Genomic DNA, 105349 nt, shown 5'->3' with positions numbered 1-105349 from the left:
ATGCCGCGCCGCAGCAAGCTTGCGAATCTGCCGCTCCTCCAACGTATCCCGTGGAGATCTCGCGACCAGCACCTTCGGCAGAACCCACCCCGCTACATCCGAACCAACAAGACCGACAACAAAATACATGATCTTTGAGGAACGCAGCACTAGGTCGTACTGTCCGCGCGGCCAGGTCCGCGAGCCGCCCGCCCGGCGCTAGCCTCGCTGCCGAGCCATGCGCGTGAACGCATGGCTCGATCATTCACTCGGAGGAACAGCCCGTCATGTCGCAGCAGGTCCGTGGAGTCATCGCCCGAAAACCGGGTGCACCGGTCGAGTTGACCGACATCATCGTCCCCGACTCCGGGCCGGGCGAGGTCGTCTTCGCCGCGTGCGGCGTGTGCCATACCGACCTCACCTACCGGGAGGGCGGTATCAACGACGAATTCCCCTTCCTGCTCGGCCACGAAGCAGCGGGCACGGTCGAAAGTGTCGGCGAGGGAGTCCATTCCGTCGAGGCCGGAGATATCGTCATTCTGAACTGGCGGGCTGTGTGCGGCAGCTGCCGGGCCTGTCGGCGAGGCCGCCCGCAGTACTGTGTCGACACCTTCAACGCCACGCGGAAGATGACACTGACCGACGGCACGGAACTCACGTCGGCACTCGGTATCGGCGCCTTCGCCGAGAAGACCCTCGTACACGCCGGCCAGTGCACCACCATGCACGAGGGCGAGGTGCTGCGGTCGGTGGTCGTGCTGTGAGTGGTCGGCACCGCATCGAGCGGGCGGTGACCTCCGGGGTCTTCGAACTCGACGGCGGCACCTGGGAGGTCGACAACAATGTCCGGGTGGTCGGTAACGACGAGGTGGGCGTCGACGCGGCTCATGACGCCAAACGTGTCATGCAGGCCATCGACGACCGTGATGTCATCGCCGTCGTGTGCACCCACGGGCAGAATGATCACGTCACCTTCGCCCCGCAACTCGGCGAGGACGCCTACGCGCCCGTCCTGGTGCACCCCGGCGACGACCTGCCCTGGCTGCTGACACAAGAAATGTCTATTACCGATGCTCAGCGCATCGGTATCCACGCGACTGCCGCGGCTGTGTGAGGCAAACGCCCGCGCCTGCGCGGTCAGCGGGCGGGTACCGGCCCGGCGCGCAGCAGGTCACGAGCCATGTCCGCGAAGGCCCGCGCGCCGGGTCATCCGCGCACCGGATTTCGTGACGAGTAGGACGTCGACCGGCGCTCCCATACCTTCGAGATCGACCGAGGCAACCGCGCTTCCGTCGTAGCTGCGCTCGGCCCCGGGCCGGTGCAAACAGTACCGCCCAGCCCATGCCGCGGCCGACAAACGTGCGTACGGTCTCGACGCTTCTGGTCCGGAAACGGATATCGGGCGTATATCCGGCCTCGACTATCCGGCCCGAGAAGAACTCCAGGCTGGGGGGCCTATCGATCATCACCATTGGCTCGTCGAGAAGTTCGACATCGACCGCCCTGGGCTCGAGGATCATCTCGGCTTCTCTGTCACTCCTGGATACCGATCAGGTGTCGCGAATGCTGGGCATCGAAGTGTTGTCCGCCGATCAGGGCAGTGCGCTCGCACGGATGCCGGTCCGGCCGGACATGGTCAACAGACACCGGATCTTGCACGGCGGTCTGATGTTCACCCTGGCGGACACCGCATTCGCTTGTGCAGCAAACAGTTTCGGACCAGATGCGGTAACGGCGGCCGCCGACGTCCAGTTCCCGCGCCCGGCATACCTCGGTGACGTACTGACCGCAGCGGCGGCCATCCGCTCCCGCTCCGGGCAGGCGATGATCTGCGACGTAACCATCCAACGCGCCAACGAGGTGGTCGCCGAGTTCCGAGCACGCGGCAGCCTGCTCGGCGAGCGGAGCGCGGGCTGATAGCCCGCTACCTCCGCACACTCGAATCGACACGGGGTCCCGGTAGTAACCGCGCGGAAACAACGACAATGGCTTGACCAGCAGCGATGGCGGGTTGCCGTTCGGACTGCGGGTTGGTGCTGTTGGTGCTTGGCTGGCTGCTGATGAGGTTGGTCGGCGCGCTGGAGATGTGGTTTCGCGGCGACGCAGGTGTTCGCGGACGAGGTATTGGCGCGTCTGCGGGAGTTTCCCGAGATCAGCCGCGAGGAGTTGTACCGGTATTCCACGCTCACGCCGGCCGATACCGCGTTCAGCACGCCGGGGGTGGGTCCGGCTGAGCGGCTTGGCTTGTCGGTGGATTTGTGCGCGTTCCCTGGTTGGGGTTCGTGCCGGACCAGGTGGCTTCCGCACCGCCGGTGGCGGTGGCGCGGTTGGGTGATCAGCTGAAAGTCGATGCCTCACTTATCTCGGCGCGGGGGGCCTGGATTTGTCGGTGCTGCCGGCGGAGCGGCGCCCGTTTCGGCGAATTGGAGAAGGTCCTGGCAGACGGGAACGGCCCGGCACGGCTGGATGAGGCGGGAGGAGACGCTGCGGGCGGCGCTCGTCTGGTCTCTCGGCTGCGTGTCAGCTCGAGATGCGGGCTTGGATGCCGTCGAGGAGGAAGTCGAGGCCGGTGCGGAAGGTTTGGTCGGCGTCCAGGTGGGCGCCGTCACGTATGACCGTGGAGAGCGCGGGGAATCGGCCAGTTGCAAAGGTCCGCTCCAGATAAGGCCCGAAGGCGGCTTGCCACTGCCTTTCGTCCATCCCGGTGGCCCGCTCGGCGCGCTGCTCGGTGATCTCCCGGCGCACCGCGCCGATCACGTACGCATTGACCGCGTCGACCACCGGCATGACGGTGTCTATGTCGACGCCGCCCATCGCGGCCACCACAGCCTCTCCTCTGGCCAGCGCGTGCGGCCCGAGCTGGGGCCGCCCACCGATCAGGTCGGCGAGCCATTCGTGTTGGTGAGCGGCTTGCCGGGTGGTTTCGGCAAGGGACCGTAGCACCTCTCGCCAACCGTCTCCGGCCGGCCGGATCTCGGCGTAGACCGCATCGACCATGAGGTCGAGCAACTCCTCCTTGGTGGCGATGTAGCCGTACAGTCGCATCGGCCCGACGTCCAGTGCGGCGGCAACCTTACGTAGCGACACCGCCGCCAGCCCGTCCGCGTCCGCCAGCCGGATCGCCACTCGTACGATCCGCTCCCGGCTCAATGGGGCCGGCACCGGTCGATCCGGCGGCTCCGGTCTCTCCCACACCAACATACCGCTGACGATACATCGCATGCTGCGATACAGTGTATCGGGAAATTCAGTGTATCGAAAGGGCGACCATGACCATCACCATCGTCGGAGCCGGACTGGGCGGCCTGACCCTCGCCAGGGTGTTGCACGTGAACAGCATCGACGCCGTCGTGTACGAACGTGAACTCTCGCGCGGCGCGCGTGGTCAGGGCGGCATGCTCGACATACATTCCGGGCAGCGAGCGCTGCGTGAGGCCGGCTTGATCGACCAGTTCCACGCGATCGCCCGCGGCGAAGGGCAGGACATGCGCCTGCTGGAGCCGGACGGCACCTTGCTGCTCCAGGAGGACACGCCCGACGACGCCCCGCTCGAGCGACCCGAGGTCGACCGCGCCGATCTGCGCAACCTGCTGCTGGATTCCCTCCCCGAAGACGTGGTGCGCTGGGGGCGCGCGTTCAAATCCGCCGACAACGGCCTGCTGCACTTCACCGACGGGAGCAGTGCGACGTATGACCTGCTGGTCGGCGCGGACGGCGCGCAGTCCCGGGTCCGCGCACTGCTCACCGACGCCCGCCCGGCGCATATCGGCCAGAACGTCGTCGAGGTCGGCATTCCCGACATCGACCGCACGCACCCCGACCTCGCGGCGATGGTCGGGCGCGGCAACTACTGGGTGCTCGGCAACGGACTATCCCTGGCGGCGCAGCGCAATGGCGACGGCCGCGTTCGCATCGGCCTCAGCTTCTATAACACCGCCGAGGACTGGTTCGCTACCAGCGGGATCCCGTTCGACGACCCGGCCGCCGCCCGGGCGCGGTTGATCGACCTGCTCCCCGGCTGGGACTCACGGTTCACCGCGCTGATCGCGGCCTGCGACGACACGGTCGTGCCGCGGTCGATCACCACTCTCCCAGTCGGCCTGACCTGGCCGTCGACGCCAGGCGTCACGCTGCTCGGCGATGCCGCGCACCTGATGCCGCCGGTGGGAGAAGGCGCCAACATGGCGCTGCTCGACGGCGCCCTGCTCGGTCTCGCGCTGGCCGCCCACCCGGACGACTTTCCCGCCGCCGTCAAAGAATACGAACGCGAGATGTTCGAACGCACCAGCGCTGCCGCCCGGATGTCCGCACGCATCCAGGAAATCCTGACGTCGCCGGACGCCAGCCGGAGAATGCTCGCATTCTTCCAACCTGGCTGAAATGTTACCGATAACGGCTCCTGGAGCTGTCATGAAGTCCAGACCGAGCAGCTGCGCCCTCGCGGTGCCGCGTGAACGGATCTTCATCGGCGAAGGGTTCTTCGGCACCACCCGCAAGAACCGGACGGGGCTGGACAACGCGCTTACCGCGGGCTCAGTTGGGCGAAGCGGGAGACGATGGCGTTGGTGCCGAATTCCGGCGAACAGACCGACCAGATGGCACCGACCGCCGCACAGGCGAGTATTCCGACCACGGCTTCGGATCGGTTGGGCAGTACCGCGGCCACACAGTCACCGGGTAGGACGCCCATCGACCGCAGCGTCGCGGCCAGGGCCGCGACCTGGCGGCGCAGCTCGGTGCTCGACACGGTGTGCGACCGGTTGTCGTCATCGACGACGATCAGCGCGGTCTCCGGGGCCTTGCGTAGCAAATGCTCGGCGTAGTTGACGGTGCGGCCGGGAAACCAAGCGCCACCGATCATTTCGTCCGGAGCGACCGGATCGGTGGCCACACCACCCAGCCGGACATCCTCGAAGTCGGCCATGGCCGACCAGAACCGATCCGGATGTTCGGTCGACCAGCGCCACAGATCCAGACACTCGGCATCGCGAAGTTCAGGGGGCAGTGCGGCGCGGAAGCGGGTCACTTCTGCGGCAGCCACACGTTCCGAGGTTGGCCGCCACACCACATCGGCGGTCACAGTTGCCCCTCGTCGAACAGTGGCAGCGAGCCGAGCAGGATGAACGCCATCCGGCACAGCTTGTCGCTGCGGTTGGACCACGAATGGCTGGTGCCGCGCTGGACGACGACGTCGCCGGGTTTCATCAAGCACTCGCCCTCGTCCGTCATCAGCCAGATCTCACCGTCGAGCACGATGCCGTAGTCGAGGGATTCGGTGCGGTGAAACCAGAAGTGCCGGGAACCCTCCTCCGCCGCGGCGCGCCCGTGCTCGCCGCCGAATTCGCTGAACATCGTCTTCGCCGTCTGGTCGCTGTAGGCGGCATCCGGCGGGAAGGTGGCGATCCGGAAGATGCTGCCACCGACCTTGGGATACATGGGCACCTGCGTGACGGCGGTGGCCGCGTCTTCGTTGTCGGCATTGGAGATGTCGCCGGGCCCGGTGATCCAGGCGACACTCGCGCCGAAGCCCGGAATATCCTCGGACACAAAGGTATTCGGGCAGTCGCCAGCGCTGACGATGATCGATCGGCCGTTCTCGTCGTGACCCGTCACGATCCGGCGAACGGGCGGAATCACGGTGTCTTCACTCATTGGGGCGTTTCCCTCTCAGACTGCGCCCGCACCGAAGGGGTACGGACGTGGCTCCGGCCACCACGGTGCGGTCGCGGGTTCGGCACTGAGCCGGTTGCGAAGCACACTGACGCCACTGATCTCGAGTTCGACGACATCGCCCGGCCGTAGCTTCTTGCCGATTTCGAGGCCGGAGCCGTTGGGCAGCGTGCCCGAGCCGATGAGGTCGCCCGGCTGCAGGTTGTCGCCGATGAAGACGTAGGCGAGCAGTTCGGCGGGGGTGTAGATCATTCCCCCGGCCTTGGTGCTGGCCCATTCCTCGCCATTGACGCGGACGGAGCCGGTGATGGCGTCGAAGTCCTGGAACTCGTCGATGGTAGTGATCCACGGGCCGATGCCGTAGGCGAAGTCCTTGCATTTCTGCGGGCCCATGCCCATGCCCATCTCGGGGCCCTGCACATCGCGCGCGCTGAAGTCGTTGAAGATCGTGAGACCGAACAGCCGTGACTGTGCCTCGTCGGGCGTGAGGTTGCTGCCGGACGTGCCGACTATCAGGCCGATTTCGAGTTCGTAGTCGACGAATTCGGACTAACCGGGGTACGGCACTTCCTGGTCGTGGCCGTAAACCACGCCGGTGGACCCCTTGAAATAGCCCGGAGTCTTGAACAGCTGCGGGTTCGGCAGTCCCCCACCGACCTTCTCGTGGAACTGCTTCATGTGCAGCGGAAAGGTCAGGCCGTCGCGGATCACCGGCGGATCGACCGCAGGCTGCCAGTCGACCTCGCCGATGGGCAGCGACGCGTCATCGCCCGCCTGTTCCACTGCCCAGTGCGCGGCATCGAGGAACGCAGTCCCGGCCGCGATCGCGGCGGCCATGCTCGACGGGAAGTACGCGGTCGCGAGCCGCTGTGCGGCGTCGCCGGATGCCGAGCCACGCTGGCGGCCGATGCGGTACGCCTGGGCCAAATCCACCACTCGATCCCGGTCGGGTTCGACCGCTACGAGCCTGGCTTGGTCGCCGTCCGGCGTCGCACAGGAGATTCGGCCGAGCTTCATTGCTAACCATCCTTTTTTGTATCCGAAACGTTTCGTATCATATACGGCCAATGAAACCATGTCTATGGCATCTTTGACAACAGATTCGGGATAACATCCTCTTGTGGCTGTACGAAGCGAATCGAGTCGACAGGCGATACTGGACGCAACGATGGACCTACTGGTCCGGGATCGGAGACGGGCTACCACCGTCCAGAAACTGACCATCGAGATGATCGCCAAGCGGGCGAAGGTCAGCAAGGCGACTATCTATCGGTGGTGGCCGAACAAGGCCGCCGTGGTCATAGACGCCTTCATGGAGGGTCATCTGCCACAGGTCCGCATCCCGGAGGGTGTGCCGGTTCGCGAGGCCCTCGAAATACACGTGAAGTCGCTGATCGCGCGGTATGCAGGACCGCAGGGGCGGCTGATCGCCCAAATTATTGCCGAGGGGCAGTACGACCCGGCTACCCTCGCCGATTTCAAGACCCGGTTCTGGAACGACCGATACGCCGCGGTTGACAAGCTGATTCGGCGAGGGATCGACGAGGGCCTGTTCCGCTCCGATATCGAACCGGGCGATGCGGCCGAGATGATCTACGCGCCGATCTACTTCCACTTGCTGTTCGGTACCGGTCCGCTCGACGATTCCCTCGCCGAGCGGCTCGTCGACCAAGCCATTCGCGGACTCGCGGCGCCCACGGCGCGTACCCCGGACTGACTCGCGGTACCCGCCGCACGGAACACCCGTCAGGAACTTGCCGCATCCGGCGGTTGAATGCGGGCGGTGACCTCTCCGAGGCTGATCGGCGAACCGGACGGGCCGGGCGCGGATCCGCTCAGCGTCACGATATCGCCGTCTTCCAAGAAGGTACGGGTGCTGCCGTCGGGCAAGCGAACAGGCTCGGTTCCGTTCCAGGTGAGTTCGATGAGCGAACCGCGCTGATCCACAGCCGGTCCGGATACCGTGCCCGAGGCGAACAGATCACCCGTTCGCAGGCTCGCACCGTTGACTGTCATGTGCGCGAGCATCTGCGCCGGAGACCAGTACATCTGGGCGTACGGCGGCCGGGACACGGTGTGCCCGTTCAGCGCGAACTCCAACCGTAGGTCCAGGCCCCACGGCTCGGCCTCCGCCAGGTACGGCAGCGGCTGCTGGTCCTGCGGCGTCGGCACGCGCGCGGCGGCCAGTGCTTCCAGTGGAACGATCCACGGCGAGATCGAGGTGGCGAACGACTTGCCCAGAAACGGCCCGAGCGGTACGTATTCCCAGGCTTGGATGTCGCGGGCCGACCAGTCGTTGACCAAGCACACACCGAAGACATGGTCGGCGAAATTGTTGGTGGACACCGGCTTTCCGAGTTCGCTCGGCGTGCCGACCACATAGCCGACCTCGACTTCGATATCGAGGCGCGCCGACGGCCCGAACACCGGCTCCGGATCCGACGGAGCCTTGCGTTGCCCCCGGGGACGAATCACCGGAGTGCCGGAAGGGACGACCGTGCCCGCCCGGCCGTGGTAGCCGACCGGTAGATGCTTCCAATTCGGTAGCAACGCAGCCGAATCCGGGCGGAACATGGTGCCAAGGTTGGTGGCATGGTGCTCGCTGGCATAGAAGTCGACGTAATCGGCGACCTCGATCGGCAGGTGCAGCGTGATCTGGTCCACCGGATGCAGTATTTCGGCCGCGCGGGCTCGTTGCGTCGGATCGGTGAGCAGGTCGGTGATTCGGTGGCGGGTCGCCGCCCAGTTTTTCCGGCCGCGGGCCATGAAGTCGTTCAGCGAAGACCGCTCGAACACCTGGTCACCCAGAGCCGCCCGGAGGTCGAGAACATGATCTCCGATCCGGACTCCGACGCGGGCATGTGCGCCCGGGAGCGAGAACACCCCGTAGGGCAGGTTGTCGATTCCGAAGCCGGAGCCCTCGGGTACGGGCGCCCAGGTCGCGGTCATTGCGAAACCCTTTCCATGTCGATGAGTCCGAAGGCGTTGGCCTCGGCCACGGGGATGGTGGTGCTACATGATCCGTAGCTGGTCAGCAAGCCGCGCGCGGCGGTGATTCCCGCCGCGTCCAGGGCGGTGACCGCCCGCACCGAACGCAGCACGTCGTCGGACAGCAAGGTGGCCTCAATCTCTCCCGCGTCGGCTCCCTCATAGCGGCGGTCACGCTGCAGTGCATGACGGAATGTGCGTCGTTCACGGTGTCGGCACGATACGCAGCAGCGCGGTGTCGTGGCCACCGACGGTCCGAACCAATTGTCCGGCGAGCGGTTCGGTCGCGCCCGTCCAGAGGTCGGTGACCGTGTACCGGCCCGGGGGTAGTCCGAGCTCGGCGGGCGACAGCGCCCACCGCCGATCCCGGTTGTCCTCGTTGTGGCAGGCGACGACCAGCGCGCCGTCGGAGGAATGCCGGTACCAGACGCCGGGCTCCCCGCGCAACGGGGTTGCCGGTTCTCCGGCTATGTCCTGGTCGACGGCCAGCACGGCGGGGTTGATCAGCATTGCCCGCACCCACGGCGGCATGATCTGCAAATTGTTGCCCGCGATGAGCGGGGCCGACATCATCGCCCACATCCCGACCTGAGTGCGCGCCTCGGCCTGCGACAGGCCCGGTGTCAGCGAGCCGGGCGCGCCGGGTATCCCGACCACGAGCATGTCCGGGTCGTTGAAGTACCGGCCCTCGGTGCGGGAGCTCAGTGGCGCGGTGATAGCGACCGCTTGCGCCACACCTATGTTGGGTGCCAGGCTGCCGGCGGGATCGATAGCCCATGCCCAGTCCACGTCCTGTGTGGTGCGGGCCATCGTGGCGATGCCTGCCCAGTCGAACCGCCTGCCCGGTGGATCGCCCGCGACACCGCTGTTGGGGTTGATGCTGTAGAAGATGGGCCGACCCGTCGCGCGCAGCGCGTCGCGCATCGCGGTGAAGGCGCGGATCTGATGGCGCAGGTCGGGATCTTCGGAGCACCAGTCGTATTTCAAGTAGTCGACGCCCCAGGCCGCAAAAGTGGCGGCATCCGTGCGCTCACGGCCCGCGCTGCCGGTCGCGCCGGGATAGTTCCCGCTCAGCTGGGCGCAGGTCCGGTCGGCGGGAGAGGCGTAGATTCCGAATTTCAGGCCTTGGGCGTGCACGTAGTCGGCGAGCGCCGCCATCCCGGCCGGGAACCGGGCCGGATCGGCCCGCAGTTGGCCGTCGACGTCGCGCTGCGGTGCGAACCAACAGTCGTCGACCACGACGTAGCTGAAACCAGCGGCGCGCATCCCGGAGTTCACCATGGCGTCCGCCTGCGCGCGCACATCATCCTGTGTGACCAGGCAACCGAAGGTATTCCAACTGTTCCAGCCCAGCGGGGGGTGGGCCGCGACACCCGCAATGGCGGGACCCGAGCCGCCGAGTGGGCGCATGGGCGAATCGGAGGCTGGGATGTCCGCGGCGGACAACACCTCGAGTAGCACGACCGCCACCAACGCGATCAAGCCCTTGACGGTACGGCACATAGGCCCACTAGTACCAGCAAAGGTCGTCTGGCTTTCGGTCAGTAGTCGCTGCCGTCGCCTGGATAGTGGGGCATGGTCCACTCTCCGTGCGCGGGCGCGGGGAACGACGTAGCGTCCATGGTGAACGTCACGGCGACATGGCCGGGTCCCGGGTACAGCCGCGGCTCCGCGCCGTAGTGGTGGTAGCCCGGTCCGGTGATCTCCTGGCTGACTGTCCCACTGCGCCCGTTGTCGGTGTTTTTCCAGTTGGCGGTGATGGTCACCCGGCAGTCACCGACGCCCCACAGGGTGGCCTGAAAATTGAACAGGGCGGCCCCATCGGCTAGGCCGCCATGCCCGATGCTGGGGTCGATCCGTCCGACGCAGAGTCCGGATCGGACCGTCGTGTAGGTGGTGTCCCAAGTTCCCTGGGCAGGCGCGGCTGAGGCGGGCGCGACGGTGGCGAGCACCGGCGCGGCAGCCAACGCGACCACCGCGAGCAACCGAGGTGTAGTGGTGATACGCACGAAATCTCCCTGCTGAATACGAACTGATCTGTTGCTTTGCGCTTGGTGAGGTCCCGCCGGAGCCGAGTCAGTTCCACAACGGTCCAATGACTCAATACGATCTTCGCGTAACGCTCGACACAACACGCCAATTCGACAGATTTCGTTGTCCGCAAGCATCGGTCTACGCAGCGGTCATGACCGCACTGGCCAGTCGCTCCCGGGAGGCACGAGATGGTTGTCCAGGGGTGTGACACTGACGCTGCTGCGCGAACATGATCTACCAGAACCAGCTCGGTCGTGGCCGATTGTGCGCCTGTTCCTGCTCGTGAGATCTCCACTGCTGGATACGAACTACGGTACGAATGGTGAAGCTATTGGAACGGCCGGTGGTACTCGCAGTCACCTATGTCGTCGGCTCGGTCCTTTTCGGGCCGGCCATCTACCTGGGTGGTTATGCACTCTTCACCCGAGGAGTCGGTGACCACTGCGATGCTGCCCGTTGCCCAGTTGTGCGCGCGGGATGTGCCATGTCCAGCTCCGGTCGTCAACTGCGGCCGTAGGTTCGGCGCGGCAGCAGCAATGGTGCCCGAGTTTGAGCGCCGAGCGTGCGGGGTAAGTAGCCGAATGCTAGATGTCGCATGAAAGAGGAAAGGGTCTACATTGGTCAACGCCAGAAAGCCGATCGCCGTGTGCGCGGCCGCAATCGGGATCACTGCCGGGGTGGCGGTATTCCTCCCGGCCACTGCGTCCGCGGCAACATATGGCAGCCAGTGCGGTGAAGGCTTCAAGGTGATCGACTCACACGAGTTGAAGGGCGGCACTGTCTTTCTTACCTACAATGGCAGGGCCAACTGCGTGGTCACCGTGCGGGACAAGCCGGGCGAGCCGATATCGATGGGCGCCGCTGTGCGGCAGTCGAAGGACCACTCCCAGGTGGTCGTGAACGACGACCGCGTCTTCACCGAATTCGCTTATGCGAAGGTCGAGGCGGAAGGCAAGTGCATCGACTGGGGTGGCCGCATCAAGGACGACCTCTGGGAGGAATTCGGAGTGCACTGCGGTGACTGAGCCTCGATCCACCGACGGCTTTGCGGCCGTCGGTATGCCATGAACGGGAAAGTACTCGTCGAGCTGGAATGAGTGCTGTTGTCTTGGCAACAATCGTGCACTTCGAGAGGGCGCTTCGGGTGCAAGTCGCCGCCATGTCCGGCCCCCTGGATCGACCTACCGGATAACGTGTGGACGAGACCGGCCCGGCGTTGGTCGGGTGCGCCCGTCCGCAGAAACGGTCCTCCTTTAACGAGCAGGTCCGACCTCCTTACCGGTCGCGAGACCGTCTGACTTCGCGTCGCGCAGCATGAGCTGTCGCACAACATGAGCCGCAACACTTCCACCACAGCCTGCGGCATCGACTGAAACCAGATCGAACACAGCCTGGCTCTGAAACCGAGCGGACTCGATATCGGGGGCTCACCCCAGTGCCGGTCCGGGTGTCGAGTTCGTCGGCAGGCGAACTATGTCCCCGGCCGCGAGTCGTGCGATCTGGCCTCGGCAGTCGATCTCGATCGGCGGTGACGTGCCGGGATCCGAGCTGATTTCGACGCCGTCGCCGCTGACTCGCACGGTGAGCCGGTGGCCGCGGTAGATCATCGGAAATGACAGGGCGCCCAGCGGTTTCGGCCAGTGCGGGCAGAAGATCAATCGGTCGTGGCGGATCTCCAGCCCGGTGAGCAGCGTTGTAGCAGGTCGACGCTGCCTGCCATCGCGCCGAGGTGGATCCCCTCCGCGGTGGTTCCGCCCCCGATGTCGGCGACGTCGGACTGGAGCACGCAGTCGAAGAATTCCACGGCACGGTCACGGTTGGCTCGGGCGAGCACCCACGAATGCACCAGCGCGCTCAGCGTCGAACCGTGAGAGGTGCGCGACATGTAGTAGTCGATGGTGCGTGGAATCATCGCACCGGGCAGTTCATATCCGAGGTGGCCCAGCAGTTCTCGGAGTTCGTCGGCCGACAGCAGATAGAACAACATCAGCACATCGGCTTGTTTGGCGGGATCTCGACCCTGACCGGGTTCGCCCTCGCGGTGGAGATCGGGAACTGGGATCGGTTTACCGGCAAGACAATCGGCGCCTATCTAGGCCTGGTCCCCACCGAATATTCCTCCGGCGCCACCCGCACGCAAGGATCGATCACCAAGACCGGCAACACCCACGCCCGGCGCCTACTGGTCGAGGCCGCCTGGCACCACCGCCGCTCCTACCGCAACCCGACTGCCACCATGGGCGCACGATGGGCGCTGGCCCCGGCCGCGGCCCGCGTGCGCGGCCACGCCGGCAACCACCGACTGCACCACCGGTGGGAGCAGTTCACCGCCCACCACAAACGCCCCGTGATCGCCAACGTTGCCGTCGCCCGTGAACTCGCTGGCTGGTGCTGGTCACTGGCCATCCTCGATGACGGCTGACGCCGTCCCCCAGACCGCGGCCAGGCGAGTCAACCCTCGAGTCGGCGTGCGGGACGATCCGCGACACAACTATGGGCAGCACTGCTTTTCGCGTCGCGATGCCCGACGCTAGACCAGCGGCACCGTCCCCCTCGAACAGTCGTCCTGCGGTAACCAACCCGCGCATATCAGTCTGACCACGCCGTCGCCAACCACGACACGACCCGAGACAAACCCCGCCCGACCGCACACGAAAGCGGTCCCGGCAACCGACGTTACCGGGACCGCTTTCACCTGCCACTTGACAGAACAGGCCTACATATCAGTTGTTGCTGGTCATTGCGTTGGTGACACCATGAGGGGTGTGAGCTGAGGGGCGGGTCGGCCCCTCAGCCGCACGGGCGTCGGCGAGGAGTCCTTCGATGGCCTGCTCGATCTCCTCGGCAAGCACGGCGATGTCGGGTGTGGTGTCGAAATCTCCGGTGATACCGAAGCTCAGCTGGTCGCTGTAGCTCAGAATGGCGATGCCGGTGCGCAGGAGCATCGCGATCGGAACGTAGGCCAGTATTTCCAGCACTTCCCGGCCATCCGCCAGAGACACTCGTCGTAACCGAGGTGCCGGGCCACCCGACGATTTCGGCAGCGATGCGACTCACGGGCCCGGCGCACGCGGAGAATCCCGCGAGACTGTGACTTTGTCCCCTGTCGTTGCCGCGAACGATCATCGAATGATGGTCGGGCGGCAACCGGCCTTCTCGACGGAGGGAGACTCGCCATGACCACCGCGGAAATCATCATGCGCCCAGATGTCGAACGCATCGGCGTGCGTGACACCATGGACTTCGCCGCCCAGCGCATGCGCCAGCTCGGCGTCGGCGCACTTCCTGTCTGCGACGGCGAGGGCCATCCGGTCGGCATCGTGACCGACCGTGATATCGCCGTCAAGGTTGTCGGCGTCGGGCTGAATCCCAAAACGACCACCGCGGGTGAACTCACCCAGGGTGCCGAGCAACTGCATACCGTCGACGTGAACGCCGACATCGGCGACATCCTGGCACTCATGACAGCGTTCCAGGTCCGCCGACTCCCGGTGACCGCTCAGGGGCTGCTCGTCGGCATCATCACCGAGGCCGACCTTGCGCGCCACCTGCCCGAACAGCAGGTCGGTGCGTTCGTGGAAGCCGTTTGCGCCTCCCATCTTCCGACGACCGCCGCCGGCTCGACGGCCTAGCCGATCGAGTCCGACTCGTCGGGGTCCGGCGCAACACCAACCACGGCACAGTTACAACGGCGCGGCGCAGTCGCCGAGCGACCAGTATTTTGGCATCTGAGCAGCACAGATCGGGTACAGCACGCGTCAGGGCGGTGAGGAAGCCGACGCGGAAACCGATCGCGGCCAGCCTCGGGGTAGTCGCATGAGGTGACAGCTGTCGACATCCATCATTGCCCGGTGTGGTTGCGCACTGTTCACTGTGAGCGGACGACGATCATCGGGACTTCCACCGAATGCAGCAGGGCATTGCTGGTGGAGCCGAGCACCATGCTCGCGAAGCCGCCACGTCCGCGGCTGCCGACGACAACCAGCTGGGCGTTGCCCGATTCGTCCAGCAGCGAGCGAACCGGTCGGTCGGCTACCACGATTCGGCGTACCGGAACATCCGGGTAGCGGTCATTCCAGCCCGCGAGGTTCTCGGCGAGCGCTACTTCGGCCGACTGCTGGGCGGTGCCCCAACCTGAGATAGGCAGATCGAGACCGCTGGTGTCGCTCCAGGCGTGCAGGGCGACCAACCCGACTTTGCGGCGGGAGGCTTCTTCGAACGCGAGTTCGATGGCGGGGACGCTGTTGCTGGTTCCGTCGACACCGACCAGGACCGGTCGCGTGGCCGACACCGCATCGATCGTCGCGATGCCGTGGATCACCGCGACCGGGCAATGCGCATGATGGGTGGTCGCGGTGCTGACCGAGCCGAGAAGCCCCCGCTGGAACGCACCCAGGCCACGGCTGCCGACCACCAGCATCCGCAGCTGCGCCGAACGCTCGATCAGTGTCGGAATGACCAGCTCGAACGTCACCTCCGTGATGATCTTCGGATCTTCGCCCGCCGCCGTGCGCGCCACGCGAGTGGCTTCGGTGAGAATCCGCTCGCCGTCCCCGCGCATCCACTCGATATCCGCCTCCCCCAGCATCATCCCCGGTCCGAAACCGGTCTGCACCGCCATCGAAGTGAGAATGTGCAGTGAGCAGCCGTGCAGCGCCGCCTCGTCCGCCGCCCAGGCCGCCGCCTGGTAGGAGCTCGCAGAGCCGTCGACCGCGACGAGAATCCGGGAACTGAGTTGCGCTGAGTGCGAAGCACTCTCACCTGGCATCGCTACCCCTTCGACCCGAAGCTCACTTCCTGGCCCGCAGCGGGCTACCGGACATCGCCGGGCCCCTCTTCTCGCTGGCGTGTATCCCCATCGAGCATGTCGCGCCGGAGGCGTGCACAGGCAGAGGAGAAGGTCATTCGCTGACCGGGCCGAGCGACCTCACGACACGCTTCTGCTGCAGCCCGCGACCAGGGTCGGCAGTACCGAAATGCGAGGCACCTCGCCGATCCGCGCGGGTGACATTATGGGCTTTCGACCTGCAAGACCAGGACCAACGCCAGCAGTCGCGCCAGCACGCGAGTTTCTACCGTACAGGGAGAATTCGATTGCGAAGGGACAACAACGCATGGACACCCAGCGCGATAACCCGCACCTCCAGACGTCCGCGCCGGCGGTCATCGGCGTCGACGGCTCCGAGGGCAGCGATCTCGCCGTCCGTTGGACCGCCGAGGCAGCCGCCCAGCGTGGCCGTGCACTGCACATCGTGCATGGCCTCAATATCGCCGCCCTGCAATCGGTGCTCGGCAGCGGCTACGACGTCATGGACGCCTCGGCCGTCGAAGTCGCCCACTCCCGTGGCGCGGAAATCGTCGATGCCGCGCGCAGGCTGGCCCTGGAGGTCAGCCCGGGCCTCGACGTAGCCACCGAAGTCTCCGACGCCTCACCCGCCCGCGTGCTGATCCATCACTCGAAGACCGCGCATTTCGTCGCGCTCGGGGCCACCGGCAATGCGGGGACCCTCGCCCACCTCGGTTCCACGCTGCTGGCGGTCACCAGTCACGGAAACGGCTCGATCGTGGTGGTCCGCGATACCGGCACCGCGCAGCACATCCGCCCCGACGGACCGGTGGTGGTCGGCATCGACGGCAGTTCGGTGAGCGAGGTCGCCATCGCCGCGGCGTTCGCCGAGGCAGCCGATCGCGATGCCGGACTGGTCGCGCTGCATTCGTGGAGCGACTCGGACTTCGGCAAATTCGCCGGCAAACCCGACCGCGGTATCGACGCGGCCGAGTTGGAGGCGGTCGAATACGCCATCCTCGCGGAGCGTCTGGCCGGTTGGCAGGAGAAGTATCCCGACGTCCACGTCACCCGCAAGGTGTATCTGGCGGGGCCGACCGGGATGCTTGTGCAGTGGTCGAAGTCCGCCCAGCTGATCGTCGTCGGCAGCCGCGGCCGCGGTGGTTTCACCGGCCTGCTGCTCGGCTCGACCAGCAATTTCCTGGTCCAGCATGCCTACAGCCCGGTGCTGGTCGCACACCCTGCATAGTCGTCCAGAACGCGCAATGATCCGCTCGCTTTCGACCTGCCGCCGTGGAGGGACAGCAGTCGCTTCGGAATCCGGCACTTGTGGCGAGCCCGGCGATGCTGTGCTGTGGGAAACGGTGTAGTGGTCGCGGCGACTACCACTGACTTCATCCGCGCGGCGCGGCTGGAGGACGTTTGCCATCTCGCACGACGATCATCGGGCACTGCGCCGAATGCAGCAGCGCGCTGCTGGTCGAGCCGAGCAGCATGCCGGTGAACCCACCGCGACCGTGGCTGCCGACCACCAGCAACTGCGCGTGCGCCGATTCGTCGAGTAGTGCGCGAGCCGGGCGGTCCACCTTGATGATGCGCCGTACCGGCACCTCCGGATAGCGCTCGCAATAGCCGGCCAGCTGTTCGGCGAGCACCATCTCCTCCGACTCCAGTTCCGCATCCCAGCCGGGCACCGGGAAATCGAGTCCGGTGACATCGCTCCACGTATGCACTGCGGTCAGGCCGACCTTGCGCAGCGACGCATCTTCGAAGGCGAGCTCGATGGCAGGAACACTGTTGCGGCTGCCGTCGACACCGACGACAACGGGTTTGCCTGCCCACTCCGGTTCGATGGCGGCAACATTGTGAATGACAGCGATCGGGCAATGCGCGTGCCGGGTCAGCGCGGTGCTGACCGAGCCGAACAGTCCGCGCTGGAACGCGCCTAGGCCCCGGCTGCCGACCACCAGCATCTTCACCTGTTCCGACCGGGCGATCAACGTGGGAACGAGGAGGTCGAACGACACCTCGGTGGTGAGCACGAGTTCCGCACCCGGCACGGCGGCTCGCGCGATCCTGCTGGCTTCGGCGACGATCCGCTCGCCGTCGCAGCGCATCCACTCCCTATCTGCCTCGCTCAGTGTCACGGCGGGACCGAAACCACCGGGCAGCGCCATCGAGGTGAGAATGTGCAGTTTCCTGCGGTGCAGGGCAGCCTCGCCCGCCGCCCAGGCCACCGCTTGATACGAACTCTCAGAGCCATCGACAGCCGCGATCATCTGCGGGACGGACTGCGAAGCAGTGGGGTCGGCCATCGACTCACCTTTCGTCGGCATCGGGTTCCCAACGAGCATTCCCGCCGCGTCTCGTGCGCGGCAGGGACGAAATCCTCGCCGGGCGGGCCACCGGACCCGGTTACCCACTGCGCCCGCCACAACACCGGGTCGCCGCCAGGCCCGCTCCGAGGACCCTCGTCCTCAGGCGAGGGTCCCTCGGCCCTACCGCCGCGGCACCGTGAGCGAGTCCAATCGAAGGGTCATCATTTGTTTCCTTCTTGTTGGAGTTGACATGAGCACCCTTTCTCCCCGCCGCCCACGCCAGTCCTGGTTGTCGAATCTGCCTGCCATGCCCGATTGGCCGGATCTGATGGCCAGACTCGAGTCGATGCCCCCATGGACATCGCTCGAGGGGCACATGATCCGCGTGGAGGAACACGTCGAGAAAGGCCTCTACACCCTGTGCGCCGAACTACCCGGTGTAGACCCGGCCAAGGACGTCGACGTCAGCGTCCGCGAGGGACAACTCACGATCAGGGCCGAACGCAGCGAAGAAAAGAAGGAAGGCACCCGATCGGAATTCCGATATGGCAGCTTCTACCGGTCGATCGCGCTGCCCACCGGCGCGAAGGAAGACGACATCGACGCCACCTACACCAACGGAATCCTTACGGTGTCGATGCCGATTACCGAACCGCAGACGGCCGAAAAGCACATCGAGGTACACCAGGTCACTGCAAACCAAGCGGAAACCACCCACGAGGAAACGAAGCTCTGACGAGCCCGCCGAGGAGATGAGCACAATGTCGACACCCACGCACACCCCGATCCACACTCACCCCGACATCGTCGCGCTGCGCGAGCGCTACGACCAAGCAGCCGAGCAACCCACCGCGCAGGTCACCGACGGGCTGCTGCTGCTGGCCGGACTATACGCGGCGGCGTCCGCCTGGATCATCGGCTTTGCCGGCCAGACGTCGCTGACAATGACAAACCTGGTCTGCGGCATCGCGATCGCATTGCTGGCTTTGGCATTCGGGTCCGCATACGGCCGCACCCACGGCATGGCATTCGTCGCACCGCTGCTCGGGGTCTGGATGATCGTCTCCCCCTGGATCGTTTCCGGTGTCGGTACCACCACCGCGATGATCTGGTCCAACGTCGTCGTCGGGGCGGTTGTCTGCGTGCTGGGCTTAGGCACCGTTGCTTTGGGGATGGGTGGCCCCACCCGCATGCGGCGGCCGCGATGATCAGTGGCCTGAGCGCCCCAGGCATCACTACAAACCGCAAGGCGAGCACGGTGTCGGCTGCTGGTTCAACCCCGAGCAAGATCGGGCCGGCGTCGCCGTCACACCTGCGTCGTGAAAACGGCTGACGAGGCCCGACCCGCTTCCATCCCGTCCTGCCCCATCTCGACCACCAGCGGTCTGGGGCACTGGGTGGCTGCCCGGCATCGGTACTGGAACATGCTGCGCATGCTGCATCCCCCGCCAGCACCTCGCGATTGCCGGAGCCGACTCAGGAACGATTGCGGGCGTGGGAGATTCGGCCAAGGGCCGCCGTGAGAACCGCCACCACCATGACGGTGATCAGTTGTAGCACGTTCCATGCCACCGGATGGCGGTCCGGCATTTCCAACGGCCGCTCGTATGTGGGAGACCCTGCGATGACGGCCGGAGTCCGGGGCTCGGTCGGCGGTGGTGGAGCCGGGGCGGGGGACGGTGGCGCGGGAGGTGGCGCAAGCATTGGTGGACCCGGCTGCGGCGGGCCGAGCTGTAGCGGGATATCAGGATAGGGATCGGGGAGCGGAGCGCCCGGCAGCAGCAACAGACAGGTCAGCAGCGCGCTTCCGGTGACCGCGCTGCCTACGACAGCACTCCCGAGTGCGGAATCGGACCACCAACTGCCGGTGGCCGATCCGAGCGTGATCAATGCACTGCCGGTGGCGGCGCTGCCCGTACAAGCCGCCTGTACGCTGCCGGAGTCGAGACCGAGCGCGTCGCTCGAACCAACCGCCTCGGGCGCCACCGGGCCGAGCGCCAATGGACGGTCTGCGCTTTCTGTGCTGCCGGACGAAACTGTTTGCGGCACAGTGCTTCCAGTGGCGACTGAGGCCGCATGGGCAGGTGGCGCGAGTGCCAACTCGCTGCCGACCGCGTCAGCACCTGCGGTGACCGAGGTCCCGCCGGTCGCGCTTCCGGAGGTGAGTTCGCCGAGAGTCGGCCAGGCCGTTGGATCGGCGGCGGCAGGTGGCGCCGCTAGAAAAACTACGGCGGTCAGTGGACCAAAGGCGAATCCGGCGGTGGCCCTGAGGATTCGCGTGAAGTCGATCGGCGATGCCATGTGTGCATACCTCGTCTGTCTCGTACCGGGCGACTGGTCAACTCCCGTGTCGGAAACGGGTCAACGCCAGTTCGAAGGCGTCCCGCGGTACAACGCTGCCGCCGGAGAACGGTCGATCGAGGTTGTAGATCGCAAGGATCACCCAACCGACGACGACACCGAGCACGGCGGTCATGAGTATGCTCCGCCTGGTGATTTCCTGGCCTGTCAGCACCATGCGCAGCAGCAGCAGAGCGGTTCCGAACCACAGGGCAGCGTAGAGGAACCCGGGCATCGACAAGCTCGCGTCCATGGCTCGGTCGTACCGGGCTTGCACGACTCGGTCGAGCCCGGCCACAACTCTGGAGCGCGCATCGCCGTTCGCGTCGCGCAGCGCCGCCGCCTCGGCGCGCAGCGTGTCGAACGCCTGCTGGGCCGATTCGCTGAGCTGGCGTTTCTCGGCCATGACCGGCCATTCGTGGTCCAACACCTGCGTGGTGTAGTCGCGCACGAGGCCCTGGATCCGATCGCGTTCCGCCCGCGGCAGTTCGTCCGCGGCAGAGTGGACTTCGACCAGCGCCTTGGCCTCGACAACAGTGTGGCTGTGTGCGTTGTCGTAGTTCTGCCAACCGATCACCACCACCAACGCGACCACCGCGGTGAAGAACGTATTGATGATATCGAGGACCAATCCGTCGCCACCTTCTTCCTCATTCTTACGCCACGACTTCGGGCGTAGCCGGTTCGCCAGAACGAGGACGGACACCGCGACAAGCGCGAACAGAACGGGGAGGGCCCATTGCAGAACCATGTGATACTCCTTATCCCGAAGCGGCCGTTCGCCCACGCGGGATCACGACTTGTGTTGAGGGACAATAGATGACGACGATCATGTGACGGGTGGGGGTGTCCAGCGGCAAATGCGTGGCCGGGCGGAGGAGACCCCGAAGTCCTTTTTGAGGTGTTCGGGGATGGCGTAATGCATGACTCGACCTCGGGTCAGGGAGCTGAGTTCGAAGAGGGTGGTGAGTTGGCCGAGGTGGTCAAGTGCCCAGGCGCCCAAAGGCGAATTGTCTTCTATGGTTTCGAGGAGGCCGAGGCCACCGGGGACGGTTTTGACGGCGGCATCCCAGGCGGTGCGCGGCACTTGGAGCCAGTCGGCACACGTGTCGCCGATGAGATAGCGGATCAACGCGGAGACGATGGGGTCGAAGAGTGTGCCCGGGACAACGTCCTCGTAGAGCTCGATGAGTTGGCGAGTGAGGTGGGTACCTTCTTCGCTGGGGCCGATGTAGCGCGTCAGGTATGTGTCGAGAAATTGCCGGGCGGATTCCAGGTTCCGGGGCGCGTGCGTCTGATCGACCCCGAGCATGGCGCCGACGACGCGCCAGGCGTAGAAGTACGCCTCGGCGCCGTCGACGCTCATGTGAATGTTGAGCCGGTGCAGGCTGTCCAGCACGAGCAACGAGAAGAGCAGCTGGCCGCCGATCATGTCCTCCTGACAGATCGGAGCGCCGAATGCGTCGGTGTCCCAGAGGGTTTCCCTAGCAAGGTGGTGGCGAATCGACGCGTGCAGCAGCCGGACCTTCTGGGCGGCGGGGATGAAGCGGCCGCCAGCCTCGAAGGCGTCCGGCTGCATGAGGTACACGGTGAACTGGCCGGTCTCGGCCATGCGATTGGCGGGGTATGCCAGCGAGTGGGTGGCCGACAGCAGTTTCGCAATGTGTGGGATGAGGTAGCAGGCGGGCATGGCAGCAAAGGACAGCGCCGTGGAGATGTGCACGTTGTTGTCGATGAAGAACAGCCGGGCCTTCTCCATCTCACTCCAGTCCACCCACGGCGGTGGGGTGGCGGTTTCGTGCAGGTACTCCCGGGCGACGTCGGGCAGATCGTCGGGTAGGGGCGAGCCTACGGCGGAGACGTAGCGCATGAGCGCATTGAACTTGCCGACCTCGCCGCGTTCGAACAAGGTAGCCACGGTGGCGTCGGCGAGTTCGTCACCGTACTGCCGCAATGCGTCCATCGACGCGTGGGTGTAGGTCATCAGGCGCTCCTCACAGCGATGGGCGAGACGGCTGAAGTGCTTTGCCGATGTCAGTGCCTGCGTATGGACGCAGCGTGCGCGAGTTCGGTCAGTGCTCGGGTGGCGTTCGCTGGAACATCCACGCCAACCAGCGCGCGAGTGGCCTCCTCGACCCGTGCGGTAATCATCTGTTCGATACGGTCCGGGGACCCCACCTGGTTCATCAGGTCGCACATCTCGTGTAGGTCTTCGGGACCCAGGTCGCGCCGATTCAGCAAGTTGCGCAACTGTTTTCGCTGTACGTCGTCGGCGGACCGCCAGGTTTCGGCGAGCAGGGCGGTCGGGCGGCGGGTGCGGAGATCGTCGAGGCTCACCTTGCCGGTCAGCACCGGATCGCCGAACATACCCAGCAGGTCGTCACGCAGCTGAAACGCATCGCCCAGCGGTAACCCATACGCGGAGAACACCTTCAGCAGCCGGTCGCTCGCACCGGCCAACGCCCCCCCGATGAGCAGCGGCTGCTCGACGGTGTACTTGGCGGTCTTGTACCGGATCACCTTCAACGACTCAGCGGTATTCGGTGCTGCGCCGGTCCAGATGATCTCCAGACACTCCCCTGCGATCAATTCCCTGGCCAGAGCTGCCCAGTGCGGCCGCGCGCGCGACAGATAGGCCGCTGGAAGACCACTCGCGATGAACAGCTCTCCGGCCAGGGCCATCAACAGATCTCCAACCAGCATGGCGAGCGCCCTGGCGGATTTCTTGGAGTTCGGACGACCGCGCAGCGGTGTACGCAGGGCGATATGCGCGGTGGGCAGACTGTGCCGCAACGGGCTGTCGTCGATGATGTCGTCGTGCACACTGGCCGCCGCGTGTACCAATTCCATTGCCGCCGCTGCCCGCACGAGCGCATCACTGTCCGGTTGTCCCGATGCCCGCCAACCCCAATAGCAGAACGCCGCCCGCAAACGTTTGCCGTGCGTTGTCGCGACCAGGATCTGGTCGGCCACCGGTCGAAGGTGCGGATCGATCATCAGAAGCTGGTCATTCTCCTGTGCGACGAAGTCCGCGAGCGTGGCGTCGATGCGGGCCTTGAACCCACCCGGATCGTATCGATCAGACATCGCCGGAAGCAGCACGTCGCGCCACTACCCGCTGAGCGAGGATTTCCAGGTGGGCAGGGGGCACGGTGGTACACCGGTCCAGCGCCAGCCGACCGCGCGCTTTCAAATCCGTTTCCGCGCCGCCCGCCAGCCCCACTAGATCCGACCGCCGAAGCAGCCCCCACACCCGGCCCACCATCGGGCCTACACGGCTCAGCGCCAAATCCGCCAGACCGGCCGCCAAGAGCACAGCGTCCTCGCCTCGAGATCCGGACTGAAAAGACCGTTGCGACATACGATCACGCTCCCCATTCGCACGAAAGAGACTCGACACCGTGCTGTACCAACAAGATCGGCCCCGGCACGCCCAGTGTGACATCAGCTCCGCGCGGACACGCCGAGAACTTGCTACAGACTTCGTGGCAGCCAAAAGTCATCCGGGTGCTCCCAGCTCGACATCCTGGGCCGACGCCAGCACGACCAGACGCCCCTGTTCGAGGTGGCTGTTTGCGGCCCAACTCGAAGGTTCCTCGGCGAGGCCAGCAAGAATGTCGGCAGCGGCGGCACAATGTGACAAACGTGTCTCAACTTCAATAGATTTGAAACATTTAATTCGGCAGTTGTCCGGTGCGAGGATTGCGATGCGGCCACGAGCACTGGTATTCGACCTCTACGGCGAATTCTTCCGCTACGCCGGCGGGACTGCCCCGCTCGGCACCCTGACCGCGCTGATGGGTGTGTTCGGTGTCGAGCCGCCCACCGTCCGGGTCGCGATGACCCGGCTGCGCGAGGACGACTGGTTCGATTCGACCAAATCCGGGCGCGAGGTGTCCTACCTGCTCAACGACAAGAGCTGGCGACTGCTCGACGACGGCCGCACCCGGATCTTCGAACGCCACCTCGACGATTGGGATCGCACCTGGACCCAGGCACTGGTCGACGACTCCGGCCTGGACCGGGAACGGCGCAAGCGCATCGAGAAGGCGCTCAGCTGGTGGGGGTTCGGCAATTACAGCGGCCTGTGCTGGTTCTCCCCGCATGATCGGGAAAAGCAGCTGCGCGAGGCCCTGTCCGACGACGAGCAGCGCATCCAGATCCTGCGTAGCCGCAGCGCCGACCTGACGCGCGACCGCCTCATCGCCGATCACTGCTGGGATCTCGGCGAACTCGGCGCCGACTACCAGGCGTTCATCGAAGAGTTCCGCCCCCGATTGGCTCGCTACCGCCGCGGACTCGACCCGAGCGCCGCGTTGATCGATCTTGTGCGCCTCATGCAGAACTACCGGCGCTACCCGTTCCGCGACCCGGAGCTTTCCGAGGCCCTACTCCCGGCGGGCTGGCGCGGCCGGGAGGCACACGAAGTCTTCATCGAATGTCATGAGATCCTGCACGCGAAAGCGGCGGAGTTCGTAGCCTCGGTCACCAGCACAACCACCTGCGACGGCTAGATAGGTAACACATTTGTTGACTTGCTAGAAATATTTGTTACATACTTGCCTCGCCTTCTCCGATCGCGACCCAACGACAGCCACCGAGGACCGACGCCGATGCCTATCGCCGATTCCCATTCGACTCCGCCGAGGCCGCTTCACGTGGCGTGCGTCGGCGGTGGTCCGGGCGGGTTGTTTGCCGCTATCGCTTTGGCGCACGCTGTGCCCGAGGCGGTCATCGATGTCTTCGAGCGCAACAAGGAGTCGGACGTGTTCGGCTTCGGGGTCGTGTTCTCCGACGCGACACTCGGCAACGTCGATGCTGTCGATCCCGTGCTGCGAGACGTGCTGGCCACCCACGGGCGCCACTGGGACACCATCGAGGTGCATCTGAAAGGTGCCGTGCTGGCAGCCGGGGGTAACGGGATGTCGGCGATCCACCGCCGCCTGCTGCTCGGGGCGCTGCGCAAGCGTGCGAGTGACCTCGGCGCCCGCCTGCACTTCGGGACCGAGGCCGTGGTGGACGAGCTGGATGCCCGTGGCGACTACGACCTGATCGTCGCTGCCGACGGCACGAATTCGGTTGTGCGGCAGCAATTCATCGCCGAACTCGGGCATTCGGTCGAGCAGGCGGCGGTCAAGTTCATCTGGTTCGGCACGACATTCCAGTTCGACGGTTTGACCTTCCTGCACCAGCGGTCCGAGCACGGTAACTTCGCTGTGCACGGCTATCCGATCGGTTCCGGGCTGAGCACGTTCATCGTCGAAACCGACGAGGAGACGTGGCGGCGCGCGGGTCTGGATGGATTCGACACATCAGCGCCGCCCGGCTCCTCCGATCTGGTTACCCAACGCTATCTGGAGGCCCTGTTCGCCGAACAGGTCGACGGACATCCGCTGGTGGCCAACAACTCCCGTTGGGCCAACTTCCGAACTCGCCGCACCCAGCGCTGGCACATCACCGCCACGCACGGAACCCGGGTGGTGCTGCTCGGCGATGCTGTGCACACCGCGCACTTCTCGGTCGGCTCCGGCACCAAGATGGCAATGGAGGATGCTGCGGTGCTCGCGGAATCCATCGCGGCACAGCCCGGCGAGCTCCCGGCCGCGTTGGAGCAGTTCCAGCACATCCGGCGCCCGCAGGTCGCGAAGATCCAGAATTCGTCGCTGCCGAGCCTGTCTTGGTGGGACCACTTCGGTGAGTACTACCGGCAATTCCAGCCATGGCAGTTCGGCTTCCACTTCTTCAGCCGATCGATCTCCGCCGAAACGATGCGCCTTCGTGACGGCGGTTTCGTCGCCGAAACCGAGCGCGCCTGGCACACCGAGTATGGCGCCGCACCGCTGGACACACCACTGCGGATCGGCACGCAGACGCTCGGTACCCGGTTCCTGCAACTCATCGGCCACTGCGCCGAGAGCGTCCGGCTCAGCGACGGGAACACGGTAGTAGCGGCCAGCACCAGCGGGCATGGGCCGGTCGCCCTCACCGACGCGCCTGACACCGACACCACGTCGCTGGACCCGGGAACCCGAGCAGATTTGGACAAGCTCTGCGCGGATGGTGCCGCGACCGCTGTCGTCGTCCGCGGTGGTACGGCACTGTCACGGGTGTTGTGCTCGGAACACCTCCGCCTGAGTCATCGTATCCCCACAATCGTGATCGACCGCGAGGATGCGATCCGCACGCGGCGGGCGGTCGACGAACGCGATTGCGCCGCCACGCTGGTCCTCTCTGGCCGCGCGGATGCCGTTGCGTTCGAACCGGATACACCGGTACATCAGCAGACCCTGATCGAGACCGCGGTGGTGCAATGACGACACAGCTCCCATCCGACGACCGCACACAACTCGACCGGCTCTTGCGCCCCAGGTCGATCGCCGTTGTCGGCGCATCGACGACGCCGGGAAAGCTGGGCTCTGTGATGATCGACGCGGTCCGGCACCACAGCCTCGACTCACTCGCAGTCTTCGGCGTCAACCCCAGGCTCGCAAACTCCACATTCTGCCCTTCGCTGCATGATGCGACCGAAAGACACGGCAGCGCACTGGATCTGGCTGTCCTGTGTATTCCGGCCGAGGCCACTCCCGATGCGCTTCGTGACGCCGCGGACTGCGGAGCCGGCGCCGCGCTGATCTGTTCGGGCGGATTCGCCGAGGCAGGCACCGACGGCGCCGCACTACAGAATGATCTCGCCAAGATCAGCGCCGCTACCGGCATCCGTGTGCTGGGCCCGAACACGTCAGGCTTCTTCCGGCCCGGAACTGCGACCGTGAGTTTCGTGCCGACGGTCCAACACATCCGGCCAGGCTCGGTGGCCGTCGTCGCAGCCAGCGGCGGCATGAACCATGCGTTGTCGTTCCTGTTGTCCGAACGGGGTGTCGGCGTGGGACTCGGTGTGGGGCTGGGTAATTCCGCGGACGTGACCAATGTCGACGTGCTCGGCTACCTGGCACGGGATCCGGGGATCACCGCGATCGCCCTGCATATCGAATCCGTGAGTGACGGACCGGCACTGCTCACGGCGGTGCGAGAGGTCAGCCTCGCCAAACCGATTGTGGCCATGGTGATCGGCCGCAGCGACGTATCGGCCTTCTCGGAGTCTCACACCGGCGCATTGGCCACGTCCTGGCGAACCACCCGGGCACTGCTCGCCGAAGCGGGAGCAGTTGTGGTCGATTCCGAGCAGCAACTCGTCGACGCGCTCACCGTCCTGAGCCGTACCCGGCTGACGGCTGCTCCCACACCGGGTGTCGGGCTGGTCACCGCTCAGGCGGGCCCTGGACTACTGGTCCTGGATCAGCTTCTGGCACAGGGCGTTCGCGTTCCCACGCTGTCCGGGCATACCCAGGAGCGGCTGGCCGAGCTGCTGCCGCCCATGACCTTTCAAGCAAATCCGGTGGACACCGGCCGCCCTGGGCCGAGGTTCGAGGACGTACTCGCCGCGACCGCGGCCGATCCCGCCATCGATGCGCTTGCGGTCTATGCCCTGGCGGAGCCGGACGCCATCGATCTCGCCGCCGCAGTTCGCGGCGCCGGCGTGCACCGCCAACTGCCGGTAGTGCTCGGCACCGGCGGACCCGACAGCGTTGTCGCCGATAGCGCCTGCGCCGCAGCAGGTATCGGCATACCCGTGTTGTCCGGTCCGTCTGCCCTCGCGACCGGCCTGCATGCGCTCGTGCAGGATGCCCGCGCACGCCACCTGCGGAATACGGAAACCTTCGCGGCGACCGACGGACTCGCCACCGGGATCACGCTCCCCGCTGACGAGGCAGCCGCCAAGGATCTGCTCGACGCCCTCGCCGTCGCGACCCCACCGCGGCGTGTATGCCCCGATCGGGCTGCCGCACATCACGCGCTCTCGGAATTGCCGCTGCCAGTCGCGGTCAAAATTCTCGATGCCACCGTGCTGCACAAGACCGAGATCGGCGGCGTACATCTCGATGTGCGTACGACGGGCGAACTCGATACAGCCCTCGACGTCCTCGACTCGATCGGAGCACCCGCCTATCTCGTGGAAAGTATGGCAGCACCGGGCGTGGATCTGATCCTCGGTGCGCGCCGCGATCCCGTCTTCGGGCCGATCGTGATCGCGGGCCTCGGCGGGACCGCGGCCGAGGCGATCGGAGACGTCGCCATCCGCAGCCACCACCTCGGCCACGCCGCGGCAGCGGCCATGCTCGACGACCTGCAATTCGCCCCGCTCCTGGACGGCTGGCGCGGCGGACCGTCCCTGGACCGAGACGAATTCGCCCGTATCGCAGTGACTCTCGCGCGCTATCTCGCCGACCACCCCGAACTCGGCGACGTCGAGATCAACCCCCTGCGGTTGACCACGAACGGACTTGTCGCCCTCGACGCAGTCGTCACCGCATCACCGGACCGGCTCGAAGGAGAGCTGTCATGACCACCCGATTCCCCATCGTCATCGACGGTGTCGTGCCCTGGCCGGACGATATCTCACAGCAGTACCGACGAGCCGGCCGCTGGCAAGGCAGGTCGCTGTCCTCCTACATTGCCGAGCAGGTCGGGCAGCGGCCGCAGGCTGAAGCGGTGGTCGACGGCGCAACCCGGCTGACCTATGCCGAGCTCTGGGATCGGGCAGCGAGTGCTGCACAGGCACTGCTGGATTTGGGCCTCGAAGCCGGCGATCGGATCGTCCTACAGCTCCCCAACTGCTGGCAATTCCTCGCAGTGACCCTGGGATGTCTGCGCATCGGTATCGTTCCGGTCATGGCGCTGCCGGCGCATCGCCGGCACGAGTTGCTTCATCTGGCAGCACTGTCGGAGGCCGTTGCGCTGATCATTGCCGATATCGACCGCGACACCGACCTGCGGCCGACCGCGCAGCAGGTCGCGGCGTCGGTGCCGACCGTCCGAGCCGTTCTTGTCCATGGTGGGTTGTCGGCCGGCGCGACCGAACACGTTCCCGAATACAGCCTGAGCGCCGCGCTGACGACATCGGCCCACTTCGCCGACGCCGACTACGAACCCACCGGCGCCGACGTCGCATGCCTGCTGCTGTCCGGCGGCACCACCGGGCTGCCTAAACTGATCGTGCGGACAAACGACGACTACGCCTACAACATCCTGCGCTGTAATGACGTCACCGAATTCGACACGGACACCGTCTATTTGGGTGTGCTGCCCGCCAGTCACAACTTCCCGCTGGCCTGCCCGGGCGTGCTGGGTGCTCTGATCGCCGGCGGACGGACCGTGATGCTGCCCTCGCCCGCGCCGGAACGAGCACTACCTACGATCGACGCCGAAGGGGTCACCGCGGCAGCTGTGGTACCGGCGGTGGCGCAGAGCTGGATCGAGCACCAGCGCGAACATCGCACAATGCGCGGCACCAGCCTCCGTGTGCTGCAGGTCGGCGGCTCCCGCATGCCGGACGAACTCGCCGCACGCGTGGAGCCGGTACTCGGAGCCCGGCTGCAGCAGGTGTTCGGCATGGCCGAGGGCCTGATCAACATGACCCGCCTCGACGACGATCCTGAGGTCATTCTCACCACACAAGGTCGGCCGGTCAGCGCCGCCGACGAAATCATGGTGGTCGATGAGACGGGCGCTCCGGTATCCGACGGCACCCCGGGCGCACTGCTGACCCGCGGACCCTATACACCGCGCGGCTATTTCCGTGCGCCCGAACACAATGCACGCGCCTTTACCGCCGACGGCTGGTATGCCAGCGGAGACATCGTCGTGCGCCGCCCGGACGGCAACCTGGTGGTCGCCGGTCGCGACAAAGACATGATCAACCGCGGCGGAGAAAAGATCTCCGCCGAGGAAGTCGAAAACCTCGCGTATGAGCTCGATGCCGTCGAGATGGCTGCCGCGGTCGCGATGCCCGACCCGGTGCTCGGCGAACGCCTGTGCCTGTACTTGACACTGGCACCGGGACACTCGATGCACTCGATCACGCTCGACGACGTACTCACCGTGATGAACTCCGCCGGTGTGGCACGGTTCAAACTCCCCGAGCGCCTCGTCGTGATCGAGCAGATGCCCACCACGAAAGTCGGCAAGATCGATAAGAAAGCGCTGCGCGACGACATCCGCGACCGGCTCGTCCACGAGAACGGACCGGCATAACCGCCGCCGTGCTCGTGAAGTCCGACACCACGCAAGGGCCTGGACTGGCAGCGGGTACGGCCAACGGTCAGCCTGCTCCGCGGCACCTGTTCTGACCTGTTCCGACCCGGCAGTGTGCACTGATGGGCTCGCGTGATCACGTGTCGCGAGTTCGTGCTGTCCAGCCTGAGAGCGACCGCAGTCGGGGCAAGCGCGCTCATGGCATGCTCACAGGGATGGTGCGGCCGTGGGCGGTGCCTTCCACGGCGTCCACGTAGACCCGGACGACATCCGCAACCGGGGCACCGACAGCCGGATCCATGCCCAGGCTGAGGAGGGTTTCGCGCACCCAGCCGGGGCTGACGGTATTCAGGCGAACGCCGCGCGGCATCTCGGTCGCCGCGGCATGCACGAACGCCTCCAAGCCCGCGTTGACCAGATAGCCGAGTGCGCTCCCGGGGACGGGCTCGACGAACTGACCGCTGGTGAGTGTCACGGATCCGCCGTCCCGTAGGTGAGCGAGCGCTCGCCGGACCAGGTTGACCTGCCCGACGAGTTTTCCTTCGAGACCGCTCCAGAAGTCCGCGTCCGACTGCGCATGCAATGGTGTCAGGCGGCCACTCGCGGCACAGCACACCACCCCGTCCACTTCGCCGACTTTCGTGAACAGGGCGGCAATCGTTGTGGCATCCTCCATGTCCACCCGCACCGGTCCACGGCGTGACGCACGCACTACCTCATGGCGCACCGCCAACTCATCGGCGACGGCGCTGCCGATGGTTCCCGTCGCACCGATCACAAGAATTTTCATCGCGTGTCCGTTTCATCTGGTCCCGATTGTGGATGGTTCGCAGGGAACGAGCTTGCGACGGTTGGCATGCCGGGCCCAGCCCCTGCCGGATGCACACCTGTGGTGACTACATCTGACAGGTACACGCTCGACGGCCGGGGATCCGCGACACTGGTACGTATGAGCACACACGCGGAGCTGGGCGAGTTTCTGCGGTCGAGGCGGGCACGGCTGCAGCCGGAGGACGCCGGACTTCCCGCGTACGGAGGACGCCGCCGAGTGCCGGGCCTGCGTCGAGAGGAGCTTGCCCAGCTCGCCGGGGTGAGCGCTGGCTACTACACACGTCTCGAACAGGGGCAGAGCCCCAATGCGTCGGACGCCGTTCTCGACGCCGTCGCCCGAGTCCTGCGCCTGGACGAGGCTGAGCGTGCTCACCTGTACTCTCTGGCCCGGCCGAAGGCGAAGACCCGCCGCCGGACCGTCAAGCCCGAGCAGGTGCGGCCGGGGGTACGACTCATGATCGAGTCGTTCGGGGACGTGCCCGCTTTGGTCATGGGACGCTTCGTCGACGTCCTTGCGTGGAACCCGATGGCACACGCTCTGCTGGCCGGCCACCGCGACTTCGACGCGCCGAACCGCCCCAGCGACCGTCCCAACATCGCCCGCATGTTGTTTCTGGACCCCCACATGCGTGAGCTCTATGCCGACTGGACTCGTAAGGCTCGATCTACCGTCGCAGACCTGCGGCTGATCGCGGGACAGCATCTCGGCGACCCCGCTCTGAGCAACCTTGTCGGCGAACTAACCCTCGGAAGCCCCGAGTTCGCCAAACTTTGGGCCGCGCACACGGTGGGTGACTGCGGCGGCGCCACACGCACCTACCGCCACCCTGTCGTGGGCTCCATGGCGCTCATGGTCGAGTTCATGGCCCTTCCGAACGACGAGGGGCAACGTGTGGCGGTGTTCAACGCCGAACCAGGCTCACCCTCCGAAGCCGCCCTACGAATCCTCTCCGATCTGACCGCCACCACTTCGCTGGTCGACGCACCACCGGACATCCCGGCAGATCGCCTTCCTACCCGAGGCTACGAACCTTGCGTTTCCGGTTCAGGGGCGGAATCGACGGCGGCCGGTGGCGGCTAGGGCTCGCAGAGTGCGGCCGAGCACGTTGGTGCGGAAGTTGGTGTATGGATACCAGAGGAGGTGGCGCTGGAGCGGGATCGGGGCGCGGGGTTTCGTGACCGTCTGGGGGCGGCAGTATTTGACGATGCCGTCGGCGCCGCCGAGGCGGCTGCCCAATCCGGATTCCTTCCAACCGGCCATGGGTGCGGCGAAGAAGAATAGGTTGGCGTGGACGTCGTTGATATTCACCGCACCCACGTCGAGCTGGGCGGCGACGCGTTCGGCATGCCGGATATCGCGGGACCACACGCTGGCCGACAACCCATAGGTGGTGGCATTGGCCAGCCGCACGGCCTCACTCTCGTCGCCGACACGGACGACGGGGATGAGTGGGCCGAAGGTTTCCTCACGCAGGCAGGTCATTGTGTGGTCGACGTCGACCAGCACAGTAGGTTCCACCCATCGCTCAGCGGGTTCTGTCCCACCCCCAGCGAGCACTCGGGCACCGGAAGCCGTCGCGTCGGCGAGATGGCGGCTCACCACCTCGAACTGCTCGGCAGTCACCAACGAACCGACGTCCAGGTCACGCCGCAGGGAACGGACATGCACGGCAAGGGTTTCCACGAACGAGTCGTAGATCTCGTCCATGACGTACACCCGTTCGACCGAGGTGCACATCTGTCCGGCGTTGATCAGCGCACCCCAGGCGATGCCGTGGGCGGCCAGTTCCACATCGGCGTCGGCGAGCACGATCGCCGGATCCTTGCCGCCGAGTTCCAGCCCGCACGGGATAAGCCGTTCGGCACACCGCTGTGCGATTTTCCTGCCGGTCGCGGTGGACCCGGTGAACTGGACGTAGTCGGCTTCGTCCACCAATAGGCGCCCGGCGTCGTCACCTCCGGCGATCGAGGTGAACACCGGGGGCGCACCGATTTCCGTCCATCCTTCGACGGCGGCGACAACCGTGTTCGGAGTGGCCGGCGCGGGTTTGACCACCACTGCGGCCCCTGCGAGCAATGCTGGGATCGCATCGAGGAGAGATAATCCCAGAGGGAAGTTCCACGGCGTGATCACTGCCACCACCGGGTAAGGACGGTGCAGGACATCGACGCGTTTGACGGCGTTGAGTAGATTCGGGGGCGCGGGATGCCGAGTACGCAACGACTTTTCGGCCTGCCGACAGTAATACTTGATGATGTCGATCGGAACGGTGACTTCGACCTTCGCTTCCACCAAGGGTTTCCCGCACTCGGAGACGAGCGACTCGGTAAGACGATCGGCGTTGTCCAGCAGCCAGTTCGCGTATCGACGCACCCAGCGCACACGACCGGTGACACCGAGGGATTCCCAATCGGATTGCACCACACGCAGTTCGGAGACGCACTTGGACACATCGTTGAGTTCGCTGGACATGTCAGACCCTTTCAGTTGTCGGTAGTCGCTCATTGCGAGGGAGCGTCGGTACGGTCGAAGTCGTCCGCCTCGATCCAGGAACAGTGGAAGCCCACCGGAATCCGGATCGGCAGCACGATGGTGGCGACGGGTTCACCGGCGAAGTCCGCGGCATGCAGCCAGACTAAGTTCGTGGTGTCGGCGTTCGGGTCGTGCTCGTAGTACGCCACCCATCCTTCGTTTTCTCCCGGCCGGTCCGGATGCGGAACGAAGACGGGTTCGGACGCGGCGTGACCGGGTGGTAGTCGGCGTACCAGCGGTTCTCCGGTGCGGAAATCGTGCCGCAGCAGCGCATGCGGGTGGTAAACCGGCGCGTCGGTCGCACCATCTACCGTAAGGGCATAGTAGTGGCGCATCGGTTGGCCGATCAGCCGCGGGTCGCTGCGCGGCAGTTCGTTCGGACGGTCGCCGATCTGATCGGCGGTGGCAACGCCCCGCGTCAGATCGACGGTCCAGCGCCACAGGTGCCCGCGGTTGGCGATCGGGTCCTCTTCGGCGCCGTCGAAGAGACGGTCGTAGCAGATTGCCGTGAGTTCGATATGCGCAGGATCCGGCTCATGGGCTCCCACCATGTGAAAGACGAACCCGTCCGGGATGTCGAACCAGCGCAACCCACCCTCGACACCCGGCCTCGGTAGCACGCCCAACCGTGTCCGATGCCCGTCGTGCCACGTATAGGGGAGGGCTCCGCGAACCGCTGCCTTGACGCTGAACCGCACTGGCGTGTCGAAGAACAGGACGTAGCGTGGCGTGAGGGCGATATCGTGCACCATGGGCCGGCCGTCCAGCGGGACGCGTTGGCGATGGCAGACGGTGCCGTCGGGGGTGAGCACCAGGTATTCGGCCCATCGGCGAAGCGCCGAGTACGCCAAGAGGTGAAGCTCTCCGGTCACCGGGTCGAGCTTCGGGTGAGCGGATACGCCGTGTTGTAAGCCGCCGCCGAGGTCGGTGTACTCCATCGTCTCGAGCGTGCTACTGATGCGCGCTGGCAGACAGCCGGTTTCCACCAGGGCGAGCAAGAGTCCGTTGTGGGCGATGACGTTGGTGTTGACGGTGTCGATCGGAAAGTGCCGCGGTCCGGGTGGCCGGCGTTCACCGAGAGCCCTGACCACGCGGCGGGAACGCACCCACCGGTTACGGAACCAACAGGCACCGCCGTCCCGGATGCGCACGCCGCTCACCATCCCGTCCTGGGCGAACCAGGAATACCGTTCGAGCGTCGAGTGCTTCGGTGGTTGCACGGGGTTGGGGCCGATCTGCGTGAACAGGCCGTCGAGTTCTGCGGGGATCCGGCCTTCGACCGGCAGATCGAAGGCTGTGACCTCGCGGTCGACCGGAGCGAAGGCGCCTTGCAGGTATGGGCTGACTGTGCCGGCCGGGCTGATTGCAGTGGACACGGGTAACTCCTCGTGGCGTCGGGATCAAGCCCGAATGGCCTGCCGCGCACGGCGTTTCGGGTATACCGCACGCAGTCGAGCGTGGGCGGCGGGGTCGGTGGTGACTATCAGAGCGTTGGTTACCAGCAAGGAAGTGATGAGGAAGAACACAATCTCTTCGAACGGTAGTCCCAGGATCTCGATCCCGTAGGTCGAGGCAGGCGAGATGTGCCAGACGCCGGCACCGATGGCGATACGGTCCGTCACACACAGATAGACAAGCAACGGAATCAACGTCCGCACTCGCGTCCAGCGCTGGGACATCAGGAGATCGGCCCCGACGGCACACTGGAGAGCGAGCGGTGGGGCGAACCACAGCAGCGTGACGCCGAGATACGTGCCGTGTCGGTCCACCAGCACCAGGCCGAGACCTGCCACAGCGGCTGCTGCCCAAGCGATTGCGAAAGACACCCGCCAGGTGCGATGCGGTTCGCGAGGCGGCGGCTGGCCTGTGCGTGCGAGATTCCACGTCGTCCACAGCCCCACGACGGCCGCCTGAGCGGCCATGAACGCGAACTCCTCGTACGGAACCCGGAAGAGGGCGGCGACGTATCGCCCCTGCCCGTACGACCACACCTCATGCCGGATGATCCAGCTGTCCCATGGTGCGGTCCACACCCAGGCCGTCGGTATGAGTAGCGCCAGAGTGGGTGGACCGAACCGCCGCAGCGAGGTTCCTGGTTCCTGGTGCCGTAGCGCGCGGACTGCCAGCGTTGCCGTGAGCACCAGCGGCGGCAGGAGGAAGATGGCGAGGAACTCGAAATATGTCATGGGCGCGCCTCCCAGGTGCGCCGGGCCCGCGCGTAGGCGGGCACTGCGATTCGAAGCCGTGCGGGCAGACCGACTGTGACCCGACGGTCGAGCACCTCGTATCCGGTTTCTTCGATGGTCTCCAGGATCCCGCTGTACAGGGCGTAAGCCGCTTCGATACAGGGTCGGCTGGAAGGTGGCAGCATTGGAATGCCACCGACGGCATACGCGTACAGTTTCCGCGTGCGGTCGATCTCGTACCGCAGCAACTCGCGAACAGCGCGGCTGGTCCTGGTCCGAGCAAGATCGGAAGAGGTGACGCCGAATTGCTTCAGGTCCGATGCCGGCAGGTAGACACGGCCGCGAGCGAGATCCTCGGCGATGTCACGGATGAAGTTGGTCAGCTGGAATGCCTCGCCCAACGCGTGGGCGCGCGGATATGCCTCGTCATGCATGGGCCCGAGGATGGGAACCATCTGCAGCCCGATGACTGCCGCCGAGCCGTACATGTACCGGTTGAGGTCCTCGATCGTCTCGTAGGCGCTTACTGTGAGGTCGGCCTCCATCGAGCTGAGGAACGCCGTGACGTGCTCGATCGGAATGTCCCAGCGCCCCATTGTGTCTCGCAATGCCATCGTGACGTCGTCGGCCGATCCGTTTCCGTCGGTGAGTGCATCGAGCACCTGTCGTGACCAGCTGGAGAAATGGGCGGTGCGACTGGCGGCCGATTCGGTGTCGACGATCTCATCGGCAATGCGCGCGAACCCGTACAGTGCATGCACATACGGCCGCTTCCGCGGCGGCAGCAATAGGGTCGCCAGATAATAGCTGCGCCCATGGCGGGCGTGCAAGCGGCGGCAGCGTGCGTATGCTTGCCGCAGTCCGGGATCGGTGATCCCTGCGGCGTCGAGGATGCGGCGGTCGGTGCGATTCATCGGTGCCTTCCCGGCGCGGTACGGGCGAAGGGCGCCGGGTCGCCGCCGCAGACGGTGGCTGCGGTGAGTGCGAGGGCCGGTCGGAGGGCCTTCCCTGATGCAGCCGGTGTCGGGGTCCCTGCCGCGTCCCACCCGAGATGGTAGCCGGCCATCCGGCGCAACGGATCGCCCAGCAAATCCACCGAAGCTTGCAGGACTGGCTCGATCAGCGCGCGGACACGGACCAGTACCTCATGTGCTGGCAACTCTCTGACCGGTGGATCTGTTTCCGTGGTCGGCATTGCAATCACCTCCGCCTGCCGACCATTTCGATCTTCGGGGGTGCGGCAGCAACCCGGATCTTAGCCTCGATCCACCGACACGGCGTAGTGGTGTGGTGGCGGCCGKTTTCGGCCSCCACCACGGTTGATCGGCTGGTTTTGGGTGTGGGGTAGCCGCTGGTCTGCCCAGCTTTTCCACTTCGATGTCGGTTGGGGCTGTCTGGGCCGGGATGGTCAGGTGGTGGCGGGTTGTGGTGGTGTGTGGCCGATTATGTTGTGCCACAAGGTGAGCCAGGAATCACTCCAGGGCCAGCGACTGGGTAGGTGCAGGATCGGTCGGCGTTGCGGGCGCGCGAGCCGAGCGGGGATGTTGACGATCTTGCGGCGCAGGGTGGCGCCGCGTGCGCGAGTGTGCGGGCCGCCGGCGAGGGTTCCGACGGCACGCAGCAGGTTGTGGGCGATCGCGGCGCACAGTACCCACGCGGAGTTAGCGGCGAAACGCCCGGAAGGGATATGGGCCAGCGGCCCATCGATAAGGTCGGCGAACACGGTCTCGATGACGGCGTGTTTACGGTGGGTGATGTCGGCGTCGACGGTGGACTCGGTGCTGTTGGTGAAGAATGGGTGATACCGCCAGACCGGGAACAGTGCGTCGGGGTAGCGGGCGTCTTTCACGCGGCGCACGATCAGACGGGCCGTAGTGCGGTCTTTGGTGGAAGCGAAAGCGGTATAGGCGATTTCGGCGACCTCGGCGTCGGAGATCCATTCCCCGGTGTCGGGGTCGCGGACCGCGCCCGGGTATTTCACCGGCGTCCATTCGTGGTCGTCGGGTATCGAGTCGATCGCCTTCTTCACAGCCGAGTTCTGGGTCATGACCAGCGAGAACTGCGCACCACCGCGCAGCGCTGCCCGCACCACCTTGCGGGTGCCGTAGGAGGAGTCGCCACGCACCACGATGGTGCCGGTGGCTGCCGCCTTGCGGGCAGTGCCGATCGCCGCGGTGACCATTGACCCCGCGCCCTTGCCGGAGCCGGTCTTGCCGGCGCGTAGCCGCATCCCCGCGATCACCGGGGCGGCGAGGTCGGTGCCGAGTATGGTCACCAATGGTGAAAGTCCTTTACGGAGCACCTGTTTCCCCGCGATCTTGGTGTGGCCGTAGGAGGCGCCCTGCTTGTGGTGGCCGTAGACCGGTCGCAGCAACGAGTCGATATCGACGAACACCCTCGTCTCGGCGCCGGGCAGCAGATCAGCGCGGTCGGCCAGGGTGCACAGATGCTCGCGCAGCACCGACTCCAACTGCTTGGTATGGCCGAAAGTGAACTCCCGCAACAAAGTTCCCACCGTCGAGGGCGCATACACTCCGTCGAACAACTCCGATCACAACCTTGTCGGACAACATGCTGGTCAGGCCGGTTTGTTCGGCCAATGTCATCACCGGAACCAACCCGGCCACCGACACAAGGTTGTCGTCATCGAACATCGCCGAATCCTCGGCGAACGTGTGGAACAATCGCACTGAAAGTGYCTGCCYGTCCTGGTCTTGATTGCTGCGTGAGAACATTAATCATCCCAGTTCAGAGGRCACTTTCGCTATTTCAACACACCTCTACCCGCAGATTACGTCGGTGGATCCAGGCTAAGCGGTCGAGGTAGGCCTGTTCGCTGGGCTGGGCACGCACCGCCGCGTCGGCCAGCGCCGCCCAGCCCAGCCACCGCGCGGCACTGTACATCTCCTCGCGGTACCCCTCGGTGGTGCGCACGATCCGCACCCCCGGCCGCGCCAGCCAGCGCGCGACCAAGGCCACTTCTTCCGGTGCGGCGCCGCGCAGCGGAGGAGCATCCGCGGGTGAGCCGGGCGCCGCGTCCTGCTCGAGGCGGGCGATCCTCGCGAGAGACTGCGTAGCGCAGTGTGCGGACGCCTCGTCGAGCTCGGCATTGACGAAATCACCAGCGGGGATGACGGTTTCGGCGGCGGCGACTATGTGTTCCACGAGCGGCATCGGCGGAACGCCACGCGGTGCGGTACCGGAACCGGCAAGGCGCCCGTAACGGATGACCGCGAACTCCCAACCGCCGTTGCCGTCCGGATGGGCCGCGATCAGCTCGGCGACACGCGCCACCGCGGCGAGCCGCTGGGTCCGGTGCAGCGCGCGCACCACCGTGACGGCACGGTCACGCAAGCGTGCGGCGGCCTCGAAATGTTCGGCGCGCGAATGACTTTCGAGGCGGTCAAGGAGAGCCCGCAGCGGTGCGTCGGAGCGTCCAGCGAACAACGCGCGCACCGCTGCCGCCGCGGGAGCGTATTCCGCCGTATCGAGCCGCCTCCCCTCCGAGCCCGCCGGGCACCCGCCGACGATCGCAGGCGGGCAGTCGTGGACCGCGCGCGGAGACAGCCGCGTCGTACAGGTGCGCAGACCGGTGAATTCGGCGACGATCACCCCGAGCTCTGTGGCGTCACTACGAGAGTTGAACGGCCCCAGTGCATCCCGGTTGGGATCCCGGACCACCGAGAACCGAGGGAAGGGCTCGTCGGTCAGGGTGAGCCACCACGCCCGCTTCGGGAACTTCGACCTCCGGTTGTACGGCGGGGTGTGCGCGACCAACAGTCGCAGCTCCCGCACCTCCGCCTCGAGCGCATGCGCGCACACGACATGGTCGACCCGAATCGCCAGCGACACCATCTCTTTCATCCGGCCCCTCGTCTCCGAACCGGTGAAGTAGTTGCGGACGCGACGGCGCAGGTTCACAGCCGTCCCTATATAGAGGACTTCGTCGGAAGGTCCGCGGAACAGGTACACACCAGGGGCCGCGGGTAGATCGGCGGCGAGGAAGCGCTTGGAGCGCTGCCGGGGCGTGACGCCGGGGAGATAGTCGAGCAACTCGGTGAGGCTGTGCACACCCTGGTTGCCGACGCGGCCGATCAGTGCGTGCAGCACGTCGACGGTCGCGCGGGCGTCGTCCAGGGCACGGTGGGTCGGCTGAGTGGTCGTGCCGAGCAACCGAGCCAACGAACTCAGCCGTACCGAGGGCGCCTCGTCGCGGCCGAGCACACGCCGGGCCAGCTTCACCGTGCACAACACCTGTGCGACGGGCCAGGGAGTGTCGCACTGAGCCGCGGCGGCACGCAGGAAGGCCATATCGAACCGCGCGTTGTGCGCGACGAGTACGGCTCCCGCGGCGAACTCCAGGAAGCCGGGCAGGATTGCCTCGATCCGGGGCGCGGCATAGACCATCGCGGTGGTGATACCCGTGACGTGCACGACCGCGGGCGGAATCTCTCGTCCCGGGTTGACCAGCGTCGCGAACTCGCCGAGCACCTCGCCACCGCGCACCTTCACCGCTCCGATCTCGGTGATGCCATCCGTGCCGGGACTGGTCCCGGTGGTCTCCAGGTCCACGACCACAAAGGTGGTGTCGTAGAGGGGTGTGTCGAGATCGTCGAAGGCCAACTGCTGTGCGGTGGCCTTGTGCGGCGCGGGGTCGGACACGGCGTGCAGCGTAGAGCCCCGGTACGACAGGAACGGGCACGCGCTGGACACCATGAAATATCGAATTACTCCATGGTGATTTCGCCCGGTTACCCGCTGAATGATCTAGTGATATCCCAAAGTGATACATATCACATTGTAGGCAAATATGTATCAGACATCGGGGCGTGTCCCGCTGTGCACGTGCCGCCTTCCCCCGCCCAGGAAGCCGGTTGCGACTAATCGGCGCCAGGGCGGGCAACCACCCGCAGTAGCCATCGACACAGGGCGATGACCTGGAAAAATAGTCTATGGCGCGACACCGGAGGGCGGCCCGTCTCGCCAGGCGCCCACCGGAGCGCCACACGCCCACTCCCCGATATCGACTCATCGTTATCTTTTCGTGATTGCTGGGACATATCTCACATCAAATAGCCGCGAAATCAGATGGTCGTCCGCATTTCGGATTCCGATGGCTTTACAAACCATCGTGATGCGTTCGTAATCTTTTCGAGACCTCACGGAGTCCGTCGCACCGACCGGTACGGCGCCGACGAAGTCCGCGGCACCACCGGGTGCGGCGTCGTGAGGCAGATTGGGAGTACCGCATCATGACGACCAACACCGTCAAGCGACAGGCTCAGCGCGCCGTTGCCGCCGGGGCCGTCGGCGCTGCCACCATCGGCGCGTTCCTCTTGCCCGCCACCCCCGCATCGGCCCAGCCGGTGACCATCCCCGGCGTGGGAACCATCGAGGTCCCGAACGAGATCCAGATTCCGCAGGGCATCCCGGGCCTTCAGCTGCCGGCTCCGGCTCCGCTCCCGTTCTTCTCCCCCAACCGAGCGGCCGGTGAGGTCGCCCTCGACGCCGCCATGAGCAAGGTCGGCGCTCCATACGTCTACGGCGCCGCAGGCCCGGACGCGTTCGACTGCTCCGGCCTGGTGCAGTGGTCCTACCGACAGGCGGGCATGGAGTTGCCGCGCACGAGCGGCGCGCAGCTCGCCTCCGGTGCCCCGGTGTCGCTGAACGACCTGCAGCTGGGCGACGTGGTCTCGTTCTACGGTGGCGGCCACTCCGGCCTGTACGCCGGTGACGGCAACATCGTGCACGCGTCCACCTCCGGAACGCCCGTGCAGGTCGCACCGATCTCCTCGATGCCGGTAGCCGGCGCCCGTCGTTACTGAGAAACCGCTGCTCAGGCCATGCGCAGCGGCCCGAGGGCCGGGACGGGTGCGTGATCGTTTCGCTCTCTACTGGACATCGACCTGCGCCGTTCCGTAATCTAATCGAGACCTTCCCCCGATTACCCCGGGGTCGCGCATCGCAAACCTCCGGCATCGGCGAAGGTCTCTGCGTCGGTTTCACGAGAGATCGCTTCACGAGAGAACGGGGCACCGCGGGTCGTGGTTGGACATCACCGGAGACATCGCACGAATCGTCTGGTGGCAGGCACCCTGGCGGCCGCGGCCCTGGCCACCGCCCTCTACGGTGGCGGTCCCGCCGGAGCAGATCCGGTGGCACTACCCGCGACGGCCACCGACGCCGTCCAGCAGATGATCGATCTGTCTCATCAATCCGAGCAGCTCAACCAGCAGGCCCTCGCCGCCCAGGCCGACCTCGACGCGAAGCTCGCGGTCCAGCGCGACGCCGACGCCAAGCTCGACGCCAGCACCGACATGGTCAACCGTGCTCGCGACGAGGTGCGCAGGTACCAGCCCGTCATCGACCGCACCGCGATCGCCGCCTATCAAGGCGCGCGCACCAACCGGCTGTTCGCGGTGCTGGTCAGTGACTCCCCGCAGCAGTTGCTCGACCAGATGTCCACGCTGGACGTGCTGTCCGCGCAGACCTCCGAGCAGCTCGACCATTACAAGAAGGCCACCGACGCCGCCCACGCGGCCGAGACGACCGCGCGGTCCGCCGCCGACGCCGCCCACGCGGCCGCCGAGAAGGCCGACGCAGTGCGCATCGATCTGGAACGCAAGCGCAGCGACCTCGGCGGCGCCATCGCCCAGGTGGTGCAGGCGTGGGGCGCGCTGTCCACCAAGGACAAGTCGGCGCTGGCCGGCTCGCCGTTCCCGCCGGGCTTCGACCGCGACACGTTGCTGCAGGGCCTCGTGCCCGGCAGCGGCACCAGCGCGCTGGCCGCCGGGCTCACCCGCGTCGGCGACCCCTACGTCTGGGGCGCCACCGGCCCGAGCCAGTTCGACTGCTCCGGCCTAGTCCAATGGGCGTTCAAACAGGTCGGCAAGAACGTGCCGCGCACCAGCTCGCAGCAGGCCACCTACGGCACACCCGTCGCCGAGAAGGATCTACAGCCGGGCGACGTCGTGTTCTTCTACTCCGACATCTCGCACGTCGGCATCTACGCGGGCAACGGACTCATGCTGCACGCCTCCACCTTCGGCGTCCCGGTCGCCGTAGCGCCCATGGGCTCGACACCATTCCATTCGGCTCGGCGATACTGACGTCGTGATCGAGACCCGGCGCACAGCACCGCCCGGATCCTGGGCGAGGCGCGGTTGTGAGCGAGCGTCAGCGAGTGAACCGAGGGCACCGGGCGCGGCCGCGCACGACGGAACCGAGCGCCGGCGAGGCGGAGTCGTGAGTGGCATGCGGCGGCTGCGCGACTGGTGGTCGGCGCGGCGGCGATTCGAATTCTGTCTGACCGTCGGGATGGTGGTGCTGCTGACCGTGGTCTGCCTCGCACTGCTCATGCTGCCGAACTCGGTGCTTCCGAAACTGCGGGCGGCGCAACCGGCCACAGCCGACACTGTCGGGCAGGTCGCGGCCGCTGATCCGCGGCTGGCCGAGGTACGCCGCATCGTCGAACCGTTCGGACCGATTGTCGCCCGCCCGGTGCCGACCGGCGACGGACAGCAGTCCCTGGTGGTCGGTCATCCCGCCCAGCGGATCGAGATCGACATCCTGGAGCGTGAACTCGCCGCCGCCACGACCGCGGTCACCGACGTATGGGGCCAGGACTGGGCACAATCCGCACTGGTGGTCGTCGCATCCTCCCCTTCGGAATTCGCCGCCCTGGTTCGCGCGGGCAGCCTCTTGCCCTCCGAGGTCGCCGCCGCGTCGGTCGCCGACCCGATCGCGCCGGGTACCCGACCCACCGGCCAACGCGTCGTCTTCGGCCCCGACACGGGCCGCCGCCTGGATCCCGAGGGTCTCGCGACCCTGTTGCGCCACGAACTCACCCACATCGCGGCCCGCGCCCAGACCGTCGACGGCGCACCCCTGTGGATGCTGGAGGGCTTCGCCGACTACACCGCCCACCACGGCCGGGGTCATCGCTTCGCCGACGTCGCTCCCACCGTCACCGCACACGCCAGCGCCCGCGACCTTCCACAGGACCTCCCGGCCGACTCCGAATTCTCCGGTCCCGATGCCGCCTTCACCTACGAAAAGGCCTGGTCCGTCTGCGCCTTCGTCGCCGAAAAGTACGACCAGCCCCACCTGGTCCAGCTCTACCATCGAATCGCCGCGGCCAAGCAGGACACCACCGCCGAAGACCGCATCCTGCGCGAAGTCCTCGGCACCACCCGCCCAGACTTCATCACCGACTGGCGCTCCTGGCTCCAAGCCCGAACAACCTGACCCGCCGACCGCCCCACCAACCCGCCCCGAAAACCAACGCCCGCTCACCGCAGCTCCAGCCGGTCGGGGGCGAGTGTTACAAGCACCGTTCACGACCTGGCATCACGGCGGTCGCGCCGACTCGAGAGGGTTGCCGACGCCGCCGACCTGAGGCCTTGCGTCCAAGCGGCCGAGGCACGCGACGCAGTCACGGCTCTTCTTGCCTCCGCACGCGAAAACCGGGAAGCCACAGCCGCGCCCAACCCACCAGAACCGGCCATCCCGCGCGATGCCACCGAACACCATCCACCAGCATGCCTGTGGCGCAGCCCGAAACAACACCAGTCCGCTGCGATCTCCATCGCGTCGAGGTGCGCGAGGCGCGAGATGCTTACCAGCGCCGTACGCGGCCCCTCACCAAGGAGACCGTCGACTTACAGCGGCGCACATCCACTCGCGCGTCCCGCCCAACGCAACCCCGTCGGCCCAACCCCCGGTTCCGAGCGAAGCGAGACCAAGCATTRCCCGTTCGSGGCCCGGCTCGCGTCCGAGCGGCCGCCGCGTCCGCGACGAAGTCGCCAGCGGCGGCCGCTCGGACGCGAGCCACAAGGGGGTCGCGAACACGCCGCGCCGCAGGCGCGGCCAAACAAACACAGTATTTTGTTGCGTATGGCCCGAACTCTGCTGGTTACCAATGATTTCCCGCCGCGGCCGGGCGGTATCCAGTCCTACTTGCAGGCGTTGGCCGGGGAGTTGCCGCCCGACGACCTCGTGGTCTACGCCCCGCGCTGGCGCGGCGACAGTCATCTGAAGTTCGATGCCAAGCAGAAGTTCCAGGTGGTCCGCCATCCCACCACGCTGATGCTGCCGACGCCGCTCGTGCTTCGCCGCGCCGCGCGGCTGCTGCGCAGTGAGCAGTGCGACACGGTCTGGTTCGGCGCTGCGGCGCCGCTCGCGCTGATGTCGCCTGCACTGCGCCGTGCGGGGGCCGAGCGCGTCCTGGCCAGCACGCATGGCCATGAGGTCGGCTGGTCGATGCTGCCCGGCACACGGCAGGCATTGCGCGCCATCGGCGAGCACACCGACATTGTCACTTATGTCAGTCGCTACACCCGTCGACGGTTCGCCTCCGCGTTCGGGCCGAACACGGCGCTGGAGTATTTGCCGCCTGGCGTGGACTCCGAGGTGTTCCGCCCGGACCCGGCGGCACGAGCGGACCTGCGCGACCGTTACGGCCTGGACGACCGCCCGACGATCCTGTGCCTGTCCCGGCTCGTTCCCCGCAAGGGTCAGGACGCGCTGATTCTCGCGATGCGCGACATCCGCGAGCGGGTGAAGGGCGCGGTGCTGGTGATCGCGGGCGGCGGTCCCTTCGAGGAGAAGCTGCGCACGCTGGCGATGGCCGCGGGCGTCACCGACGATGTGGTGTTCACCGGCCGCGTTCCTTCCGGCGAGCTGGCCGCGCATCACACACTGGCCGATGTGTTCGCGATGCCGTGCCGGACCAGGGGCGCGGGTCTGGACGTCGAGGGTTTGGGCATCGTCTACCTGGAGGCGTCCGCGTCCGGTGTTCCGGTGGTGGCAGGCAATTCCGGCGGTGCGCCGGAAACCGTCATCGAGGGTAAGACCGGTCGTGTGGTGGATGGTCGCTCGGTGCAGCAGATTGCCGACGCGCTGGTGGAGATCCTCTCTGATCGGGATGCCGCCGCCCGGATGGGCGTAGCTGGCCGCGCGTTCGTCGAGCAGCAGTGGCGCTGGGACAGCCTGGGCGCGCGCCTGCGACAGCTGCTGATGTGATCTGCGTCGGATCCATTACGCTCAGCGGGGTGAGCAGTATCCAGGTCGCAGATCAGACTTTCGTCGCCGCGCCGGGGGCCGCCGTCGCCGACCTGTTGGCCGGGCCGAACAATTGGCGCCGCTGGTGGCCGGATCTGACCTTGGAGGTCCGGGAAGACCGCGGCGACAAGGGAATCCGCTGGTCGCTGACCGGCGCGCTGACCGGAACCATGGAGGTGTGGCTGGAGCCCTCGCTGGACGGGGTGATCCTGCACTACTTCCTGCACGCCGAGCCGGAGCCCGCACTGCCCGCGGGTAAGCTCGCCGCGGCCAACCGGGCGCGGCGGGTCGCGGGCAAGACGATGTCGTTCGAACTGAAGTCCCGGCTGGAGGCAGGCCGTCCGGCGGGTGTCCCGCCCGCGCAGGTCTCTTGACGCCCCCAGCACCGACGCTGAAAGGAATCGCTGTCCGCATGGCCGACAGGACCCAGAGGTCGATCATCATCGAGGCCCCGTCGCAGCAGGTGATGTCCGTCATCGCCGACCTGGAGTCCTACCCCGAGTGGGTATCGGCGGCGAAATCCGTCGAGGTCCTGGAGGAGGGGCCGGACGGCCAGGCCAAGACCGCGCGGTTCGTGCTCGACGCCGGGGTGGTCAAGGACAGTTATGTCCTGTCCTATGTCTGGCGCGCCGACCAGAAGGCGGTCAGCTGGACATTGCTCAGCGGTGAGCTGCAGAAAGCACAGAACGGCACCTACGAGCTGATCGATCGGCCTGACGGCGGCACGGAAGTCGTCTACACACTGACCGTCGATCTGAACATCCCGATGATCGGCATGTTCAAGCGCAAGGCCGAGAAGGTGATCACCGATACCGCGCTGAACGAACTGAAGAAACGGGTCGAAGGCTGACCGCGCGCGAGACCCGGGTCGAGCTGTTCATCGGCAAGGGTGGGGTCGGCAAGACCACGCTGGCGTGTGCCACGGCTATGTCCGAGGCCAGGTCGGGCCGCCGCGTGCTGGTCGCCTCGCTCGATCAGGCGCATTCGCTGGGCGACGCGCTCGGCTTCCGCTTCCCGCACGATCCGGGCACCGTGGCCGGCGTCGCGACCGTGCTGCCCGGTCTGGACGTGATCGAGATGGATTCGCTCGCGTTGCTCGAGGACCGGTTCCGCGAGGTGGTGCGGTTGATCTCGACCGGTCACGGGCACGATCACGGCATCGATATCGCCGCGCTGGACCCGGCTGAGCTCACCGGGCTTCCCGGTGTGCAGGAACTGCTGATGCTGGTCGAGATCGCCGAGTTCACCGCGGAGCACGACTGGGATCTGATCATCGTCGACTGCCCGCCATCGGCGGACATGCTGCGCATCATCACCGCGCCGGAAACCCTGTTGGGCTATGTCGAGCGGATCTGGCCGCCGCAGGCGCGGGCGATGAGCGCGATCGGCACCGATCTGCGCCGCGCTGTGCTCGCGGCCACGGTCGAACGAAATGTCAAGGCGATCACTGAGGTTCGCGATCTGCTTGCCGACCATCGGCGCACCGGTGCGCGGCTGATCACCGTCGCCGAGCGGATCGCGGTGGCGGAGTCCGAGCGGGTGCGTTCCGCCGCGGCGCTGCTCGGCCTGCGGCTGGATGCCGTGGTGGTGAACAAGGTGCTCCCCGACGCCGCACCGCCCGCGGGTCCGGTCGAGGCCGAAAATCCTGCGGTGCAGTGGTATTCGAACCGGCACCGCGAACAACTGGACGTGATCGCCGAATTGCGGCGCAAGATGCTGGGTATCCCGGTGGTGATCGCACAGCACACCGGGCCGGAGCCGATCGGGCTGAGTCCGCTGGCTGCGCTGTCGTACGCGGTGGACTCGATGCGAAACGTCGGCGACGCAGCGCTTATGCTGAGCGACAATCAAACGGAGGTCGACGTGGGTGCCGGCGAACCGGTGGTTCGATGGGAATCGGGCGCCGGGTTGCAGTCGGTGTACGCCCTACGCATGCACCTGCCGGTGGTCGACGCCGCGACACTGCGCCTTGGCCGAGTGGAGGACGATTTGATCGTGGGAGCGGACGGTGTCCGGCGTCGGGTGCGCCTGGCGCCGGTGTTGCGGCGGTGCGCGGTCGACGGCGCGGAGCTGGACGGCGGACACCTGGTGGTCCGGTTCCGGCCCGACCCGCAAGTCTGGTCGCACGCTTCCGAAGGTCATCGACATGACCGGTGACGCACGCTCGCCGCAGGGCGACGCGACCGCACCGGAAGGCATCGCCGAATTCGTGGAGGAACTGAAGCTGCTGGCCGAGGCGTTACTGGAGCGGGTCGAGCCGGTGCTGCGTCGCGCCGCCGACGGACAGGTCGAATGGTCGAATTGCAGCTGGTGCCCGGTGTGCGCGGCCGCGGCGCTGGTGCGCGGCGAGCATCACGAGTTGCTCGCCGCGGTCGCCGAGCACGGCACCGCGATCGTCACCGTGCTGCGCGAGGCGCTGGCCGGGGTCCCGGTCGAACCGGTGATGCCAACCGGCGCCGACTCGGAAACCGGTGCGCAGCACCGGCACGGCACGCGCGCGGACGCGGACGGCCCCGCCCGTTCCCGTTACGTCGACATCCCCGTGACGACCAAGGCATGACGCACCATATGACCGGTGCGCGATCGCTGACCGTCGGAATCGACGTCGGCGGCACCAACATTCGCGCCTCCGTCATCGATGGCGGCGGCGAAGTGCTCGACACTGTCCAGGCACCGACCCCGCATTCTGCGCGGGCTCTGGAGGATGCGCTCGACCGCGCCGTCCGCGAACTGTGCCGCAGGCACCCGATCGGCGCGGTGGGGCTGGCCGTCGCCGGGTTCATCAATGGCGAACGCTCGTCCGTCCGATTCGCCCCGCACCTGCCCTGGCAGGACACCCCGGTCGCGCAGCGGCTCACCGAGCGTCTCGCGCTGCCCGTGATCTTGGAGCACGATGCCAACGCCGCCGCGTGGGCCGAGTACCGGTTCGGCGCCGCGGCGGGCGGGCACAACGTGGTGCTCATCGCGATCGGCACCGGCATCGGCGCCGCCCTGCTCATCGATGGCCAGCTGTACCGGGGCACACACGGCGTCGCACCGGAACTCGGCCATCTGCAGGTCGTCCCGCAGGGGCGGGCGTGCCCCTGCGGCAAACACGGATGCTGGGAGCGGTACTGCAGCGGAACGGCTCTGGCCGACACCGCGATCGAGATGCTGGCCACCGATCCAGTGCGCTCGGTGCTGGCCGGCGACGTGATGCGCGATCCTGGCTCACTGACCGGACGGCGGGTCGCGGGCGCCGCGCAGGACGGCGACCCGCTCGCGCTGCGGGTGATCGCCGACTTCGCGCGATGGCTCGGGCTGGGGCTCGCCTTCGTCAGCGACATCTTCGATCCGGATCTCGTGGTCATCGCGGGCGGCGTCAGCAGTTCGGCGCCGCTGTTCCTGGACGAGGCGCGAGAGGAGTACGCGCGTGCGGTCACCGGCGCGGGACATCGGCCGCTGGCCCGGATTCGGACCACACAGCTCGGCGAGGGGGCAGCCATGATCGGCGCCGCCGACCTGGCCAGGGCGGCGTTGCCCGAGGGCAGCCGGAAATCCTCGCGGGTGGCGCGATCCAGTCGTTGACAAGGCCTTGGTGGCCTGCGGCGACACGCCGACCGGAGCCATCCCTCGGCGTCTCGGCGGAAGTGTGGTGAGATTCGCCGCAGCGGTTGGATGTGATCTGACACCAGCGGTAAAGTCGGCACTTGACATAGGTGCCCGCTACTATCCCGGTCCCGGGGGAAGGACGTCATGTTCTACTGGCTGCTGAAGTTCGTGCTGCTGGGACCATTCATTCATCTCTACAACCGACCTACGGTCGAGGGTGTCGAGAACATTCCGGCGGACGGGCCGGCAATCATGGCGGGCAATCACCTCTCCTTCGCCGACTGGCTGTTCGCGCCGCTGGTGAGCCCACGGCGAATCAACTACCTGGCGAAGGCCGAGTACTTCAACACGCCGGGCGTCAAGGGCCGGCTCCAGAAGTTCTTCTTCAGCGCCTCTGGTCAGTACCCGATCGACCGTAGCGGCGCCGATGCCGCCGAGGACGCGCTCAACGCGGCCCGCAAGCTGCTCGACGAGGGCCGCCTGGTCGGTCTCTACCCGGAGGGCACCCGCTCCCCCGACGGTCGCCTGTACAAAGGCAAGACCGGGATGGCCCGCCTCGCTCTGGAGACGGGTGTCCCGGTGATCCCGGTCGCCGTCATCGGCACCGACGAGGTCAGCCCGCCCGGCCCCTTCCGCTGGCGCCGCCGCAAGGTGACGGTCAAGTTCGGTGCGCCCATAGACTTTTCCCGCTACGAGGGCATGGGCGGCAACCGCTTCGTCGAGCGTGCCGTCACCGACGAAGTCATGTACGGGCTGATGCGGCTCGGCGGCCAGGAGTATGTCGACGTCTACGCCGCAAGCCTGAAGAAGGGCGTGCCGAGCGGCAGCCGCCCCGAGGCCACGCGCATCCCGGACACCGCCGCGAGCTGACCTCGCTTCCGCGTCTCGGGCGGCATCTTCCGTGCTGACGTCCGGTTCCAGGTCGATCTCCCCTCGGACGGCACCAGGCTGCGACAGAACTCGAAAAGTCGCACGCTGGCGTGCTACTCGACCTCGGTCTGCGGGACGTTGGCCCAGCGGACCGGACCTGTTCATATTGCGTTGAGGTGGCTCGTTCAGGGTTGTCTCATGACTGGTTGGGACTTCGACATCTCCCGGCGCGCCCTGCTACAGGCCTCCGCCCTCGGTCTCGTGGCGGCTCCGGCACCGGCCGCCTGCTCATCCGGCAGCGGCCCCGGCCTTGTTCGGCAACGCCCAGTGCTCACGCACGGCGTCGCCGTGGGCGACCCGCGCAGCGACGGCGTCCTGATCTGGGCGCGCGCCGACCGTCCGGCGAAGCTGATCGTGGAAACCGCCGCCACGGAATCGTTCACCAACGCCAAGCGTTTCACCGGGCCACTGCTCACCCCGGATTCCGACGGCACAGGCCGGGTGCGGGTCAATGGCCTGCCCGCAGGACAGCAGGTGCACTATCGGGTGACGCTGGAGGGCGACGACGGCGCCACCTCCGAACCCGTCACCGGCGTCTTCCGCACCGTGCCCACCGCCGCCTCGGATCTCAGGCTGCAGTGGTCCGGCGATGTCGTCGGCCAGGGCTACGGCATCAACCCGGACCTTGGCGGCATGCGGATCTTCGCCGCCATGGCCGCCCGCGACCCGCACCTGTTCCTGCACTCCGGAGACTCGATTTACGCCGACGGCCCGCTGAAGGAATCGGTGCCCCTACCCGACGGCCGGATCTGGCGCAATGTCGTGAGCGAGGCGAAAAGCGCTGTCGCGCAGACCCTGGACCAGTTTCGCGGAAACTACGCCTACAACCTGACCGACGAGCACTATCGCCGCTTCAACAGCGCGGTCGCTCAGGTCGTGCAGTGGGACGACCACGAGACTGTGAACAACTGGTACCCCGGCGGCCTGGTCGCCGCGTCCAAGGGCTATGCCGAGCGCAGCATGGACACCCTGGCCATCCGGTCCTGGCAGGCCTTCCACGAGTGGATGCCGCTGGAACCCGCGGAAGCGGTAGACGGCCGTCTGTACCGCAAGATCTCCTACGGTCCGCTGCTGGACATCTTCGTGCTGGACATGCGGACTTACAAGGACACCAACGACACCGACAAAGGACCGAACGGTCGCGTATTCGGTGCGGCGCAGACGAAATGGCTGATCGACGGCCTGTGCGAGTCCCGAGCCACCTGGAAGATCATTGCCAACGACTTGCCGCTCGGCCTGATCGTCCAGGACGGTGAACAGCCGAACACCGTCGCGTACGAGGGTCCCGCCAACGGCGACCCCGGCGCACCGTCGGGCCGGGAAAGCGAGATCGCCCAAGTGCTCTCGTCGCTCGCGACGAACAAGGTCGCCAACGTGGTGTGGCTCACCGCAGACGTGCACTACACGGCGGCACACCGCTATTCGCCCGACCGAGCGGCATTCACCGACTTCGACGAGTTCTGGGAGTTCGTCTCCGGTCCGCTGAACGCTGGCGCGTTCGGCCCGAATCCGCTGGACGGCACATTCGGCCCGGAAGCGGTGTTCGTGCACGCGCCGCCGATGCAGAACAGCTCGCCGCTGGATGCTTTTCAACATTTCGGCGAGGTACGAATCGACGGGAAGTCAAGGGAACTGACCGTCGAACTGTGCGACGCGAGCGGATCTGTGCTGTTCAGCAAGCGCCTTGCGCCTGCGTCCCGGTAGCACCGGGATTCGGGTGAGCGTCGCCGGCCGAGCTGTGGTTAGCTTTCGTGCCATGAGCACGCCGCAGATTGTCTCCAACGCCGAGGAATTCCTCCCCCGTGATACCGCCGATGTCGTTCGCACGGTTCGGGATTCACGCGGGCGAACGGAACAATTGATGGTGCGCGGCGGCGAGCTGATCGACGAGGGCCTCACGCTGCCCGCCCAACCGACCGTGGTCTCGCTGCGCCGAATGGACCAGGTGCTGGACATCAACCTCGGTCGGCGCACCGTCCGGGTGCAGGCGGGCGCCAAGCTGTCGGACATCGACCGGAGGCTCGGCGCACACGGGCTCGGCCTGCCCATCGTCGGCGACCACCGCGACATCACCGCGGGCGGTTTCGCCTCGGTCGGCGGCGTCAGCGCGGCCTCGCACAAATACGGCCTGTTCATCGACCAGATCGTCGATCTGGAGTACGTGGACAACGACGGCCGCATCGGCACGTGCGGCCGCACTCACCACACCGAGCGGTTCCAGCGCATCCTCGGCGCGGGCGGGCGCGCGGGCATCATCACCGCGCTCACCCTGGACGCGATCGACATCGACAAGGACCACACCTGGCTGACCACCAACGCCGACCGATTCCTCGACTTCGACTCGTTCGTCGAGCACGCCTACGCCGAAATCGCACAGCCGGGCACATCCGCGCTGCAAGTCGGCCGCTGGGTCGATACCGCCCCGCTGAAGGTGGCGCGCCCGGTCGGCACCGGCCACGTGCAGCTGGGCACCGTACGCTTCGGCCAATGGTCGAGCCTGCACCCCACCGCGCCCACCAGATCGCTGCGGGCCCGGCGTGAGGTCGGGTCCCGGGCCCGGAAATCGCTGGGCGTCATCGCCTCCGCCGCGGGCGGCAAGGCGGGCATGCCGGTCCGCAACGCCGCCGCGGGCGCCGTGCTGTTCGCACCGAAGGTACAGACCCTGCGCGATGCCGAATATCTGGCCGACACGGCGCTCAGCTCGTCCGAGCGTGGACCGGCCTATCGGGTGGGCGTTTTCGCCCCGCTGTCGAGCTATGCGTCGGTGTTCTACCGCCTGCACGATCTGTTCGCTGGACACCGTGAGCGCACCGGCTGCTTCACCGTGATCTCGGCGATGACCTACGGCGTGCGTTCCCGCTACCTGCGCTCGGAATCGGCCGCGCGCGGCCTCTCCTGCGAGGACCACGGACTGATCACCTTCACCTGCCGTTTGCGGCCTGCCGCGGTGCCCTCGGAACTGCTGCGCGACATCGTTTCCGGCATCGACGAGATCTGCCGCTCGGAGAACGCGCTGCGTTACGAAGCTGATTAATTTGCGGCGCCTTCGGCGCCGCGTGTTCGCGGGCTGTGTTCTTTGCCAGCGCCTGCGGCGCTGGGTGTTCGCGGCCCGGCTCGCGTCCGAGCGACCGCCGCTGGCGACTTCGTCGCGGACGCGACGGCCGCTCAGACGCGAGCCGGGCCGCGAACGGGCAATGCTAGGTCTCGCTGCGCTCGAAAACCGCAGTGACGCCAACATAGTTGCGTTGACATCGCCAACCACGGCACACGCCGTCCACCAACGGCCAGCAGCCGGCAACCGGAACCGGAACCAACAACTTCGTCGCGGACACAGCGAACACTCGGATGTCAGCCATGCCGTGAACGGGCAACACGCCCGATCTCACTTCTCGCGGAAATTGCGGTGACCGGGGCGGGTGACCGCGATCAAGGCGCAATTTTCAATTTCCACGGAGGACGGCGAAGCCGCCCTGGGCCGTTCGCTCGAAAAAAGGAGTGACGCCGACCGGTCCCGTTAGAGAGGTAGCTCACCGTCGGCGTTCACCACCGACCAGTAGCGGGCTACCATCACCAACGACCTCGTCACCGACGCATCGACAGCTCAGACACCAGCCGCGCCCACGAACATGTGCCCGAAAGACTCGACACCCTTACAGGGCGATGCGATACCGGCAACATTCCGGAAACCGGACGGGCCCCGAGTCGTTCGACTCGGGGCCCTCTTCACGAACATGACGACTGGTTTCGCAAGAACATGGGTCACTCACCGGGTACGCCCAGAACTAAACCACCTGACGCGGGACCTGAACGCAACTCCCGCATCGCCCAACTGGTACGGCCTGAAGACCCGGAGGAGCGGAACAGCTCAGTGTCGTTCCGGGCCGAGATAGTACTCGAAGACCAGGCCCGCGGCAGCGGACAGGATGCAGACAACGCCGATGCCGATCAACCAGAACTGGAAGAACGCCAGGCCGAGGGCGGTCACCGCGCCAGCGCCGGCCAGCGTGATGGGCCAGAAGCTGCCGGGCGAGAAGAAGCCGAGGTCGCCGGCGCCGTCCACGATCTCGGCGTCCTCGTAGTCCTCCGGGCGGAGGTCGAGACGCCGTGCGACGAAGCGGAAGTACGTGCCGATGATCAGCGACAGACCCGCGGTCAGCACGGTGGCGGTGGTGCCCGCCCACTCGACGCCGGTGCGCGACTGGCCGGTGAAGAACCCGTAGACCACCGCCACGATGATGAAGAACACCGTGAGCAGTTCGAAAATCCGCGCTTCGATCTTCATGTCAGATCAGTTCCTCACTTGCTCTCGGCCGCGGCCGCGCTCTTGATGTCCCGCTTGGTGTTGAACGGCGTGGTAGTGGTGGCGACGGGAGACTCACCGATGGACTCGAGCGCCTCGGCGTTGGTCTTACCCGCCTTGCGCGCGTCCACATACTTGGTGAACTTCTCCGGCGAGACCGCGCGAACCTCGAAGTTCATCATCGAGTGGAAGGTGCCGCACATCTCGGCACAGCGGCCGACGAACGCGCCCTCCTTCTCGATCTTGGTGATCTGGAAGACGTTGTCGGAGTGGTTTTCCTTCGGGTTCGGCATCACGTCGCGCTTGAACAGGAACTCCGGCACCCAGAAGGCGTGGACCACGTCCGCCGCGGCGAGCTGGAACTCGATGACCTTGTTGGTCGGCAGCACCAGGACTGGAATCTCGGAGCTGGAGCCGATCGTCTCGACCTTGTCGTAGTGCAGGTAGGACAGGATGTCGTTCTCCGGCTTGCCGTGCACCGGGCCCGGCTGCGGGTGACCATCCTTGGTCCGCTCCTTGTACTCCTCGAGCTGCTCCTGGTTCGATGTCTCGCGCGTGGTGTCGATGCCGTCGAACTTGTAGCCGTCCTTGAAGTCGACCTCCCGGTAGCCGAACTTCCAGTTCCACTGGAAGGCGGTCACGTCGACGGTGACGTCGGGGTTGTCCACCTTCTCGTGCACGTAGTTCTGCACGACCACGGTGAAGTAGAACAGGACCGCGATGATGACGAACGGGATCGCCGTATAGGTCAGCTCCAGCGGCACGTTGTAGCCGGTCTGCCGCGGGAATTCCGGCGAGTCCGCCTTCTTGCGGTGGAAGGTGACGGTCCAGAAGGTCAGGCCCCAGACCAGCACACCCATCACCAGCGCCGCGATGACCGACCAGGTCCACAGCTCCCGCATCCGGGCGGCCTGCGGCGTGACACCCGAGGGCCAGCCGAACCGTAGCCAAACATTGTCGATCGAGCAGCCCGAGACGAGCAGCGCGGTGATCCCCAAGGACACCGCCAGCCCGGCCCGCCGAAGGATGCGGCCCTGCCGACCCCGGGCGGGTCGTGCCCCGATCTCTTCGCTCGCCTTGTGCGCCACGCTCACGCCTTCCTGGTCGCCACACATTTCGACAGTGCATCGTCGGGGCTGCGATCGGCCCTGACGATGCACTCCTAAGCACGCTTCAGGACGCCCTCGGGGCCGGCACGTCCGCGCACGGGTCGCCTGAGAGAGACCTGAGTACTACGCAGCGTAGACCAAACGAACGGGTCCTTCGTCGTCGGGTCGGATTCGACACCCCGCGATCGCGCCGGGATATCCGTCGGCGGCGCATCCGCCCAGGACGCCGTGTGCGCGACGCGCGGATCCGGTGTGTGCGGCATACTCGGACACGAGATTTCGTCCCCCGCGCTCCGCTCCGTGAGCGCGTACACCGACTGCGAGAAACGAGGTTGCCGGCGCCGTGTGTGGACTGCTCGGATTCCTGACATCTGATGAGGCAGCACCTGGCACGGTGGAGCAGGTCTACGAAGCCTTGCACTGCGTGCGCCACCGGGGCCCGGACGAGCGCGGCACCTGGCACGACGATCACCTGATCGTCGGCTTCAACCGCCTGTCGATCATCGACATCGAGCACTCGCATCAGCCGCTGCGCTGGGGCCCGGCGGAGAACCCCGAGCGCTACGCGCTGACCTTCAACGGCGAGATCTACAACTACCTGGAGCTGCGCACGGAGATCGCCGCCGCGCATGCCGACGAGTTTCCGGGCGGCAAGATCTTCCAGACCGAGGGCGACAGCGAGGCGATTGTCGCGGCGTTTCACTACTGGGGTCCCGAGTCCGTGCGGCGGCTGCGCGGCATGTTCGCGTTCGCGATCTGGGACACCGAGACCGAGGAGTTGTTCCTCGCCCGCGACCTGTTCGGCATCAAACCGCTGTTCCTGGCCAGCGGGCCGGGCGGCACCGCGTTCGGCAGCGAGAAGAAGAGCCTGCTGCAACTGCTGCCCGCACTGCAGCTGAGCGACGCGCTCGACCCGAGGGCGCTGGAGCACTACACGGTGTTGCAATACGTGCCGGAGCCCGAGACGCTGCACAAGGACGTGCGCAGACTCGAATCGGGCAGCTACGCCACCGTGCGGCCGGGACAGGCGCCGACGATCACCCGGTACTTCAGCCCCCAGTTCCGGGTGCGCCCGTTCGCTCCCGGCTCGGCCACGGTGCGCTACCGCGAGATCGCCGAGGCGCTCGAGGATTCCGTGGCCAAGCACATGCGCGCGGACGTCACGGTCGGCTCGTTCCTGTCCGGCGGCATCGACTCCACCGCGGTCGCCGCGCTGGCCATGCGACATAACCCGAAGCTGATCACCTTCACCACCGGATTCGAGCGCGAGGGCTACTCCGAGGTCGACGTGGCAGCCGAGAGCGCGGAGGCGATCGGCGCGCGCCACGTCGTCAAGGTGGTCTCCCCCGCCGAGTTCGCGGCGGCGATTCCCGAAATCGTCTGGTACCTCGACGATCCGGTGGCCGACCCAGCGCTGGTACCGCTCTACTTCGTGGCCAAGGAGGCCCGCAAACACGTCAAGGTGGTGCTCTCCGGCGAAGGCGCGGACGAGCTGTTCGGCGGATACACCATCTATCGGGAACCATTGTCGCTGAAGCCCTTCGAGAAGCTGCCCGGCGGGCTGCGCAGGCTGGCAGGCAAACTGTCGGACCGCATTCCCGAGGGCACCAGAGGCAAGAGCCTGCTGCACCGCGGCTCGCTCACCCTGGAAGAGCGCTACTACGGCAACGCGCGCAGCTTCAACGACGCCCAGTTGCGTGCGGTGCTGCGCGAATTCCGGCCCGAGTGGACCCACCAGGACGTCACCGCTCAGCTGTACGCCCAGTCGCGCGGCTGGGATCCGGTGACTCGCATGCAACACCTGGACCTGTTCACCTGGCTGCGCGGCGACATCCTGGTCAAGGCAGACAAGATGACCATGGCCAACTCACTCGAGCTGCGCGTGCCGTTCCTGGACGCCGAGGTGCTGAAGGTCGCCGAGGGGTTGCCGTTCGACCAGAAGATCACCAGGGAAACCACCAAGTACGCGCTGCGCCGGGCACTGGAAGGCATCGTGCCCCCGCACGTGCTGCATCGCGCAAAGCTCGGCTTCCCGGTTCCGCTGCGGCACTGGCTGCGCGGCACCGAGCTCTACGACTGGGCCCAGCAGCAGGTCGCCGAGTCGCAGACCGACCACCTGTTGAACAAGGGCGCGATCAGCGACATGCTCGTCGCGCACCGGGCCGGGACCTCCGATCACAGCCGCAGGCTGTGGACGCTGCTGGTGTTCATGGTGTGGCACGGCATCTTCGTCGAGGACCGGATCAAGCCGGAGATCCAGGAGCCGACATACCCGGTTTCGCTGTAGCTGGCTGTTCCGCCTCTCCGGGTTTTCAGGCCGTACTGGTCAGGTGGCACGGGATTCACGTGCAGGTCCTGCGTTGGGTGCCGCTCGAGTTCTGGGCGTGCCCGGCGAGTTACCGATGTGCCCCTAAAAGTATATCCGCCGGTCATGGGGCCGACAGTACCGTGTGATCTGCGGCGATTTGCCAACTACTCGTGAAGAATCCGGCCGACGTGTGTCTAGTGTGGTGGCTCATGACGTCGGTTCCACAATGATGATCTTGAAGGCAAGTTGTTCGGGTTCGGCGAGTGGTTTGTCGGGGATGGTGATTCCGGTGTCGGTGAGCCTGTAGGTGATGTAACTAAACTCGGCTGATCGGTGGTCGATGTCCGATGCCAGGCTCGACGGTCGATACGACGCCTCTACACATGCCCGAAGGCGACGTCCATCTGACGTTGGGCTCATGCGCCCATCGAAGCCAACGAGCCCCCTCAGGCCATACCGCCGCACGGCGGTATGGCGAACAAGAACGAAATCCGGACCACGCTGGGATTCCCCACCCTCCACAACGCCGAAAAGGAAGGCGCCCACCGGCTTTGGGCGGTGGTCCGGCTGTTCAGCCCGAATGCGGGGTGGGTCAACACTTATCGGGCCGTCAGCCACATGGCGGCCCGTTCGGCAACTTCAAAAATTTCGGTATCGGGTGAGATAGCCGGGGCGCTGTCCTACCTCCGATGGGAGAGCCGACGCGCGATCCACGACAGTGTGAGATTCATCGCGAGATAGATCAGCACGGTAAGTACGAACAGCGGTACCAGGTATCGGCTTCCGTATAACCCAGCGAGGTTGTTCATCGTATGGCGAATGACCTCGTTGTAACCGACGATGTATCCCAGGGACGTGTCCTTCAGTAGTACCACGAGTTGCGCGATTATGACCGGAAGCATCTGCCGGAATGCCTGCGGAAATTCCACGACCATCCGCGATTGCCATTCGCGCATGCCGATGCTCAGGGCCGCCTCCCGTTGCCCTTTCGGCAGAGCTGACAACCCCGCTCGAAGCGCTTCACCGATCACCGCACCGTTGCACAGCGCCAGACCCGCCACAACTGCCCAGAATGGCCCGCTTTCTGCGACGAGCAGCGTGAAGAGCATGACCAACAGCAGTGGCATGCTGCGGAAGAATTCGATGACTGCGGTGGCACCGGTCGACAACACCCGATTCCTCGAACTGCGACCGAGAGCGAACAATACCCCAAGAATCAGCGCGAGCACGGCGGCTACGGCTGCGGCTTTCAATGTCGCGACAACGCCTTGCCCGATGAAATTCCATACCACAGGATCGAGGAAAATATCCCAGCGGCTGGAGTCCAACAGGCCCGGCACGGTGGTGTCGCTACCCGCTATCCGGTGTGGACGTGACAGGGCGAAAAGTCCAAAGGCCGATCCAGCGAACGCGATGATCGCGGCGGACACCGAGATTCGTTTCGATAGTGACTGTGCCCGGGGCCCGGGTGCATCGAAGAGAACACTTACCCTGCTCACCGGCTCAACCGCCACTTTCTCTCCAGGCGCGCCGCCATGATGCCGAGCGGCGCGGTAATGAGGACGTAGCATGTCGCGACACCGAGCAGGACGGTGAGCACCGAGTCACCGTTCTCGTTGGTCAGCTCTTTGCCTATGGTGAAGAGATCGACGACGAAGAATCCGCCCGCCACGGCCGTGTTCTTCGTGAGCGCGATGAGCACACTGATCAACGGCGGAATCGTCATCGTAAAGGCTTGCGGCAGGATGACGAGCGACACCGACTGCCGGAATCCGAGTCCGATGCTCCGAGCAGCCTCGGCCTGCCCGACAGGCACGCCATTGATTCCCGACCGGATCGCCTCGGCGACGAATGCCGATGTGTAGAACGACAATCCGATTATGGCGAGAACGATGTACGGCAGATTCGATCCGAGGTAGGGCAGGATGATCGCGCAGAAGAAGAGCACGAGCGTCAGTGACGTGTTGCGGAGAATCTCCGTGTAAATGGTAGCGATGGCCCGCAGTGACGGGATGGGAACGATACGCAGCACCGCGATCGCTGTTCCGAGCACGAGGGCCCCGATCGTGGAGGTGGCGAGTAGGGTGAGGGTGACTTCGAGGCCGTCGATGTACCGTGGAAGATTGTCGACAACAGCGTGCACGGCCGGTCCCTTTCAGTAGCGGTCGACCGGCGGCGCCGGCGTATACGGTAGGACGTCGCGCACCGTGGTTTTCCAGGCTCTTTCGTAGGAGCCGTCGGCGGCGGCCTTCTCGAGCACGTCGTTGATCCACTGACGGAATCGAATGTCGTCGTGCGGAAGTCCGACCCCGTACGGCTCGCGGCTGAAAGGCTCACCAACCGTTTTGAACTCGCCGGGATTCTGCGCCACTATTCCGCCGAGAATGACGTTGTCCGTGCTTACCGCGTCGACCCGGCCCGCGCGCAGTGGTTCGAGGCAGGTATTGATGTTGTCGGCGAGGAACACCTTCGCACCCAGGTCCTGGATCTTCTTGGCCGGATTCGATCCTGAGATGGAGCACACGGGCTTCCCAGCGATATCCTGCGGCCCGGTGATCGATTTGTTGTTGGCGCGAACCAGCAACGACTGCCCCGCGATGTAATAAGGCCCGGCAAATGAAACGACCTGCTTGCGTTTGTCGTTGATCGAATAGGTGGCTACCACCAGATCGACTTGATTGCCCTGGATGAACGGCTCGCGATTCGCGGTGACCGTCTCCGTCCATTTGATCTTGTTCGATGGGATGCCCAGCTGACCGGCGATGATCCTGCCGATCTCCACATCGAACCCGACCGGGATGTTTGTTGGTCCGATCAGCCCCAACAGCGGTTGGTCGAACTTCGTCCCGATCGTGATCCGCCCCGCGTTCGCCAGTCGCGCCATCGTGGTGCCGGGCTCGAACCGCGGCGACTGCACGACCTCGACATCCGAGCCGAGCGGGATCCTGGTACAGGAACACAGCAGGGTGATCGCCGAAATCACCACTGCCGCAACGGCAATCTTTTTCAGAGACATGTCCTCAGCCTTCACGCTCGATGCGCCAGGACCTTCGACAGGAAATCTCTGGCTCGCTCGGACCGAGACGAGTCGAGGAAAGTCCGCAGGGGCGCCTTGTTCCACGATCTTCCCGTCCGCCATGAACACCACGCGGTCGGCAGCCCGTCGCGCAAAACCCATCTCGTGGGTGACGACGATCATCGTCATCCCCTCGTTGGCGAGCTCGACCATGACGTCGAGGACCTCGGTCACCATCTCCGGATCGAGGGCACTGGTCGGCTCGTCCATCAGCATCAGCTTGGGGGCAAGTGAGCGCGCGATCGCGACGCGCTGTTGCCTCGAAGTGTTTGTCGACGTTGTCGACGACCAGAGGTCCACCTCGTCGTGCCGGAATCGACTGTGCGTGAATGCATTTGTTCATTCTGAAGGATCCTGCTTTCCTACCCGGGGGCGGACCGACACGGCCAGCGGCTATCGATCGGCTTTTTCTTCGGCGATCGTCACGCCGCCGGCGGCCCAATGGGTATCCGGAACCTCGCGCAGTAGCACACGAATTCGCTCGACGGGCGTTCCGATCGCACGGTTCGTGGCGAGGGTCACCTCTCGGACCAATTCACGCAGCTGGTTTTCGGTACGGCCGGGGCTGAGCGAGATATCGATGATGGGCATGAAAATTCTCCTTACTTCTGGGCACTCGTGGATTACGTTGCAGGGCTTTACCTATGGCTTTCGGTTACGCGCGGCGGGCATCGAGAAACGCGATCGCCTCTTCGTCCACCTCGACCCCCAGCCCCGGTCCGGTGGGCACACGCAGCGCACTGTCGGCTGGCGCGATGACCGGTGAGGTTGATCTGGTGCTTGTACTTCAACGGGCCCATGAGATACGCGGGTACGGCATGGGCGGGCAAGCATCCTGCCAGGTGCAGCCCCGCGGCGTTCGAGAGCCCGAGTTCGACGACGCCGCCGACCATCACCTCGAGACCGTGCGAACGAGCGACACGTGCGGTCCCGAGCGCCCGGGACACACCGCCGAGCTTGGAAAGCCCCCCATTGCTTACCGAGGCGGCCTGTGCCTCGGCGACCACGGGAACATCGCTGGGCGAGCGGATCGATTCGTCGGCTGCCACATCGATGCCGTGCTCATCGGCAAGCACCCGTCGGGCAATGGCGTTTCCTCGATGGTCGTGCGGTGCCACTGGTTATTCGACCAGCCGGACGCCGCATTCCCGGAGCCGAGCGCCCGCGCGAGCGACATCGGTCGTGCTCCGCAGTCCGTTGATGTCGACCAGGAACGGGTGATCAGCGCCGACGCGTTCGCGGGCTGCCTCGATCCGGCGCAGGTCGCCGTCGAGCGAACCCCGCCCGGCGTGGAGCTCGAGCCAACAGAACTCCTTGGCCGCACGCGCCGCCATCTCGGCAACCTTCTCGTGGTCCTCATCCCAGCCGACCGAGCGGTGAACCTCGACCGTTTCGGAGAACCTACCGCCGAGAAGCTCGGAGACCGGAACCTCGGCAGCCTTGCCCGCCAGATCCAGCAGGGCGGAATCGACCGCCGCCATGGCGAAGTCGATTCGATGACTGACCCGCATGATCGTAGCCGTCAACGGCTCGCGCCGAAGTGGGCTGCTGCCGATCAGCACGGGAGCCACGCGCTCGTCGACTACCTGGACGATCGAATCCTGGGTCTCAGCGGTCAGCTGCGGCACAGGACATGCCTCGCCCCAGCCCACGAGGCCGTCGTCTGTGGTGATCTTGACGACTACGGTCGCCGAGACGGTTCGGACGATGTGGGCGAATCGAAACGGCGCCGACAGTTCGGCCCGCAGCGGAATGGCTTCGACATTCGTGATCTTCAACCTGGCTCCTCCGGCGAGATGGTGCGCACCAGATCCGATATTGGGTGACTCAATCTGCGGCCAAGTCAGCTCTTCTTCGTGGACCTGAGTGAGATACCAGACGCGTCCTCGAGCTGCTTGATCGCGAGCAACTGACCGCCGTCACCGTATTCGAGCAGAGCCCGACGATGGATCTGCTCGACCAACGTGGACACCTCCAGTGGTACCCCGACCTCGCGCCCGAGATCGACCGCCAGTCGAATGTCCTTCAAGGCCAGCGCCAGTCGGAAGCACGGCTTGTAGTCGCCCTCGAAGACGTTGTACATGTCATTCTCGAGGACCTTGCTGCTGGCACCGCTGCCGATGAGGGCGTCATGAAGAATGTCGAGATCCACGCCGGCCTTCGTACCGAGTGCGAGCACCTCGGCTCCGGCGACCGCGTGCAGGAAAAACCCCAGATTCAGACACAGCTTCACCGCGTACCCCGCACCCTGCTCGCCGACGTGCAGGATCCGCTCCGGATTGCCCATCGCTTCGAGCAGCGGCCGCGCGGCTTCGAGGTCTTCCTTTTCGCCACCGGCGAACACCTGCAGCGTTCCGGCGGTGGCGCCCGGCACACCCCCGGTCACCGGCGCATCCAGTGCGGACCATCCCGCATTCGCGTGGGCACGCTCGACCCGCTGCATGCAGTCCAGGCTGCTGCTGCTCATATCGATCCAAATCGCGCCCGGCCGCAAAGCTGCGGCCACACCATGCGCACCGAGCATCACCGATTCGATCTCGTCGGGGCCTGGCAGCATGGTGACCAGGAAGTCGGCGTCTTTCGCGACATCTTTCGCGGATTGGGCGGCCTTCGCCCCGACGGCGACCAGCTCCTCAACGATCTCACGCCGGGTGTCGAACACCGTGACGGAGAAGCGGGCGGCAACGTTGCGCGCCATCGGGGCGCCCATCCTTCCGAGCCCGATAAAACCAACTTGCATTTGCCATCGCTCATTTCTGTCGGTGCGGATCATCCAAATTGGATGATCCACTTCGAATAATAGGGTGACCCAACCGTGTGGTCGACAATGCTGCCCTCGTCGCGGCACACTCACCAATACGGTCCGCATCCGATCCAATCCCGTCTCGAGGCTGGACAGATCGGTAGCGAACGAGATTCGGAAATGCCCTTCACCGGAGGGTCCGGACTCGCGACCGGAACGGACGATGACACCGGCCCGCGCCATGCGGGTGGTCAACTCCTCGGAGCTGATCGACATGTCCACCCGGGGGGAACGCATAGAAGGCGCCGGTCTCCAAGGCCGAGTCGGCCATGCCGTGTGGTGGTGCCATCGCCGCTCCCTTGTGCCGCGCGCCCCCCGCGGGTATGACCCGCATCACAGAGTGATGCAGGCAACCGTACATTGGGTCACCCAATATCGCAACAAATCGCCCAAAGTTCCAACACCAAGACGCATTGGTTTGAAAATTGGTCCCACCGACGCAGATAATGCGCATATGAGCACATCGCCCCACGCCAACGGTGGCGGCGCGAAGAACCCGAGGCTGCGTGACCGGGTGGTCGCCGATATCCTGGACCTGACGCGCGGCCTCGACTTGGAACCCGGCCATGCGCTGCCTACCGAACGCGAGCTCGCCGAGCGATTCAAGGTGAGCCGCAACGTCATCCGGCAGTCGTTCAGCATCCTCGAAGAGCGTGGCCTCATCACCTCGAGACAGGGATCGGGCAGGTACCTGCGCACCGTCCCCGGCGGCGCGGCGTCGGCGCATATCGGCCCGGACTCACTGGAAGTCGCGTCGATCGCTGATATCCTCGAGACGCGTTCGATTCTGGAACAGCACACGGTCGTGCTGGCCGCACAGCGCCGAACCGCGGCCGAACTGCGCAAATTGATCAAGCTCGGCTCGCGGCTGCAGACCTGGGACGACAACCTGGACTTCCACGTCGCGCTCGCGGCGGCCACGCACAACTTCATGCTCGAGCGACTGGTGCGCCAGCAGATCGAGTTGAGCGGCCAGCTTCATCAACGCGAAAAGTACAGTGAGGCAAACGAACTCGCACGGATGCGGGCCGAACATGAGAGCATCGTGCACGCCGTCGGGTCACGGGACCCAGATTTGGCCAGACAGCTGATGCGCTCGCACCTGCGCGGTACTCGCCGGACCATCACCAGTGACGATCTCGTCCTCGGTACCGAGGACGACCTTCAGGTCACCTGAGCGGCCGGACAGGGTCGGGCCACCGCAGACTGCGGTGGAAGCACAGGTTTGTTTGCCCCGAGCCTACACTCTCTCCAAAATTGGATCACCCAATGGCTGGATTGGTCACCGCCACTGAGACTCGAGGAGACGGATGGCCAATGGATGCCATCACGTCGGTTCCGACGCCGTACAACGAGCCGATCAAGGGCTACGCGCCAGACTCGGCGGAACGCGAAACCCTGCGGCTGTCGGACGCCGAACTGGCGACCTTGGCGGTGATGCAGGGGCTGCTCGGGTTCACCTCCGAGGCCCGCTGGCTGCGCGGTATGCCCGCATCTGCGGCATCTGCCGCAGCAGCCCGGCTACAACAAGCGGCTGCGCAACGCTGCCGGGCTGCTACAGGCCGCGATCCAGGTGCTGGCCGCCGACACCAGCCTATGGACCGACGACGTGCGGGTGGCTGACTCCACACCGGTGGAATGCGGCCGGTCGAAACCGACCGTGTAGTGTTCGGACCTGGCCGGATGGGCCGAGTACGGGTACTGCGCCTCGCATTCGCGCCATTTCTGGGGCCTGCGGCTGCACCTGATCGCCCTCTGGGCGGCCTGCCGATCAGGGTCGCGCTCACCGGCGCGAAAGCCGATCAACGACAGACCTTGCTCGGTATCCTGACCGCCGACCCGGACCTGGTCGCCCAGCGGCCGGGCCAGACCCTGATCTGCGACAAGAACTACTTCGGCGCCGGATTCGAGACCGAGCTCGCCGAGGTCGGGATCGCGCTGCTGCGCCCAGCCCGCAAAGGCGAGGCCGAACGCCCGGGCAGCACACTGTTCAAACCCCTGCGGCAAACCATCGAATCGATCAACCAGACCTGCAAAGCCCAGCTCGACCTCGAACGCCACGGCGGAAGGACCCCGGCCGGGCTGATCGTCCGCGTCCTGCAACGCATTCTCGCCCTCAGCGCCGCCATCTGGCACAACGACCACACCGGCGCACCCGTACACCGATCACTCACCGCCTACGACCCGTTGGAATCGATCGTCTGGAAACACGTCGGCCGGATTCTTTACGAGTAGATGGCAAATGGCCGCAGAACACACGGTACTGTCGGCGGATACGTGTTTAGGGGGCACATTGGTAACTCACCGGGTACACCCAGAACTTACGGGGCACCAGACGTAGGACCTGAACGCAAATCCTGCGCCACCTGACTGGTACGGCCTGAAAACCCGGAGAGGCGGAACAGTTAGAGCAGGGGTTTGATGTCCGCGGCAGCCTCGGGGCCGTAGGCGGCGGTCAGGCGCTCGAGCGCGGTTTCCTTGTTCAGCGTCCACTCCTGGGTGCCCATTGTCTCCAGCACGAGCACAGCGATCAGCGAGCCGAGCTGGGCGGAACGCTCCAAGCTCAGGCCGGCTGTGTGGCCGGTGAGAAAACCCGCGCGGAACGCGTCACCGACGCCGGTCGGCTCCACCTTCTCGGTCTCGGGAACCACGCCGACGGTCACCTCCGTGCCGTCCCGGTCGATGATCCGCACGCCGTCCGCGCCGAGTGTGGTGACGCGGATGCCGACCTTTTCAGCGACCTCTTCCTCGCTCAGGCCGGTCTTCTGCAGCAGCAGCGCCCACTCGTACTTGTTCGTGAAAAGATATGCGGCACCGTCGATCAGCTGCACGGACTGGTCGCCGTCGAGGCGGGCCAGCTGCTGGGAGGGGTCGGCGGCGAACGGGATGCCGAGTTCGCGGCACTCGGCGGTGTGCCGCAGCATCGCCTCCGGATCGTTCGCGCCGATCAAGACGAGGCCGAGCTTCCGCGTCTCGGCGAGCTGAGCGATCGAAACGTCGCGCGCCTCACTCATCGCACCAGGGTAGAACGACGCGAGCTGAGCCATGTCGTCGTCGGTGGTGCAAACGAAACGGGCGGTGTGCGCCCGCTCGGAGACCAGGACGCCGGAGCAGTCGACGCCGTGCGATTCCAGCCAGTCGCGGTATTCGGCGAAATCGGCGCCGACGGCGCCGACCAGCAGGGGCGTGCGGTTCAGCAAGCCCATGGCGTAGACGATGTTTCCACCGACGCCTCCGCGGCGGATCTGCAGATCATCGACAAGGAAGCTCAGCGAGACGTGGTCGAGCTGATCTGCCAGCAGTACGTCGGCGAACCGTCCGGGAAAACGCATGAGATGGTCGGTCGCAATGGACGCGGAAACGGCGATGGACACGTGGCTGAGCCCTTCAAAAGTAGGCGGCAGGCGGTCTGGACCGGGACGCGAGTCCCGGTCTCACCGTAACTGATCCGCTGTTCCGCCTCTCCGGGTATTCAGGCCGTACTAGTCGAGTGACGCAAGATTTGGTTTCAGGTCCTGCGTCTGGTGCCGCTCGAGTTTTGGGCGTACCCGGTGAGTTACCCATGTCCTTGCGATATCAGTCGTTCCGTTCGGAAGTCATTCCGTTCGGACTTGTTCATCGCGGCTGGGCGGGGAAATCAGTTGAAGGAGTCGCCGCAGGCGCAGGAGCCGGTGGCGTTCGGGTTGTCGATGGTGAAACCCTGCTTCTCGATCGTGTCGACGAAGTCGATCGAGGCGCCCTGCACGTACGGAGCGCTCATACGGTCGACGGCCAGCGTCACGCCACCGAAATCGACGATCAGGTCACCGTCCAGCGAGCGGTCGTCGAAGAACAGCTGGTAGCGCAGTCCGGCACAACCACCCGGCTGCACCGCGATCCGCAGCGCCAGGTCGTCGCGCCCCTCCTGATCCAGCAGCGCCTTCGCCTTCGCGGCGGCGGCGTCGGTCAGAGTCACACCGTGGGTGGTGGCGGTCTCGTTCTGCACAGTCATGAACTCTCCTCGAGGAACCCTTGGTCAACCCGTGGCAGCGCACGGGTCGTGTTGGTCAACACCACTCGGCAGGCTGCTATTCCCCCATCTTGCCATCACCCGGGCCGCTGTGGCAGGCGACCTCCGTGACTGCGCACACTCCCGGCGAATCGGACCGCGTTTCACACCGCATAGTCGATCGAATAGCCTGGTCGCTGTGAAATTGTTCCGTCGCGGCGAGTCCAGCACCACCGACGCGACCGCCGAATCGACGGCGGTCGCGGATGGCGGCTCGGCCGCGGGTTCCACTCGGACGTCGGCCACAGCCACCGCGGGCAAGGGCCGTCCCACCCCGAAACGCCGTGACGCACAAGGCAAGCGCCGCGGCCCCGTAGCCCCCGCTCCACTCACCGCGAAGGAGGCCCGCGCCCGGCGCAAGGCCACCCGCGGCAGCAGGCAGGAGCGCAAGGCGGCATCGGCCGAACGGCGCGCGGCCGCCCAGGATCGGCGGGCTCGCATGCTCGCGGGCGAAGACAAATACCTGCTACCGCGCGACCAGGGGCCGGTGCGAGCGTTCGTCCGCGACATCGTGGACGCCCGTCGCAACCTGGTCGGCCTGTTCATGCCGATGGCGTTGGTGCTGATCCTGTCGATGTTCGTCGCGCCTGCGCTGCAGACCATCGTGACGCTGGCCATGCTGGTGATGATGGCGTTCATGATCGTGGAGGGCGTCCTGCTCGGCCGGATCGTGAACAGCCGGGTCAGGGAGCGTTTCCCGGACAGCACCGACACCGGATACCGGCTCGGCTGGTACGCCTTCGTTCGCGCCTCCCAGATCCGCAAAATGCGCGCTCCGAAGCCGCGGGTCGGGCCCGGGGACAGTGTTTGATCTGCAGCGCCTGCGGCGCTGTGTTCGCGGCCCTGATGGGGTGAGAGCGGGTTGGTGGGTAAGGCCGACCCGCTAGGCGTGGCGGCCAGTTGGTGAGCCTTCTTCGGTCTTTCAGGCTGCGAATGTTGCCCCCACTCTCGTCTGGCACGGATGGACGCGTTGCTATGAGCGGGGCCGTAGCCGTTCGGTCTCGGTCATCGATGGGCGTTTCGGCCGAGCATGGCCGTCAGCTCGGCCCGCATGCGCTGGGCATCGCGGTCGACGACATCGGATGAGCCTGCCCTGCCGGTGCCGTATCCCACCAGCGCCGCGAAGGCCACGATGACCGCCAGGAAAACAAGGAAAGTAAGCATGGCGGTAATTTTTCGCTCGGTGATTTACCGCCGAAAGTGGCTGCGCTGACAGTGTTCGTAAAAATTCGGCCAGTAGACTGCCTGCATGCTGTCGAAGGTCGCCGTGGTGCTGTCCGAGCGGATGGCCATGTTCGAGTTCGGGGTCATCTGTGAGGTTTTCGGTCTCGACCGGACCGCCGACGGACTGCCCGGCTTCGACTTCCGGGTCTGCGGGGCAGAGCCGGGCACCCCGCTGCACTCGACCAGTCCTGGAATCACCGTCACACCCGAATACGGGCTCGCGGAGCTGGCGGCGGCCGACCTGGTCGCGATCCCGGCCGCTGCGACAGGCACGGAATTCGATCCACGGGTCGTCGGGGCGGTCCATGACGCGGCAACGGCCGGTGCGACCGTGCTCACCGTCTGCTCCGGGGCCTTCCTGGCCGGCGCAGCCGGGCTGCTCAACGGGCGAAAATGCACCACGCATTGGCGTTACGTCGAGAAACTCGCCGCCGAGTACCCCGAGGCCACCGTCGATCCCGACGTCCTGTTCGTCGACGAAGGCAACCTGATCACCAGCGCGGGCACCGCCGCGGGCATCGACGCCTGCCTGCATCTGGTGCGGCGCGAACTCGGCAGCAGCGTCGCCAACGCGATCGCGCGGCGCATGGTGGTGCCACCCCAGCGCGACGGCGGGCAACGTCAGTTCATCGAACGCCCGGTCGCCGCCTGCACCTCCGACAGCCTCACCCCGACCCTGGCGTGGATGAACGAACACCTCGACCTCTCACACACCATCGAGGAACTTGCCACCCGCTCCACCATGTCCACCCGCACCTTCGCCCGTCGCTTCACAGCCGAAACCGGAACCACCCCGGTGAAATGGCTCACCAACCAGCGCGTGCTGCTGGCAAAGCAACTCCTCGAGGAAACCGACCTCGGCCTGGAACGCATCGCCGCCCGCTCCGGCTTCGGCTCCGGTGCCCTGCTACGCCACCACTTCCAACGCCTCGTCGGCATCGCTCCCACCGAATATCGCCGCCGCTTCGGCGGGAATACGGACGCGGGGCAGGAGGCGTCGGCGTAGTCGTTGCGGTGCGTGATGGCCGTGGGTGGTGTGCGGCGCGCGGCGAGGGCCACGGTCGACACATCGCGGACGGATGGCTGGCGCCCGCCGATTGATACGGTGCACCGGTGCCGCACAGTTCCTCGTCCGCATCCGCGCATCGCATACTCGTTCTCGGCGGCGCGCGATCCGGTAAGTCGGCGTTTGCGGAGGAGCTCGCAGCCCAGGGGCGCGGCCCGGTCCGCTATCTCGCCACCGCCGCACCCGAGCCGGCGGACCTCGATTTCGCCGAGCGGATCGCCAAACACCGCAGCCGTCGACCCGGAAGCTGGTCGACCATCGAAAGCGCCGACCCCGCAACGGTTCTCACCGCACCGACGTTGCCATCGAACCCCCCGGACAGCACGCTCATCGATGACATCGGCACCTGGCTCACGGCCCGCATCGACGCACGCGCGGCGTGGGACGCACCGCGTGGCACGATTTTCTCCGACACCGATGCCCTGGTCGCGGCCGTCGCCGCCTACCCTTACCGCCTCGTGATCGTGACCCCGGAAGTCGGTATGGGCGTTATCCCGGCGACCCGCTCGGGCCGTCTGTTCCGCGACGAAATCGGCTCTCTCAACCAGCGTTTGGCCCAGGTCTGCGACGAGGCGTACCTCGTCGTCGCGGGCCTACCTCTGCGCTTGAAGTAGCGCGGCCCCGCGGGGGTGTGCGGAAGCCCCCCGGTGGAGGGCCACCGGGAGCCCGGAAATGGCAAGATTGGGCGGCGTAGTCGGCGGGAACCGCCATGACCGGAAGGGCTCGACAGTGACTCACGGATTTGGACCGGTAGCGCCCCCGGACACACAGTTTCGTGTGGTGGCCGAGCAGCGGCAGGCGCAGCTGACCAAACCCGGCGGGGCGCTCGGCCGGTTGGAGGAACTCGGCAACTGGGTGGCGGCGTGCCAGGGTGCCTGCCCGCCGAAGCAGTTCGAGCGCGCCAGGGTCGTGGTGTTCGCCGGTGACCACGGCGTCGCACGGCACGGGGTTTCGGCGTATCCGAGCGAGGTCACCGCGCAGATGGTCGCGAACTTTCTCGGTGGCGGCGCCGCGGTGAACATCCTCGCGGCGGTGGCAGGAGCGACGGTCCGGGTCGCGGACATCTCCGTCGACGCCGACACCGACCCGCAGGTGTCGAAGCACAAGGTACGCCGTTCCAGCGGAGCGATCGACCGCGAGGACGCGCTCACCGCCGAGGAAATCCAGGCGGCGCTCGCCGCAGGCCGCGCCATCGCCGACGAGGAGATCGACGCGGGTGCCGACCTGCTGATCGCAGGCGACATGGGCATCGGCAACACCACTCCCGCCACCGTGCTCGTCGCTACCCTCACCGACACCGAACCCGTCGCCGCCGTCGGGCGCGGCACCGGCATCGACGACGCGGGCTGGGCTCGCAAGGTCGCCGCCATCCGGGACGCGATGCGCCGCGCCCGTCCGGCCGTCAAGGACCCGGTCGAACTCCTCCGTATCGCCGCAGGCGCCGACTTCGCCGCGATGGCCGCCTTCCTCGCCCAGGCCGCTACCCGGCGCACCCCGGTCATCCTCGACGGCGTAGTCGTCACGGCCGCGGCGATGGTCGCCGAAGACCTGGCAGCAGGCGCGAGCGCCTGGTGGCTGGCGGGCCACCGCTCGACCGAACCGGCCCACACCCTCGCACTGAAACATCTGCGCCTCGACCCCCTACTCGACCTGAACCTGCGCCTCGGCGAAGGTTCAGGCGCCCTCACCGCCCTCCCGGTCCTGCGTTCGGCAGTCGCGATCCTCGCCGAGATGTCCACCTTCGCCGACGCCGGAGTCAGCACTGCCGACGCCGAACCGGTACGCACCACACTGGACCTGCGCAAGTGAACTGTTCTCGGCCCGCTGGGACGCAACCACGGGACACCGTCATCACCTGCCACACCTCCTCGGCGACAACACCTGACCACCCCGACACCCGGTCGCGTCCGGTCAGCTGGACACTCAGCCAGACCGATGCGGCGTCCCCGCTCAGTTTCCCCGACGCACGATGGCAGCCGATCCCGAAGCGGATCTTTCGTGGCAGGCGCGAGGCCGCGGGCTTCAGAGGAGGTTGTTCGATATGACCGGAGTACTCCTGGCGTTCTCGTGGCTGACCGTGCTGCCCGTGCCCGCGCCGAATGACGTCGATCGGGCGATGGTGGGGCGGGCGATCAGTGCGACGCCGGTCGTCGGCGCGCTGCTCGGGGCGGGTGCCGCGGGTTTGTTGTGGCTGCTGGCCTGGGACGGTGCGACTGCTCCGCTGGCCGGTCTGCTGGTAGTCGGCGCGCTGGCGTTGGTCACCCGGGGAATGCATCTGGACGGTCTCGCCGACACCTTGGATGGGCTCGGCAGCTACGGGCCGCCTGAGCGGGCCAGGCAGATCATGAAAAGTGGCGGCTCAGGGCCGTTCGGTGTCGCGGCGATCGTGTTCACCATTGGGATACAAGCCTTCTCGTTCGCGGCTCTCGCCAACTCGGACCGGTGGCTCGCGGTAGCCCTCGCGGTCACAACCGGCCGTGTGGTCGTAGTCATCGCCTGCCGGGGCATCGCCGCCGCCCCCGGCACCAGCTTCGGCGTCCTCGTCGCGGGCACCCAATCGACACTCACGGCCGCATTCTGGTCCGTCGCCGCCGTCGCCCTCGCAGTACTGGCCGTCCCCGGCCGCTCCTGGCAGGGCCCCCTTGCCGTCCTTCTCGCCCTCGCCGCCTCGATGGTCCTCGTGCATCACTGCGTCCGTCGTTTGGGCGGACTTTCCGGCGACCTCCTCGGCGCCGCCCTCGAAACATCGGTGGCTGTCGCGGCAGCAGTGCTGTCCCTCACCGTCTAGCCAGCCTCACCGGAAATTTTCCGGCCGTGCCGCGCGGATCATCCGAGTCGGGCAATAAGGTGGGCGGTATGCCTTCTGAGCGCCTGTATTTTCGCCAACTGTTGTCGGGACGCGACTACGCCGTGGGCGATCCGATCGCGACGCAGATGCGCAACTTCGCGTACCTGATCGGCGATCGGGAGACTGGCGAGTGCGTGGTGGTCGATCCGGCGTACGCGGCGGGCGACCTCGTGGATATCGCCGAAGGAGACGGTCTACGGCTGGCTGGTGTCCTCGCGACCCACCACCACCCCGACCATGTGGGCGGCACGATGCTCGGCTTCACCCTCCGGGGCGTGCGCGAGTTACTCGAAAAGACAAGTGTCCCAGTGCATGTCAACGCCGAGGAGGTGCCGTGGGTGGCCAACGTCACCGGCATCGCCGAGAGCGAGCTGACCGGTCATGAGCACGGTGACAAAGTCACCGTCGGCGCTTTCGACATCGAGCTCTTACACACGCCAGGACACACTCCGGGTAGCCAGTGCTTCCTGTTCGACAACCGTCTGATCGCGGGCGACACCCTGTTCGTCGACGGATGCGGCCGCACCGATTTCCCTGGTGGCGACTCGGACGAAATGTTCCGCAGCCTGCGCTACCTCGCGGCGCTCGCCGACGACCTGGTGATCTACCCGGGTCACTGGTACTCGCAGGAACCGAACGCCGCGCTGTCCACTGTCCGGGACAACAACTACGTCATGCGCCCGCAGACCCTCGACCAGTGGCACATGCTCATGCCGGGCTGAGTCACATCCCGCGCATCCACCCGTGGATATCGGCGAAGGTGCCGCGCTGGATGCCGGTGAGCGTGTCGCGCAGGGCCATGGTGACCTCGCCGGGCTCACCGCCGCCGATCGTGAACTCGCTCTCGCCGGAACGGACCCAGCCGACCGGCGTGATCACCGCAGCGGTGCCGCACGCGAAAACCTCGGTGAGCTCACCGGATTCGGCGCCCTTTCGCCACTCCTCCACCGAGATCTTGCGCTGCTCGACGGGGAAGCCGGAATCGGCGGCAAGGGTCAGCAGCGAGTCCCGCGTGATGCCCGGCAGCAAGGAGCCGGACAGCTCCGGAGTTACCAGCCGTGCCTCGGAGCCGGAGCCGAAGACGAAGAACAGGTTGTTGGTGCCCATCTCCTCGACGTAGCGGCGCTCACACGCGTCCAACCACACGACCTGATCGCATCCCTGCGCCGAGGCCTCGGCTTGGGCGAGCAAAGAAGCGGCGTAGTTGCCCGCGACCTTGGCCTCACCGGTACCGCCGGGCGCCGCCCGCACGTACTCGGTGGACAGCCAAACCCGCACCGGCTTCACACCGCGGGGGAAGTACGCACCCGCCGGGGAACCCAGCAGCAGGTACTTGTACGACGCGGCGGGCTTCACACCCAACCCGGCCTCGGTCGCGAACATGAACGGCCGCAGGTACAGCGATTCCTCGCCGCCCGCCGCGGGCACCCAGTCCCGGTCCACGTCGAGCAGTTGGCGCACCGACTCGATGAACAGTTCCTCCGGCAGCTCCGCCATCGCCATGCGGCGGGCCGACTTGCGGAAACGCGTGGCGTTCGCGTCGATACGGAAGCAGGAGACGCTGCCATCGCTCTGGCGGTAGGCCTTCAAACCCTCGAAGATGGCCTGGCCGTAGTGGAACACCATCGTCGCCGGGTCCAGGGCCAGCGGGCCGTACGGCTCCACACGCGCGTTGGTCCACGCACCGTCGGTGTAATCGATCGACACCATATGGTCGGTGAAGAATCGTCCGAACCCGGGCGCCGTCAGTACCTCTTGTCGCCGCTGCGCCGGGACGGGCGCGGGATGCGGGACATGGGTGAACTGTGCGGCAATGGTCATGCCGATGATCCTATCCGGGAGCGATTTTCCGGTTACGCCCGTGGTCCGGCCCATGGCCGGTGGCCTCCCGCACACCACACCGCACTGCGCGCAGCTACTTGGTGTTCGTCTGCACGAACGGTGGGCGGATGATCTTGCAGCGCAACCGGCGGCCGCGCACGTCGACCTCGACCTCGACTCCGGGCGCTATGTCCGCGTCGGTATCGAGCAGAGCCAGCGCGATACCGACTTTCAGCGTGGGCGAGAACGTGCCAGACGTGGTTTCACCGACCGGCTTGCCGGCGCGGAGCACGGTCTGTCCCTGGCGGAGTACGCCACGATCAAGGGCTTCGAGTCCCAGCAAGAGTCGGCGCGGTCCGGCCGACTTCTCCTGCTCGAGTGCCGCTTTGCCCCAGAATTCCGGCTTCTTCCAGCCGACCGCCCAACCACAGCGCGCCTGCACCGGGGAAATCTCCGGCGACAGTTCGTGCCCGTGCAGCGGGTAACCCATTTCGGTGCGCAGCGTGTCACGGGCGCCCAGGCCGGCAACCTGGCCGTCGGCCGCGCGCACCTGCTCGACCAGGGCGCGGAACAGCGGTTCGGCGTCGTCCCAACGGGGCAGCAGTTCGTAGCCGTGCTCTCCGGTGTACCCGGTGCGGCACACCCGGACCGGGTGGCCGTCCCATTCGGCATCGGCGTAAGCCATGTACTCGAGCTCGGTGGGCAGGCCGAGCGCGGTCAGCACCCCGGTCGAGCGGACGCCCTGGACCGCGAACACGGCGTAGTCGCGGTGCTCGTCCGTCACGGTGACACCCTCGGGCGCGTCCTTCTGCAACTCCGCGACGACGGCAGCGGTGTTGGCGGCGTTCGGCACGAGAAAGATCTCCTCGTCGCTCACGTAGTAGGCGATCAGGTCGTCGATCACTCCTCCGTCCGGCGCGCAGCACAGCGTGTACTGCGCCTTGCCGGGCCTGATCCGGCCGAGATCATTGGTGAGCGCGGAGTTCACGAACGCCATCGCCCCAGCCCCGAGCACTGTCGCCTTCCCGAGGTGGCTGACATCGAACAGCCCGACCGTGGCGCGAACCGCCTGATGCTCAGCGACTGTCCCCGCATAGGACACGGGCATCTCCCACCCACCGAAGGGCGCGAACGTCGCACCCAACTCGACATGAACGGCGTGAATAGGTCCTCGCAGCAGATCGGTCACCCGCCGAGCTTATCCGGGAACGCGCAGCCGTCGGCCTGATCCTCGCCTGGTAGGCCCGCACACTGGCCTGCCAGCACCGAGCCCTGGGCAACCGGATCCTGATGCACCGCCGCCTCGACGAACACGAACGTCCGCGGCACGCAACGCTCGAGTCTTCAGCTGTGTTGCACCGCCGGTTGAAACCTGGTCGCGATCAGTCGCACCCATGTGCCACTCAACGGGCGGCCCCAGGGCGGAACCACATGGGGATGAGGGTTGGGCCATTTTCCGGAAGTGTGTGGGTCGCTCCGGTCCGGGTGAAGCCGGAGCGGGTGTACAGGCTGGCGGATCGTTCGGTGCTCGCTTCGAGGAAGACCGGGATGCCCGTTTCGGAGGCGGCTCGCAGCCGGTGCGTGAGGATCGCGGCACCTGCGCCTTTGCCGCGATGCTCCGGCATCGTGACGATCACTTGCAGATATTGGTGCGGGAATTCACGAGGGTGTTCGCGGGCGAGCAGTTCGGTCACGAACGCCGCGCGACGCAGCGGGCGCACGGCGGGTGTCTTCTCGGCCAGTGCCCGCGCCTCGACGGCCTCCCCGGTGAACCGCTCCACCGAGGTGACGTGTTGCCAGATCGACACGGACCACATGTCCTCATCCGCCCCAGCGACCCAGATCTCGTCGTCCCGCAGTGCGCGGTCGACCAGGCCCGGCACGAACGCGGTCCGGAAGCCCGCGTCCGGCTGCCCCTCCAGCACCCACACCGTCACCACCTCGTCCACGCTGGCCGCGCAGAACGCCTCGATGAGCGCGTCGCGGTCCCGGGTACTCGCCTGCCGAGTGGTGAGCTGCATCCGCCAACCCTTTCGATGTGAACAGCGTGTGTGATTGTCAATCTAGGGATGTCACAGCCCACTTGCTAGTATTTCGTCACACCTATTCGTGTGTCGAAATGAGAGCGTCTGATGACGTGCGAGATGTGCCGGAACGAGCTCGCCCAACCCACACGCGGCCGCAAACGCAAGTACTGTTCCCGGTCCTGCCAAGCGCGCGCCTACCGTGCCCGCCGCGACGACGCACCACCCACTCGCCGCACCACGCGGCCGACGCGGCTCACCAGAGTCGCCATCACACGCGCCGCCGTCGACCTGGCCGACCGCGATGGCATCGACGGTCTGACCATGCGCCGCCTGGCCAGCGTGCTCGGCATCGCGACGGCCGGCCTCTACCGCCACTTCCCCGACCGGGAAGCATTGCTGGCGAGCATGGCCGAGCTGGTGCTCGACGAAATTCCCCCGCCTCCGCCTCGCTGCTCCAGCTGGCGCCCGCGGCTGCGACACGAGGCAGGCGAGGAGTGGCGCCTCTACCGCAGGCACCCGTGGATGTTGCCCCTCCTGGCCCGAACCCGTCCGCCCCTCGGCCCCGCGTTGCTGGACATCCTCGAACGCAACTTCACCGCCCTCGACCACCCCGACCTGTCCAGGCAGACCGCGTTCGCGATCTACCTGTCGCTGTCCGGCCTGGTTCAGGGTCTGGCGCTGCTGTGGAGTTCCGAAGGCACCGACCGCCTCGGCAATCCGCAATCCCACGCGGAATCGGCCGCGCGGCGTCACGACCTGACCGAGCTGCTCGACCCGGCGACCCGCCCGGTCCTGCACCGTTTCTTCACCACCGACCCGGCCGGCCTCGACCTGGACTTCGACGACCTCCTCGACGTCGGCGTGGAACTGCTGCTGGACGGCGTCGCGGTGCGGCACCTGGAACCGACCGAATAGCCTGGGCCCATGACCGCTGTTGCAGATCGCTCGCTCGGACCGGAACTGGCACGCACCGAGACCATCGGCGCGGACACCGATGTGCTCGTCGTCGGGTTGACATCGTCGGAGGACGGACCCGCCATCGTGCCAGAGGACCTGTTCGGCGACGTGCTCACCGCCGAGGTGCGCGCGGAGCTGCTCGACCAGCTCGGCGCGGTCGGCGCGAAGGGCAAGGCCGAAGAGCTGACCCGGATTCCGGCCCCGGCGGGATTGGACGGGGTGTCCAGCGTGCTCGCCGTGGGGCTCGGCGCCGCCGACAAGGCCGATGCCGAGCAGATCCGCCGCTCGGCAGGGGTGGCCGCCCGCGCGCTGTCGGGTACCGAACTGGTGGTGACCACGCTGTCGGGCCTGGATCTCGGCGCCGCTGTGGAGGGCTTCTACCTGGGCGCCTACTCGTTCACGCCGTTCAGGTCGGACAAGTCCGCGCCCAAGCCGGACGAACGCCCCGTGGCCCGCGTCGAGTTCCTCGTGCCCGAGCCGGGATTCGGCGAGGAGGTGTTCTTCCGCGCTCAGCTGACGGCCGAAGCCGTCGCCACCGCGCGCGATTTCGTGAACACACCGCCCAGCCACCTGTTCCCCGCCGAGTTCGCTTCCCGAGCGGAGAAACTCGCCGAGGCCGCGGGTCTCACCGTCGAGGTGCTCGACGAAAAGGCACTGGAAGCACGCGGTTACGGCGGCGTACTCGGCGTCGGCAAGGGCTCCTCGCGTCCGCCGCGCCTGATCCGGATCAGCTACGCGGGCGGGCCCAAGAAGGTCGCGTTGGTCGGCAAGGGTATTACCTTCGACACCGGCGGCATCTCCATCAAGCCCGCGGCGAACATGGAAAACATGACCTCGGACATGGCCGGTGCGGCCGCAGTGATCGCCACCACGCTGCTCGCCGCACGACTGAGCCTGCCGATCACCGTCACCGCGACGGTTCCGATGGCCGAGAACATGCCCTCGGCCACCGCGCAGCGCCCCGGGGACGTACTCACCCAGTACGGCGGAACCACCGTCGAGGTGCTCAACACCGACGCCGAGGGCCGTCTGATCCTGGCCGACGCGATCGTCCGCGCGGCCGAGGACGACCCCGACTACCTCATCGACGTGGCCACGCTGACCGGCGCGCAGATGGTCGCGCTCGGCACCCGCACACCCGGCGTGATGGGCACCGACGAGTTCCGCGACCGGGTCGCCCGCATCTCCCGCGACGTCGGCGAGAACGGGTGGGCCATGCCGCTTCCCAGCGAGCTGCGCGCCGATCTGAACTCCAAGATCGCCGACCTGGCCAACGTCGCGCCACACCGCTGGGGCGGCATGCTCTCGGCGGGCTTGTTCCTCCAGGAGTTCGTCCCGGACGGCGTGCAGTGGGCGCATCTCGACGTCGCGGGCCCGGCCTACAACACCGGCGGCCCGTTCGGCTACATCGGCAAGGGCGGCACCGGCGTGCCGGTCCGAACACTCATCACGGTGATCGAGGACATCGCCGCCGAGTGAACCGCGGGGGCGTCGTCGCTCGGACGGCGCCCCTACATTTCGCGCAATTCCTCTTCCAACGCCCGCTGCCGCTGCACGCGCTTGCGGGCGTCGTAGTCGCGCATCCGCTGCGGATACCCGGTCTTGCGCACGTCGTAAACGGGGATTCGCAAATCTCCGGCAAGCCGCCGGGCCCCGCGTTCGCCGACGATCCGGCGCGTCCATTCACCATCAGCGGCAATAAGAACGACTGTGACATCGGTCACCGTGGTCTTCGGCTCGATGTAGCCTTCAACTCCCACGTGGGTGCGCACCCACTCGGCCAGATAGCGCGCGTCCGCGCCCTTCACCGAACCCGCACGTAGAGCACTACCACCCCGGCCCGCGCGACCTCGGAAACGATCCAGCAAACCCAACGACGCCGACCTCCTTTCCAGCACCGGGGAATGTTCACCGCCGGTCATCCCATAGTGCCAGCTCCGTACAGTTGGCTGCCCTCTGCTTCGCAGTTCGCGGACGAATGCAAGGATGGACCGCGGTACAAGAACCACACAGATCTCCGGTGCCACCACAATGATCGGTGGCTGTCGGATGCACGACGCGACCCGCGACGGGCGTCCGCAGTGAGATCAGCTGTTGTAGAACCCGTCGAGCAGTCAGAGGAGTCAACGGACATGGCCTTCTCCGTCCAGATGCCCGCTCTTGGTGAGAGCGTCACCGAGGGAACGGTGACCAGGTGGCTGAAGCAGGAAGGAGACACGGTCGAGGTCGACGAGCCGCTGCTCGAGGTCTCCACCGACAAGGTCGACACCGAAATCCCGTCCCCCACGGCGGGTGTGCTGTCGAAGATCGTCGCCCAGGAAGACGATGTGGTCGAGGTCGGCGGTGAACTCGGCGTCATCAGCGAGCCCGGTGAGGCGGCTTCGTCCGCGCCCGCGCCCGCTCCGGAGGCCGCGGCTCCAGCCCCCGCGCAGGAGGCACCCGCCCCGGAACCCCAGCCCGCCCCTGCCGCGCAGGCACCGGCCCCCGCCGCCCAAGCTGCGCCCGCGCCGTCCGGTGACGGCACTCCGGTCAAGATGCCGGAACTCGGCGAGTCGGTCACCGAGGGCACCGTCACCCGCTGGCTGAAGGCGGTCGGTGACGAGATCGCCATCGACGAGCCGCTGCTCGAGGTTTCTACCGACAAGGTCGACACCGAGATCCCGTCCCCCGTCGCGGGCACCCTGCTGGAGATCACCGCGCAGGAAGACGACGTCGTCCCGGTCGGTGCTCAGCTCGGTGTGATCGGTAGCGGTTCTCCCGCGGCCGCTGCACCGGCTCCCGCGCCTGCCCCGGCACCGGCACCGGCCGCACCCGCCCCGGCTCCCGCACCTGCCCCGGCTGCCGCCGCCCCGGCACCTGCGCCTGTCCCGGCACCCGCCGCCGCGTCCGACAACGGAGCGATCCCGTACGTCACCCCGCTGGTCCGCAAGTTGGCCGAGGAGAACAACGTCGACCTGGCCACGGTCACCGGTTCCGGTGTCGGCGGCCGCATCCGCAAGCAGGACGTGCTGGCCGCCGCGGAGGCCAAGAAGGCACCGGCACCGGCCGCACCCGCCCCGGCCGCCGCCAAGGCGCCGTCGGCCCCTGCCGCGGCGCGCCCGCAGCTGGCCCACCTGCGCGGCACCGTGCAGAAGGCCAACCGCATTCGCCAGATCACCGCGACCAAGACCCGCGAGTCACTGCAGACCACCGCGCAGCTGACCCAGGTGCACGAGGCCGACGTCACCAAGGTCGCCGCGCTGCGTAGCCAGGCCAAGGCGTCGTTCAAGAACCGCGAGGGCGTCAACCTGACGTTCCTGCCGTTCTTCGCCAAGGCCGTCGTCGAGGCGCTCGGCGTGCACCCGAACGTCAATGCCAGCTACGATGAGTCGAGCAAGGAGATCACCTACCACGCCTCGGTGCACCTCGGCATCGCCGTCGACACCGACCAGGGCCTGCTGTCCCCGGTGATCCACAACGCGAGCGACCTGTCGCTGGCGGGCCTGGCGCGCGCCATCGCCGACATCGCAAACCGCGCCCGCAACGGGGGGCTCAAGCCCGACGAGCTGGCCGGTGGCACCTTCACCATCACCAACATCGGCAGCCAGGGCGCGCTGTTCGATACCCCGATCCTGGTTCCGCCGCAGGCGGCCATGCTCGGCACGGGTGCGATCGTCAAGCGCCCGGTCGTCGTGACCGACGAGACCGGCAACGAGTCCATCGGCGTCCGCTCGATGTGCTATCTGCCGCTCACCTACGACCACCGCCTGATCGACGGCGCCGACGCCGGTCGCTTCCTGACCACGATCCGGCATCGGCTCGAGGAAGCGGCGTTCGAGGCCGACCTCGGCCTGTAAGGAAGCTCCGGCACGTATGAAGGTCGTGATCGCCGGCTCGTCCGGGCTGATCGGGACAGCGCTCGTCGCGGCTCTGCGCCGCGACGGGCACGACGTCGCCCGACTGGTGCGCAGAAAGGCCGCGGGCCCGGACGAATTCGCCTGGGACCCGGCCCGCGCCGACCTGAACGAGCGGGCGCTTCGCGGCGCCGATGCGGTGGTCAACCTGTGCGGCGCGAACGTGGGAAGTCGTCGCTGGACCGGCAGTTTCAAACAAGAACTGCGCGACAGCAGGATCACCCCCACCGACGTGCTGGCGAGCGCGGTCGTCGCCACCGGCATTCCAGTGCTGTTGAACGCCAGCGGCGTGCACTACTACGGGGGTGACACCGGAGACCGCGTGGTCGACGAAACCTCCTCCGTCGGTTCGGGTTTCCTCGCCACACTGTGCCGGGACTGGGAAGCCGCCACCGAGCCCGCTGCCAACGCAGGCGTGCGCACGGTCCTGCTGCGCAGCGCAGGCGTACTCTCGCGCACCGGTGGCCTGCTCAGCGTGCTGCAACCGCTGTACTCGCTCGGGTTCGGTGGACGGCTCGGCAACGGTCGCCAGTACACGCCGTGGATCTCGATGGCCGACGAGATCGGCGCGATCGTCTTCGCGCTCGGCAACGACACGATGGCCGGGCCGGTCAACGTGGTCGGCCCCGCACCGGTAACCAATGCCGAGTTCAACCGCGCGCTCGGGCGGGCCGTCCACCGGCCAACTCCGTTCACGGTGCCCGCGTTCGTGCTACGCACGTTGATCGGCGAGTTCGCGCAAGAGGCGATCCTGCACGGCCCGAGAGCGATTCCCACGGCCCTCGAGGAGGCGGGCTACCAGTTCCAGCATCCCACCATCGGTGCCGCGCTCGCGTCCGCGGTGGGACGCCCCGGAGGTGCCCGATGACCGACCGACTAGACACCAGGCCCGCCGCCGTCATCCGCGATGCAAACCCCACCGACCTGCCCGCGATCCTCACTATCCACAATGCGAACATCGCCGCCTCCACTGCGATCTGGGACACCGAGCAGGTCGGGCTGGACGAGCGCACCAGCTGGTTCCGTGCTCGCACCGGGGCCGGGCTGCCCGTGCTGGCCGCCGAGATCGACGGTGAGCTGGCGGGTTACGCGAGCTATGGTCCGTGGCGCACCAAGTCGGGGTACCGCTTCACCGTGGAGAACTCGGTTTACGTCGACGGACGGTTCCACCGCCGCGGTGTCGCCAGCGCCCTGCTCACCGAGCTCGTCGAGCGGGCGCGGCGCGGCGGGACCGTGCACGCCATGATCGCCGCGATCGAATCGAGCAATACCGGGTCGGTCCTGTTGCACGAGCGCTTCGGATTCCGCACCGTCGGTGTGCTGCCCGAGGTCGGGCACAAGTTCGGGCGGTGGATGGATTTGACGCTCATGCAGCTGACATTGCCGGTCGACGTCGACTGAACCGCTGCCGGTCGTCCCCCTTGATGCGATCACGATGAGGGGGCGTCGCACTGCTCGCCGCTCATCACCCAGGCACTGTGCACACCATGGTGGGCGATCGAATCGAGCAACCCCGGGCCGATCCTGTTTGCAGGGGCGCTTCGGATTCCTGCTCGAGGTTGTTAGTCTGGTCGGTGGACGGATTGGGCACTCATGCAGCTGACGCGGCAGGGCGAAATCCGCTGAGCTGTCCGCCATCCCTCGACATGATCGCGACGGAGGGCACCGTACCGTTCGTAGACAGCACCCTTTGAGCGCTCGTCGGCATTCCGACGCGACCGCGATGAAGATGCTCGCCGCACCCCCTCGTGGCAGTACCGTCGCTGAGTTCATATTGTTCATGGCGCTGAGCGGGTGACCAACCTCCGGATCAGCCCAGCTCTTCCCCGGCAAACCCGATCGCCTTGTGGTGGTTCCCACATCGAGGTGCTGGAATCGGACATCATCCTGGGCGTACCGTCATGGCTGTGAACGACACGCGCACCACCTGGTCCGCCCGATTCGATTCGGCCCCGATCGTGGTCGAGGATCTCGGACTCATCGACTACCACGCCGCCTGGGACCTGCAGCGCACCATCGCCGCGGAGCGGGCCGAGGGCAGCGGATTCGATCATCTGCTGCTCCTCGAACACCCCTCGGTGTACACCGCGGGTCGCCGCACCGAGGCCGAGGACCTGCCGATCGACGGCAGCCCTGTCGTCGAGGTGGACCGTGGCGGCAAGATCACCTGGCACGGCCCCGGCCAGCTCGTCGGCTACCCGATCGTGCGCCTGGCCGAGCCGGTCGACGTGGTGAACTACGTGCGCCGCCTCGAGGAGGCGCTGATCACCGTCTGCACCGGCCTCGGCCTCACCTGCGGCCGGGTCGAGGGTCGCTCCGGTGTCTGGCTGCCCGCAACCGAGCTGTACGCCGAACGCAAGATCGCCTCCATCGGCGTCCGCGTGCAGCGCGGTGTCGCCCTGCACGGCTTCTCGTTCAACTGCAATTCGGCCATGGACGGCTTCCAGGCCATCGTCCCGTGCGGTATCCGCGACGCGGGCGTCACCACGCTCACCCGCGAGCTCGGCCGCGAGGTGACCGTGGCGGAGATGAAGCCGTCGGTGACCGACGCGATCATCCGCGCCCTCGACGGCGAACTGCCGGTAACCGAGCACAATATCGCCCGCGTCACACCGGCGGAGACTGCCCCGCAGCCGCCGACCGCGACGGCGTAAGGTCGCTGAAGTGACCTCAGTCGACACCCCGACACCACACAGCGGAGCCGCAGCCGAACCTGCCGCGACACTCCCTGGGCCCTCCGTGGCTACGCAAGCTACCGCCTCCGGGCCCGAAGCTCGTGCCGCCAACGGCCGCAAACTTCTGCGTATCGAAGCCCGCAACGCGGAGACCCCGATCGAGCGCAAGCCCAAGTGGATTCGCACCCGCGCCACCATGGGCCCCGAATACTCCGAACTCAAGGGCCTGGTGAAACGCGAAGGCCTGCACACCGTCTGCGAAGAAGCAGGCTGCCCCAACATCTTCGAATGCTGGGAAGACCGCGAGGCCACCTTCCTCATCGGCGGCGAACAGTGCACCCGCCGCTGTGACTTCTGCCAGATCGACACCGGCAAGCCCGCCGCGCTCGACCGCGACGAACCGCGCCGGGTCGCCGAGAGCGTCCAGGCCATGGGCCTGCGCTACTCCACCATCACCGGCGTCGCCCGCGACGATCTGGAAGACGGCGGCGCCTGGCTCTACGCCGAAACCGTTCGCGCCATCAAGGCTTTGAACCCGAACACAGGTGTCGAACTCCTCATCCCGGACTTCAACGCCGACCCCGACCAGCTGGCCGAGGTGTTCTCCTCGCGCCCGGAGGTGCTGGCCCACAACCTCGAAACCGTGCCCCGCATCTTCAAGCGCATCCGGCCCGCGTTCCGGTACGAGCGCTCCCTGGCGGTTCTGACCGCGGCCCGCGAGGCCGGGTTGGTGACCAAGTCCAACCTGATCCTCGGCATGGGCGAGACTCCGGAGGAAGTCACCCAGGCAATGCGTGACCTGCACGAAGCGGGCTGCGACATCCTCACCATCACCCAGTATCTGCGGCCCTCCCCCCGCCACCATCCGGTCGACCGCTGGGTGAAGCCAGAGGAGTTCGTGGAGCACTCGAAGATGGCCGAGGAGATCGGTTTCGCGGGGGTTATGGCCGGGCCGCTGGTCCGCTCCTCCTACCGGGCGGGTCGGTTGTACGCCCAGGCGATGGCCCACCATGGCCGCGAAATCGCACCGGAAATGGCGCATTTGGCAGAGGAGGGAACGGCGTCGCAAGAAGCCAGTTCCGTCCTCGCCCGTTTCGGGAGCTGACAACGCCGAGTCGAGTGCCGCTGATCGTGCTGTCGGCGGCGCGCAGATTCACCGACCGGCCTTCCGGCAAGCTCGCGAGGTAGCAGCCGGTCTTCTGCCCGCACTCGCGGCGACCTTCGTTCGTTCTTGTCGTCGCTCGCGCCGTCGTGGGCGGCTCTTGCAGGGCCGCATCCGGCAAGCCGGTCCTTGCCGTGTGGCGGGCCGGACCCGGCTCGCGCTCCGCGAAACGAGTCCGGATCGGGCGACCATGCAAGACCACCGTCCAGACACCAGCACCTGTCTTCGCAGAGCCACCTCCCCGCGCCCGCACATGCCGGTTCGGAATTCTGCGGTGATCAGTTGAGTATCTTCTGCACCGCGGTGAACGCCATCAGGCCGAAGAACCCGACAAGCACGGCGCTGATGAGCCAAGTGAACCGCATCCAGTTCAATCCTGGCCATCGCGGCGGTTTCGGGCCGATTGCACCTGGCCACATGCGCAGCGCAGGGGGGCGGTAGTAGACGGGTGTTCGGCGCCCGTCAGTTACCGGAACAACGGTGTCGGCGAATCCGATGTCGAACGCCCAGCCACTCATGAAGTTCCGGAAGAACCAGCGGGTCTTCCCCGTGCAGACCTCGATGTGGTGTAAGCCAGGGGCCACAGGAACCTGTGTCGTGCCCCAGGAGACATCTGGCACTTCGATGCCGTCTACGTAGATGCGGGGCTTGGTTGTCGCGTACAAGTACACAGCCATCCACCATCGGTAGTACGAGGCGTCAATGACGATCCCTGTCTCCCCCGGCTCCGGGTGGTAGGCATCCACCGGGTCGTTTGCGGTGCCATGTTTCAGCAGAAAGCCGTGCGGGCCCACGGTATTCGGCTCCGGCGTTACATAAGAGGCGGCCGCTTCGCCCGGATGTGATGCCGACGATCCGTACCGGTGCGGCTGAAAAGTGTTGGGCGTCAGGCCACCAGGCGGCACATAAGGCTGCGGGGTTGGAGCGCCGAAGCCTCCCGGGCCGGGCTGCGGCGGCGCGAAAGGGATGTCTCCGGGCGCCCCGGGATACTGCCCCGGCACATGCTGTTTATCCACGATCGGTTTTCCCTTCGAGTCTGTGAAGGCTGTTTGCGCGAGTCTGTGAAGGCTGTTCGCGAGGTATGGCCGCGAACAGTCGTACGCCGAAGCACGCGCTACGCGGGCTGCTGTTCTTCCTCCGGGCCGAGCAGGGCGGAAATTACAGCGGTAACCGCCCCGGTGAGCATGTTCAAATCCGTGAAGGCATCTGCCATATCGCGGAGCAGCATCGAGATTTTCAAGCCGTCACGGGCGAATCTCGCCAACACCGCATAGATGACATGCGGAGTAGCGGCAAGGGCTGTCACTGTCAATTCGAAGGTGTACCCGATCAGCGCACCGGCGAGGCTGGTCAGGATGTCCTGCACCAGCTTGCGGTAGACCGCGACGATCTCCGATGCCGTCTTCATGGTGGCGCCGAGGCCGGCAGCCACCCCGCCCGCTGCGAGAACTTTGTCGGTCAGCTCCGCGGCCCGAATTCGGTAGGAGTCTCCCGCGCTACCGGTCCACGTCGCTATGTCTCGCTCCAGCCCCGTTTTCCACGTGCTGCTCATGTCGGTCAGCGCTGTGGAGATGTTGGTCCAGGTATCGGAGTAGCCCTTGACCATCTCGCCGTTTCCGGCGAGCCCGTCGAGTATCTTGCGGTAGTACTCGGCGTGGGTGAGCATCCACCCTGCGATCTGATCTCCCACGAATCCGAACGGGTCTGAGGGCACATCCTTCAAGGTCGTACCGAGGGCGATGCCACCGGTTATCGCATTGAGCGTGTCGCCCTTCCGCAGGTTCGAGTACGCTTCCCAGGCATCTCCCGCGATGGTGCCCTGCACAACCCCGGGGACACCTGTCTCTTCGTCCTTCGCGAGACCGACGTTCGACAGGAAGAAGACGTCTTCCTGGAAATACTCCTCCCGATAGTCCGTGTGCTCGGCAATCAACGGGTTGTTCTTCGGCTTGGGCCGGTCGTCGAAACCGGGAGTGTTCTCGTTGAGCCAGTTACCGATCCCCGTGCTCACTTCGCACCTTCCTGTGCGTCGGCGATGGTTTCCAGCAGCTCGGTCAGTGAGTTACCGAAGGAGCCGTCGGTGTCTTCGAATGTCGCTGCGACAGTGCGTAGTTTGTCGGGCAGCACGGCCACATCCTCGGCCAGTTTGCGGATCACGTCGATGGTGTTGCGGTGATTGTCGTCCAACACCAGCTTCACCCACGGACGCGGTATCTCTCCGTAGCCGTCGTCCGCGGCGCCCAGGTACGTGGCAGCCTCGAGCGACAAGGTCAAACTTTGCATGAGCTCTTGCACTTTCGCGGCATGATCGCGCACTTCGTCGGGATCCACCGAGAACGCATCAGGATTGGTCATGATTACACCAGCCACGACTTCCGGTAGTACTCCTCGTCGGGGTCCGGCTCATCCGGGGTGACGATCTGTTCGCGGTTGGGTTTACGGCTGCGCGCCGTTGGGGTAGACCCACCCGACGAAGGCGCCGCGGGCCCAGGCTGCGTCGAGGAGTGGACGGGCGGCACCGGCGGCGGCGCAAACGGAGGCGCCGGCGCGGAATACTCCGGCGGCGTTGTCTCAGTAGGCTCGGGATCCGGAAACTGCTTGGCGAATCGCTCGACAATCGCCGCGCCTGCTGCATCATCACCCACCATGTCCTGCACCATCTCGGTCACCTGCGCGCGCAGCTTCGCCTGGGCCCGCCGCAGACAGGACATGATCTCGGCGGAGACGACCGCCGGATCCATCCCCCGCGTGCTCGCCGACAAGTTGATGGCGATGGGTACGCCATTGCCGTCAACGGTCACACTGACCCGCCCGCCACTGCTCGACTCGGTGGCCGCGAGCGCCGTCATCCGGCCCTGCAACTCCTGAAACCGGTTCGCCTGACGCTCGAAATCAGCTGCCATCTGCGCGAAGTCCTCCACCACACGGCTCGGATCGAATCCCGCCATCAACACTCCTTCGTTCGTGACTCTCCTAGACCGACCGAGCCGATGAGCACGCCGCTCCGCAGAACCCAACCAACGTCACCGGTTGCAGTCATCGACCTACCCATCACTGACGCGACAGCGTCCCGATCGGTTCCCACGAATGCGATATTCGTGGTCTCCGCAGGCGAAGAGCGGGATCTCAGAACGGATGCGAGCCCCACACATCTCCCTCAGGTCAGCAGATCGCTGTGCCTGCGAAGCGGTGGAGTCGTTGCGTTCGAGTGCACCGTTATCGCCGAAAGGCGAAATATACGGTGTCGCACAGACTTTCGACAACATACCGAAATACGCACGGTTGCCGATTCGGGCCCGGGCACTGGCACACTCCGGACATAATCAGTCCACAAACCAAGATCGAAGGGGGAGGTATGGCGTCCGAAGACGGCAGCTGGCTGATACGAGTTCGTACCGGCGGCGACACGCTGAGAGCCGAGCGATTGACCCGTGAACTCCGCGATGAACTCGATGCGGCAGACGGTATCGCCGCAGGATTCATCGAAGGGGGCGCGGCACCGGCCACCGGTGACCGCAAGGGGGGTGTCGATAGCGACCTCGTGCTGTGGGCTTCTGTCTCCGCCCCTGTCGCGGCCGCCGGGGCACGAGTCCTGACCACGCTGATCAAGGAGTGGTGCGCGCGCGATCGACATCGCCGAGTCGAACTCACGTATAAGGGAAACTCGGCGATCATCGCCGGGCAGTCCGCCGATCAACTCCAGCAGATCGTGGAACTCTTCGCTTCCGCCGGAGATGCGAACGATTCCGACGATCCTGCGCACGGTCAGGAAGCCAGCACATCGTGACCAGAGTCCTCCGACGCAGAGCCCTGCTGATCGGCAATGAGCACTACGCCGACCATCGCTTCGCACCCCTGCCGTCCGTGCGCGCTGACGTGTCGCTTCTGGGGCAGGTTCTGTTGAATCGACAGATCGGCGCCTTCACCGAGGTGCGTCCCGTCGCCGACTGCACTGCCGAACGGATGTGCAACGAGATCGGCGAGTTCCTCGAGAGCTGCGACGACGACGAGTTGGCGCTGGTGTACATTTCCGGCCACGGCACCCGGCTGGTGCAGTCCAACTCGGAATTCCAGTTCATCGCGACAGATACCGATTTCGACCACGTGGCCACGACCGGTGTCGGCGCCGAGTTTGTCAACGCCCAGCTCGAGCAGTGCGTTGCCCCGCAGAAGCTCTTGATGATCGACTGCTGCCGCAGCGGAGGTTTCGCGCTCGGGTTGCGTACTGCCGATCGAACTACCAAGGGAACCAGCGAGTTTCGCGAACGGCCGCCGGTGGAAAGCCGTGGCGTCTTTGTGTTGTCGTCCTCGCGGGCCGGCGAAGACTCGTTCGCCGGGTCTCCCGACGCCGCCGTGATTACGCCGTCGGCGTTCACCGGTGAGATCGTCGAGGCACTGCGCAACGGGGATGCGGCCAAGCCGGAAACGGGCGAAGTGACAGTCGACGACCTGTTCGACTACGTGAACCAGCGGATGCGGACGCGCGCCGTACAGGTTCCGGTCAAGTCCGCTGTGCTTGTCGACGACCGCATCGTCATCGCGTCCCGCCCACAAGGTCCGCCTACTCTGACGTCGGTCCCCCGACACACGGATGCCGAACGCGATTCGGCGCGGGCAGCGGGCGGGGCGAAGGCGCCGTCGCACCCGACTTGGCCGCAACTGTTCGCGTATTACCGAAGCTGCCTGAGTGTCGGACATGGCGCGATGCCCATGTTGTCGGTGGACGACCACGGCGTGTCCCATGTGTGCTTGACCGGCGCGGAAAGGTTTCTGTCCGGAGACCTGGATGCCGACCATCGTGTCGCGGTAGCCGCCGAGACCGCGGATCTCGTCGAGCAGGCGACCGGGGCGGACGACGAACTGTGGGCGGGATATCCGGCCGTGGTGCTGCAGAATCAGGGGAGAACCCGTAACCGGACCCGACACAGGTTCGCGCCGCTGCTCGTGCGGCGGGTCGAGGTCGTGCCCACCGAGCACGGGGTGCGACTCGAGCCCACCGGCCCGGTGGTCGTTCATCCCGGCCTCGTCGAGGAACGACTCGGAGAAGGCACGTCGACCGCATTCAACGAGCAGTACCGTCCTACCTGGCATGTCGGCCAGCATGCCTTGATGGCGAACGACATCGGAAAGGTCCTGACCCAGGAACTGGAGATCGAGTGCGTGCAGAAACTCCGGCCCGATGATCTGGCCGATTGCATCGATGCCGATATCCCCCAAGACGGAGCCAGAAACGCCGCGGTGCTGTTTCGCGTGCCCCGCAGCGCCAGCCCGGCAGCCAAGTTGCTGGGGGACTTCGACGACATCGAGCAGCAGGTCGACAAGATCGGACGCACTGCCCTCGCCGCACTCTCGCCCGATCCCAGGGAACGAAACGCGCACCCGCCCGAGACCAGACCCTTCCAACTGGCAACCCCGTTGCCGTGCAACGAAGCCCAAGAAGCAGTACTCCGGGCGGCGATGTCGCAGCGCTTGACCATCGCCACCGGGCCGCCGGGCACCGGCAAGAGTCAGCTGGTCACGAACCTCGTCGCAACCGCGGTCGCCAACAACCAGACCATTCTGGTCGCGTCGACGAACAATCAGGCCGTCGACGAGGTCTGGGACCGGTGCGAGAAGCTGTCCCCGGGCAGCATCATCCGCACGGGCAACATCGAGTACCGGAAGGCCGCCGGTAGATCGCTACGCGCATTGCGAGAACTCCCTGCGCCCGAGGGTAATTCAGCGACCGTTGCCACGGCCTTGCGCCGTGCCGAGCAGACACTCACCGCCCAGCGCACACTGCTGCGCGACGTCGCGAAACTGGAGAGCGTGCTCCTCGATGCCGGTCGAGCACGGGAAGCGTACGCCGCGCGACTGCGGCTATCGGTCACCGAGCTGATCTCCCGGCTCGGACAGGCCCGCCCGGACTCGGTCGCCCGTAAAGCCGAGCGCACAGGTCGAGCCCGCCTGTTCCCTAAAGCTCGGCAGACTCGGTTACTGCGCCGCTGGGGAATATCCGAATCCGGAATATCAGCCGCGGAGGGGTGCGCGGCGCTCGCCGAGTTCGCCGCCGCAGAAGATACGTGGCGCACCACACGCGGACAGATCGACAACGTGCCTGAGGATATCGAACTCCTCAACGGACTCCACGCCGCCGAGTACGGGGTTCGCCAAGCCTCCACGATGGTGCTGGACAACGCTGTCCGCTCCGCCGCCAGACGCGGACAGCGGGCGATCGCCGACCTCATAGATGCGAATGAGGGCGGCCGCACGTGGAAGGCGCTCAATGCCGCGCTCCCCGTAATCCGCGCATGGGCAGTGAGCGCGCTCTCGGCCAGATACTTCACGCCGTCGCCTGCCCTGTTCGACCTGGTTGTCATCGACGAAGCCAGTCAGTGCTCGATCCCGCAGGTGCTTCCGCTGCTCTTCCGGGCCCGCCGGGCGCTGATCATCGGCGACCCGATGCAGCTGCCGCACATCGCCGAACTCGACGCCGACGAGGAGGCCCGGGCTGCCCGAAACTCCGGGCCGAGTCTTGCGTGGCTGGAGAGCCACCGCATGTCCTACCGCCGCCACTCCAGCTTCCGGGCCGGTGAACGGGCCGCGGGCGGCCACCTCCTGCTCGACGAGCATTTCCGGTGCCACCCGAGCATCGCCGAACTGGTGAACGGCTTGTTCTACGACGGTCGGCTCACGGTGATGACCGATGTCCGCGGGCGTCCCGTCATCGCCGACCGCGCCGCGATCCACTGGACCCATGTCCCAGGAGCAGCACAGCAACCGCTCTCCGGCAAGTCCTGGCTCAACCGGGCTGAAGTGGACAAGGTCGTCACCGCCGTAAAGTTTCTGCTCCAGCCGGGACGGATGGCCGAGGACACCACGGTGGGTGTAGTCACTCCGTTCAAGGCACAGGCCGACGTCATCCGGCAACAGCTCGGCCAGGAATTCGACCACGTGCGGGTGGGCACCGTACACACATTCCAGGGCGGCGAGTGCGACGTCATGATCTATTCGCTGGTCGCCACGCCCGATATGCCTCGGGGCTCGGTCAACTGGATCGACAGCCAACTCAATCTGTGGAATGTGGCCATCACTCGTGCGCGCTCCCACCTCATCATGATCGGCAATCGTGACCTGTGGGCGCAGCGTCGGATCGGAATCGCCCTGCTGGACTCCGCCGACAACGGAACGGGCGAACCAACCAGCAGTACCGCTTTCGACGAACTACACGACCGTCTCTTCGATTTCGCCAGCCGCCGCCCAGGGGCGAAAGTCGAACTCCGGGAAACGGTTTGCGGACACCGCACCGACGCGATACTCCACTGGGACGACGGCGCCAAGACAGCGATGGTGTTGGATGCCGGTGCGAGCGAAGGACAGGATCACGCGCGTCATCTGCGCCTGATGCTCCTGCGGCGTGGACTCCGAGAGGACCCGTCCGGCCGCATCGCTGCCGTCCGGCTACCCGCGTGGCGTCTTTACGACACCGTCGACGACGGGTTCCTCAGTCGGTGATTCGTCGGCAACCTGGCCGCGCTCGAGCCAACGGATGCGGCAAACGACCCGCCACGTCGACCATCAAGCCGTCCGCACAACTATCAGGCTCAAGGCCGCCCCGGGTAATCGTAAACTAAGATCGCTTCTTAGTAAGAAGATATCTTAGTTTGAGGAGGTGCCGCATGGAGTTCACCGGAAGAACTACCGACCTCAACCTGCTCGCTCGTCAGCTGAACTCGGTGACCGACGGCACCGGCAGCACCCGCGGGCGTGCGGTCATCGTGACCGGTCGCCGACGCGTCGGGAAATCACGGCTCGTCCAGGAGTTCTGTGATCGGTCGCACCGCACCTATGTCGTCTTCCAGGCAACCCGCGGCCGCAATCCAATCGCTGAGCGGGAGGAGTTCACTGCCACGATCGCTCAGTCCAACCTAGGGGGCGGAGAGCTTATCAGCGGGTTTCAGGCAGGCGACTGGAACCAAGCCCTGCGATCTCTCGCGATCTCTGCCCCAGACGACAAGCCCTGTATCGCTGTCATCGACGAGGTGCCGTGGCTAGTCGAAAAGGATCCGGAGTTCGAAGGCGCGTTGCAGACGGTATGGGATCGCTACCTCTCGGCCAAGCCGGTCCTTCTGGTGCTGGTCGGCAGCGATATCTCGGTCATGGAGGCCCTTGGGTCGCGCGATCGCCCCTTCTTCGGGCGCGCTACGAAAATGACCGTCGAACCGCTGCATCTGGCTGATGTGCAAGCTATGACCGGCCTCAGCGCTGCCGCCAGCATCGACGCGCTGCTGATCACCGGCGGGTTCCCGGAGATCGTCCAGTCGTGGCGTCCGGGAATGAGCCGGACGGACTTCCTTCGCGACGCCGCGGAGAACCCGCTCGCCTCGCTGCTGGTCGCAGGCGAGCTATCGCTGCTCGGCGAATTTCCGGAGGGTATGCGAGCGCGCGCAGTCCTCGAAGCCATCGGCAGCGGAGAACGGACCTTCAGCGCCATCGCCGCACAGGCCGGTGGCGCGAACGCACTCCCCGCGGGAACCCTCAATCCGCTGCTGAATATGTTGCGGGACAAGCGAATCGTAGCCAGCGATCTACCGCTGTCCACGAAACCCGACACCAAGAACAAGCGCTACCGCATCGCCGACTCCTATCTCCGGTTCTGGCTGGCCTTCCTGCAACGCGGCATTCCACTCATCGAACGCGGCCGCGGCGATCTCGCGCTTGCCCGCATCGAACGCTCGTGGACCGCCTGGCGCGGACGTGCTATCGAACCGTTGGTCCGCGAATCCCTGCTGCGCCTACTGCCGAACGATCGATGGCCCGAAACCGAAGCGGTGGGCGGTTGGTGGAACCGACAGAACAACCCCGAAATCGACCTGATCGGCGCCGACCGCGAACCCATTGCCAGCGCAATACAATTCGTCGGCTCCATCAAGTGGCTTGAAGACCGACCCTTCGACCGCCACGACTACGACGCACTGGCTCGATCCCTGCTCACGGTGCCCGGCGCCGATCACAAGACCCCCCTGGTAGCTGTCTCCCGATCTGGTGTGGCGAAGAGGCTTCCACTCGCAATGCATTGGGGTCCAGAAGATCTTGTTCGAGCATGGCTGTGATGAGCTATCGGAACCCCCATCCATATTGAGGTCAGGCCGCTCGTTCGGTCAGCCTGAATTGTCCCACCTGCTTCACTTTTCGGCATCGCGCTGGGCAAGGACGGAATTTTCCTGCTCGAAATCCGTTACAGCATCCAGGAATTGGCTCGTTGCCGAAGTCACGAGCGGCGAACGCTACCAGGGTGCCGACGACGCCTATCACCCTGGACAATTGAGCCAGGCAGGACGATGGGCCATGTGCAAAGATTCCGCCCACCACGACGAAACGTCCTCAGATCGCGTCTCATGTCGTTTCGACGTCGCAGCACTCGCCCCGCGTGTATGGTTACTGCCGCCCGCGATCCAGGCGGACCTGCGCCACCAGGGCACGGTGGTCCGCGCCTGGTAAGCCCACCGGCTCCACCGAGACCGCGCGCCCCCCGGCGACGAGAATATGGTCGATACCGACCAGGGCAGGCCACCACTTGTCGGTCGGATAGGTGACCAGGTGCCCGGCACCCGCCTGTTCGACAGCGTCACCGAAACGCCCTGACAACATCGCGCGGTACTGCGCATGATCGTAGGTCGCGTTGAAGTCGCCCCCGACGATCGCCGACCGAGTCGATGGCGACCGCTCGAGAATTTCATGCAGACGGGACAATTCGTCGGCCCACACCTGTGTGCCGAATACCGGTGGCACCGGATGGAAGGCGTACACCGTGACCGGTCCGGCGCCCGGGATGTTTGCCGTCGCCGAGAGCTGGTTCAGCACGAACCCGTCGTACTCGACTGTTTCCGACAGCGGGTAGCTGCTCCAGATTCCCGTCCCGGTCGCGGTCCTTCCCGGGGAGAGATACCGGTGCGGCAATAACTCGTCGAGCCCGGCCCGGCCGAGATCCTCGACCGCGGCAGGTGTGAGTTCATTGACGGTGAGCAAAGCGATGTTCCGCGCGCGCACCTGGTCGACCAGCGCCTGAGGGTCAGCTCCGTCGAACAGAAGATTGGCCTGCATCACTACCACTGCATGTCCGTCGTCGCCCGATCGACTGACATACAGCGGAGCTTGGGTCCACATCGCGGTGGCAACGACAACGATCGCCACCCCCGCACCGCTCCAATGCCGGATGGCTACAAAGGCCACCGCCCCGACGAGCGCGGAACCCATCAGGTACGGCGCACCCGAAGCCGCCAAGACCAACATTCGCCACCACGACTGACTGAAGTGCAACGCGACCCCGGCAGCTCCTGTCAGTGTCGCAATCCATGCGAGCAGGCCGACACCATTCCGAATCAACTTCGACATCACACCCCACAGACAAACACGAGCCCCGCAAACGGCCGAGGTGAGGTGGGGCCACGAGAGACCTCGGCTGGGTCGTCCCGCTCAACGGAATGAGCGTGCCCAGCCTCCCGCTCCAACGCGATAACGTTCCCGCGTCCGCTCCATGCGGGGACCGGCCATACGACACGCTGCCGCACACTTCGTGATGGCCGCCGATCGACCAGAGGCCAACAGCTGAACTCTGAGATCTTCGGCAATGTGGGCTCAGGCAGAAGAGGAAGACCATGAATTCTCCGCTCGTATCGGCAGCGCTCCCTCTGGCTTTGGCCGTGATCATGTTCGGATTGGGGCTTTCGCTCAGCGTCGGTGACTTCACCCGCATCGCACGGAATCCGAGGACCGTCGCGATCGCGCTGGCTTGTCAGGTGCTCGTGCTGCCGGTAGTCGCGTTCGGCTTGGCCCTTCTGTTCGACCTGCCGCCAACCCTCGCCGTCGGCACGATGCTGCTCGCGTCGTCACCGGGTGGGACGACGGCGAACCTGCTCAGTCACCTGTTCGGCGGCGATGTCGCACTCAATGTTTCTCTGACAGCGATCAATTCGATCATCGCGGTGGCTACGGTGCCCCTGGTGGCGAACTTCGCCATCGTTTACTTCGAGCCTGGAGACGGTGCGAGCGGGTTGGGCCTGCAGTTCGGCAAAGTCATCCAGGTGGTCGCAATCGTCCTGGTCCCGGTTTTGGTCGGCATGCTGGTGCGACGGCTGTCCGCCGACTTCGCCGACCGGATGGATCGCCCGGTGCGTATCGGCTCGGTGCTCGCACTTCTCCTGGTCGTGGCTGGAGCCATGTTCGGCGACGTCGGCGACCTGCCTGGATACATTCTCGACGTCGGAGCCGTTACCTCTCTGTTCTGCCTGATCAGCCTGACCACCGGCTACTTCGTTCCGCGATGGCTCGGTATCGACCAGCGCCGAGCAATTGCCTGCTCCATGGAAATCGGCGTCCACAACAGCGCAATCGCAATCACCATCGCGATCAGCGTCCTCGACAGCCCCGAAATTGCCGTGCCCGCAGGGGTTTACGGCGTGCTCATGGCCCCACTGGCAGTTGTCGTCGGTTGGCTCATCACCCGGCGGCATGCCCCTCTCGTCGCGAAGTCCAGCTAGTTGCATGAGAGCGCTGCTCGGAAACTGCTGTCGAACCGTGCCTGCTGCAACGCCGCTTGACCCTGACGTTGCGTAAGGCTCGACGATGTCGTCATGACCGACAATTTCCCCGCTTTCGATATTAGTCCCGTTCCCGTCCCCGCGCTTGACGCCGTGCCTCCGGAACTTTTCCGCGGCCTCTACGGAATGCCGATGTTCGTTACGGTGCCGACGGCCGATCTGGCCGCGTCGGCGGACTTCTGGGGCCGCGGACTCGGGTTCTTCGATCTGTTCTCAGTCCCCGGCCGGATCACCCACCTGCGCCGCTGGGCGTTCCAGGACGTCTTGCTTGTGCCGGACGGACGCCCTGCCGGGGCGTCGGCACTGAGCGTGAGCTTCTCATGCGTGCTGAGCCAGATCGACCAGATCGCGGCCGCGTGTGCGGAATTGCTACCCGGCTGCACGACGGGGCCGCGGCGGATGCCGTGGAACTCGGTGGAGCTGGAGATCGTCACCCCGGAGAACACCCGGGTGATCATGACGGCAGCGCGACCGTACGATCCGAACAGCGTAGAGGCCGAGCATCTGCGGGCCATGGGAATCGAGGCGCCCGAAGAGTGATCAGACTGTAGCTGTGGGGACCTCGCACGGAATGGGTGTCGGAGTGGACGGTGTAACGAATCGAACCTTCGACGACGCCACAGCAGGCGCTGGTCTCACTGTCGGTGCCGTCGCAGCACTAGTAGGTGTCACGATCCGCGCTCTTCATCACTGGGATGCGCTCGGGCTCGTCCGTCCGTCCGCACGTACCGACACCGGCTACCGGCTGTACGCTGCCGCGGACCTTGCCCGTATCCACCGGGTGCTCGTCTACCGTGAGCTGGGTGTACCTCTCAACGACATCGGATTATTGCTGGACGCGCCGGCAACCGATGCGATGGCATCTCTGCGCCGGCAGCGCGACCAGCTTCGCGAGCGGGTAGCTCATCTGCAGCACATGAGCAACGCGCTGGACCGCATGATCGAAGCCAGGGAGTCCGGCATTCTGCTGTCGGCCGAGGAACAGGTAGCGATCTTCGGCCCGCACTGGCAGCCATCATGGGTCGAAGAAGCACGCGATCGCTGGGGTGACACCGCCCAGTGGGCGCAGTACGCCGAACGCTCCGCAGGCAGGACCGCCGAGCACTGGCAACAGATCACCGAAAGCGTCGATGCACTCAACGCGGAACTGGCCGCAGCACACCGCGCCGGGGTGGCCCCAGGAAGCGACCAGGCCAACTCGCTGGCCGAGCGGCACCGGGCATCGATCGCCGCCTACTTCGACTGCACGCACTCGATGCACGTCTGCCTGGGACGCAGGTACGCTGCCGTTCCAGGATTCGCCGCTTTCTACGACGACATCGCGACCGGCCTGACCACCTGGCTTCGCGACATCATCGACGCCAATGCGCGCGCCCACGGCATCACCCCCGAATCAGCGACATGGGTCTGACAGCGTTGCCCACGCGGTTGTCGGGCGTGAAAGGCTCGGACTTCGCCGAGTCTCTGTACATCCGATGAGGGTCCTCCGTGCGCCGCTGGCTGCTTCGGCGGCGAGATATCGACGCCGCGTGCGAAGTCAGGTGTTCCGTGCGGACTGCTGGTGGCTCGTGGCCCAGGAGGAGGCGAGGATGCGTAGCGCATCGTGGGAAGGGCTGCCTGGTTCGGCGGTCAGGACGACGAGTTGCTGGTCGGGGTCGATGCTGGAAGCGAGGGTTTCCCAATTGAGGGTCAGTTCGCCGGCTACGGGGTGGCGGAAAGTCTTGGTGCCGACCGTGTGGGCTGCGACGTGGTGGGCGCCCCACCACTGGCGGAAGTGCGGATCCTGCACCGACAGCTCCCCGACGAGAGCGGCCAGACGGGGATCATCGGGGTACTCGGCCGCTTGCATCCGCAATTGCGCGACGGCGGTGTGGGCGACGTTTTCCCAATCCACATACAGCGTCCGCATCGCCGGATCGGTGAAAAGAATCCGGGTATTGTTTCTGTCCTTCTCCGGAATAGCCGCGTAATCGGTAATCAGGGCGGCAGCCAGAGAATTCCAGGCGAGAATGTCCGTGCGGCGGCCCAGGACAATCGCCGGTGTGGCGGTCAGGTCGTCCAGCAGGCGCTGCAGGGTCGGCTGCACCTTCTGCACCACGCGCCGCGGCCGGGTGTGGGTCTTTCCCGCGAGTTCGAACAGATAGTCGCGCTGGTCGTCATCCAGATGCAGTACCTCCGCCAGGGTGGACAGGACCGGCCCGGAGGCTTGGATGCGGCCCTGCTCCAGGCGGGTGTAGTAGTCGGTGCTGATAGCAGCGAGCTGGGCGACTTCCGCACGGCGCAAACCCTCGACCCGCCGCGGGCCGCCGGTGTCGGGTAGGCCAACGGTGCGCGGGCTCAGCTCGGCCCGACGGGACTTTAGGAACTCGCCCAGCTCGTCACGGTGTGCGTTGCGAGTCATGCCTGCCAGTGTGGCACCGAATCCAGCAAAGCTGGGGAGGAGAATTTTACCCCTGGATATTTTTACCCAGGAAGGAATTCTGCCCTTTGCCGGTAGTGGTGAGGGTGCGAAAGTCGATGACATAGACGCGCATCATTACCCGACATTCGGTGCCGAAGACGGCGCCTGGAAGGAATTCCTCATGAGCAAGGTCGTTATCGTCACCGGTGCCGGACGCGGTCTGGGCACGAGCATTGCCCGCGCGGCCCTCGCAGCCGGTCACCAGGTCGTGGCCACCGGCCGCCGCCCCGAGGATGTCGAGAACACCCTGGGCGGACCGCAGGACAACCTGCTGGTGCAGAAGCTGGACATCACCAGCCTGGAAGACGCGGAGTTGGCCGCGCAGGCCGCAGTCCATCGCTTCGGCCGGATCGACGTGCTGATCAACAACGCCGGGAACTTCTTCGCCGGCTACTTCGAGGAGATCTCGCCCGCGCAGATGCGTCAGCAGATCGAAACCAACCTCTTCGGCCCGATGAACGTCACCCGCGCCGTCCTGCCCGTCCTGCGCAGCCAGCGGCACGGGCACATCATCACCATCTCCTCCTCCGCCGGCGTGATCGGCCAGGAATTCTGCGCCGCGTATGCCGCCTCCAAGTTCGGCGTGGAGGGCTGGATGGAGTCGCTGCGCTACGACGTCGCCCCCTACAACATCCGCACCACGATCGTGGAGCCCGGCTTCTTCCGCACCGAGCTGCTGGTGGACTCCTCGACCACCTGGCCCGAGCTCTCCATAGACGACTACGCCGAACGCACCACCTCGACGATCGAGCCATGGAAGAGCATGAACGGCCAGCAGACCGGCGACCCCGCCAAGCTCGCCCACGCGCTGCTGGCCATCGCCGACCAGGACGAGCCGCCGCTGCGCTTCGTCGCCGGCGCGGACGCCATCGAAGTCGTCCAGGCCAAAGCGAAGGAACTGCTGGCACAGGCACAGGCCTCCCGCAAGCTGGGCGAGAACCTGGCATACGCCGACACAACCTCCTGAAACGTCCGAAGCCACACCCGCGCTCGACTTCTCAGCGCCGACCTACGGCCGGCCCGCCGCCCGATGTCATCGCCACGGCCGAGTTCGACCACTGCGAGCCGCAGGGCGACACCTCAAACGCGAAAGTACGACAACTCCCGACTTACTTGAGGTTATGGTCAATAAAATATAATACAATCCACTATAACTGCATTTCTCGCGCCGAAGGAGGTCTAGTGAGCTGGCCATCGCATCGCGTCGAAACGCGCCTATGGAACCCCCGGCACCGACAGGGCAGCCGAGCCGACCGCACCCTCGAGCACATCGAGCTTTCGATTCCACCGCGCATCGCTGCCCTCGACTACACGCCTGCAGGCGCGGTCGCACGCGCACACGAAGATGCGGTGATCGCGGTCGCGCGGCTCGAGGCGGGCTGCGGCGAGCACCTCGCGCCATTCGCCGACTTCCTGCTGCGTAGCGAGTCGGTAGCGTCGTCGAAGATCGAGCACATAGATGCCGGTTGGCGAGCGTTCGGCAAAGCGTTCGCCGGCGGAAAGTCCAGCGACGAAGCCCAATCCCAGCTGGCGGCGGGGCGGACGTTGGCCGCCCTCGTCGGCACGGCCGCACACGGTCCGATCACGCTCGAAGCACTGCTCGAGGCGCATCGCCTGCTGATGGCCCCCGACTACTACACCGCCCGTGACTCCGGGGCGCTGCGCGAGGTGCAGAACTGGATCGGCGGCAGCGACTACACGCCGATGAACGCACTCTTCACACCACCACCACCGGAACTCGTTCCGGAACTGATGACCGACCTGCTTGCGTTCATCGCACGCACCGATCTGCCGATCATCGCGCAGGCCGCGATCGCACACGCTCAGTTCGAATCCATCCATCCGTTCACCGACGGCAACGGCCGCATCGGACGCGCCCTGATCAGCGCGATTCTGCGACGCCGCGGCCTGACCCGACGGGTCACGGTCCCTCTCGCATCAGCCATGCTCGCCGACACCAACCGCTACTTCACCCAGCTGAACGTCTATCGAGAGGGTCGCGCCGACGAATTCGTCGAGTACGTGGCCGTAGCGACAATCCACTCCAGCGAGGCCGCACAGGATTCCGCACGTGCGCTAGCAGACCTGCCCGAGCATTGGCGCACGATTGCTCGCCCTCGGGCCAACTCCACGGAAGAGGCGGTGCTCGCGGCACTGCTCGATATGCCGATCTTCAGCGCGGACACGGTGCAAAAGATCACCTGCACAACAGATGCCAGCGTCTATCGCGCACTGGGCAGACTGACCGAGGCAGGCATCCTCGAGGTGCTGTCGGAAAGCAAACGCAACCGCATCTGGGCCGCTACCGACGTGCTGGCCGAGCTCGACGCGCTCAGTACCGCAATCGGCAGGCGCACCACCGGACACGTGTAGACGGTACCGCCGAGCCGCATTCAACCTGTTCACTGCCGTCCGCCGATTCCGGCCGCAGCCCTCCCAGGTCGGCTGGCCGCGGCGCCAATGATCGGCAGCTTCCGCTGACAAACGCAGCATTCGCCCCTCTCCGCACTGGGAAATCGGGTCGTTCGAAGCCGAAGTAGCATCCTTGCGACGAAGCAACTGTTCGGTGTTCCCAATATTGTCGCGCGAATGTCGTGTTGCCTCGAATGTAGCCAGATGAGGAAGGCGCACGAAACTTGGACCGAGAAGCATACCTGAATGAGCTCGTCGACGAGATGTTCGGCGATAAGCGACCGGATGAGGTCGCGCCTTGCCCGTTCACCGATACCGAGATTGCCGAGCTCGAATCGAGTGACGAACTACTCGTCTATGTGCCGGCCGGACTGTCGTCACGGGAATTATGCGAGCTGTTCGGTATCCAAGCGAATATAAATTTCGATGTCGAAGCTAATATGATCCGCACCGTCATGGTGAACGAATCGCATTGGTTCGTCACTTCCGCAGCCAAGGTACCGGAACTGATCGGAAGCAGCGGAAAATACGCGAAGCGTGAATATGACGACGAGGGCCTCCACGGCCTCGATCTGCGGCGGTACCTGTGTTTCTGTGCCGCCTTCAAGGCTCGGAACGGCACTTTTCCGGATCAGACCTACTGGACCTTTCTGCTCTCCGGAAGTTACGACCGCAGTGGCATTTCGATCGTAGGTTTCGATGCCTGGGGAAATTTGTCACATCACGGATGGATGCGGAATTTCGAGGCGAAGTTCTGCGGCTCACGCTATGCGGTCTTGGCGCCGCGCATCGAGCTCCTTCCACAAACCGTCGGCCTGCCACGCGCCCGCAGGGGTGTGCACGGCAAACACGGCGGCGACGAAGCAGGGTTGGATCGGCGCCGATGATGGTCAGTGCATTCGACGAGTGGCGAGACCTGCTCGGTGAACGCGCAACCACAGATACTCAGCCTTATACCGCGAACCTCACAGAGTTTGCCAGTCGACAGCTCGTGGCCGTGCTGCGGCCCGTTTCCCGCAATGAAGTGCGGCAGATCGTCACTGTCGCCGCGAGGTACCGGATTCCGCTCCACCCCATCAGCACCGGACGCAACTGGGGGTTGGGCTCCAAGCTTCCCGTCCACGATGGTTGCGCGGTCGTAGACCTGAGCCTGATGAATCGAATACTCGAGATCAACGAGGAAATGCACTACGCGGTTGTCGAACCCGGCGTGACGCAAGGCCAGCTCGCCGAGGCACTCACGCACCGCTCATGCATGCTGAATATCACCGGCTCGGGCGAGCAGACCAGCGTCGTGGGCAACGTGCTCGAACGTGGCGTCGGCATATTCGGGCAGCGCACAGTCGATCTCCGCGGCATCGAAGCAGTTCTGGCGGACGCCGAATACGTTCGAACCGGCCATTGGACAAACGACGACAACGACGCGCCGGACTGGCACCACTACCCCTACGGTAGCGGCCCAGATGTGACCGGACTTTTCGTTCAGTCGGGGTTCGGTATCGTCACAGCCGCGGTCGTCTCCCTCTACCCCAGGCAGAATGTCGCTCTGGCTCTGGTGCGTTCCACCGAAGGCGAGCTGGCGGCGCACGTCGATATCCTGGCGGAACTACGTCGACATCAACTGCTGCGCGACCGCATCGAGATCAATGGTGAAGACGACCCTCGGCTTGCTCGACTCGACCGGACAGCGCCACCGAATACCTGGCTGACCTGGGTCGCGTTATGGGGTGACGACGACATCATCGCGCTGCTTCGGAAGAAGCTGTCCACACATTTCGACGAGGTCGACTACTACACCACCGCCGACCTCGACCTTCCGGACGCCGCGCGAACGCGATTTCGGAAACTGTCCGGCGAGCCGGGCAACGAGTATCTCGACGCAATGGCGGGCCGCTCCGTCGATATGTCATCAGATTTTGCCCTCGATGACGATCCGGAATTCCCGGGTTTCGTCTGCGCATTGCCCGCCGTTCCTTTCGTCGGTCGGCATGTGAATACCGCCGTCGCCATTGCCCGCGCTACCGATGCGAACACCGGAATCCGGTCGTATCTGACGTTCAACAGTGTCAGCGCACATTGTCTGGAAGGGTTCTTCCGGGTGCCGTTCGACCGCGCGAACAACATCGAGGCCAGTGCCGCCCACCAGTGGGTGGCACTGGCGCAGGAGAGGTTGGTCGAAGCGGGATTCCGCCCGATGCGCACCAGTATCGACACCATGCACTACTCCAGCGGGCATCAGCGGATGGCGTTGTTGTTGAAGAAGGCGGTGGACCCGTACGGGCTGATCTCGCCTGGGCGGTACCTGCCACGAGATGAACAGACATGATCTCCGGCTTCGACCGGTTTACATTGCTGGGAGTTGTTCTCCTTGGACCACTTCGATGTCGAGGTCGAGTTTGACGGTGGTGCCGATGGCGGCTACTCCGGCGCGTACGACCGCGTTGTAGTCGATCGCGAAATCGTTGCGGTGCAGGAGTGTTTCGGCGTGGAACGCGGCGCGGACACCGCCCCAGGGGTCGGCTCCGAAACCACCGAATGTCACATCCAGCTCGATCGTGCGACGCTGCCCGTGCAGGGTGAGCTCACCCGGCATCACCCAGGTGTCGCCACCGGTACGGCGTAGCCCGGCGCTGGTGAAGGTGATCATCGGATAGCCCTCGACATCGAGGAACTCCGGTGAACGCAGGTGATTGTCGCGCATCGAGACACCGGTATCGATACTGGCGGCCTTGATCTCGGCGTGGCCGGTGGACCGTTCGAACGGTTCGGCGATATCGATCCGGCCGCTGACCTCGGCGAAACGTGCCTTGATACTGGCGATTCCCAGATGACGGGCGGTCGCGATCACCGTCGAGTGCACCGGATCGATCGTCCACGGCCCCGGCGGCGGTAACGCGACCGCGCCCGCCACCGACGCCAGCACGATCTCGCCGAGCACGCCCGTGCCCGCCGAGGAGATGTGGGCGGTCCGCGCCACCGGCTGATAGCCGGGGGCGGTGCACACCGCGGTGTGCACGCCCGCGGGCAGCGCCTCGGTGACCACCGCCCCGCTGGTGTCGGTGAGCGCGCGAGCGATCTGGCGTCCGCTCAGGTCGGTCACGGTCAACACCGCGTTCGCCACCGGCCATCCCTCGACGGTGCGGACGCGGGCGGTCAACCCGGTCATGACCGGTCCTGCGGCTCGTAGCCGAGCCGCACGTCGTGGGTGAGTTCCCCACCGGACACGGTGACCTGGCTGGT

The 105349-nt window shown here is 66.0% G+C and carries 95 protein-coding genes and 9 pseudogenes; 55 read left to right on the top strand and 49 right to left on the bottom strand.

The annotated features are described in order from the left end of the window. Positions 1-266: 266 nt before the first annotated feature. The 4 genes and pseudogenes from AB4Z47_RS23380 to AB4Z47_RS23365 form a co-directional block, all read left to right on the top strand. Positions 267-698, top strand: a pseudogene (locus AB4Z47_RS23380) (alcohol dehydrogenase catalytic domain-containing protein); the annotation flags it as partial. 41 nt (positions 699-739) lie between these two features. Next, a complete protein-coding gene (locus AB4Z47_RS23375) occupies positions 740-1093 on the top strand; it encodes an MBL fold metallo-hydrolase (RefSeq protein WP_441953519.1) in 354 nt (117 codons plus the stop codon). Between the two features lie 449 nt (positions 1094-1542). After that, the gene (locus tag AB4Z47_RS23370) at positions 1543-1896 is read left to right on the top strand and encodes a hotdog fold thioesterase (RefSeq protein ID WP_441953517.1); all 354 of its coding nucleotides are present in this window, start codon (positions 1543-1545) and stop codon (positions 1894-1896) included. A gap of 189 nt (positions 1897-2085) precedes the next feature. After that, positions 2086-2354: pseudogene (locus AB4Z47_RS23365) on the top strand (DUF4158 domain-containing protein); the annotation flags it as partial. A gap of 145 nt (positions 2355-2499) precedes the next feature. Here AB4Z47_RS23365 and AB4Z47_RS23360 read toward each other — a convergent pair. Next, positions 2500-3180, bottom strand: coding sequence for a TetR/AcrR family transcriptional regulator (locus tag AB4Z47_RS23360; RefSeq protein ID WP_441953515.1), 681 nt, complete (start codon positions 3178-3180; stop codon positions 2500-2502). Positions 3181-3248: 68 nt separating this feature from the next. On the opposite strand from AB4Z47_RS23360, the gene AB4Z47_RS23355 reads away from it, so the two are divergent. After that, positions 3249-4358 carry an FAD-dependent oxidoreductase gene (locus tag AB4Z47_RS23355; RefSeq protein ID WP_441953513.1) on the top strand — a complete coding sequence of 370 codons (1110 nt, stop codon included), beginning with the start codon at positions 3249-3251 and terminating at the stop codon, positions 4356-4358. A gap of 143 nt (positions 4359-4501) precedes the next feature. Here the strand turns inward: AB4Z47_RS23355 and AB4Z47_RS23350 are convergent, their stop codons facing one another. The 4 genes and pseudogenes from AB4Z47_RS23350 to AB4Z47_RS23335 form a co-directional block, all read right to left on the bottom strand. Then, entirely contained in the window at positions 4502-5020 is a 519-nt protein-coding gene (locus tag AB4Z47_RS23350) for an AMP-binding protein (RefSeq protein ID WP_441953511.1), read from the bottom strand. Positions 5021-5055: 35 nt separating this feature from the next. Next, positions 5056-5631 (bottom strand): cupin domain-containing protein, encoded by a 576-nt coding sequence (locus AB4Z47_RS23345; RefSeq protein ID WP_441953509.1) that lies wholly within the window; start codon positions 5629-5631, stop codon positions 5056-5058. A gap of 15 nt (positions 5632-5646) precedes the next feature. Continuing rightward, a pseudogene (locus tag AB4Z47_RS23340) lies at positions 5647-6177 on the bottom strand (fumarylacetoacetate hydrolase family protein); the annotation flags it as partial. 21 nt (positions 6178-6198) lie between these two features. Next, positions 6199-6666: a hypothetical protein gene (locus AB4Z47_RS23335; RefSeq protein ID WP_441953507.1), complete on the bottom strand. Its 468-nt coding sequence runs from the start codon at positions 6664-6666 to the stop codon at positions 6199-6201. 103 nt (positions 6667-6769) lie between these two features. Here AB4Z47_RS23335 and AB4Z47_RS23330 point away from each other — a divergent pair, with 103 nt between their 5' ends. Then, complete coding sequence (locus AB4Z47_RS23330) at positions 6770-7366, top strand: TetR/AcrR family transcriptional regulator (protein WP_441953506.1); 597 nt, start codon at positions 6770-6772, stop codon at positions 7364-7366. A 29-nt stretch (positions 7367-7395) separates the two neighbouring features. Here the strand turns inward: AB4Z47_RS23330 and fahA are convergent, their stop codons facing one another. The 4 genes from fahA to AB4Z47_RS23310 all read right to left on the bottom strand — a co-directional run bounded on the left by fahA (position 7396) and on the right by AB4Z47_RS23310 (position 10646). Next, complete coding sequence (gene fahA, locus AB4Z47_RS23325) at positions 7396-8598, bottom strand: fumarylacetoacetase (protein ID WP_441953504.1); 1203 nt, start codon at positions 8596-8598, stop codon at positions 7396-7398. Then, a complete protein-coding gene (locus AB4Z47_RS23320) occupies positions 8595-8765 on the bottom strand; it encodes a hypothetical protein (RefSeq protein ID WP_441953502.1) in 171 nt (56 codons plus the stop codon). The genes fahA and AB4Z47_RS23320 overlap by 4 nt, the downstream gene beginning before the upstream one ends. A 76-nt stretch (positions 8766-8841) precedes the next feature. Further along, complete coding sequence (locus AB4Z47_RS23315; RefSeq protein WP_441953500.1) at positions 8842-10119, bottom strand: glycoside hydrolase family 27 protein; 1278 nt, start codon at positions 10117-10119, stop codon at positions 8842-8844. Between the two features lie 59 nt (positions 10120-10178). Continuing rightward, a complete protein-coding gene (locus tag AB4Z47_RS23310) occupies positions 10179-10646 on the bottom strand; it encodes a hypothetical protein (protein ID WP_441953498.1) in 468 nt (155 codons plus the stop codon). 642 nt (positions 10647-11288) lie between these two features. Here AB4Z47_RS23310 and AB4Z47_RS23305 point away from each other — a divergent pair. Continuing rightward, a complete protein-coding gene (locus tag AB4Z47_RS23305) occupies positions 11289-11696 on the top strand; it encodes a hypothetical protein (protein WP_441953496.1) in 408 nt (135 codons plus the stop codon). A 402-nt stretch (positions 11697-12098) separates the two neighbouring features. Here the strand turns inward: AB4Z47_RS23305 and AB4Z47_RS23300 are convergent. Continuing rightward, a pseudogene (locus tag AB4Z47_RS23300) lies at positions 12099-12718 on the bottom strand (glycosyl hydrolase family 65 protein); the annotation flags it as partial. On the opposite strand from AB4Z47_RS23300, the pseudogene AB4Z47_RS23295 reads away from it, so the two are divergent. Next, positions 12677-13093 (top strand): annotated as a pseudogene (locus tag AB4Z47_RS23295) (transposase); the annotation flags it as partial. The pseudogenes AB4Z47_RS23300 and AB4Z47_RS23295 sit on opposite strands and share 42 nt — an antisense overlap. A gap of 301 nt (positions 13094-13394) precedes the next feature. Here AB4Z47_RS23295 and AB4Z47_RS23290 read toward each other — a convergent pair. Further along, on the bottom strand, positions 13395-13673 hold the full coding sequence (locus AB4Z47_RS23290) for a WS/DGAT domain-containing protein (protein ID WP_441953494.1): 279 nt from the start codon (positions 13671-13673) through the stop codon (positions 13395-13397). Between the two features lie 174 nt (positions 13674-13847). On the opposite strand from AB4Z47_RS23290, the gene AB4Z47_RS23285 reads away from it, so the two are divergent. Next, positions 13848-14303, top strand: a complete 456-nt coding sequence (locus AB4Z47_RS23285) for a CBS domain-containing protein (RefSeq protein ID WP_441953492.1) — start codon at positions 13848-13850, stop codon at positions 14301-14303. Between the two features lie 236 nt (positions 14304-14539). On the opposite strand, the gene AB4Z47_RS23280 is transcribed toward AB4Z47_RS23285, so the two are convergent. Then, positions 14540-15439 (bottom strand): universal stress protein, encoded by a 900-nt coding sequence (locus AB4Z47_RS23280; protein WP_441953490.1) that lies wholly within the window; start codon positions 15437-15439, stop codon positions 14540-14542. A 346-nt stretch (positions 15440-15785) separates the two neighbouring features. Here AB4Z47_RS23280 and AB4Z47_RS23275 point away from each other — a divergent pair, with 346 nt between their 5' ends. After that, the gene (locus tag AB4Z47_RS23275) at positions 15786-16706 is read left to right on the top strand and encodes a universal stress protein (protein ID WP_441953488.1); all 921 of its coding nucleotides are present in this window, start codon (positions 15786-15788) and stop codon (positions 16704-16706) included. A 145-nt stretch (positions 16707-16851) separates the two neighbouring features. Here AB4Z47_RS23275 and AB4Z47_RS23270 read toward each other — a convergent pair whose 3' ends face one another. After that, positions 16852-17772: a universal stress protein gene (locus AB4Z47_RS23270; RefSeq protein ID WP_441953486.1), complete on the bottom strand. Its 921-nt coding sequence runs from the start codon at positions 17770-17772 to the stop codon at positions 16852-16854. Positions 17773-18025: 253 nt separating this feature from the next. Here AB4Z47_RS23270 and AB4Z47_RS23265 point away from each other — a divergent pair, with 253 nt between their 5' ends. Then, positions 18026-18511, top strand: coding sequence for an Hsp20/alpha crystallin family protein (locus AB4Z47_RS23265; protein WP_441953484.1), 486 nt, complete (start codon positions 18026-18028; stop codon positions 18509-18511). 25 nt (positions 18512-18536) lie between these two features. Further along, positions 18537-18983 (top strand): SPW repeat protein, encoded by a 447-nt coding sequence (locus tag AB4Z47_RS23260; RefSeq protein ID WP_441953482.1) that lies wholly within the window; start codon positions 18537-18539, stop codon positions 18981-18983. Between the two features lie 268 nt (positions 18984-19251). Here AB4Z47_RS23260 and AB4Z47_RS23255 read toward each other — a convergent pair whose 3' ends face one another. The 5 genes from AB4Z47_RS23255 to AB4Z47_RS23235 form a co-directional block, all read right to left on the bottom strand. Then, complete coding sequence (locus AB4Z47_RS23255) at positions 19252-20076, bottom strand: hypothetical protein (RefSeq protein WP_441953480.1); 825 nt, start codon at positions 20074-20076, stop codon at positions 19252-19254. Between the two features lie 37 nt (positions 20077-20113). Continuing rightward, positions 20114-20866: a bestrophin-like domain gene (locus AB4Z47_RS23250; protein WP_441953478.1), complete on the bottom strand. Its 753-nt coding sequence runs from the start codon at positions 20864-20866 to the stop codon at positions 20114-20116. A gap of 78 nt (positions 20867-20944) precedes the next feature. Beyond that, positions 20945-22099: an oxygenase MpaB family protein gene (locus tag AB4Z47_RS23245; RefSeq protein ID WP_441953476.1), complete on the bottom strand. Its 1155-nt coding sequence runs from the start codon at positions 22097-22099 to the stop codon at positions 20945-20947. A gap of 50 nt (positions 22100-22149) precedes the next feature. Next, positions 22150-23202 carry a polyprenyl synthetase family protein gene (locus AB4Z47_RS23240; RefSeq protein ID WP_441953474.1) on the bottom strand — a complete coding sequence of 351 codons (1053 nt, stop codon included), beginning with the start codon at positions 23200-23202 and terminating at the stop codon, positions 22150-22152. Beyond that, entirely contained in the window at positions 23195-23425 is a 231-nt protein-coding gene (locus AB4Z47_RS23235) for a hypothetical protein (RefSeq protein WP_441953472.1), read from the bottom strand. Before AB4Z47_RS23235 ends, AB4Z47_RS23240 begins: the two co-directional genes overlap by 8 nt. Positions 23426-23822: 397 nt before the next feature. Here AB4Z47_RS23235 and AB4Z47_RS23230 point away from each other — a divergent pair, with 397 nt between their 5' ends. The 4 genes from AB4Z47_RS23230 (at position 23823) to AB4Z47_RS23215 (ending at position 30207) form a co-directional block, all read left to right on the top strand. After that, on the top strand, positions 23823-24629 hold the full coding sequence (locus AB4Z47_RS23230; RefSeq protein ID WP_441953470.1) for a PaaX family transcriptional regulator: 807 nt from the start codon (positions 23823-23825) through the stop codon (positions 24627-24629). 144 nt (positions 24630-24773) lie between these two features. Further along, the gene (locus tag AB4Z47_RS23225; RefSeq protein WP_441953468.1) at positions 24774-26429 is read left to right on the top strand and encodes an FAD-dependent monooxygenase; all 1656 of its coding nucleotides are present in this window, start codon (positions 24774-24776) and stop codon (positions 26427-26429) included. After that, the gene (locus tag AB4Z47_RS23220; RefSeq protein ID WP_441953466.1) at positions 26426-28519 is read left to right on the top strand and encodes an acetate--CoA ligase family protein; all 2094 of its coding nucleotides are present in this window, start codon (positions 26426-26428) and stop codon (positions 28517-28519) included. The genes AB4Z47_RS23225 and AB4Z47_RS23220 overlap by 4 nt, the downstream gene beginning before the upstream one ends. Continuing rightward, entirely contained in the window at positions 28516-30207 is a 1692-nt protein-coding gene (locus AB4Z47_RS23215) for a (2,3-dihydroxybenzoyl)adenylate synthase (RefSeq protein WP_441953464.1), read from the top strand. The genes AB4Z47_RS23220 and AB4Z47_RS23215 overlap by 4 nt, the downstream gene beginning before the upstream one ends. Positions 30208-30403: 196 nt before the next feature. Here AB4Z47_RS23215 and AB4Z47_RS23210 read toward each other — a convergent pair whose 3' ends face one another. Then, entirely contained in the window at positions 30404-30997 is a 594-nt protein-coding gene (locus AB4Z47_RS23210; protein ID WP_441953462.1) for a short chain dehydrogenase, read from the bottom strand. Positions 30998-31156: 159 nt separating this feature from the next. Here AB4Z47_RS23210 and AB4Z47_RS23205 point away from each other — a divergent pair, with 159 nt between their 5' ends. After that, complete coding sequence (locus tag AB4Z47_RS23205; protein WP_441953460.1) at positions 31157-32119, top strand: helix-turn-helix transcriptional regulator; 963 nt, start codon at positions 31157-31159, stop codon at positions 32117-32119. Here AB4Z47_RS23205 and AB4Z47_RS23200 read toward each other — a convergent pair. The 6 genes and pseudogenes from AB4Z47_RS23200 to AB4Z47_RS23175 form a co-directional block, all read right to left on the bottom strand. Next, a complete protein-coding gene (locus AB4Z47_RS23200) occupies positions 32084-33511 on the bottom strand; it encodes an aldehyde dehydrogenase family protein (RefSeq protein WP_441953458.1) in 1428 nt (475 codons plus the stop codon). The two genes, AB4Z47_RS23205 and AB4Z47_RS23200, sit on opposite strands and share 36 nt — an antisense overlap. Before the next feature lie 29 nt (positions 33512-33540). Next, positions 33541-34947: a carotenoid oxygenase family protein gene (locus tag AB4Z47_RS23195; protein ID WP_441953456.1), complete on the bottom strand. Its 1407-nt coding sequence runs from the start codon at positions 34945-34947 to the stop codon at positions 33541-33543. Between the two features lie 24 nt (positions 34948-34971). Next, positions 34972-35757 (bottom strand): lycopene cyclase domain-containing protein, encoded by a 786-nt coding sequence (locus AB4Z47_RS23190; protein WP_441953454.1) that lies wholly within the window; start codon positions 35755-35757, stop codon positions 34972-34974. Beyond that, complete coding sequence (locus AB4Z47_RS23185) at positions 35754-36671, bottom strand: phytoene/squalene synthase family protein (protein WP_441953452.1); 918 nt, start codon at positions 36669-36671, stop codon at positions 35754-35756. Before AB4Z47_RS23185 ends, AB4Z47_RS23190 begins: the two co-directional genes overlap by 4 nt. Before the next feature lie 494 nt (positions 36672-37165). Continuing rightward, a pseudogene (locus tag AB4Z47_RS23180) lies at positions 37166-38447 on the bottom strand (IS1380 family transposase). Positions 38448-38526: 79 nt separating this feature from the next. Next, the gene (locus AB4Z47_RS23175; protein ID WP_441953450.1) at positions 38527-40419 is read right to left on the bottom strand and encodes a DEDD exonuclease domain-containing protein; all 1893 of its coding nucleotides are present in this window, start codon (positions 40417-40419) and stop codon (positions 38527-38529) included. A 590-nt stretch (positions 40420-41009) separates the two neighbouring features. Here AB4Z47_RS23175 and AB4Z47_RS23170 point away from each other — a divergent pair. The 12 genes from AB4Z47_RS23170 (at position 41010) to AB4Z47_RS23115 (ending at position 53374) form a co-directional block, all read left to right on the top strand. After that, positions 41010-41582: a C40 family peptidase gene (locus AB4Z47_RS23170; protein WP_441953448.1), complete on the top strand. Its 573-nt coding sequence runs from the start codon at positions 41010-41012 to the stop codon at positions 41580-41582. 258 nt (positions 41583-41840) lie between these two features. Continuing rightward, complete coding sequence (locus AB4Z47_RS23165; protein WP_441953446.1) at positions 41841-42866, top strand: NlpC/P60 family protein; 1026 nt, start codon at positions 41841-41843, stop codon at positions 42864-42866. Between the two features lie 145 nt (positions 42867-43011). Continuing rightward, complete coding sequence (locus tag AB4Z47_RS23160; protein WP_441953527.1) at positions 43012-44004, top strand: hypothetical protein; 993 nt, start codon at positions 43012-43014, stop codon at positions 44002-44004. 648 nt (positions 44005-44652) lie between these two features. Next, entirely contained in the window at positions 44653-45780 is a 1128-nt protein-coding gene (locus AB4Z47_RS23155; protein ID WP_441953444.1) for a glycosyltransferase family 4 protein, read from the top strand. Positions 45781-45809: 29 nt separating this feature from the next. After that, positions 45810-46193, top strand: coding sequence for a polyketide cyclase / dehydrase and lipid transport (locus tag AB4Z47_RS23150; RefSeq protein ID WP_441953442.1), 384 nt, complete (start codon positions 45810-45812; stop codon positions 46191-46193). Positions 46194-46231: 38 nt separating this feature from the next. Then, positions 46232-46669, top strand: a complete 438-nt coding sequence (locus tag AB4Z47_RS23145) for an SRPBCC family protein (protein ID WP_441953440.1) — start codon at positions 46232-46234, stop codon at positions 46667-46669. Beyond that, positions 46666-47976, top strand: coding sequence for an ArsA family ATPase (locus AB4Z47_RS23140; protein WP_441953525.1), 1311 nt, complete (start codon positions 46666-46668; stop codon positions 47974-47976). The genes AB4Z47_RS23145 and AB4Z47_RS23140 overlap by 4 nt, the downstream gene beginning before the upstream one ends. Next, positions 47966-48379 (top strand): hypothetical protein, encoded by a 414-nt coding sequence (locus AB4Z47_RS23135; RefSeq protein WP_441953438.1) that lies wholly within the window; start codon positions 47966-47968, stop codon positions 48377-48379. Before AB4Z47_RS23140 ends, AB4Z47_RS23135 begins: the two co-directional genes overlap by 11 nt. 8 nt (positions 48380-48387) lie before the next feature. Next, a complete protein-coding gene (locus AB4Z47_RS23130; RefSeq protein WP_441953436.1) occupies positions 48388-49386 on the top strand; it encodes an ROK family protein in 999 nt (332 codons plus the stop codon). Positions 49387-49554: 168 nt separating this feature from the next. Beyond that, a complete protein-coding gene (locus AB4Z47_RS23125) occupies positions 49555-50280 on the top strand; it encodes a lysophospholipid acyltransferase family protein (protein WP_441953434.1) in 726 nt (241 codons plus the stop codon). Between the two features lie 198 nt (positions 50281-50478). Then, positions 50479-52044, top strand: a complete 1566-nt coding sequence (locus tag AB4Z47_RS23120; protein ID WP_441953432.1) for an alkaline phosphatase D family protein — start codon at positions 50479-50481, stop codon at positions 52042-52044. Between the two features lie 52 nt (positions 52045-52096). After that, positions 52097-53374: an FAD-binding oxidoreductase gene (locus tag AB4Z47_RS23115; RefSeq protein ID WP_441953430.1), complete on the top strand. Its 1278-nt coding sequence runs from the start codon at positions 52097-52099 to the stop codon at positions 53372-53374. Positions 53375-54205: 831 nt separating this feature from the next. On the opposite strand, the gene AB4Z47_RS23110 is transcribed toward AB4Z47_RS23115, so the two are convergent. Continuing rightward, positions 54206-54622, bottom strand: coding sequence for a cytochrome c oxidase subunit 4 (locus AB4Z47_RS23110; RefSeq protein ID WP_441953428.1), 417 nt, complete (start codon positions 54620-54622; stop codon positions 54206-54208). Between the two features lie 14 nt (positions 54623-54636). Further along, entirely contained in the window at positions 54637-55755 is a 1119-nt protein-coding gene (gene ctaC, locus AB4Z47_RS23105) for an aa3-type cytochrome oxidase subunit II (protein ID WP_441953426.1), read from the bottom strand. A gap of 337 nt (positions 55756-56092) precedes the next feature. Here ctaC and asnB point away from each other — a divergent pair, with 337 nt between their 5' ends. Continuing rightward, positions 56093-58036: an asparagine synthase (glutamine-hydrolyzing) gene (gene asnB / locus AB4Z47_RS23100; RefSeq protein WP_441953424.1), complete on the top strand. Its 1944-nt coding sequence runs from the start codon at positions 56093-56095 to the stop codon at positions 58034-58036. A 701-nt stretch (positions 58037-58737) separates the two neighbouring features. Here asnB and AB4Z47_RS23095 read toward each other — a convergent pair. From AB4Z47_RS23095 to AB4Z47_RS23065, 7 genes and pseudogenes are all read right to left on the bottom strand, one after another. Then, positions 58738-59487, bottom strand: a complete 750-nt coding sequence (locus tag AB4Z47_RS23095) for an amino acid ABC transporter permease (protein WP_441953422.1) — start codon at positions 59485-59487, stop codon at positions 58738-58740. Positions 59488-59552: 65 nt separating this feature from the next. Further along, on the bottom strand, positions 59553-60200 hold the full coding sequence (locus AB4Z47_RS23090) for an amino acid ABC transporter permease (RefSeq protein WP_441953420.1): 648 nt from the start codon (positions 60198-60200) through the stop codon (positions 59553-59555). A gap of 12 nt (positions 60201-60212) precedes the next feature. Continuing rightward, a complete protein-coding gene (locus AB4Z47_RS23085; protein WP_441953523.1) occupies positions 60213-60941 on the bottom strand; it encodes a glutamate ABC transporter substrate-binding protein in 729 nt (242 codons plus the stop codon). Positions 60942-61084: 143 nt separating this feature from the next. Beyond that, positions 61085-61394 (bottom strand): annotated as a pseudogene (locus AB4Z47_RS23080) (AAA family ATPase); the annotation flags it as partial. Positions 61395-61526: 132 nt separating this feature from the next. Continuing rightward, on the bottom strand, positions 61527-61724 hold the full coding sequence (locus tag AB4Z47_RS23075; RefSeq protein ID WP_441953418.1) for a tautomerase family protein: 198 nt from the start codon (positions 61722-61724) through the stop codon (positions 61527-61529). A 47-nt stretch (positions 61725-61771) separates the two neighbouring features. Next, a pseudogene (locus AB4Z47_RS23070) lies at positions 61772-62911 on the bottom strand (mandelate racemase/muconate lactonizing enzyme family protein). Between the two features lie 65 nt (positions 62912-62976). Beyond that, positions 62977-63906, bottom strand: coding sequence for an NAD(P)-dependent oxidoreductase (locus AB4Z47_RS23065; RefSeq protein ID WP_441953416.1), 930 nt, complete (start codon positions 63904-63906; stop codon positions 62977-62979). A gap of 193 nt (positions 63907-64099) precedes the next feature. Here AB4Z47_RS23065 and AB4Z47_RS23060 point away from each other — a divergent pair, with 193 nt between their 5' ends. Continuing rightward, the gene (locus tag AB4Z47_RS23060) at positions 64100-65113 is read left to right on the top strand and encodes a FadR/GntR family transcriptional regulator (protein WP_441953414.1); all 1014 of its coding nucleotides are present in this window, start codon (positions 64100-64102) and stop codon (positions 65111-65113) included. Positions 65114-65253: 140 nt separating this feature from the next. Then, positions 65254-66171 (top strand): annotated as a pseudogene (locus tag AB4Z47_RS23055) (IS982 family transposase). 170 nt (positions 66172-66341) lie between these two features. Here the strand turns inward: AB4Z47_RS23055 and AB4Z47_RS23050 are convergent. Both AB4Z47_RS23050 and AB4Z47_RS23045 read right to left on the bottom strand, forming a co-directional pair. Further along, positions 66342-67310, bottom strand: a complete 969-nt coding sequence (locus AB4Z47_RS23050) for a carbohydrate kinase family protein (RefSeq protein ID WP_441953412.1) — start codon at positions 67308-67310, stop codon at positions 66342-66344. 263 nt (positions 67311-67573) lie between these two features. Continuing rightward, complete coding sequence (locus tag AB4Z47_RS23045) at positions 67574-67927, bottom strand: HesB/IscA family protein (RefSeq protein ID WP_327114428.1); 354 nt, start codon at positions 67925-67927, stop codon at positions 67574-67576. A gap of 196 nt (positions 67928-68123) precedes the next feature. Between AB4Z47_RS23045 and AB4Z47_RS23040 the strand changes: the two genes are divergently transcribed. Then, complete coding sequence (locus AB4Z47_RS23040) at positions 68124-68795, top strand: DUF3043 domain-containing protein (RefSeq protein ID WP_441953410.1); 672 nt, start codon at positions 68124-68126, stop codon at positions 68793-68795. 194 nt (positions 68796-68989) lie between these two features. Here the strand turns inward: AB4Z47_RS23040 and AB4Z47_RS23035 are convergent, their stop codons facing one another. Then, positions 68990-69148 (bottom strand): hypothetical protein, encoded by a 159-nt coding sequence (locus AB4Z47_RS23035; protein WP_441953408.1) that lies wholly within the window; start codon positions 69146-69148, stop codon positions 68990-68992. Positions 69149-69233: 85 nt separating this feature from the next. Here AB4Z47_RS23035 and AB4Z47_RS23030 point away from each other — a divergent pair, with 85 nt between their 5' ends. The 5 genes from AB4Z47_RS23030 (at position 69234) to AB4Z47_RS23010 (ending at position 73844) form a co-directional block, all read left to right on the top strand. Further along, positions 69234-70214: a helix-turn-helix domain-containing protein gene (locus AB4Z47_RS23030; protein ID WP_441953406.1), complete on the top strand. Its 981-nt coding sequence runs from the start codon at positions 69234-69236 to the stop codon at positions 70212-70214. Positions 70215-70321: 107 nt separating this feature from the next. Then, entirely contained in the window at positions 70322-70888 is a 567-nt protein-coding gene (cobU, locus tag AB4Z47_RS23025; RefSeq protein ID WP_441953404.1) for a bifunctional adenosylcobinamide kinase/adenosylcobinamide-phosphate guanylyltransferase, read from the top strand. Between the two features lie 115 nt (positions 70889-71003). Beyond that, positions 71004-72083: a nicotinate-nucleotide--dimethylbenzimidazole phosphoribosyltransferase gene (gene cobT / locus AB4Z47_RS23020; RefSeq protein WP_441953402.1), complete on the top strand. Its 1080-nt coding sequence runs from the start codon at positions 71004-71006 to the stop codon at positions 72081-72083. A gap of 232 nt (positions 72084-72315) precedes the next feature. Next, positions 72316-73062 carry an adenosylcobinamide-GDP ribazoletransferase gene (locus AB4Z47_RS23015; protein ID WP_441953400.1) on the top strand — a complete coding sequence of 249 codons (747 nt, stop codon included), beginning with the start codon at positions 72316-72318 and terminating at the stop codon, positions 73060-73062. 68 nt (positions 73063-73130) lie between these two features. Next, complete coding sequence (locus AB4Z47_RS23010; protein WP_441953398.1) at positions 73131-73844, top strand: MBL fold metallo-hydrolase; 714 nt, start codon at positions 73131-73133, stop codon at positions 73842-73844. Between the two features lies 1 nt (position 73845). Here the strand turns inward: AB4Z47_RS23010 and AB4Z47_RS23005 are convergent, their stop codons facing one another. From AB4Z47_RS23005 to AB4Z47_RS22990, 4 genes are all read right to left on the bottom strand, one after another. Further along, positions 73846-74943 (bottom strand): branched-chain amino acid aminotransferase, encoded by a 1098-nt coding sequence (locus tag AB4Z47_RS23005; RefSeq protein WP_441953396.1) that lies wholly within the window; start codon positions 74941-74943, stop codon positions 73846-73848. Between the two features lie 94 nt (positions 74944-75037). Continuing rightward, positions 75038-76132 (bottom strand): glycine cleavage system aminomethyltransferase GcvT, encoded by a 1095-nt coding sequence (gene gcvT / locus AB4Z47_RS23000; protein WP_441953394.1) that lies wholly within the window; start codon positions 76130-76132, stop codon positions 75038-75040. Beyond that, complete coding sequence (locus AB4Z47_RS22995; protein WP_441953392.1) at positions 76129-76272, bottom strand: hypothetical protein; 144 nt, start codon at positions 76270-76272, stop codon at positions 76129-76131. The genes gcvT and AB4Z47_RS22995 overlap by 4 nt, the downstream gene beginning before the upstream one ends. A 74-nt stretch (positions 76273-76346) precedes the next feature. Then, complete coding sequence (locus tag AB4Z47_RS22990) at positions 76347-76964, bottom strand: GNAT family N-acetyltransferase (RefSeq protein WP_441953390.1); 618 nt, start codon at positions 76962-76964, stop codon at positions 76347-76349. A 111-nt stretch (positions 76965-77075) separates the two neighbouring features. Between AB4Z47_RS22990 and AB4Z47_RS22985 the strand changes: the two genes are divergently transcribed. Together AB4Z47_RS22985 and AB4Z47_RS22980 are read left to right on the top strand one after the other, a co-directional pair. Further along, positions 77076-77885 carry a TetR/AcrR family transcriptional regulator gene (locus AB4Z47_RS22985; protein WP_441953388.1) on the top strand — a complete coding sequence of 270 codons (810 nt, stop codon included), beginning with the start codon at positions 77076-77078 and terminating at the stop codon, positions 77883-77885. A gap of 9 nt (positions 77886-77894) precedes the next feature. Next, positions 77895-79406 carry a leucyl aminopeptidase gene (locus AB4Z47_RS22980; RefSeq protein ID WP_441953387.1) on the top strand — a complete coding sequence of 504 codons (1512 nt, stop codon included), beginning with the start codon at positions 77895-77897 and terminating at the stop codon, positions 79404-79406. A 32-nt stretch (positions 79407-79438) separates the two neighbouring features. Here AB4Z47_RS22980 and AB4Z47_RS22975 read toward each other — a convergent pair whose 3' ends face one another. Next, positions 79439-79801, bottom strand: a complete 363-nt coding sequence (locus AB4Z47_RS22975) for an oxidoreductase (protein WP_441953521.1) — start codon at positions 79799-79801, stop codon at positions 79439-79441. Positions 79802-80059: 258 nt separating this feature from the next. On the opposite strand from AB4Z47_RS22975, the gene sucB reads away from it, so the two are divergent. The 5 genes from sucB (at position 80060) to lipA (ending at position 85600) form a co-directional block, all read left to right on the top strand. Continuing rightward, the gene (sucB, locus tag AB4Z47_RS22970) at positions 80060-81763 is read left to right on the top strand and encodes a 2-oxoglutarate dehydrogenase, E2 component, dihydrolipoamide succinyltransferase (protein ID WP_441953386.1); all 1704 of its coding nucleotides are present in this window, start codon (positions 80060-80062) and stop codon (positions 81761-81763) included. Between the two features lie 16 nt (positions 81764-81779). After that, entirely contained in the window at positions 81780-82688 is a 909-nt protein-coding gene (locus AB4Z47_RS22965; protein ID WP_441953385.1) for a TIGR01777 family oxidoreductase, read from the top strand. After that, on the top strand, positions 82685-83221 hold the full coding sequence (locus AB4Z47_RS22960; RefSeq protein WP_441953384.1) for a GNAT family N-acetyltransferase: 537 nt from the start codon (positions 82685-82687) through the stop codon (positions 83219-83221). The genes AB4Z47_RS22965 and AB4Z47_RS22960 overlap by 4 nt, the downstream gene beginning before the upstream one ends. Before the next feature lie 500 nt (positions 83222-83721). Further along, complete coding sequence (gene lipB, locus AB4Z47_RS22955) at positions 83722-84474, top strand: lipoyl(octanoyl) transferase LipB (protein ID WP_441953383.1); 753 nt, start codon at positions 83722-83724, stop codon at positions 84472-84474. Positions 84475-84484: 10 nt separating this feature from the next. Further along, a complete protein-coding gene (gene lipA / locus AB4Z47_RS22950; RefSeq protein WP_441953382.1) occupies positions 84485-85600 on the top strand; it encodes a lipoyl synthase in 1116 nt (371 codons plus the stop codon). A 335-nt stretch (positions 85601-85935) separates the two neighbouring features. Here lipA and AB4Z47_RS22945 read toward each other — a convergent pair whose 3' ends face one another. From AB4Z47_RS22945 to AB4Z47_RS22930, 4 genes are all read right to left on the bottom strand, one after another. After that, positions 85936-86334, bottom strand: a complete 399-nt coding sequence (locus AB4Z47_RS22945) for a hypothetical protein (protein ID WP_441953381.1) — start codon at positions 86332-86334, stop codon at positions 85936-85938. A 437-nt stretch (positions 86335-86771) separates the two neighbouring features. Beyond that, on the bottom strand, positions 86772-87668 hold the full coding sequence (locus AB4Z47_RS22940) for a hypothetical protein (protein ID WP_441953380.1): 897 nt from the start codon (positions 87666-87668) through the stop codon (positions 86772-86774). Beyond that, positions 87665-88012, bottom strand: coding sequence for a hypothetical protein (locus AB4Z47_RS22935; protein ID WP_441953379.1), 348 nt, complete (start codon positions 88010-88012; stop codon positions 87665-87667). The genes AB4Z47_RS22940 and AB4Z47_RS22935 overlap by 4 nt, the downstream gene beginning before the upstream one ends. Positions 88013-88014: 2 nt before the next feature. After that, entirely contained in the window at positions 88015-88605 is a 591-nt protein-coding gene (locus AB4Z47_RS22930) for a YbaB/EbfC family nucleoid-associated protein (RefSeq protein ID WP_441953378.1), read from the bottom strand. A gap of 407 nt (positions 88606-89012) precedes the next feature. Between AB4Z47_RS22930 and AB4Z47_RS22925 the strand changes: the two genes are divergently transcribed. From AB4Z47_RS22925 to AB4Z47_RS22915, 3 genes are all read left to right on the top strand, one after another. Beyond that, a complete protein-coding gene (locus AB4Z47_RS22925) occupies positions 89013-89444 on the top strand; it encodes a hypothetical protein (RefSeq protein ID WP_441953377.1) in 432 nt (143 codons plus the stop codon). Next, positions 89441-93151, top strand: a complete 3711-nt coding sequence (locus AB4Z47_RS22920) for a caspase, EACC1-associated type (protein ID WP_441953376.1) — start codon at positions 89441-89443, stop codon at positions 93149-93151. Before AB4Z47_RS22925 ends, AB4Z47_RS22920 begins: the two co-directional genes overlap by 4 nt. Before the next feature lie 164 nt (positions 93152-93315). After that, positions 93316-94749, top strand: a complete 1434-nt coding sequence (locus AB4Z47_RS22915; RefSeq protein WP_441953375.1) for an ATP-binding protein — start codon at positions 93316-93318, stop codon at positions 94747-94749. A 325-nt stretch (positions 94750-95074) separates the two neighbouring features. On the opposite strand, the gene AB4Z47_RS22910 is transcribed toward AB4Z47_RS22915, so the two are convergent. Next, positions 95075-95929 carry an endonuclease/exonuclease/phosphatase family protein gene (locus tag AB4Z47_RS22910; RefSeq protein ID WP_441953374.1) on the bottom strand — a complete coding sequence of 285 codons (855 nt, stop codon included), beginning with the start codon at positions 95927-95929 and terminating at the stop codon, positions 95075-95077. Between the two features lie 365 nt (positions 95930-96294). On the opposite strand from AB4Z47_RS22910, the gene AB4Z47_RS22905 reads away from it, so the two are divergent. The 3 genes from AB4Z47_RS22905 (at position 96295) to AB4Z47_RS22895 (ending at position 98647) form a co-directional block, all read left to right on the top strand. After that, positions 96295-97176, top strand: coding sequence for a bile acid:sodium symporter family protein (locus AB4Z47_RS22905; protein ID WP_441953373.1), 882 nt, complete (start codon positions 96295-96297; stop codon positions 97174-97176). Between the two features lie 93 nt (positions 97177-97269). Then, the gene (locus tag AB4Z47_RS22900) at positions 97270-97776 is read left to right on the top strand and encodes a VOC family protein (RefSeq protein ID WP_441953372.1); all 507 of its coding nucleotides are present in this window, start codon (positions 97270-97272) and stop codon (positions 97774-97776) included. 43 nt (positions 97777-97819) lie between these two features. After that, complete coding sequence (locus AB4Z47_RS22895; RefSeq protein ID WP_441953371.1) at positions 97820-98647, top strand: MerR family transcriptional regulator; 828 nt, start codon at positions 97820-97822, stop codon at positions 98645-98647. Between the two features lie 126 nt (positions 98648-98773). Here the strand turns inward: AB4Z47_RS22895 and AB4Z47_RS22890 are convergent, their stop codons facing one another. Further along, positions 98774-99637, bottom strand: a complete 864-nt coding sequence (locus AB4Z47_RS22890) for a helix-turn-helix domain-containing protein (protein WP_441953370.1) — start codon at positions 99635-99637, stop codon at positions 98774-98776. Here AB4Z47_RS22890 and AB4Z47_RS22885 point away from each other — a divergent pair. The 4 genes from AB4Z47_RS22885 (at position 99636) to AB4Z47_RS22870 (ending at position 104435) form a co-directional block, all read left to right on the top strand. Next, positions 99636-100664 (top strand): SDR family oxidoreductase, encoded by a 1029-nt coding sequence (locus AB4Z47_RS22885; RefSeq protein WP_441953369.1) that lies wholly within the window; start codon positions 99636-99638, stop codon positions 100662-100664. The genes AB4Z47_RS22890 and AB4Z47_RS22885 overlap by 2 nt on opposite strands. A gap of 215 nt (positions 100665-100879) precedes the next feature. After that, positions 100880-102070 (top strand): Fic family protein, encoded by a 1191-nt coding sequence (locus AB4Z47_RS22880; RefSeq protein WP_441953368.1) that lies wholly within the window; start codon positions 100880-100882, stop codon positions 102068-102070. A 479-nt stretch (positions 102071-102549) separates the two neighbouring features. Further along, positions 102550-102996 (top strand): hypothetical protein, encoded by a 447-nt coding sequence (locus tag AB4Z47_RS22875; protein WP_441953367.1) that lies wholly within the window; start codon positions 102550-102552, stop codon positions 102994-102996. Continuing rightward, positions 102993-104435, top strand: coding sequence for an FAD-binding oxidoreductase (locus AB4Z47_RS22870; RefSeq protein WP_441953366.1), 1443 nt, complete (start codon positions 102993-102995; stop codon positions 104433-104435). Before AB4Z47_RS22875 ends, AB4Z47_RS22870 begins: the two co-directional genes overlap by 4 nt. 18 nt (positions 104436-104453) lie before the next feature. Here the strand turns inward: AB4Z47_RS22870 and AB4Z47_RS22865 are convergent, their stop codons facing one another. Next, a complete protein-coding gene (locus tag AB4Z47_RS22865; protein ID WP_441953365.1) occupies positions 104454-105275 on the bottom strand; it encodes a YceI family protein in 822 nt (273 codons plus the stop codon). Positions 105276-105349: the final 74 nt, after the last annotated feature.

Origin of the sequence: Nocardia sp. 2TAF39, from assembly GCF_052114905.1 — a bacterium.
Classification (GTDB): Bacteria; Actinomycetota; Actinomycetes; order Mycobacteriales; family Mycobacteriaceae; genus Nocardia.
This window is presented reverse-complemented; position numbering and strand designations above follow the sequence as displayed.

Excerpts from the sequence above, each read along its gene's own strand:
- AB4Z47_RS23370 (WP_441953517.1), top strand. The coding sequence starts at position 1,543 with ATGCTGGGCATCGAAGTGTTGTCCGCCGATCAGGGCAGTGCGCTCGCA.
- AB4Z47_RS23360 (WP_441953515.1), bottom strand. The coding sequence starts at position 3,180 with ATGTTGGTGTGGGAGAGACCGGAGCCGCCGGATCGACCGGTGCCGGCC.
- AB4Z47_RS23355 (WP_441953513.1), top strand. The coding sequence starts at position 3,249 with ATGACCATCACCATCGTCGGAGCCGGACTGGGCGGCCTGACCCTCGCC.
- AB4Z47_RS23345 (WP_441953509.1), bottom strand. The coding sequence starts at position 5,631 with ATGAGTGAAGACACCGTGATTCCGCCCGTTCGCCGGATCGTGACGGGT.
- AB4Z47_RS23335 (WP_441953507.1), bottom strand. The coding sequence starts at position 6,666 with ATGAAGCTCGGCCGAATCTCCTGTGCGACGCCGGACGGCGACCAAGCC.
- fahA (WP_441953504.1), bottom strand. The coding sequence starts at position 8,598 with ATGACCGCGACCTGGGCGCCCGTACCCGAGGGCTCCGGCTTCGGAATC.
- AB4Z47_RS23285 (WP_441953492.1), top strand. The coding sequence starts at position 13,848 with ATGACCACCGCGGAAATCATCATGCGCCCAGATGTCGAACGCATCGGC.
- AB4Z47_RS23280 (WP_441953490.1), bottom strand. The coding sequence starts at position 15,439 with ATGCCAGGTGAGAGTGCTTCGCACTCAGCGCAACTCAGTTCCCGGATT.
- AB4Z47_RS23275 (WP_441953488.1), top strand. The coding sequence starts at position 15,786 with ATGGACACCCAGCGCGATAACCCGCACCTCCAGACGTCCGCGCCGGCG.
- AB4Z47_RS23270 (WP_441953486.1), bottom strand. The coding sequence starts at position 17,772 with ATGGCCGACCCCACTGCTTCGCAGTCCGTCCCGCAGATGATCGCGGCT.
- AB4Z47_RS23265 (WP_441953484.1), top strand. The coding sequence starts at position 18,026 with ATGAGCACCCTTTCTCCCCGCCGCCCACGCCAGTCCTGGTTGTCGAAT.
- AB4Z47_RS23260 (WP_441953482.1), top strand. The coding sequence starts at position 18,537 with ATGTCGACACCCACGCACACCCCGATCCACACTCACCCCGACATCGTC.
- AB4Z47_RS23255 (WP_441953480.1), bottom strand. The coding sequence starts at position 20,076 with ATGGCATCGCCGATCGACTTCACGCGAATCCTCAGGGCCACCGCCGGA.
- AB4Z47_RS23250 (WP_441953478.1), bottom strand. The coding sequence starts at position 20,866 with ATGGTTCTGCAATGGGCCCTCCCCGTTCTGTTCGCGCTTGTCGCGGTG.
- AB4Z47_RS23245 (WP_441953476.1), bottom strand. The coding sequence starts at position 22,099 with ATGACCTACACCCACGCGTCGATGGACGCATTGCGGCAGTACGGTGAC.
- AB4Z47_RS23240 (WP_441953474.1), bottom strand. The coding sequence starts at position 23,202 with ATGTCTGATCGATACGATCCGGGTGGGTTCAAGGCCCGCATCGACGCC.
- AB4Z47_RS23230 (WP_441953470.1), top strand. The coding sequence starts at position 23,823 with ATGCGGCCACGAGCACTGGTATTCGACCTCTACGGCGAATTCTTCCGC.
- AB4Z47_RS23220 (WP_441953466.1), top strand. The coding sequence starts at position 26,426 with ATGACGACACAGCTCCCATCCGACGACCGCACACAACTCGACCGGCTC.
- AB4Z47_RS23215 (WP_441953464.1), top strand. The coding sequence starts at position 28,516 with ATGACCACCCGATTCCCCATCGTCATCGACGGTGTCGTGCCCTGGCCG.
- AB4Z47_RS23210 (WP_441953462.1), bottom strand. The coding sequence starts at position 30,997 with ATGAAAATTCTTGTGATCGGTGCGACGGGAACCATCGGCAGCGCCGTC.
- AB4Z47_RS23205 (WP_441953460.1), top strand. The coding sequence starts at position 31,157 with ATGAGCACACACGCGGAGCTGGGCGAGTTTCTGCGGTCGAGGCGGGCA.
- AB4Z47_RS23200 (WP_441953458.1), bottom strand. The coding sequence starts at position 33,511 with ATGTCCAGCGAACTCAACGATGTGTCCAAGTGCGTCTCCGAACTGCGT.
- AB4Z47_RS23190 (WP_441953454.1), bottom strand. The coding sequence starts at position 35,757 with ATGACATATTTCGAGTTCCTCGCCATCTTCCTCCTGCCGCCGCTGGTG.
- AB4Z47_RS23185 (WP_441953452.1), bottom strand. The coding sequence starts at position 36,671 with ATGAATCGCACCGACCGCCGCATCCTCGACGCCGCAGGGATCACCGAT.
- AB4Z47_RS23170 (WP_441953448.1), top strand. The coding sequence starts at position 41,010 with ATGACGACCAACACCGTCAAGCGACAGGCTCAGCGCGCCGTTGCCGCC.
- AB4Z47_RS23160 (WP_441953527.1), top strand. The coding sequence starts at position 43,012 with ATGCGGCGGCTGCGCGACTGGTGGTCGGCGCGGCGGCGATTCGAATTC.
- AB4Z47_RS23155 (WP_441953444.1), top strand. The coding sequence starts at position 44,653 with ATGGCCCGAACTCTGCTGGTTACCAATGATTTCCCGCCGCGGCCGGGC.
- AB4Z47_RS23145 (WP_441953440.1), top strand. The coding sequence starts at position 46,232 with ATGGCCGACAGGACCCAGAGGTCGATCATCATCGAGGCCCCGTCGCAG.
- AB4Z47_RS23135 (WP_441953438.1), top strand. The coding sequence starts at position 47,966 with ATGACCGGTGACGCACGCTCGCCGCAGGGCGACGCGACCGCACCGGAA.
- AB4Z47_RS23130 (WP_441953436.1), top strand. The coding sequence starts at position 48,388 with ATGACCGGTGCGCGATCGCTGACCGTCGGAATCGACGTCGGCGGCACC.
- AB4Z47_RS23125 (WP_441953434.1), top strand. The coding sequence starts at position 49,555 with ATGTTCTACTGGCTGCTGAAGTTCGTGCTGCTGGGACCATTCATTCAT.
- AB4Z47_RS23120 (WP_441953432.1), top strand. The coding sequence starts at position 50,479 with ATGACTGGTTGGGACTTCGACATCTCCCGGCGCGCCCTGCTACAGGCC.
- AB4Z47_RS23115 (WP_441953430.1), top strand. The coding sequence starts at position 52,097 with ATGAGCACGCCGCAGATTGTCTCCAACGCCGAGGAATTCCTCCCCCGT.
- AB4Z47_RS23110 (WP_441953428.1), bottom strand. The coding sequence starts at position 54,622 with ATGAAGATCGAAGCGCGGATTTTCGAACTGCTCACGGTGTTCTTCATC.
- ctaC (WP_441953426.1), bottom strand. The coding sequence starts at position 55,755 with ATGTGTGGCGACCAGGAAGGCGTGAGCGTGGCGCACAAGGCGAGCGAA.
- AB4Z47_RS23085 (WP_441953523.1), bottom strand. The coding sequence starts at position 60,941 with ATGGCGCGACTGGCGAACGCGGGGCGGATCACGATCGGGACGAAGTTC.
- AB4Z47_RS23075 (WP_441953418.1), bottom strand. The coding sequence starts at position 61,724 with ATGCCCATCATCGATATCTCGCTCAGCCCCGGCCGTACCGAAAACCAG.
- AB4Z47_RS23065 (WP_441953416.1), bottom strand. The coding sequence starts at position 63,906 with ATGATCCGCACCGACAGAAATGAGCGATGGCAAATGCAAGTTGGTTTT.
- AB4Z47_RS23060 (WP_441953414.1), top strand. The coding sequence starts at position 64,100 with ATGACACCGGCCCGCGCCATGCGGGTGGTCAACTCCTCGGAGCTGATC.
- AB4Z47_RS23045 (WP_327114428.1), bottom strand. The coding sequence starts at position 67,927 with ATGACTGTGCAGAACGAGACCGCCACCACCCACGGTGTGACTCTGACC.
- AB4Z47_RS23035 (WP_441953408.1), bottom strand. The coding sequence starts at position 69,148 with ATGCTTACTTTCCTTGTTTTCCTGGCGGTCATCGTGGCCTTCGCGGCG.
- AB4Z47_RS23030 (WP_441953406.1), top strand. The coding sequence starts at position 69,234 with ATGCTGTCGAAGGTCGCCGTGGTGCTGTCCGAGCGGATGGCCATGTTC.
- AB4Z47_RS23015 (WP_441953400.1), top strand. The coding sequence starts at position 72,316 with ATGACCGGAGTACTCCTGGCGTTCTCGTGGCTGACCGTGCTGCCCGTG.
- AB4Z47_RS23010 (WP_441953398.1), top strand. The coding sequence starts at position 73,131 with ATGCCTTCTGAGCGCCTGTATTTTCGCCAACTGTTGTCGGGACGCGAC.
- AB4Z47_RS23005 (WP_441953396.1), bottom strand. The coding sequence starts at position 74,943 with ATGACCATTGCCGCACAGTTCACCCATGTCCCGCATCCCGCGCCCGTC.
- AB4Z47_RS22990 (WP_441953390.1), bottom strand. The coding sequence starts at position 76,964 with ATGCAGCTCACCACTCGGCAGGCGAGTACCCGGGACCGCGACGCGCTC.
- AB4Z47_RS22985 (WP_441953388.1), top strand. The coding sequence starts at position 77,076 with ATGACGTGCGAGATGTGCCGGAACGAGCTCGCCCAACCCACACGCGGC.
- AB4Z47_RS22980 (WP_441953387.1), top strand. The coding sequence starts at position 77,895 with ATGACCGCTGTTGCAGATCGCTCGCTCGGACCGGAACTGGCACGCACC.
- sucB (WP_441953386.1), top strand. The coding sequence starts at position 80,060 with ATGGCCTTCTCCGTCCAGATGCCCGCTCTTGGTGAGAGCGTCACCGAG.
- AB4Z47_RS22965 (WP_441953385.1), top strand. The coding sequence starts at position 81,780 with ATGAAGGTCGTGATCGCCGGCTCGTCCGGGCTGATCGGGACAGCGCTC.
- AB4Z47_RS22960 (WP_441953384.1), top strand. The coding sequence starts at position 82,685 with ATGACCGACCGACTAGACACCAGGCCCGCCGCCGTCATCCGCGATGCA.
- lipB (WP_441953383.1), top strand. The coding sequence starts at position 83,722 with ATGGCTGTGAACGACACGCGCACCACCTGGTCCGCCCGATTCGATTCG.
- AB4Z47_RS22945 (WP_441953381.1), bottom strand. The coding sequence starts at position 86,334 with ATGGCTGTGTACTTGTACGCGACAACCAAGCCCCGCATCTACGTAGAC.
- AB4Z47_RS22935 (WP_441953379.1), bottom strand. The coding sequence starts at position 88,012 with ATGACCAATCCTGATGCGTTCTCGGTGGATCCCGACGAAGTGCGCGAT.
- AB4Z47_RS22930 (WP_441953378.1), bottom strand. The coding sequence starts at position 88,605 with ATGGCGGGATTCGATCCGAGCCGTGTGGTGGAGGACTTCGCGCAGATG.
- AB4Z47_RS22925 (WP_441953377.1), top strand. The coding sequence starts at position 89,013 with ATGGCGTCCGAAGACGGCAGCTGGCTGATACGAGTTCGTACCGGCGGC.
- AB4Z47_RS22915 (WP_441953375.1), top strand. The coding sequence starts at position 93,316 with ATGGAGTTCACCGGAAGAACTACCGACCTCAACCTGCTCGCTCGTCAG.
- AB4Z47_RS22910 (WP_441953374.1), bottom strand. The coding sequence starts at position 95,929 with ATGTTGGTCTTGGCGGCTTCGGGTGCGCCGTACCTGATGGGTTCCGCG.
- AB4Z47_RS22905 (WP_441953373.1), top strand. The coding sequence starts at position 96,295 with ATGAATTCTCCGCTCGTATCGGCAGCGCTCCCTCTGGCTTTGGCCGTG.
- AB4Z47_RS22900 (WP_441953372.1), top strand. The coding sequence starts at position 97,270 with ATGACCGACAATTTCCCCGCTTTCGATATTAGTCCCGTTCCCGTCCCC.
- AB4Z47_RS22885 (WP_441953369.1), top strand. The coding sequence starts at position 99,636 with ATGCCTGCCAGTGTGGCACCGAATCCAGCAAAGCTGGGGAGGAGAATT.
- AB4Z47_RS22890 (WP_441953370.1), bottom strand. The coding sequence starts at position 99,637 with ATGACTCGCAACGCACACCGTGACGAGCTGGGCGAGTTCCTAAAGTCC.
- AB4Z47_RS22875 (WP_441953367.1), top strand. The coding sequence starts at position 102,550 with ATGATCCGCACCGTCATGGTGAACGAATCGCATTGGTTCGTCACTTCC.
- AB4Z47_RS22870 (WP_441953366.1), top strand. The coding sequence starts at position 102,993 with ATGATGGTCAGTGCATTCGACGAGTGGCGAGACCTGCTCGGTGAACGC.
- AB4Z47_RS22865 (WP_441953365.1), bottom strand. The coding sequence starts at position 105,275 with ATGACCGGGTTGACCGCCCGCGTCCGCACCGTCGAGGGATGGCCGGTG.